This is a genomic window from Clostridium tetanomorphum, from assembly GCF_017873215.1.
GTDB lineage: Bacteria > Bacillota > Clostridia > Clostridiales > Clostridiaceae > Clostridium_AO > Clostridium_AO tetanomorphum.
In genome coordinates, this window is the sequence record NZ_JAGGKA010000009.1 from 57,672 (window position 1) to 152,605 (window position 94,934).

93 protein-coding genes, 1 tRNA gene, 1 rRNA gene and 1 riboswitch are annotated in these 94,934 nt (G+C 28.5%); of the genes, 15 read left to right on the forward strand and 80 right to left on the reverse strand.

Annotation, left to right across the window (positions count from 1 at the left end; translation table 11 throughout):
* Positions 1 to 61: 61 nt before the first annotated feature.
* The 26 genes from J2Z24_RS10325 to J2Z24_RS10450 form a co-directional block, all read right to left on the reverse strand.
* Positions 62 to 196: an XkdX family protein gene (locus J2Z24_RS10325; RefSeq protein ID WP_085059102.1), complete on the reverse strand. Its 135-nt coding sequence runs from the start codon at positions 194 to 196 to the stop codon at positions 62 to 64.
* 1 nt (position 197) lies between these two features.
* Positions 198 to 581 (reverse strand): hypothetical protein, encoded by a 384-nt coding sequence (locus J2Z24_RS10330; RefSeq protein WP_035149200.1) that lies wholly within the window; start codon positions 579 to 581, stop codon positions 198 to 200.
* Positions 582 to 596: 15 nt separating this feature from the next.
* Entirely contained in the window at positions 597 to 1,613 is a 1,017-nt protein-coding gene (locus J2Z24_RS10335; protein WP_035149197.1) for a hypothetical protein, read from the reverse strand.
* Between the two features lies 1 nt (position 1,614).
* Positions 1,615 to 2,085 carry a hypothetical protein gene (locus tag J2Z24_RS10340; protein WP_035149194.1) on the reverse strand — a complete coding sequence of 157 codons (471 nt, stop codon included), beginning with the start codon at positions 2,083 to 2,085 and terminating at the stop codon, positions 1,615 to 1,617.
* An 11-nt stretch (positions 2,086 to 2,096) separates the two neighbouring features.
* Positions 2,097 to 2,714, reverse strand: a complete 618-nt coding sequence (locus J2Z24_RS10345) for a YmfQ family protein (RefSeq protein WP_027624379.1) — start codon at positions 2,712 to 2,714, stop codon at positions 2,097 to 2,099.
* Positions 2,715 to 2,717: 3 nt separating this feature from the next.
* On the reverse strand, positions 2,718 to 3,617 hold the full coding sequence (locus J2Z24_RS10350) for a hypothetical protein (RefSeq protein WP_173680457.1): 900 nt from the start codon (positions 3,615 to 3,617) through the stop codon (positions 2,718 to 2,720).
* A gap of 3 nt (positions 3,618 to 3,620) precedes the next feature.
* Complete coding sequence (locus tag J2Z24_RS10355) at positions 3,621 to 4,679, reverse strand: baseplate J/gp47 family protein (RefSeq protein ID WP_241396564.1); 1,059 nt, start codon at positions 4,677 to 4,679, stop codon at positions 3,621 to 3,623.
* A 100-nt stretch (positions 4,680 to 4,779) separates the two neighbouring features.
* Positions 4,780 to 4,929, reverse strand: a complete 150-nt coding sequence (locus tag J2Z24_RS10360; protein ID WP_162175685.1) for a hypothetical protein — start codon at positions 4,927 to 4,929, stop codon at positions 4,780 to 4,782.
* Positions 4,930 to 4,979: 50 nt separating this feature from the next.
* Positions 4,980 to 5,243 carry a hypothetical protein gene (locus J2Z24_RS10365; protein WP_035149191.1) on the reverse strand — a complete coding sequence of 88 codons (264 nt, stop codon included), beginning with the start codon at positions 5,241 to 5,243 and terminating at the stop codon, positions 4,980 to 4,982.
* Between the two features lie 10 nt (positions 5,244 to 5,253).
* Positions 5,254 to 5,925 (reverse strand): hypothetical protein, encoded by a 672-nt coding sequence (locus J2Z24_RS10370; RefSeq protein ID WP_035149189.1) that lies wholly within the window; start codon positions 5,923 to 5,925, stop codon positions 5,254 to 5,256.
* Between the two features lie 11 nt (positions 5,926 to 5,936).
* Entirely contained in the window at positions 5,937 to 6,317 is a 381-nt protein-coding gene (locus J2Z24_RS10375) for a phage tail-collar fiber domain-containing protein (RefSeq protein ID WP_035149188.1), read from the reverse strand.
* Position 6,318: 1 nt separating this feature from the next.
* A complete protein-coding gene (locus J2Z24_RS10380; protein WP_035149186.1) occupies positions 6,319 to 7,233 on the reverse strand; it encodes a putative phage tail protein in 915 nt (304 codons plus the stop codon).
* A gap of 7 nt (positions 7,234 to 7,240) precedes the next feature.
* A complete protein-coding gene (locus tag J2Z24_RS10385; RefSeq protein WP_035149185.1) occupies positions 7,241 to 8,563 on the reverse strand; it encodes an Ig-like domain-containing protein in 1,323 nt (440 codons plus the stop codon).
* A complete protein-coding gene (locus J2Z24_RS10390; RefSeq protein ID WP_035149183.1) occupies positions 8,563 to 9,747 on the reverse strand; it encodes a baseplate J/gp47 family protein in 1,185 nt (394 codons plus the stop codon). The genes J2Z24_RS10385 and J2Z24_RS10390 overlap by 1 nt, the downstream gene beginning before the upstream one ends.
* Positions 9,740 to 10,171 (reverse strand): DUF2634 domain-containing protein, encoded by a 432-nt coding sequence (locus J2Z24_RS10395; protein WP_051593329.1) that lies wholly within the window; start codon positions 10,169 to 10,171, stop codon positions 9,740 to 9,742. Before J2Z24_RS10395 ends, J2Z24_RS10390 begins: the two co-directional genes overlap by 8 nt.
* Positions 10,168 to 10,533: a DUF2577 domain-containing protein gene (locus J2Z24_RS10400; protein WP_035149180.1), complete on the reverse strand. Its 366-nt coding sequence runs from the start codon at positions 10,531 to 10,533 to the stop codon at positions 10,168 to 10,170. The genes J2Z24_RS10395 and J2Z24_RS10400 overlap by 4 nt, the downstream gene beginning before the upstream one ends.
* A 3-nt stretch (positions 10,534 to 10,536) precedes the next feature.
* Positions 10,537 to 11,532, reverse strand: coding sequence for an XkdQ/YqbQ family protein (locus J2Z24_RS10405; RefSeq protein ID WP_035149178.1), 996 nt, complete (start codon positions 11,530 to 11,532; stop codon positions 10,537 to 10,539).
* Positions 11,529 to 12,137, reverse strand: a complete 609-nt coding sequence (locus J2Z24_RS10410) for a LysM peptidoglycan-binding domain-containing protein (protein WP_035149176.1) — start codon at positions 12,135 to 12,137, stop codon at positions 11,529 to 11,531. Before J2Z24_RS10410 ends, J2Z24_RS10405 begins: the two co-directional genes overlap by 4 nt.
* A gap of 14 nt (positions 12,138 to 12,151) precedes the next feature.
* Positions 12,152 to 13,747: a phage tail tape measure protein gene (locus tag J2Z24_RS10415; RefSeq protein WP_035149175.1), complete on the reverse strand. Its 1,596-nt coding sequence runs from the start codon at positions 13,745 to 13,747 to the stop codon at positions 12,152 to 12,154.
* Positions 13,748 to 13,782: 35 nt separating this feature from the next.
* Entirely contained in the window at positions 13,783 to 13,959 is a 177-nt protein-coding gene (locus tag J2Z24_RS10420; RefSeq protein ID WP_156950254.1) for a hypothetical protein, read from the reverse strand.
* Between the two features lie 23 nt (positions 13,960 to 13,982).
* The gene (locus J2Z24_RS10425; protein WP_035149174.1) at positions 13,983 to 14,402 is read right to left on the reverse strand and encodes a phage tail assembly chaperone; all 420 of its coding nucleotides are present in this window, start codon (positions 14,400 to 14,402) and stop codon (positions 13,983 to 13,985) included.
* A 180-nt stretch (positions 14,403 to 14,582) separates the two neighbouring features.
* Entirely contained in the window at positions 14,583 to 15,020 is a 438-nt protein-coding gene (locus J2Z24_RS10430) for a phage tail tube protein (protein ID WP_035149172.1), read from the reverse strand.
* 14 nt (positions 15,021 to 15,034) lie between these two features.
* Complete coding sequence (locus tag J2Z24_RS10435) at positions 15,035 to 16,114, reverse strand: phage tail sheath subtilisin-like domain-containing protein (protein ID WP_035149171.1); 1,080 nt, start codon at positions 16,112 to 16,114, stop codon at positions 15,035 to 15,037.
* Positions 16,114 to 16,566, reverse strand: coding sequence for a phage tail terminator family protein (locus J2Z24_RS10440; RefSeq protein ID WP_111947660.1), 453 nt, complete (start codon positions 16,564 to 16,566; stop codon positions 16,114 to 16,116). Before J2Z24_RS10440 ends, J2Z24_RS10435 begins: the two co-directional genes overlap by 1 nt.
* An 11-nt stretch (positions 16,567 to 16,577) precedes the next feature.
* The gene (locus tag J2Z24_RS10445; RefSeq protein ID WP_035149166.1) at positions 16,578 to 16,967 is read right to left on the reverse strand and encodes a hypothetical protein; all 390 of its coding nucleotides are present in this window, start codon (positions 16,965 to 16,967) and stop codon (positions 16,578 to 16,580) included.
* 185 nt (positions 16,968 to 17,152) lie between these two features.
* The gene (locus J2Z24_RS10450) at positions 17,153 to 17,668 is read right to left on the reverse strand and encodes a hypothetical protein (RefSeq protein WP_035149164.1); all 516 of its coding nucleotides are present in this window, start codon (positions 17,666 to 17,668) and stop codon (positions 17,153 to 17,155) included.
* Between the two features lie 292 nt (positions 17,669 to 17,960).
* Here J2Z24_RS10450 and J2Z24_RS10455 point away from each other — a divergent pair, with 292 nt between their 5' ends.
* Positions 17,961 to 18,338, forward strand: a complete 378-nt coding sequence (locus J2Z24_RS10455; protein WP_035149161.1) for a helix-turn-helix domain-containing protein — start codon at positions 17,961 to 17,963, stop codon at positions 18,336 to 18,338.
* 170 nt (positions 18,339 to 18,508) lie between these two features.
* A complete protein-coding gene (locus J2Z24_RS21635; RefSeq protein ID WP_276512136.1) occupies positions 18,509 to 18,640 on the forward strand; it encodes a hypothetical protein in 132 nt (43 codons plus the stop codon).
* Between the two features lie 77 nt (positions 18,641 to 18,717).
* On the opposite strand, the gene J2Z24_RS10460 is transcribed toward J2Z24_RS21635, so the two are convergent.
* Both J2Z24_RS10460 and J2Z24_RS10465 read right to left on the reverse strand, forming a co-directional pair.
* Positions 18,718 to 19,125 (reverse strand): hotdog family protein, encoded by a 408-nt coding sequence (locus J2Z24_RS10460; protein WP_035149159.1) that lies wholly within the window; start codon positions 19,123 to 19,125, stop codon positions 18,718 to 18,720.
* 46 nt (positions 19,126 to 19,171) lie between these two features.
* Complete coding sequence (locus tag J2Z24_RS10465; RefSeq protein ID WP_035149157.1) at positions 19,172 to 19,609, reverse strand: hotdog fold domain-containing protein; 438 nt, start codon at positions 19,607 to 19,609, stop codon at positions 19,172 to 19,174.
* Positions 19,610 to 20,046: 437 nt separating this feature from the next.
* On the opposite strand from J2Z24_RS10465, the gene J2Z24_RS10470 reads away from it, so the two are divergent.
* The gene (locus J2Z24_RS10470; protein ID WP_035149155.1) at positions 20,047 to 22,041 is read left to right on the forward strand and encodes a fructose-bisphosphatase class III; all 1,995 of its coding nucleotides are present in this window, start codon (positions 20,047 to 20,049) and stop codon (positions 22,039 to 22,041) included.
* Positions 22,042 to 22,252: 211 nt separating this feature from the next.
* On the opposite strand, the gene J2Z24_RS10475 is transcribed toward J2Z24_RS10470, so the two are convergent.
* The 3 genes from J2Z24_RS10475 to J2Z24_RS10485 form a co-directional block, all read right to left on the reverse strand.
* Positions 22,253 to 24,883, reverse strand: coding sequence for a 3'-5' exonuclease (locus J2Z24_RS10475; protein ID WP_035149153.1), 2,631 nt, complete (start codon positions 24,881 to 24,883; stop codon positions 22,253 to 22,255).
* A 13-nt stretch (positions 24,884 to 24,896) separates the two neighbouring features.
* On the reverse strand, positions 24,897 to 26,252 hold the full coding sequence (locus J2Z24_RS10480) for an MATE family efflux transporter (protein ID WP_035149150.1): 1,356 nt from the start codon (positions 26,250 to 26,252) through the stop codon (positions 24,897 to 24,899).
* Between the two features lie 255 nt (positions 26,253 to 26,507).
* Positions 26,508 to 27,779: a M14 family metallopeptidase gene (locus J2Z24_RS10485; protein ID WP_035149149.1), complete on the reverse strand. Its 1,272-nt coding sequence runs from the start codon at positions 27,777 to 27,779 to the stop codon at positions 26,508 to 26,510.
* A 245-nt stretch (positions 27,780 to 28,024) separates the two neighbouring features.
* Here J2Z24_RS10485 and J2Z24_RS10490 point away from each other — a divergent pair, with 245 nt between their 5' ends.
* Genes J2Z24_RS10490 through J2Z24_RS10505 form a run of 4 tightly spaced genes read left to right on the forward strand, consistent with a single transcriptional unit; the run spans position 28,025 to position 31,979 of the window.
* Positions 28,025 to 28,846, forward strand: a complete 822-nt coding sequence (locus J2Z24_RS10490; protein ID WP_051593328.1) for a GDSL-type esterase/lipase family protein — start codon at positions 28,025 to 28,027, stop codon at positions 28,844 to 28,846.
* 15 nt (positions 28,847 to 28,861) lie between these two features.
* Positions 28,862 to 29,359 (forward strand): DUF4358 domain-containing protein, encoded by a 498-nt coding sequence (locus J2Z24_RS10495; protein ID WP_035149148.1) that lies wholly within the window; start codon positions 28,862 to 28,864, stop codon positions 29,357 to 29,359.
* A gap of 30 nt (positions 29,360 to 29,389) precedes the next feature.
* Complete coding sequence (locus tag J2Z24_RS10500; RefSeq protein ID WP_035149146.1) at positions 29,390 to 30,796, forward strand: MBOAT family O-acyltransferase; 1,407 nt, start codon at positions 29,390 to 29,392, stop codon at positions 30,794 to 30,796.
* A gap of 43 nt (positions 30,797 to 30,839) precedes the next feature.
* A complete protein-coding gene (locus J2Z24_RS10505) occupies positions 30,840 to 31,979 on the forward strand; it encodes a DHHW family protein (RefSeq protein WP_035149145.1) in 1,140 nt (379 codons plus the stop codon).
* A gap of 69 nt (positions 31,980 to 32,048) precedes the next feature.
* Here J2Z24_RS10505 and msrA read toward each other — a convergent pair whose 3' ends face one another.
* From msrA to J2Z24_RS10545, 8 genes are all read right to left on the reverse strand, one after another.
* Complete coding sequence (gene msrA / locus J2Z24_RS10510) at positions 32,049 to 32,519, reverse strand: peptide-methionine (S)-S-oxide reductase MsrA (RefSeq protein WP_035149142.1); 471 nt, start codon at positions 32,517 to 32,519, stop codon at positions 32,049 to 32,051.
* Between the two features lie 79 nt (positions 32,520 to 32,598).
* The gene (locus J2Z24_RS10515) at positions 32,599 to 33,699 is read right to left on the reverse strand and encodes an NAD(P)/FAD-dependent oxidoreductase (protein ID WP_035149297.1); all 1,101 of its coding nucleotides are present in this window, start codon (positions 33,697 to 33,699) and stop codon (positions 32,599 to 32,601) included.
* Positions 33,700 to 34,157: 458 nt separating this feature from the next.
* Positions 34,158 to 34,841, reverse strand: coding sequence for a FlxA-like family protein (locus J2Z24_RS10520; RefSeq protein ID WP_035149140.1), 684 nt, complete (start codon positions 34,839 to 34,841; stop codon positions 34,158 to 34,160).
* Positions 34,842 to 35,118: 277 nt separating this feature from the next.
* Positions 35,119 to 36,033, reverse strand: a complete 915-nt coding sequence (gene gnd / locus J2Z24_RS10525) for a phosphogluconate dehydrogenase (NAD(+)-dependent, decarboxylating) (RefSeq protein WP_307861363.1) — start codon at positions 36,031 to 36,033, stop codon at positions 35,119 to 35,121.
* Positions 36,034 to 36,070: 37 nt separating this feature from the next.
* Positions 36,071 to 37,414 carry a GntT/GntP/DsdX family permease gene (locus J2Z24_RS10530; RefSeq protein ID WP_035148416.1) on the reverse strand — a complete coding sequence of 448 codons (1,344 nt, stop codon included), beginning with the start codon at positions 37,412 to 37,414 and terminating at the stop codon, positions 36,071 to 36,073.
* Positions 37,415 to 37,446: 32 nt separating this feature from the next.
* Positions 37,447 to 38,973 carry a gluconokinase gene (locus tag J2Z24_RS10535; protein ID WP_206538606.1) on the reverse strand — a complete coding sequence of 509 codons (1,527 nt, stop codon included), beginning with the start codon at positions 38,971 to 38,973 and terminating at the stop codon, positions 37,447 to 37,449.
* A 207-nt stretch (positions 38,974 to 39,180) separates the two neighbouring features.
* Positions 39,181 to 40,029 (reverse strand): MurR/RpiR family transcriptional regulator, encoded by an 849-nt coding sequence (locus J2Z24_RS10540; protein WP_035148418.1) that lies wholly within the window; start codon positions 40,027 to 40,029, stop codon positions 39,181 to 39,183.
* Between the two features lie 63 nt (positions 40,030 to 40,092).
* Complete coding sequence (locus tag J2Z24_RS10545; RefSeq protein ID WP_035148419.1) at positions 40,093 to 40,500, reverse strand: RrF2 family transcriptional regulator; 408 nt, start codon at positions 40,498 to 40,500, stop codon at positions 40,093 to 40,095.
* A 335-nt stretch (positions 40,501 to 40,835) separates the two neighbouring features.
* Here J2Z24_RS10545 and J2Z24_RS10550 point away from each other — a divergent pair, with 335 nt between their 5' ends.
* The 3 genes from J2Z24_RS10550 to clpP all read left to right on the forward strand — a co-directional run bounded on the left by J2Z24_RS10550 (position 40,836) and on the right by clpP (position 45,397).
* Positions 40,836 to 43,952, forward strand: a complete 3,117-nt coding sequence (locus J2Z24_RS10550) for a vitamin B12-dependent ribonucleotide reductase (RefSeq protein WP_035148421.1) — start codon at positions 40,836 to 40,838, stop codon at positions 43,950 to 43,952.
* 441 nt (positions 43,953 to 44,393) lie between these two features.
* A complete protein-coding gene (locus J2Z24_RS10555) occupies positions 44,394 to 44,777 on the forward strand; it encodes a helix-turn-helix transcriptional regulator (RefSeq protein ID WP_051593410.1) in 384 nt (127 codons plus the stop codon).
* 35 nt (positions 44,778 to 44,812) lie between these two features.
* Positions 44,813 to 45,397 (forward strand): ATP-dependent Clp endopeptidase proteolytic subunit ClpP, encoded by a 585-nt coding sequence (gene clpP / locus J2Z24_RS10560; RefSeq protein ID WP_035151191.1) that lies wholly within the window; start codon positions 44,813 to 44,815, stop codon positions 45,395 to 45,397.
* Between the two features lie 121 nt (positions 45,398 to 45,518).
* Here clpP and J2Z24_RS10565 read toward each other — a convergent pair whose 3' ends face one another.
* The 9 genes from J2Z24_RS10565 to J2Z24_RS10605 all read right to left on the reverse strand — a co-directional run bounded on the left by J2Z24_RS10565 (position 45,519) and on the right by J2Z24_RS10605 (position 55,326).
* Entirely contained in the window at positions 45,519 to 47,726 is a 2,208-nt protein-coding gene (locus J2Z24_RS10565; protein WP_035151190.1) for a M56 family metallopeptidase, read from the reverse strand.
* A gap of 13 nt (positions 47,727 to 47,739) precedes the next feature.
* Positions 47,740 to 48,120 (reverse strand): BlaI/MecI/CopY family transcriptional regulator, encoded by a 381-nt coding sequence (locus J2Z24_RS10570; protein WP_035151189.1) that lies wholly within the window; start codon positions 48,118 to 48,120, stop codon positions 47,740 to 47,742.
* A 326-nt stretch (positions 48,121 to 48,446) separates the two neighbouring features.
* On the reverse strand, positions 48,447 to 50,702 hold the full coding sequence (locus tag J2Z24_RS10575) for a YcdB/YcdC domain-containing protein (protein WP_035151188.1): 2,256 nt from the start codon (positions 50,700 to 50,702) through the stop codon (positions 48,447 to 48,449).
* 256 nt (positions 50,703 to 50,958) lie between these two features.
* Positions 50,959 to 51,198 (reverse strand): hypothetical protein, encoded by a 240-nt coding sequence (locus tag J2Z24_RS10580; protein WP_035151187.1) that lies wholly within the window; start codon positions 51,196 to 51,198, stop codon positions 50,959 to 50,961.
* Between the two features lie 182 nt (positions 51,199 to 51,380).
* Complete coding sequence (locus J2Z24_RS10585) at positions 51,381 to 52,187, reverse strand: sugar phosphate isomerase/epimerase family protein (RefSeq protein WP_035151182.1); 807 nt, start codon at positions 52,185 to 52,187, stop codon at positions 51,381 to 51,383.
* Between the two features lie 13 nt (positions 52,188 to 52,200).
* Positions 52,201 to 53,142 (reverse strand): dipeptidase, encoded by a 942-nt coding sequence (locus J2Z24_RS10590; RefSeq protein ID WP_035151179.1) that lies wholly within the window; start codon positions 53,140 to 53,142, stop codon positions 52,201 to 52,203.
* 85 nt (positions 53,143 to 53,227) lie between these two features.
* Complete coding sequence (gene thrC, locus J2Z24_RS10595) at positions 53,228 to 54,436, reverse strand: threonine synthase (RefSeq protein WP_035151176.1); 1,209 nt, start codon at positions 54,434 to 54,436, stop codon at positions 53,228 to 53,230.
* Positions 54,437 to 54,466: 30 nt separating this feature from the next.
* Positions 54,467 to 54,850, reverse strand: coding sequence for a RidA family protein (locus J2Z24_RS10600; protein ID WP_035151172.1), 384 nt, complete (start codon positions 54,848 to 54,850; stop codon positions 54,467 to 54,469).
* Between the two features lie 137 nt (positions 54,851 to 54,987).
* Positions 54,988 to 55,326: a hypothetical protein gene (locus tag J2Z24_RS10605; RefSeq protein ID WP_035151168.1), complete on the reverse strand. Its 339-nt coding sequence runs from the start codon at positions 55,324 to 55,326 to the stop codon at positions 54,988 to 54,990.
* A 127-nt stretch (positions 55,327 to 55,453) separates the two neighbouring features.
* On the opposite strand from J2Z24_RS10605, the gene J2Z24_RS10610 reads away from it, so the two are divergent.
* Positions 55,454 to 55,933, forward strand: coding sequence for an Lrp/AsnC ligand binding domain-containing protein (locus tag J2Z24_RS10610; protein WP_035151166.1), 480 nt, complete (start codon positions 55,454 to 55,456; stop codon positions 55,931 to 55,933).
* A 109-nt stretch (positions 55,934 to 56,042) separates the two neighbouring features.
* A complete protein-coding gene (locus J2Z24_RS10615; protein ID WP_035151163.1) occupies positions 56,043 to 56,252 on the forward strand; it encodes a DUF378 domain-containing protein in 210 nt (69 codons plus the stop codon).
* A 90-nt stretch (positions 56,253 to 56,342) separates the two neighbouring features.
* Here the strand turns inward: J2Z24_RS10615 and J2Z24_RS10620 are convergent, their stop codons facing one another.
* Positions 56,343 to 58,100, reverse strand: a complete 1,758-nt coding sequence (locus J2Z24_RS10620) for a Na+/H+ antiporter NhaC family protein (protein WP_035151161.1) — start codon at positions 58,098 to 58,100, stop codon at positions 56,343 to 56,345.
* Between the two features lie 146 nt (positions 58,101 to 58,246).
* Positions 58,247 to 58,422, reverse strand: a riboswitch (Lysine riboswitch).
* Positions 58,423 to 58,681: 259 nt separating this feature from the next.
* Between J2Z24_RS10620 and J2Z24_RS10625 the strand changes: the two genes are divergently transcribed.
* Positions 58,682 to 59,434, forward strand: coding sequence for a SagB/ThcOx family dehydrogenase (locus J2Z24_RS10625; protein WP_035151158.1), 753 nt, complete (start codon positions 58,682 to 58,684; stop codon positions 59,432 to 59,434).
* An 83-nt stretch (positions 59,435 to 59,517) separates the two neighbouring features.
* Here J2Z24_RS10625 and glsA (J2Z24_RS10630) read toward each other — a convergent pair whose 3' ends face one another.
* The 19 genes from glsA (J2Z24_RS10630) to J2Z24_RS10720 form a co-directional block, all read right to left on the reverse strand.
* Positions 59,518 to 60,435 carry a glutaminase A gene (gene glsA, locus J2Z24_RS10630; protein WP_035151152.1) on the reverse strand — a complete coding sequence of 306 codons (918 nt, stop codon included), beginning with the start codon at positions 60,433 to 60,435 and terminating at the stop codon, positions 59,518 to 59,520.
* Positions 60,436 to 60,480: 45 nt separating this feature from the next.
* Positions 60,481 to 61,857, reverse strand: coding sequence for an alanine/glycine:cation symporter family protein (locus J2Z24_RS10635; protein WP_035151149.1), 1,377 nt, complete (start codon positions 61,855 to 61,857; stop codon positions 60,481 to 60,483).
* Between the two features lie 397 nt (positions 61,858 to 62,254).
* Entirely contained in the window at positions 62,255 to 63,172 is a 918-nt protein-coding gene (gene glsA / locus J2Z24_RS10640) for a glutaminase A (protein ID WP_035151146.1), read from the reverse strand.
* A 76-nt stretch (positions 63,173 to 63,248) separates the two neighbouring features.
* Positions 63,249 to 64,622, reverse strand: coding sequence for an alanine/glycine:cation symporter family protein (locus J2Z24_RS10645; RefSeq protein ID WP_051593408.1), 1,374 nt, complete (start codon positions 64,620 to 64,622; stop codon positions 63,249 to 63,251).
* A 395-nt stretch (positions 64,623 to 65,017) separates the two neighbouring features.
* A complete protein-coding gene (locus tag J2Z24_RS10650) occupies positions 65,018 to 66,127 on the reverse strand; it encodes a hypothetical protein (protein WP_035151144.1) in 1,110 nt (369 codons plus the stop codon).
* 225 nt (positions 66,128 to 66,352) lie between these two features.
* Positions 66,353 to 67,669, reverse strand: a complete 1,317-nt coding sequence (gene argH / locus J2Z24_RS10655; protein WP_035151142.1) for an argininosuccinate lyase — start codon at positions 67,667 to 67,669, stop codon at positions 66,353 to 66,355.
* 88 nt (positions 67,670 to 67,757) lie between these two features.
* The gene (locus tag J2Z24_RS10660) at positions 67,758 to 68,954 is read right to left on the reverse strand and encodes an argininosuccinate synthase (protein ID WP_035151140.1); all 1,197 of its coding nucleotides are present in this window, start codon (positions 68,952 to 68,954) and stop codon (positions 67,758 to 67,760) included.
* Positions 68,955 to 69,057: 103 nt separating this feature from the next.
* A complete protein-coding gene (locus J2Z24_RS10665; protein ID WP_035151138.1) occupies positions 69,058 to 69,789 on the reverse strand; it encodes an amino acid ABC transporter ATP-binding protein in 732 nt (243 codons plus the stop codon).
* Between the two features lie 17 nt (positions 69,790 to 69,806).
* The gene (locus tag J2Z24_RS10670) at positions 69,807 to 70,454 is read right to left on the reverse strand and encodes an amino acid ABC transporter permease (RefSeq protein WP_035151135.1); all 648 of its coding nucleotides are present in this window, start codon (positions 70,452 to 70,454) and stop codon (positions 69,807 to 69,809) included.
* A gap of 35 nt (positions 70,455 to 70,489) precedes the next feature.
* Complete coding sequence (locus tag J2Z24_RS10675) at positions 70,490 to 71,296, reverse strand: ABC transporter substrate-binding protein (RefSeq protein ID WP_035151132.1); 807 nt, start codon at positions 71,294 to 71,296, stop codon at positions 70,490 to 70,492.
* 224 nt (positions 71,297 to 71,520) lie between these two features.
* The gene (locus J2Z24_RS10680) at positions 71,521 to 72,330 is read right to left on the reverse strand and encodes an ABC transporter substrate-binding protein (protein WP_035151129.1); all 810 of its coding nucleotides are present in this window, start codon (positions 72,328 to 72,330) and stop codon (positions 71,521 to 71,523) included.
* A 339-nt stretch (positions 72,331 to 72,669) separates the two neighbouring features.
* Complete coding sequence (gene murQ, locus J2Z24_RS10685) at positions 72,670 to 73,590, reverse strand: N-acetylmuramic acid 6-phosphate etherase (protein WP_035151127.1); 921 nt, start codon at positions 73,588 to 73,590, stop codon at positions 72,670 to 72,672.
* Between the two features lie 146 nt (positions 73,591 to 73,736).
* Positions 73,737 to 74,705 (reverse strand): 4-hydroxythreonine-4-phosphate dehydrogenase PdxA, encoded by a 969-nt coding sequence (pdxA, locus tag J2Z24_RS10690; protein WP_035151193.1) that lies wholly within the window; start codon positions 74,703 to 74,705, stop codon positions 73,737 to 73,739.
* The gene (locus tag J2Z24_RS10695; RefSeq protein ID WP_035151126.1) at positions 74,705 to 75,925 is read right to left on the reverse strand and encodes a four-carbon acid sugar kinase family protein; all 1,221 of its coding nucleotides are present in this window, start codon (positions 75,923 to 75,925) and stop codon (positions 74,705 to 74,707) included. The genes pdxA and J2Z24_RS10695 overlap by 1 nt, the downstream gene beginning before the upstream one ends.
* Before the next feature lie 24 nt (positions 75,926 to 75,949).
* On the reverse strand, positions 75,950 to 76,903 hold the full coding sequence (locus tag J2Z24_RS10700) for a 2-keto-3-deoxygluconate permease (protein ID WP_035151123.1): 954 nt from the start codon (positions 76,901 to 76,903) through the stop codon (positions 75,950 to 75,952).
* 107 nt (positions 76,904 to 77,010) lie between these two features.
* The gene (locus tag J2Z24_RS10705; RefSeq protein WP_035151121.1) at positions 77,011 to 78,168 is read right to left on the reverse strand and encodes a UxaA family hydrolase; all 1,158 of its coding nucleotides are present in this window, start codon (positions 78,166 to 78,168) and stop codon (positions 77,011 to 77,013) included.
* Positions 78,168 to 78,467 (reverse strand): UxaA family hydrolase, encoded by a 300-nt coding sequence (locus tag J2Z24_RS10710; RefSeq protein ID WP_035151118.1) that lies wholly within the window; start codon positions 78,465 to 78,467, stop codon positions 78,168 to 78,170. The genes J2Z24_RS10705 and J2Z24_RS10710 overlap by 1 nt, the downstream gene beginning before the upstream one ends.
* 222 nt (positions 78,468 to 78,689) lie before the next feature.
* A complete protein-coding gene (locus J2Z24_RS10715) occupies positions 78,690 to 80,603 on the reverse strand; it encodes a sigma-54-dependent Fis family transcriptional regulator (RefSeq protein WP_035151116.1) in 1,914 nt (637 codons plus the stop codon).
* A 35-nt stretch (positions 80,604 to 80,638) separates the two neighbouring features.
* Entirely contained in the window at positions 80,639 to 81,070 is a 432-nt protein-coding gene (locus J2Z24_RS10720; protein WP_035151114.1) for a hypothetical protein, read from the reverse strand.
* 72 nt (positions 81,071 to 81,142) lie between these two features.
* Between J2Z24_RS10720 and J2Z24_RS10725 the strand changes: the two genes are divergently transcribed.
* Positions 81,143 to 81,439 (forward strand): hypothetical protein, encoded by a 297-nt coding sequence (locus J2Z24_RS10725; protein ID WP_035151110.1) that lies wholly within the window; start codon positions 81,143 to 81,145, stop codon positions 81,437 to 81,439.
* Positions 81,440 to 81,496: 57 nt separating this feature from the next.
* On the opposite strand, the gene J2Z24_RS10730 is transcribed toward J2Z24_RS10725, so the two are convergent.
* The gene (locus J2Z24_RS10730) at positions 81,497 to 82,216 is read right to left on the reverse strand and encodes a lysophospholipid acyltransferase family protein (RefSeq protein ID WP_035151108.1); all 720 of its coding nucleotides are present in this window, start codon (positions 82,214 to 82,216) and stop codon (positions 81,497 to 81,499) included.
* Between the two features lie 198 nt (positions 82,217 to 82,414).
* Between J2Z24_RS10730 and J2Z24_RS10735 the strand changes: the two genes are divergently transcribed.
* The gene (locus J2Z24_RS10735) at positions 82,415 to 83,269 is read left to right on the forward strand and encodes a ComEC/Rec2 family competence protein (RefSeq protein ID WP_035151106.1); all 855 of its coding nucleotides are present in this window, start codon (positions 82,415 to 82,417) and stop codon (positions 83,267 to 83,269) included.
* Between the two features lie 143 nt (positions 83,270 to 83,412).
* Here J2Z24_RS10735 and J2Z24_RS10740 read toward each other — a convergent pair whose 3' ends face one another.
* The 11 genes from J2Z24_RS10740 to rrf form a co-directional block, all read right to left on the reverse strand.
* Entirely contained in the window at positions 83,413 to 84,837 is a 1,425-nt protein-coding gene (locus tag J2Z24_RS10740) for an amino acid permease (protein ID WP_035151103.1), read from the reverse strand.
* 37 nt (positions 84,838 to 84,874) lie between these two features.
* Positions 84,875 to 85,930 carry a 2,4-diaminopentanoate dehydrogenase gene (gene ord / locus J2Z24_RS10745; RefSeq protein WP_242990852.1) on the reverse strand — a complete coding sequence of 352 codons (1,056 nt, stop codon included), beginning with the start codon at positions 85,928 to 85,930 and terminating at the stop codon, positions 84,875 to 84,877.
* Between the two features lie 45 nt (positions 85,931 to 85,975).
* Positions 85,976 to 87,073 (reverse strand): ornithine racemase Orr, encoded by a 1,098-nt coding sequence (orr, locus tag J2Z24_RS10750; RefSeq protein WP_035151100.1) that lies wholly within the window; start codon positions 87,071 to 87,073, stop codon positions 85,976 to 85,978.
* 45 nt (positions 87,074 to 87,118) lie between these two features.
* The gene (locus J2Z24_RS10755) at positions 87,119 to 88,483 is read right to left on the reverse strand and encodes a GlmL-related ornithine degradation protein (RefSeq protein ID WP_035151096.1); all 1,365 of its coding nucleotides are present in this window, start codon (positions 88,481 to 88,483) and stop codon (positions 87,119 to 87,121) included.
* A gap of 72 nt (positions 88,484 to 88,555) precedes the next feature.
* Positions 88,556 to 90,760: a D-ornithine 4,5-aminomutase subunit OraE gene (gene oraE / locus J2Z24_RS10760; protein WP_035151094.1), complete on the reverse strand. Its 2,205-nt coding sequence runs from the start codon at positions 90,758 to 90,760 to the stop codon at positions 88,556 to 88,558.
* Entirely contained in the window at positions 90,760 to 91,125 is a 366-nt protein-coding gene (locus J2Z24_RS10765; RefSeq protein ID WP_035151092.1) for an ornithine aminomutase subunit alpha, read from the reverse strand. Before J2Z24_RS10765 ends, oraE begins: the two co-directional genes overlap by 1 nt.
* Positions 91,126 to 91,136: 11 nt before the next feature.
* Complete coding sequence (ortB, locus tag J2Z24_RS10770) at positions 91,137 to 92,549, reverse strand: 2-amino-4-oxopentanoate thiolase subunit OrtB (RefSeq protein ID WP_035151089.1); 1,413 nt, start codon at positions 92,547 to 92,549, stop codon at positions 91,137 to 91,139.
* A gap of 32 nt (positions 92,550 to 92,581) precedes the next feature.
* Positions 92,582 to 92,872, reverse strand: coding sequence for a 2-amino-4-oxopentanoate thiolase subunit OrtA (ortA, locus tag J2Z24_RS10775; protein WP_111947839.1), 291 nt, complete (start codon positions 92,870 to 92,872; stop codon positions 92,582 to 92,584).
* Between the two features lie 286 nt (positions 92,873 to 93,158).
* Positions 93,159 to 94,556, reverse strand: a complete 1,398-nt coding sequence (locus tag J2Z24_RS10780; protein ID WP_035151085.1) for a sigma-54 interaction domain-containing protein — start codon at positions 94,554 to 94,556, stop codon at positions 93,159 to 93,161.
* A gap of 200 nt (positions 94,557 to 94,756) precedes the next feature.
* Positions 94,757 to 94,831 (reverse strand) — tRNA-Asn (locus J2Z24_RS10785).
* 13 nt (positions 94,832 to 94,844) lie between these two features.
* A 5S ribosomal RNA gene (gene rrf, locus J2Z24_RS10790) occupies positions 94,845 to 94,934 on the reverse strand; the annotation flags it as partial.

The window sequence follows — 94,934 nt, forward strand, 5'->3', positions numbered from 1 at the left end:
AAAGACCCTATTAGGTAGATGCTTGATTTATTGTTATTTTGAGTTGTGTCGTAGTAGTTTTCTATTGTGTAATAAGTTCTTCTCCAGTAATAGTTTTAAATTCTTCTTTGCTAATTACATTCCATTTAGCAGCCTCCTTTAAATCTTCTAACTTTAGATACCCTTCTTTATAAAATAAGCTATAAAAATCAAACATACTATTTACCTCCTAATTGATTTATTTTTATATTTAAATTACTTACTTGCTGTGCTAATTGACTTATCATAGCATCTTTCTTTTTATTTTCTACAGTCAATTCTGCTAATGTCTTTGTGAAAGTTTCTTTTTCTATATTTTCTTTTGGTTTTAATATATCTTCATATTCATAGAAAATAATGTTTTCTACTGGATTATAATACATTATAGATTGTTTACCTTCTATTTGCTGTGGTTCTGAAATACCTTCTATAAGTATACCTTCCTGTTCTAACTGTTCTTTGGTTTTATTCAAACCATTTGTACTATCAAAAGGCATATAATGTTTGTAGCCTATATCGTATTTTGAGTCTGTTATTTTATTTAAGTTTTTTATAAATATCATATTTTTATTCCCCCCCTATATTAATTTTCTTTTAGTATCTTTTTTTAGACAAATAGTAGAAAAATCACATTTTTTATTAACGCCATTTGAAGCTGGAAATTGAATACTTGCAGTTGGTGATAAATTAAAAAGAAATAAATTATTTAAATTATCTACAGCAATAGGTATTCCATTAGATAAATCAATCGGTGTTTTTTTATGATTCGCCACATTTAAATCTACACTAATCAAATCATAAGTTTCATTTAGCATATATTCACCCCATTTGCTTAATAATAAAGTTTCAGTGCAATAAAAAATATTATTCATTACACCGACAATAGATATACTACCTGAATTTACTTTATACAAACATATTGATTGTAAATCAAAATTAATTTTTTCCAATGTACCGCCTGAATAATTATATATACCAGTAGTATCACTGTATGTTTTATCAACATTTATAGATCGGTTTACAGAAATTATAATATTTCCACTTGTGTCAATTTTTAAAGCTTGAGAAATAGAAAATCCATATATTGAATTATTACAATACACCAATTTATCTATATCTAAATTTTTTGTTAGAACTACTTGACCTTTTAAATTAGATTTTACAAAAGTTCCGCGGTTAACTATGAAGTAAATATAATCTCCATCTGTTATAACATTTCCTAATGAAAAACCATCACGAATATTTAATGGTTTTAAATCAATTGGAATTATTGTGTCATTTGTAATATTAATAATTGATAAATCATATTTGCCCATTGCATTAACTCTTTCATAGAAAATAGCAACATAATTAGCACTTATAATTTTCATTGATATAATTTGTCTTGCAGTAGTTATTATCCCTTTTATTATTTTTTTTGTTAGGTTTTTATTATCAATAACTACTAAAGATACATAATTAGAGGACTGTAGAATATATGATGTTTTTCCAAAGTCACAATCAATTGTTTTTGATAATGCAATTTGTTCAAAAACAATTTCAAAATCTCCAATTAGTTTTTTTTTAGCATTAAAATGATCTGTTATGTTAATCATTTTATAGTTTTTCTCCTTTCCATTCGTTATCAAAATATATTTGGGTTAAAATAATTGTATCAGTAACTGTAATTCCATTTACTGTGTAAAAAGTAATTGTTCTAGTAGTATAATTCGGAGACACTCCACCACTTAATACTGATTTTTCTAATAGAGTTCCATTAAGTCTATATTTTTCAACTCTTGTGTCTATACCATTTTCATCAGTATCGAACTTTTTTATATAGAATTTTTGTTGCTGAATAATATCAGCCAATTGCAACTCAACTGAAGTTCCAGAATTTGTTTTTATATCTGCTGCATTTAATACGACCGCACCTGTTTTCCCATTTACAGATTTAACACTTCCCGCATTACTTTCAACTTCTTTTACTTTTTTATCTAATATGTCAGCATTGTAATTAAGATCCTCAATGTTAACTGCATCATTTCCATCTGGTTTTCTTAATCCATAATTAGCTGTAAGTTTCATTTCTATCCCTCCTATTCATAGACTCTTATTTCATCCCATGTTTTATTTTTAATTTTATCCCATACTAAATTTAATTCCTTAATTTTATTCCAAACAGTGCATGTATACTGGAAATCATAATATAAATGGGATGGTTTTATTAAATTTAGCATGTCTTTAAACGCAGCTAGGTTTCTTGGAATTCCTTTTACACCTATAAATTTAACTATAAAATAATTGTTTTCCGCATGTTCTATTATTTCTACCTCTCCACCACTGAAAGTTTGAGCAACTTCTTTTATAAATTGCTTTGTAATGGTTCCTGTTCCTCTTTTTTTAGCTTTTAGAATCTCTCTTCTTTCTTCATAGGATTTATTTATATCTGTAGATAATGCATATTCTTCTTCCCATAGACTTAATCCCCAAGTGGCAGTATCTATAAAACATTGTTTAACTAAATCTTCTTTTTGCCAATTTAATAAGGCTAATTCATATCCTACTGCATTATTCCATACTTTAAATTCTTTTACCTGTCGTAAAGCTGGTGGTAAATATGCTAATAAATCTGGTCTATATAATTCAATTTCTTCTTCTGTTATTGCAAATTCATTTCCATACTGGTTAGTACCATACTTTATAGAGCCATACACTTATTACACCCCCTTTAGGTTATTCCAAGTTACGGAACCTTTTTTCATGTAGGTATCGTCGTGATTATGCTGAGCTGGTGGAAGTGATGTAGGTTTATTCCTAAGGCTATTATAATCCCCACTAAATGCAACATAATGAAGTCCTGTAATCATAGAGGATGGATGTGTTGATGGGTGTATATAGTTATTGGCATTATCTTGTATTGCTGCAAGTTTTCGCTTCTCTAATAGAGTATAATCTTCTGAAGAAAGATTTTTTCCCTGTATTTTATCAACTTTACTACTTAGTAAATTCATTATTGTTGCAGCAAAGTTAGGGTCATTTCCTAGTGCATCTGCAATTTCTTTAAAAGTATCTAAAGTTTCTGGTGCTGTACCTATTAAGTTATTTATCTTTTGTAATACTTCCTCTTTAGTAAATATATTATCTTTATCAGCTTTTTTTAATAATTCTGTATCTACATATGTTTTATCGGATTTACTTTTTTCAAGTAAGTTAGTGGTATTTTTCAAGTTCCTTACTTCTAAATCATTGAAATCTTTATATCTATCTATTTCTTTTTGAGTATTTGCAATGCTTTGTTGAACAATATTAATATCCTCTGCCTCAACTGTATCTCCTTGTGTTTCATAGGTAATATATACTTTAGATGTTTTAGAAAATATTTTTATTATCTTTTTCCATGGAGCATTACTTGGAGTTGATAGTATAAAATTTTCTATTTTTTCACCTGTTAGCTTTGATGCTGTAAAAACTCTTACACTAGAACTAATTACATTGCCATGTTTAAGTTCTTCCTCATATATTCCATCTGTTAAAGTAACTTCTTCTTCAATGCTGTAAGTATTGCCATTTATCTTATCTAACTTATCATTAAATTTATCTATTTCTTTGGGATACATTATCTACACCTCCAAAGTTATATGTCTTAATACAGGTATTTCTTCATCTTCAAGTCCTATATTTTTTATATCACCATTAATTTTAAAATTCATATAATCTAAAACCCCTGGTACATTTAAAAGTAAATTACTTGATTTTGCATAACTTACATAGGTATCATTAAAGGCTATTTCTTTAAACAAATTGTTGATTTTACATATAAATTCTTCTTGAACCTGTGCTATATTGTAATTATTAGCTAATGTTATACTTGCACTTATGTCGATAGCTTTTTCCTTTGCCCCTATAACAGTAACTTTCGCTCCTATAGGTCTATTTTTTTCTATATATTCATAGGCTTTTTTAATTAAATTTTCCGTTGGTGCTTTCTTGTTTTCATCTACAATAACTATCTTTACTGTTCCATTCCCACTCCAAAGTGGAAATACTTTTGCTCCTCCAACTCCTGGTACCTCTAAAGCCCACTGTTTATAATGATTGTCATTTCCAGATGTAACTGGTTTTTGTATCTTGCTAAAATATCTATCTACCAAACTATTATCATCTTCTATATCAGTTCCCCCTTCTGTGGAAACTTCATTTGTTACTTTTGCAACTCCTAAAATTTGAACTGGAAGTTCTTTAATAGTGTTAGCTGCTACTAAATATATAGACCCTACTTCTAACGCCTGTATGGGAATAATTGCTTCTCCATTAGTAATAGTTCCATCCTTTAAAGTTTTAAATTGTAATCCTAATTCAGTTTGCACTATGGTTCCTGCTGGAATATAAGTATCATCAATCCCCATAAAGGTTTCTTTTCCTAAGGCATAGGTTCCTGTTTTTCTAGAGATGCCGCTTTCCAAGGCTCTCATTTCTATTTCCTCACTATATCCATTTTTGATAGCACTTTTTATAAAAACTCTATTTAATATTTCATCTAGTTTAGTTTTAACCTGTGCTAATTCCTGACTTATAGGAGAAAAAACATCATAAAAAAAAGAACCTTGTGATTTATTTAAATCATTTGGAACCTTATTAAACATTCTATTTCTTATTTCTTCATCGGATTCTTTGTACAAATACATTCACCTCCTAGTAGCAACAGTTCTAGCAATTATATGCTAGAGCTGTTTTAAATTTATATATTTTGAAATATTTTTCTTATAAATGTATTAACCTTTAAGCATCTATTGTACTCTTTAAGATATAATCCTCTATAGCTTTTCTATAATCTGTATTAGTTACATCATCAAGCACATAAGTTTTTTGTGTTTTTGGATTTAGCCCTCCATTAACTATCCTCTCTGCACATATCCTTACTATTACCATATTAACTTCCATTATAAAATTATTATCTGCTTGTAAAAGCAGTTGATTTTCTAGTTCTGCCCTTTCTCTTTTAACTTTTCTTCTTCTGTTTCTATATGCTCTATAAGTTCAAATTCTAATTCACATGTATCAAAACTTTTTACTTTAATTGAATTAATTCCATTTTTAAGTTTATTAAATTCATCATTATATTTGCCAACAGGTAATTCTATACATATTAACTCTCCAATCTTCTCTTGCTCAATTTCACTTTCTCCCCACATCATTAAGGTTTTATTATTAGTTTTATCTACAATTAATCTTCTTCCTTGCATATTAATCCTCCTATTCATATGCTATAAATCTGTATTCGCCATACTTAGGTGAACTACTTCCACCATTATTAAAGTTATAGGAAACTGTGTTATTTGAATCTACTTTAATACCACTATTTTCTTCTAATCCTTTAATATATATACTTTCAAGCTTTGATCCAACCCAACCCCAGTGATTATTTAATATTACAATTAAATAAGGCGTGAATTGCAAAGTAGCAATATTAACAATTTTATAAGTATTCCCTGGTATCATTCCAACATCACCAGTAGAGGTATAAGTCCTTTTTCCAATATTTATATTTAGAATTTTATTAATTAACCTCTCTAAATCTTCTGTGCCAATACTTTGTTGCCCTTTAGCACTTAGATTTTTTACCAAAACATTTTTTAATGCCTGCGTTTTATTTTTTAGGGTAGCAAAAGTATCCGCGTAAGCTAACGGGTTGCCAATAACGTCTACCCAAAAGTTCTTACCATTACTGGCAAACTGAAAAGCCTCATCAGCTCTTTTTTTAGCAGCTTCAGCTGTAGTTTGTGCTGTGCCTACATTTGTTGATACCGTAGATATTTGTGAATTAAGATATTTATCATTTTCAACTAATTTATCTAGCCTTTTATTAAATTCTTCTGCATGTCCTTTTGTATTGGTAGTAAATTTTTCTATACTTTCGTTAAACATTTATACACCTCCTAAAATTCGTCATCAATTTCAAATATCATTTCCATGTCTGCATCTTTATATTTATTACCAAAAGTTTTTATAGCTACTATATCCCCATCTGTATCAACTAATCCCATTTCATTTATATTTTTATCAGCGATTTCATTTTTAAGCAATTTACATGAATATCTACAAGTAGTAGATACAGGATAGTTATGTCTATCTATAGGTTTTCTTAACAGTTCATGTTTTAAACTATTATCTAAACTATTTGGAGGTACAGCTTTACCATCTTTGCCAATACCTCCATCCCCGAAAACCATATGAGTAATTTTAGATAAGACCTTATCGCCTGCTCTAGCCTTCACCATTTTTTCTCTTGCTTTATTTGTTGTTACTGCATTTGCCATATTATAATTCCTCCCTTTTTATTTCTGAATTTAGTATTTTCGTACCATCTAAATTGTACTTTCCGTTTAAAAACCATAAGTTTTTTTCTATTGTCAGTGTGTTCTTTGTAAAACTTTCATTTTGTTTTATTTTAAAATTAATCTTACTTTTAACTACTGTATTATTAAAAGAGTTTGAAGAAAATTTATTAACTAAAAAAGAGCTTTTAAAAAGCTCCGTAGTGATTAAGTTTTCTTTAATAAAAAATCCTAATATTGATTTAAAATATTCTGATGTAATTATATTAAAGATATTATTTGCTTTTACGGTAATAGGGTCTTTAGGATAGTTTTTATAACCATCTAAACTATATTGTCCATTTAATAACCAGCCACCATCTAAAAGTAATGGCACATTACCTCTAAAATTTAAAAATAATCTATTAACTACTTCACCTTCAAATTTCTCTTTATTTTTTAATAACATTACTGTAAATATAAAAAAATAAACTAAATGTGCCGGCTTAATTTCTTCTATTAATTTACTTAATCCTTTTGTATATGAATCAATATTACATCTTATAGCAAACATATATTTATTGAAATAATATATAATATCAGATCCATTATCTTTAGTGTAACTTTTTATTATTTCTCTAAGTTTATTCTTAGTAATCATATTGGTTGATGAAAATTTAGTTATAATTAATTCTCTTCGAAGTTCTAATGGCTTATCTCTATTATTGATGCCACAAAATTTCTCCCAAAAATCAATTCCCCATGTACAAGTTTCAGGAAATAACTGTCTTTCTAAATCACTTGTATCTACATTTAATTTATCTAATTCACTTCCTATAATTTTAAGGTTATAATCAAAAGTTTTATCTTGTAAAATAAAAGATGGTATATAAGTAGTTAGATTATTATAGCTACTCATATATCACCTATATAATAACTTCAGCTTTAAAACCTTTAATTAATATAACCCCAGTATTACTAATCTTATTAATTAGAAAGCGAATATTGATTCCCCATTTATCAGCAGTTTTCATATTGTTTGTAAAAATATATTCCTTACCACTTTTAACTGCATTGGTAGCTTCCTCCCATGTTGGAACTAAATCATATGCATTATTAGTTACTTCCACTTTAATCTCATTTCCATCAATACCATTCCATTCCGGTGTAATTAATATACTTTTTCCTTGTCTATCTATATCAATTACTTTACTTAATTGTATCTGGATTGATTTTTCATTCTTAGTAAAAGTATATTGACGTATTACTATATTGCCTTTGTCATGCACTTTTATTGTTATTGTATGCTGTCCATTTTCTAATTTGTAGAAAGTAGAATCTTGAACTGCTACTGTATATTCAATATTTTTTACTGCATCAAATTTACGAAGGATTAAATCATCTAATCGTTCTTCTACTGTAAAAGTATTAGCTTCTGGATTGTCACAGGTCATTGTATATTTAACCCCAAAGGAGCTATTTTTAAGCCCTATATCTTCATTCTTACCGCTAATTACTGGTGCAATGTATATCTTATTAAATGCACACATTCTCGTAGCTTTGTTGCCTGCACTATCCTCTACTTCAATCTTTATTGTATGCTGTCCATCTGTAAGTGAATAGAATATTTTGTCAGGTATAGTACACTTATATTCTGTATTTTTATTAGCTGTAAATGTTTTTAAATTAATCCCATCTATCATTTCCATCACTGTAAAACTTGTATCATCTGTATCATTTATACTATATTTAATATCAAATGGAGAATATTTATTACCTATATTGCTATCTTTTCCACTTATAATAGGTGGCATATTAACAGGCCCTTTCTTAACCCACCAGAAGCCAACTTTTGTGCCGTCATCTGGATATGTTCCATTTTCCGCTATAATAGTTTCTACATAAGTCCCTCTTTCTTTCCTAGAACTTCTGCGTGCCCTTTCACGATAAGCATTAATAGTTAAATTATTAAGTCTTGTATCTCCTAATATTCTTATAAAAATAATATATCTTTCATTAAATTCATTAAAATATTGGGTATATACTCCTTGATCATTTTCTCCCTCTACAACAGAAATTGTTATAGGTGAAAGACCTTGAAAGTTGAATTTACCATCTTGAAAATTATAACTAGCATATCCATTTGTAGAATATGAATCAGAAATATTTTGTACATCAAATATATCTCTTGTAATTGGTGGATACCACTCTCCATAATACGTTTGAATTGTATATTTTTCGTATCTCATCAACACTTTATACCACCCTCTTTCGGAGCATAAATTCCATGTTTAAGAATTACATTATCTAGACTAGCAAAGCTTTGTATAACTACTATTTTATTTAATGCACTTGGCACTGTAGCATTACTGTCTTCTCTATAATCTATATTTCCTAAAATAGGTTTACTCTCATCATCCATAAATACATTTCTAATGTCTTCATTTAATAAAATATATGAATAATCTTTTACATATTTAGTGTTTGTTATAATTGATTCAATGTCTTTCAACTTTATTACAGTACCTGGTAAACATTCAACGAAATAATTATTAATGTTTTCTTCGATATTTTTCATAGCAATATCCATATTGTCACTAGTTAAATTAACTATGCTTATATTTGCAGCTCTTAATACGGAAGTAGCAATTGTTACACTAGCTCCTATTGGTGCCTTACCTTCTCCATCACCACTTTCAGCATCTATATATTTTTTTACTTTGTTAAGTAGAGAATTATCTATAGGTTCTCCATTTTTACCATATAGCACTACCCTTACAGCTCCTGGCCCATTCCAAAGAGGAATTACTTTAGCATTTTTAACTCCTTCAATTTCTTTAGCCCAATTTATATAGTCCTGCTTATTTCCACAAGCTGGTGGGGATTGTGCTTTTTGGAGCAATCTATTACGTAAACTTTCATCATCTTCTTTTTCACTGCCGCCTTCTACAGCAGTAGCATTATAAACCTTGCTTACCCCTAAAATTTGTACTGGTAATACTGTTATTGTATTTTCCGGTACTCTGTATAATTCTCCTTCTTCAACTGATTCTATATTGACAACTGCTGTTCTTTCACATATAGTTACATCATCTAAAGTACAATATTGTAAGCCACTTACGGTTTGAACTAAAGTTCCTTTTGGAATTAAAGTTCCATCTATACCTTCAAATATAAATTTTGCACCTTTTGCCTTTTCACCTTTTTTTCTAAATACTCCATGTAAAGCTGCTAATTTTTCTAGAAATTCTCCATAGGAAGTCTGAGGAAAAGCCTTTTCTAAAATATCTTCAAGATTTCTTTTATTTTCTGCTAATTCTATACTTACAGAAGAAAGATTGTCATAAAAAAAAGAACCTTCTCCTTTAAATAAATCATTAGGTAATTTATTTAACATACGTTCTAATATTATCTGTTCATTTTCACTATACATTTATATTCACCTCTCCATATATAGTGTCTACTACACAATTAATGGTTACTTTAACACCATCAACTTCTACAAGTATATTATTAACAGCTATTATATATGGATTAACAATCAAGCATTCTTCCAGATATCTCTTACCTTCACTTTGTAGCACTTTTTTACTAAATGTTTGTCCTATCAAATTCTCAAATTCGTGCCCATAGTCCCAAGAATATGCCAAATATCTAAATCTAGGAGTATTCAAAGCTTTATAAATCCATACCTTTAATGCTTCTTTTCCTTCTAAAACTTTCATTTTACCATTTTCATATATAAATTTATTTTCTTCAAAATCCCAAGCATATTCCTTAAATAAAGGCAAAATATTTTCTTCAGAACTTTTTATAATATTATCTATATCTAAATTTATTTCTGGTAATATACTCATAGTGTCACCACCCTTGCAAGTATTATATAAATTTGTCTATCCTGTGTAGAGAGCATAGCTATTTTATCATCTTTTTTCAACCCATCTTTATATATTATTTCTCCATCTTTTATACCTACTTCACTTATAGAATGCTCTCCTGCTGTACCTTCTGCCCTAGAACGAGGAATTGTAATTTTTCTTTTATACTCATTTACTAAATAATCAGCCACAATAAAATTATTTTTAGTAAGCTGCAAATTTCCTACTTCTACTATTAAAGGATTACTAGATATAACTTTACCAATTTCAATAGAAGGAGGGTTATAAGCCGCTCCTTTCTCTTTCATAATATTTACTAATTCAACAAATGGATCCTGCATAGCCTATCCCTCCTTTATATCCATTTTATTTTCATAATTCAATGTAAGATTCATTGTATATTTTCCCGTAGCAACTTCCCAAGTATGAGTATCGCCATCTATATAAAGAATATTGGTTTGTAAATTATCTAAATAAAATATTTTAGTATTTACTGCATATCCTGTTCTACAACTCCAATTGCCTATGGATTCAATACTTATATCTCTATCTATTCCATGAAGCATAGTTTTAGCCATAGCGTATGGACTTTTTCCATCTTCCTTTTGGCAAGTTTTTTGCAATATTCCATAATAAGAAAATAACTTTGGATCTTCAACTTTACCTATAAATTTTCCATTATCATCATATATCATTACTCTATTTACCATATTAGACATAGTATCTTTATATTCAAGTCCTAAAACTGTATTTGTTTCACTATCAGTTCTAGTACTCTTTATTACAAAGTCAGTTACAACTGCTCCTTTTTCTATTACACTTATTTTTGTATCATCTGCAACAAGTATATATTTCTTGCCATTTTGTTTATATATTTCAGTATATATTTGCATAATGGCTTCATAGGCACTTTGATCTGATATAAGTCTTGTTATTGGAATATTTATATTAGGTATTCTATTAAATTTAATCCCTAAATCCTTTATTATTTTTTCTACAGCCTTAGATGCTGGCATTTTACTAAAATTATAAGTAACTGTATTTTGAAGTAAATAAATAAGATAATCAAAAGCTGTAAATTGTATTTCTTGGCTAGAAGAACTTAAACTTCTATCAAAAACTATACCTGAAAATATTTTTTCTCCATTTAAAATTACCCAAACCTTTGTTCCTGGATTAATTTGAGTTTTCTCATGATTTCTATCAAATATACTATAAAATAAACTAACATCTAATCTTCTAGAACATTGCTCTTTATCTCCTGATATTGAAACTGATTTACAAAATGGTGTTATATCTGTAATGTACTTTTTATTGTACTCTGCATAAATTTTAATCATAAGTAAAGAACCGTCCCTATTTTCATAGTTTTAGGATTTTTAATGCCATTTTTTTTGGCTAAGTAATCAGCTTTATTACCATTTCCATAAAAGGATTTTGCAATCTTCCATAGATTATCTCCTGGTTTTACCACATACACTTTTGGGGTATATTTATTAACAAGCCTTTTATTTGCATTAGTTATTCCCCCATTTACAGCTTTTACCAAAGGATTTATTCTTTTAAACTCTTTAAACTCAATGGTAAAATATACATCTCCAGTACCATCCTTTTCACCATATGTGAAATTTTCAATATAAAATATTTTATTTATATCTGTATCAGTTATAATAAATCTTACCTGGCCTTTTTCCATAATTTCCTTTATAAGAGCTATACATTCATATGGTTTAGGGAAAGTATGATATTGGCAAAAATCATAATCTTGATTGGGTAAAAAACTTCTTAAAGTAATTGTTTCAAGTCTTGCTTTCCCTAGAAGATTTATTTCTCCAATATCTTCCACAACAACTGTAGTATTAGAATTTCCAGTTGATATTTCAAAACTTTCAGGTGGTACTGGAAATTGAAAACTAATATTATTTTGTTTTATCCAAAATTCCATGTATATACCTCCTGTTACGCCATATTAATGCTAGTAGTTTTTAATTTTCTAGCTAAAGCATTGGCTATTCTATCAATATCAGCATCTTCTCTAACGACTATGGTATCTGCAAGCTTTGGTATAGAAAAGTTATTTCCCATCATATTTTTTGATGTTCTATTATCAAATACTTGTGATCCACTTGGAAGGTCTATAAGTTCAGGACCATTTTCACCAACCCAAGTGATTCCACCATTCCAATAACTTGTACCTAGTGCATTATTACCAGCTCTACTTTTACCATTACTTTTTACATTACTTGTACTACTAGTATCTTCGCCTTTTCCTCTCACCTTAGCAACAATATCTATAACCCCTTGTATTGGGTTTGATAAAAACCCTGTTACAGCATCCCATACTTCCAACACTATTCCTAAAAGCTTACTTATAATATCAATTACCTTTTGAATAATTGGACTTATACTATCTATGGCCTTTTTTATAGTATCAACAATTGGTTGGAATTTATCTCTTATTCCTCCCCAATTTTCAGTCCATGCTTTATAAAGAAGTACTACCATTCCTATAATAAGTGATATAACTCCTACTATTGGATTGGTTAATACCATAGAAAATACCTGACCTACTGACTTAATAATCCCCTTACATGCTATTTTACTAATATCTCTTATTTGCTTAAACCCAGTTCCTACATTTTTAAAATACCTTTTAAAAACATTTCCTGATGCATTAATTTGACTATTATTACTTCCTGAATTTAAAACTCTTCCAATATTTAATCTAGTGTTTTGCATAGTACCTCTTGCTGCCTGTAAACCATTAGTTGTTGTCCTTGATGCACCACTATATCTCTGTCCTATATTGTTTACAATTCCCTGAGTAACTTTATTAGGATTTCCTTTTATTTTTCCTCCATTGTTAACTTTAACGCCAGGCATATTCTTTAATTGACTTTCATTTATTCCCATAGCTTTAAGTTGATCCCTTACTTCATTTGCTTTTCCTTCATTTACTTTCATTATGACATCCATAACTTCTGAAAAACTTTTACCTGTGGCTGCAGAGGTATCCGCTGCTGCAGATACAACTTTTTTATAATCTAATCCTGAATTTTTAGCTTGTATAATACCTTTCATTAATTCTTCTTCTGAAACAGATGAATTCTGGTTACTAATCCAATTCATAGCTTCTCCACTTTTTTCTTTACTACCTAATGAATAAGTTAGCATTTCTCTATTTCCCTCATCCTTCTTTGCTGTTCCAATGGTATTATCATATACAGCCTTAGTATTCTCTATTATGTCTTTATATTTATCTTCATCTTCTTTCTCTTCTTTTAATTCACTTACTTTACTCTGTATATCAATGGTAACCTGGCTATTTTCTTTTAGCTTTTGAATTCTATCTATGACTTCTTGTATTTTATTAGTAGCTTCCTCTGCATTATGATTTATTTCTATTTCTGTCTTAATTGATGAAAGTTCATTTAACTTGTCTTTTACTTTATCTATTTCATCTCTAAATATAGATGTTGTATCAATAATTTGTTTCATTGCTTCTAAATACAAACCATTATCTAATTTTAATTTTACATTTAGTTCTCTGTTCAAAATCTCACCTCACTTTATTAAGTGATATAATTTTTTTATATTATACTTACCGGAAATATTGCTACTTCTTTATCCTTCAAGTCATTAATATCCTTATATCTTTCTTCTTGTTCCTTTATAACAAAGGATTTTAATACAAGCTTGTCACCAATATTCATATTCCAATAATCTGACGGTTTATCTATTCTTTTTGTTTTCCAAAGATAATACATTATTTTGACTTCACCATCAGAGTTTATAAGTTTTTTATTTCTTCAACCACGCCTTTGCTAAAACCACTTAAATCATTTATTTCTCTATATAATGCAGCAATTTCTCCTGGCTTATCATTAAACATCATTTCTAATAGCTCACTAGGTGTATGAGCTTTAAAATGCTCCATAAGTTCCTTTGATTTAAAATTAGGCTCTTTTACCCCCTCCAATACTGTTAATATTTGTATCTTGTTTGTATCTATATTATTTATTTCATCATCTGTTAAAGATACAGCACTTTCCTGAATTGAATTATATACAGACATAGGCACTGCCTGTAATGTAAATATTACATCTTCTCCAAAGGAATCACTTAAGCTTTTTATCCTAACCTTTTTTGTTGGTCTTTTTATTTTACTTATATCTGATTTTAATAATAAATCTACAACGTTTTTGTTCATATTAATTCCTCCTCATATTTATATCATGGCTATCTGTCCTAATGCTGTACATAAGGACAGATACACCTTTAAATAATTTTTAAAATCTAAATTATCCAGGGACTTAGCCCCTCTTTACTCCCACTTTGAAGAAGATGGAAGTATTAGCGCAAGTAGTCATCAGATAAAAATAGAACCAGTTTACATTTCTGGTTCTATCCAATCGTATATTTCATAATCTGAAAAAGTAAATGGCATACTATCTTCTATTATTTTCTTTGCTTCCCAACCTGCCAATTTAATTTCATCAAAGGTAGCATCTTTTATTACTATTCTCTCAGCACCTAGGCTATCTGGATCCGATAATTTTGACATTATTGTACAAACTACCATTCTTCCTTCTTTTATTGAATCAGCTAATTTTTTTATCATTCTTGAATTAACCTTGTGCATTTTTAGTGTTCCTTTTCCTTCAAATCCTGTAACTTTGTATTTCTTTCCCATAGATTTGCACATTTTTACTTCTTCTTTTGTTAAGGTTACTTTTGCTTCTAATCCCATAACCTCTCCAATATATTCTCCATCTATCCAACATTCACCGTGAGTTCCTGATATTGTTTTTTGAGCATCATAAGCCATATTATATTACCTCCTTAAATAGAAACATTTATATTAAAGTCTTCCATAGCATCTGTCCATTTTAAATTTGTTGCTATAAATACTTTATCTTTTGTATTAAATTCTTTTATTTCTTGTTCTTTCATATCATCCACATCTATTCCTATAGATTTTAAATAATTTTTTTGTCCATATACATCTATGAAAACTTTATTATAGTCTGTAGATGAATTATCTAATAATCTCTCTAAAGCCAATTGATCATTATAAGCTTGTATAGCAGTTATAAGTAGAATTTTGTTGTCATAAGTATTGGCATACTTTCCTAAGTAGTTATCTTCTACAGTTCGTTTTATATCATCATGCCACATATCATTTTTATCAACTATTAATATTTTTCTAAAGTCCTCTCCTTTTTCTTGAGTTATAGTAGTTAAGCTATTCACAGCCCTTCCTATTTTTACTTTCTCTCCATCATTTATTAATATAAGCTTTCCTATGTCAATAGATTTATCAAACTCCTCTTTAGTTAAATGAGGTACATCTTCAACTTCGGGTAATGTAAAATAAGTAGCACTCATAGTTAACGGCATACCAGCTAGTAGTCCTGCTATTCTTGCACAATACTGTGTAGAGCTATATATCTTATTTCTAACCTTTATATCATCCGTATCAAAATTAATTATTCCCTCATGATCTGCACTAGTATGAGGTAAAACCGCTTTTACTTTTATATCTTTGTTGTCTCTAAGTCCTTTAATCCAAGCAACTATCTTCATAGAGTCTTCTTCAGATATATTAGGTATAGCTAAATAATCCCATTTTACAGTTTCTAAATAATTCTGTGCTTCCTTATAGTCCGCTGAATCCGCAGGTAAGACATATACTATAACTTTCTTCGGCGCTTTAACTCCTCCTAAAAAAGCTAATTCTATTTGTTCCTTATTTTCATCAGATAATTCTACGGGAACATCTTTAATATCTGTAATTATAATAGCTTTTTTATTTAATTTAGCACTATCTTTAACTATTAAAGCAACTATTCCCCTTTCTCCACGTTGAATAGCACTATTGGCCTTTGTTTTAAAAATTATGTTTATATTAGGTAATCCCATTAAACTTCACTCTCCCTTATATTTATTTCTTTCATCTTGTCTACATTTTTATGAATTCTATTCCACTCATCTTCCCTAAATCCAATTTTGCTTAAATTAAGTTGTAAAAATATATCTTTATCTTCTGTGTAATCTACATCAATGCCTAGAATATTTACTATTTCATCTCCTGCTTTTATAAATAAAGTTGAAAATAGTTTCTTGAGTTTTTCCATAACATCTATTTGCTCTAATTTTTTAGGATTATTATTACTATCTAAACTAGAAAAATAAACTATTTGTATTAAAGTTCTATCTTCATATGTCCATCTATTTCTGTCCTCTTGTGTATTATTTATAATGTAAATAAAAAAAGAAGGTCTTTTTATACCTTCATCTAAATTCTCAATATATGCTGGATATTGAAATTCATCATATATCTTTTTTGATATTGTTGTAAGTAATTCTTTCATACATTCACCTACTATCTAAGTTCATCTAATAAACTTGATATCCAATTGTCTAATTCATCTAAAATCATGGGTTCAGAAACTTGCAATCCTTTTTCAATAAAATGTTTTCCAAGTATAAATTTATACTGCTTAGTAGAATCATCATAAACAATATGTCCATTATTACTTCCTTTGTCATCATCTACTTGTACCAAAATCTCAATTGAATTATTATTTAAAATTTTACTTATTATATTAAGCTTTAAACCATAACTTATCATAAAATTTCTAATATTATCTTCTAGTATATTAGCTTGCTTTTCTAACTTTAATGTTTCTTCTTCAAAACTTATCTTTCTTAAATGTGTTTGTAAATCTTCTTCCCATAATTCTAAATCTTCTGTTGTAAAAAAATCATACATAAAATTTAACTCCTCTTCTTCATTATAAGTTAAACTTTTTTATAAACATTCAATTTAATCACCTCCCATAAAATAAAAGCACCTAGCTTTTGCTAAGTGCTTTTGTTTTTTATAATCTTTTACAATACTATAATAACACAGATTTTATAGCTTTTTGTCTTATGTTAATCTCACTTTTGTCTTATCTATTTTAATATACCTATTAAACTGGCCATATGATTTATTAGATTGTCCTTCTTTCTATAAGCTGTAGCTCTAGACATATTAAAAATAATAGATATTTGTTCTATAGATTTATTATCTCCATACTTATATCTTAGAAATTTTCTATCCTCTTCTTCTAATAAATTTATATTGTAATTAATGTCTCCTATATTTACTTCTATGTCTCTTATTCTAGTATGTAATTTTAATATTCTTTGATTTTTGTATACTAATTCTTTTTCTAATTTCTCTATGGCTCTTATTGCTTCCTTTTCTGCATAGCTTGTACTATCAAATGAAGTTTGAACTTTTTCCCCATAGCTTACACTTCTAATTCCACCTTCTAAAGTAATATTGCTATTTTGAATATCCTTTTCTATGTCTTCTTTTTGTTTCCAAAGAATCACTACTTGATTTTTTAATTTTTCTATAGTTTTTATATGATAATAATATTTATATAATATTTTTTCAGTTCTTTTTAAAATTTCTTTATTCATAACAATTACCCCTCCATTAGTAAACTTTTTGTTGACCAAATATCTAAAAAAAATCTCTTCTATGAGTTAAATTAACTTTACATTCCATTTTTTTAATAATTGACATTTAACCAATTCTATCCCTCCTAATAAAGTAAACTTTATGTTTACACTATATTTTTATTATAGTCAACTTTAAGTTTACAGTCAACACCTTTAAGTATCTTCATTAGAAATAATATTCATTAAGTTGACACAGATTTTAAAAAGTAAACATTTAGTTTATAATATATACTAAATAGGTGGTGATATTATGGATGAGTTAAAAAATAAAATTAAAAATGAAAGATTAAAAAAAGGATTAAGTCAACCAGAATTAGCAAAGATAATGAATGTTTCAAAACAAACCATATCCAACTGGGAAAATGGTAATAGAATTCCTGATGTATTAACATTAAAAAAACTAGCAGATTTTTTTGATGTATCTACAGATTATCTTCTTTGCAGAACTGATCAGCCACAAGGTATAATACAAAAAGCCACTATAGATGGAAATGAAATTGAATTAGAATTAGATAGAACTATTTTTCCTAATGGATTAACTTATAAAGAAATATTAGAAAAATTAGAAGCTCTTGATAAGCTTGAAAAAGCTGGTTTTAAATTTAATCCTGATACATATAATGAATAAACACATCCATTCAATGGTACTATAACCTAGTAAAATAGTACCATTTTTTTATTTTTTATATAGAATACTAAATTATACAAAAAAATATTTTAACATTTTTTTATAATTATGTTATAATTAAATTAGCTTACAGAACACATGTTCGAATATAATTGAAGGAGATGTATTATATGGATTTAAATGGGATATTCTCCATAAAAATAAACGGTTCTATCGTATACATAAATGATTCAGTAAATAAAAATAAGAACTCTTCTAGTAAAAATGAAGCACTTAAATTAAAGGAAGATAAACTTAGATAGTTGTTAAAAAATAAAAAACCCTATTTAATCATAAATTTTACTTAACTAAATAGGGTTTTACTTTATCTAACTATATTTTATTTTCCTTCTGGAACTTCATAAATTGAAAATGTTTCAAGTGTCATAACTGGTTCTTCTAAAACATTAACCGCTGAATCCTGAGTTGCAATTCTAGCATTTTCAGCTATTTTAAAAGCTCTTGACTGTATTTTTAATTTATTTTTGTACACTCCTATTATTCTTCCAACAACCTCTATAAAATCTCCTGCATATGTAGGAGCTGTAAATCTAATTTCATCATATTTTTTACATTCACCTTCATTACCAGCATACATTATACATAAATTAGTAGCTACATCTCCCATGTATTCTACTGTTTTTGAACCGTTAACTAATTCTCCTGCATAATGAGCATCTCCTGCTGACATACGTACACGTATCATAGCTTCAAAATCCTTATCAGGCTTTACAAATACCTCTGCCATTAAAAGCACCTCCTAAATTATTAAAAATTTTTTTGTTATCTATTCTTTAATCCCACTTATTTTTTATGATTCCGTCTGGTTGAACTCCACGTTGAAGAGCTTTTTTAACTACTAATGTTCCAGTTGCTTTTGCAACAAGTACTGGTTCATCAAGTACAACTACATCGTTTTCAGCAGCACCTTCTTTTCCTAATCTTTTTGCTGGAGTAGCAACTTTGTAAGTTTCAAAAGCACAAGTACGTGAGCTATTTCCTAATTTTATAATACGTCCTCTACATTCTATATAGTCTCCTTCATAAACGGGAGCTAAAAATTCTACATCTTTATAACCTAAAAATAATGATTCATCTCCATCTTGTAATACACAAAGTTCTGTTCCAACATCTCCATAAATATCAAGATGCTTATTAGGTTGAACAACTCCTCCCAAATAATGTGCATCTTCTGGACTCATCCTATACCTAAGTACAGATTCTCTTACCATAAATGGCACCTCCAATTTTTAACTTTTTAGTAGGTCTATTTTCTCCTCCCTACACTATAGATTATATTCTTTTTTTCAGGAAATATTTGTAAAATATCCTTCTGCTTTAAATTTTTTTATCTCTGTTTTTTTCCATTTATTTTGTATATATAATTTTTACATACATAATTTTATATTAAATACAGCTTTTAAACCTTTTAAACTGGATAATTATAAGTAATTTTATCTAATATCTCTATTTTTAATTAGTTAAGCATATAATCTTATATTATTGCACAACAAAATGTGATACACTAATTATAATAATAGTATATTCTATTATTGGATTTAGTGCGTATTAATAAAATATTTAAATAATATATGTGGAATTTATTTTAATATTATTATATAATATATTATGTTTTAAGTATTATTTAGGGGGAAAGGAATAAATAGCTATGACATTGTATGACGAAACCAATATAAATATAATAAAAGAAGATTTAAGATATTTAAGATTATTGAGTTCTAAATATCCTACTATTTCTTCTGCTAGTTCAGAAATCATAAATTTACAAGCTATTTTAAATTTACCTAAGGGAACAGAGCATTTTATAAGTGATATTCATGGGGAATATGAATCTTTTACCCATATGCTAAAAAATGCTTCTGGAGTAATAAAAAGAAAGTTAGATGATATATTTGGAACTTCCCTTATGGAAAAAGACAAATGCAGCATGGCTACCTTAATTTACTATCCGGAAGAAAAGTTAGAAATATTAAAAGAAACAGAAGAAAATTTAGAAGAATGGTATAAAGTAACTTTATATAGATTAATTCAAGTATGTAAATCCGTTTCCTCAAAGTATACTCGCTCTAAGGTTAGAAAAGCTCTATCAAAGGACTTTGCATATATAATTGAAGAATTATTAAATGAACAAGGAGATAGAATTAATAAACAAGAATATTATACTGGAATTATTAATACTATAGTTGATATAGGCTGTGCTAGTTCCTTTATAATAGCTTTATCTAAAGTAATTCAAAGGCTCGTAGTTGATAGACTTCATATTATTGGAGATATTTATGATAGAGGTCCTGGAGCTGAAATAATAATGGATGCACTTATGGATCATCACTCTATTGATATACAATGGGGAAATCATGATATCTTATGGATGGGAGCTGCATCAGGTTCTAAAGCTTGTATTGCTAATGTATTAAGAATATGTCTAAGGTATGCAAATTTATCTACTATAGAAGATGGCTATGGTATAAATCTTCTACCATTAGCTACTTTTGCAATGAATACTTATAGAAATGATCCATGTTCTAATTTTATACCTAGAACTTTAGATAAAAAATTAAGTGAAGCAGATAAATCTTTGTTTGCAAAAATGCATAAAGCTATATCTATTATACAATTTAAATTAGAAGGCCAAAAAATCCAAAGACATCCTGAATTTTGTATGGATGATATGCTTCTCTTAGATAAAATAGATTTTCAAAAGGGAACTGTAGAAGTTAAAGATAAAGAGTATATACTAAATGATACTAATTTTCCAACTATAGATCCAAAATCTCCATATAAACTAACAAAAGATGAAGAAAATATTATAGACAAGATTAGAAATTCTTTTATTAATAGTGAAAAACTTCAAAAGCATATTCGCTTTATGTATAGTAAAGGAAATATATATTTAGTTTATAACTCAAACCTACTTTTCCATGGATGTATTCCTTTAGATGAAGATGGTTCATTTAAAAAACTTAACATAGAAGGAAAAGACTACAGTGGCAAATCACTCCTAGATATTTTTGAACGTTATGCAAGAGAAGCATATTTCTACAAAAATGATTTAACTATTAAAAATTATGCTATGGATATAATGTGGTATCTATGGTGCGGTCCTTATTCTCCTTTATTCGGTAAACAAAGAATAACTACTTTTGAAAGATATTTCATAGATGATAAGGAAACTCATAAAGAAAATAGAAATGCTTATTATCACTTTAGAAATAGTGAAGAGCTTTGTAACAAAATATATGAGGAATTCAATTTAGATCCTGAAACTTCTCATATAATCAATGGTCATATACCTGTTAAAACAAAGGATGGAGAAAGTCCTATAAAAGCTAACGGTAAGCTTTTAGTTATAGACGGTGGATTTTGTAGAGCATATCAACCTGAAACAGGTATCGCTGGATACACCTTAATATATAACTCCTATGGATTCTTACTTTCTTCTCATGAGCCTTTTGAATCTACCAAAAAAGCCATAGAAGAAGAAAAAGATATCCTTTCATCTACAGTTATATTAGAACATTCAGCTAAAAGAAAAAGAGTTGCTGATACGGACATAGGTAAAGAACTAAAAAAACAAATAAAGGATTTAGAAAAATTGCTAGTTGCTTATAGAAAAGGTCTAATTGACGAAAGAGATAATAGTTAAAAAGTATCAAACACTTTTTAGAGTACAGATAACAAAGCACAGGGTACAGAAAAATTTAAAAATAATAAAGAATAAATGTGGATAATTTTTTCTAATAATATTAGAAAAATCCTTCCTTATTTATTCTTTTATTATTTTTATATATTGATTATGCTAAACTCTAAGATTTTCGTAATGTATAAAATTTCTTCTTATCTATAGTTACAATTTTTTAAACTCTTTTCAAGTATTCCTCCGGTATATACTGAATCAGACGACTTTCTTTTTTTCCATTTTCTCTTGAATAAGTTAAAAATAATGCTTTTTTTGCTCTAGTCATAGCAACATAAAAAACTCTTTTTTCTTCCTCTAAATCTTCATGCTTAATAGAATTATAAGTTGGAAATATATAATCCTGTAAGCCTGCTAAAAAAACATAGTCAAACTCTCCACCTTTAGCCTGATGAATAGTTATAATAGGAATTCTTGGATGCTTTTTTAGCATTCTATCTATTTCTGAATTAGACAAAGCTGTGGTTTTTAAAAATTCCATTAATGCACCCTTAGGACTTAATATTATATCATCTAATTCCTTAGCTATTAAATACAATTCCCTTACATAGTTAATCCTTCTTAATTCAGCTTTATAAACTTCTTTTATATTGGATATTGACACTATTTTTTCTATTAATTCATAAGGTCTTAATTGAGAAATAATACTTTCACTTGATAAATTATTATTTCCATTTGAATTTATTTTTAAATCCTTCCTAAGATTATTTATATCATTTGAGATAGAACTAAACTTTTTCAAATAAGTACTGCAAAGATTTTTTCTTTCTATACTTGAGGTTCTTATTTTTTCTTCTACTATATTAATTAAAATATCTTTAGTAGCAAGTACATCATCCATAGCATTATGACTTGATTTAACTTCTGTTTCAAATAAATTACTTAGAGTTTCTAACTTATGATTATATAAATTAGGATAAAATCTTCTGGATATATCTAGAGTATCATAATAATCTATAAATTCTGCCTGTCTCATTTCTAATCTATTTAATTCATTATTTAAAATTCCTATGTCATATACTACATTATGTCCAACTAAAACATTTCCTTTTATAAATTCTTTAAATTCCTCTAATACTTTTTGTTTTTCTTCTCCATTTTCTCTTAAAAATTCATCACTAAATCCGTGAACTTTTTCAGAATCTCCTACAGATTTTTCAGGTATTATGAATTTTTCAAATGTATCTAATATAGTTCCTTTTTCATTAATTTTAACCCCTGATATTTGAACTATTTCATCTTCTAAAATATTTATACCTGTACTCTCCACATCAAAAACTACTACATTACCATTTTCTAATTCTTTTAATAACAAGCCATATATTTCTCCATACATATGAGTACTAAGATCCACAAAATCTGTAAGTCTTATTCCTAAGTTCCTAAACTCTTCACTTTCTATATTCTCTATGGTTTTTTCCCCAATTCCTCTAACAAATCTTTTTAAAATTCTTTTAAGACTACTATTATCAAATTTATTTTCTATAAGCTTTAAATATGATAATACATCTTTTATCTCCTGTCTTCTAAAGAATTTAAATTCATCTATTAATAAAAACTTTAATTTTTTCTCCTTAGGTAATTTAAAATTTATAGATGCAAATACATTACTTAAATTATTATTTATTTTATTATTGCGTGTCAAAATAGCAATTTTAGATAAGTCCTTTACATTTAATTCTCTTATTTTATCGAAAATCCATTCTCCTTCTGATTGAATGCTTGAAAAAGACTTTAATATTATTTTTTCTCCTTTTTCATCACTCTTAGGATAAATTTTATTTTTATAAATGTTATTCATTTCATCATTAAAAGCTTTATATAAAAATTTTGAGGAAGCATTTAATAATATTTCTGTAGATCTATAATTTTCACTAAAGAAAGTTATTTCCCCATTAAAATTTTTCATAAAATCATCCAATATTATTTCTGGCTTTGATCCTCTCCATCCATATATAGTTTGAAAATAATCCCCACATACTAAAACTACATTCCCTGGAAATAATTTCGAAATAATATTATATTCTATAATACTTGTATCTTGCACTTCATCTATATGTATATACTTAAAAGTTTTTCTCCATTTTTCAACTATGTCTTTATTTTTAAAAAGCTCAAATACTTTTAACATTAAATCATTAAAATCTAAAGCATGTCTTTCCCAAAGATATCTATTATAGATTTCTACTAACATATGTCCATAGTTTCTTAAATAATCTAATAGTTCATAATCTACTCTTTTGTTTACAATACATATTTCTTTTATTTCATTAAATTTATATTTTATTAAGTTATTTACTGCTTCACTATATCCAGTATTACTATTTATAAAGCTATTTTCTTTAACAAAGTTGATAAACCTCTGTAAAGAACTAGAATTAAATTTATAATTATTTATTTCTTCTATAAGTTCTTTACAATCTTCCTCATCATATATAGTAAAATCTGAAGAAATATCAGTATATTTAGCCTCCGTTTTAATAATATGAAAACAAAAACTATGAAAAGTTTTAATTGTTATATTTGAAGCTTCTTTTCCATTTACAGCTGCTATTTTTTCTATCATTTCCTTGCATCCTTTATTAGTAAAGGTTAAACATAGAATTTCTTCTTGCCTTCCTTTGCCTGTGCCAATTATATTTCCTATTCTTAAAGATAAAGTATTAGTTTTCCCTGTACCTGCAGATGCAAGGAGTAAAATATTTTCTTCTAAATTATTTACAATGGATTTTTGACTTTCATTTAATTTATTATATTCTCTTAAAAATCTCTCTTTATTTTCCTGTAACATATTATTAACCTCATTACTCTAAAACAATTTCTTGTTTATCTAATAATTTCATATCTTTATATAAAAATGCTGCTGTTATAGTTGCAGATAAAACGTCCGCAATAGGACCTGCCATCCATACTCCATCTAATTTAAAAATTGGTGGAAATATAATTAACATTGGTATAAGAAGTATTACCTGTCTTGAAAGACTTAAAAATATAGCTATTTTCGCTTTACCTATAGCTTGAAAATAATTAGAGCTTATTATTTGAAATCCAATAATAGGCATTGCTATCATATCAATTCTTATACCATGAGATCCTATTTTAATAAGTTCAGCATCTTTTTTATTAAATATGCTTATTAGAAACTCTGGGAAACATTGTATTACTATAAATCCTATAGTAGCAATAGCTATACCGGCTGTTACTGCAAGTTTTAGAGTCTTTTTAACTCTATCATATTGATGTGCTCCATAATTATATCCTATTATTGGTTGAGCACCTTGATTTATACCAAACATAGGCATAAAGAAAAGCATTATTATACTATTTATAATCCCCATAGCACCTACTGCTAAATCTCCACCATACTTTATTAAATTATTGTTATATAAAGTAGTAACTACACTTGCTGCTAACTGCATAAAGAAAGGTGACATTCCTATTGAAAATATAGTTTTAACTGTATTTATATTTAAATGTAAATTTTCTTTTCTAATTTTCAATGAACTTTTGCCACTAAAAAAATAATAAAGAACCCATGTAGAGGATACAGTCTGTGATAATATAGTAGCTATAGCAGCTCCTTGTACCCCCATATTAAAAGCAAATATAAATATAGGATCAAGAATAGTATTTATAATTGCTCCTATAATCATTGTAGTCATAGCAATTTTAGGATTTCCTTCTGCACGAATGATATTATTTATACCAAATCCTATATTCTGAAGTAAAGCTCCTCCAATTATGTACTTCATATAATCTCTAGCATAAGGTAATGTAGCGTCACTTGCCCCAAATATTCTTAATATACTTTCCAGAAAAATAAGTCCGAATACACTTATAAATAGTGAAACAAATATAACCAAAACAATAGCATTTCCAAGTATTTTTTCTGCTTCGTGTTTTTTCTTTTCTCCAAGCTTTATTGAAACCATAGTTGATGAACCTATTCCTATTAACATTCCAAAAGCCATATTTATTATAGAAAGTGGAAAGCCAACAGCTATACCAGATATAGCAAGTGATCCCACCCCTTGTCCTATAAATATTCTATCTACCATATTATATAGTGCATTGACTAACATTCCTACAATAGCAGGTATAGAAAACTTAAGTAAAAGTTTTCCTACACTTTCTTCTCCTAATTGTTTTGATCTATCCATATTTTCATCCTCCTTCAAAGCTTAAAAAGTGCAACGCACTTTCTTAGAGTACAGAACAAAGATTACAAAGTATAGACAATGAAACTTTTTTTCCTGATATTAAATGAAGAAAATTTCTCCTTATTTATACTCTGTAATCTGTACTCTGAAAAGTTGCTTCATAATCATTATATTATATATATAATTCGTATTATTTTCAACAATTAACAAGGTATGCAGTGAATACCATCTCCCTATCACATGCATACCTTATAATTATACCACTGAAGCTAAAAGTAGGAGTTCTTCATTATCATTATATATTTTATCAAATTGGGAAATAGGAAGAGGATTCTTTCCTTTTCCAACCTCTATAGTATATCCTGGTCTCCTAAATTCTTCTATAAACCAATCCTTATACCCTGCATAGGAAGCTATGCCATAAGTTTCTTCAAGACTATACCCACTAACCTCTGAAAATAATTCTCCTATTCTTCTTGCATCTGGAGGAGTTATGCCATCGTACTGCCAATATATTACTTCTCCCTGACTATGATATGCTAATACTAATCTAAAATTATGATCTCTTGTAAATTTCACTACAGTTTGTGTTTCCGGCTCTGATTCTGGATAAGGCCCTGAATATCTAGTTGGCCCTGGCCCATAAATGCCATACTGTTCTTCTGCTTCCTTTGAAAGCTGCCAAGAAGCATTATAATTATGATTTAAATCTACTCCTCTATTGTTAGCCTGCCAGTTATTAGAAAAATCTTTACTTCCATTATTCCAAATTATTAACTGATTATAATAAGGATTTTCTCTACTAAGCCCATTTAACACCAGTTCGACACCATCAGGATTAACCATGGGCATTATATAAATGCTACTTCTACTCCATATTTCTCCCACGTCATATCCTTTCATTCTTCTTCCTAAAGCATAATTATTGGCAAAGTTCTCTGCAAATTTCATTAAAAGAGGTGAGGTTATCCATTCTAACGCATGATGAGCAGCATTATAAAATACTTGATTTGGACCACTTCCTAATTTTATATAATAAAGATTTCTTCCTAAAACACTTTTTCCTGCAATTCCTACAGTTATAAAAGGATATCTAGTCTTTAAACCTTCTATATCCTTCTGCAATACATCATAAGTATAATTTATGTCTGTCTGTACTACATCTATACCGTAAGGCACTATAATTTTTTCTCCTATTTGTAGACTATATGGATTTAATCCTGGATTTGCAACTAAAATTTTATATACTTGAGTATAATATTTTCTAGCTATATTATATAATGTATCTCCTGGCTGTACTGTGTAAGTGTCATATCCTAACAAAATTCTGTTTAAAATCCTATAAGTATTTTCTCCTATTATTCCATCTGCTGTTAATCCATTATTTTTCTGAAATTGTTTAACTGCATTTTCTGTTTTAGGTCCATATATTCCATCTATCTCTCCTGGATCATACCCTATCTTTTGTAATATTGATTGTATTTCCATTACATCTGAACCTCTTGAACCCAATTTTAAAGTTCTCATCCCTACCTACCATATCTAACAATTATTATCACTAATATTTTATTTTTTAAAGCTATATATGTGAATAAAATATGATAAAATATTAGATATGTCTTAATTGTAGTTTATTTATATTTTTGTCAAAATGGATACAGTTTTGTAACTACTTTTTAATAAAAATATAATATAATATTTTCGTAAAGAATTTAATTTACTTATATAAGTTTAAACCTTTATAAAATTCAAATTCCACTGGAGGTATAATCATGAAAAGACGAAAAAAAAATTCTAAAAAAAAGTTTGCTTTATCACTAACAATACTAATACTATTTGCTTTTGGTATAGGTATACCATTGAGAAAATCTATTATAAGTAAAAGTAATTTAAATAAGAGTTCAACAGCTTATGCAAGTTCAAGGTATAAAGCTGATAATATAAAAAATAATCCTTCCCAAAATACCATTGATCCAAATAAAAATACTAAAGAAAAAAATAATGGGACTTCAAGTAGTACATCCACTAATGTTGTTAATAATAGTAATATTAGCAACAAAGATTTTTTTAGTAAAGCTGTATTTTTAGGTGATTCAATTACAGAAGGCATGTCTTTTTATGAAGTCTTAGACCAATCACATGTAGTAGCTAAAAAAGGACTTACAGTTTTCAAAGCTGAAAAATACATTAATGATATAACAAATTTAGCCCCTAAAAATATTTTTATTCTTTTAGGTAATAATGATTTATTTGAAGAAACTCTTACTAGTAAACAATTCATAAATGAGTATAATAAATTAGTAGGAACTTTAAAAACTACTTTACCGAATTCAAAAATATATATTCTATCTATTTTACCTGTTACAGCTAAAGCTGAAAAGGAAAATCCTTTTCTTGCTAATACTAGAATAAATGAATTTAATGATACATTAAAGAATATGTCCAAAGAACAAAATTTAACCTATATTAATGTAGCATCTGTATTAAATAACAGCGAAAAATTGTACGAGCCTGATGGCATACATTTTAAATATGACTTTTATAACTTATTACTTACCTATCTGAAAAATTATATTTTAAACAATAAAAATTAAGGAGATTGATAAAAAATGTTTACCACTTTTAAAAAATCATGTAAAAAACTTATCTTTCCATTATTTGTAGTAATATTTACTATAGGAGCTTTATCAGGTTGCGGTTCAAAAAAAGCTACTACTAAAACTCCTTCTATTAAGGAAATAAGTACAAAAATTGAACAAGCTATTGATACTTCAGGCATGAAAATAGCAGATGCAAACAAACTAGAAAAATTATACAAAATCAATTCAGATGAAGTTGAAGAATTTGTTCTTTATGCACCTGCTTCAAACATTAAAGCTAATGAAATAGTTTTAATAAAAGTTAAAGATGCAAATAAAGTGAATGAAATTAAAGAAAAAGTATCTAAGAGGGTAGAAAATCAAAGCACTAGCTTTAAAGATTATTTACCTAATGAATATGCTCTAATAGAAAAACATGTATTAAAAGTAAATGGTAATTATATTCTTTTAGCTATATCAAAAGATACAGAAAAAATCGAAAAAATATTTGATGAATCTTTTAAATAACAACATTCGTATTGGTAGGAGGAGACTATTTTGGTTTTTAGCAGTTTGATATTTATTTTCATATTTTTACCCTTAACTACTTTGATATATTATATCTCTCCAAAAGTTTTTAGAAATTCTGTGCTACTTGTATCTAGTCTTATATTTTATGGCTGGGGAGAACCAGTGTATATTGTTTTAATGATACTTTCTACCTTATTTAGCTATGTAACAGGATTATTCATAGATAAATTTAGAAATTGCAAGAGAATATCTCTTGCAGTTTTTATATTGTCTGTAGTTGTAAATTTAGGAATACTTTCCTTTTTTAAGTATTATGGTTTCTTTATACATAATATAAATTCCTTATTAAATCTAAATATAAGTATAAAAAAACTTCCTCTTCCTGTTGGAATATCCTTTTATACATTTCAAACTATGTCTTACATAATTGATATATATTTAGGTAAAGTATCAGTACAAAAAAATATAATATCTTTTGCTACATATATTACTATGTTCCCTCAGCTTGTAGCAGGTCCTATAGTAAAATATGGGGATATAGAAAAACAATTAAATAATAGAAAAGAAAATTTATCTCTTTTCGGTGAAGGAGTTGAATTATTTATAATAGGACTCTCAAAAAAAGTATTGCTTGCAAATAATATAGGTATTCTTTGGAGCAATATAAAATCTACTCCTATTGGAGAATTATCAATACTCTCAGCTTGGATAGGAATAATAGGCTTCACTTTTCAAATATATTTTGACTTTAGCGGTTACTCAGATATGGCAATGGGTCTTGGAAAAATATTTGGTTTTGATCTTATGAAAAACTTTAACTATCCTTATATATCTAAAAGTGTAACAGAATTTTGGCGTAGATGGCATATTTCATTAGGCTCTTGGTTTAGGGAATATGTTTATATTCCTCTTGGAGGTAACAAAAACGGTAAGTTAAAACAATATAGAAATTTATTTATTGTATGGTTTTTAACAGGCTTTTGGCATGGAGCAAACTGGAACTTTATCTTCTGGGGATTGTATTTTGGATTTTTGGTAACAATAGAAAAAATATTTCTTTTGAAATGGTTAGAAAGCAAGCCAAAATTTATAGGTCACATATATACAATGTTTATAGTAATAATTGGATGGGTATTATTTGAATTTGAAAATATGACTCAATGCATTAGCTTTATTAAAATTATGTTGGGATTTGGAAAAGTATCATTATTAAATAGCACAAGTATTTATTATATTTATACAAATGCTTTACTGCTCATAATACTAATACTTTGTTCCACACCACTACCTAGAAAAGTATTTTTAAATATACAAAATAAATTTAAATTTGTAGGAGCTATCATAATGCCATTGATTTATTTATTACTTATATTTCTTTCTACTGCTTACTTGGTAAATGAAACCTATAATCCTTTCTTGTATTTTAAATTTTAAAATATTTAACATAAACTAATTCAATGTAGAAAGAGGTGTTTTTTTGAATAAATATAACAATATATATAAATGTATTATGTCACTTTTACTAATTATGTACATAGGTTCTATTATAGTTTTTAATTTAATAATTCCAAATAAGGCCTTTTCTGAATCCGAAAATAGGCCTCTTGAACAAAAGCCTAATTTTTCTATTGAAAGTGTCATAAAAGGAAGGTTTATTTCAAATTATGAAAAATATATTTCTGATCAATTTCCTTTTAGAGACTTTTGGATAGGAGTTAAATCTGATACTGAAAAAATATTAGGTAAAAAAGAAAATAATGAAGTATATCTAGGAAAAGATGGCTACCTCATACAAAAATTTAATAAACCTTTAGATGAAAATTTTAAAAGTAAAATTAATTCAATTAATGCTTTTGCCAATTCTAACTTAAATATAAATACATATTTTATGTTAGTACCTAATTCAGTAAAAGTATTAGAAGAAAGACTTCCATCTTTTGCTCCATCTGCTGACCAATTAATTTATATTAATAAAGTAAAAAATGCTCTTAATAAAGATATAAAATTTATTGATGTATACAACACATTATATTCTAAAAAAAATGAATATATCTTCTATAAAACTGATCATCATTGGACAACTAAAGGTTCTTATTATGCTTATAAAAAATTAGCCAAAGAAATGGCCCTTACACCTTATAATAAAGATTATTTTGAAGTAAAGAAAGTTACAGATAGTTTTTATGGTTCTCTATATTCAAAAGGAGGTTTTAGAGATATAACTCCTGATAGTATTGAACTATATATACCAAAAGAAAAACATAACTTTAAAGTTTGGTATTCCGATAGCAACACTACTACAAATTCTCTATACAAAATTGATAATCTTAATAAAAAGGATAAATATACTGTATTCCTAAATAGTAATCATCCTTTAATAAAGATAAAAAGTGATATTTCCAATAATAAAAAACTTTTATTAATTAAAGATTCTTATGCAAATTCCTTTATTCCATTTTTAGCTGAACATTATAGCGAAATATACGTAGTAGACCTTAGATACTATGATGAAAATTTAAATACTTTAATAAAAGCTAATAATATAGATGATAATCTTATACTGTACAATGTAAATACTTTCTTCGAAGATGAATCTGTAAATAATATCAATCAATAAATCAATACTTAAAAATATAAAGGAGTCAATGCTAAAAACTTAATTTCTAGTATTAACTCCTTGTTATATCTATAAATTTATATGACAATATCCTTCTGGGTTTTTCTTTAAATATTTTTGATGATATTCTTCGGCTTCATAAAAACATTTTAAAGGTTTTATTTCTGTAACTATAGGCTTATCATATTTTTCTTGTTCCTCTTCCTTAGATTTTATTATTATATCTAAATCTTCTTTATTTAAATAATAGATTCCTGTTCTATATTGATTTCCTATATCCGGTCCCTGTCTATTTACTACTGTTGGATCTATGATATCCCAAAACTTTTTTAATAATTCAACAATGTTTATATCATTTTCATTAAACTTAACATAGCAAGCTTCAGCATGGCCTGTAATACCTGAGCAAACTTCTTCATAGGAAGGGTTTTCTGTATTTCCATTAGCATAGCCTACTTTAGTCTCTATTATACCATTAATTCTTGAAATATATTCTTCTACACCCCAAAAGCACCCTCCTGCTAAAACAATTTCTTTCATATTCTTCACCTCATATCCCAAAATTTATTTCCGTACCCTTAACACTATAATAATTAATATTTTCAAAAAAGTCTATATTTTATAAATTAATCCATGGTCTTATAATATAACTTAACCATTTTATTAAATCTATATTGGTTTCATCACCATATAACTTGTCAATAATCTTATCTAGTAGTTTATTATCTAATGCCTTAAAAAGCATATCAAAATTATCATTAGTGAACTTTTCTATAGTTCTCCTTAATACAAGAGAATTCTTATAGTTATTCATTAATGGCTTAGTTAATATATTATAATCTCCTAATCCACATATATCATATGCAGCATATATTCCTGTCAATATAGCTATAAATTGTCCAAATCCAAGCGCAGGTGAAATAGCTCCAAAACAATTTCCTACAAAATATGTGTTGTTTAATTTAGGATATTTGCATATACCTATTATATAATCTTTTACTTGAAATCTATCTGTTATTCTCAAATCTTGTTTTAAATGTTTTGAAGCTTCACTATAAAAATTTCCCCACATTTTATCTGAATTTATATTACTATTCTCAGGATAATTTGGATAAGCAGCAACTATATGAGCTTCTTTTGCTGAGAACGGAATAAGATATGCATATCCTTTAGGTAGAAAATCATAGTTAAACCAAGCTGATGTAACATTAGCTTCAAAATTTCCTTCAACAGTAGCTCCTTTTAAGTTAACGGGTACATCACATTCATAATTATTCAGCCTACATGCATATTCTCCATCACCTGTAGCCAATACAATATGAGTAAATTCTTTCTTTAAATCCTCATAACTATATTTTGAATTAAAATTTATTTCCGATTTTACTTGATTGAATAATTGATTTTCAAAAGAATCTTTATGTCTTCCTCTTATATTGGTAGTACCAAGATTTCCTTCTATAGTTCCAACTTCATTTTTTGAATAAAAAATCATTTTTTTAACATGGCTAATAGGATTTAAATGTATTTCGTATTTGTTATCAATATAACTTAAACAATTATTGATTGGCCTATTTAAAATATTAAATATAGCTTCACAATTTACAAATCTATCACCAACCGTAAGCCTATCCTCAAAAATCATGGGTTTGATTCCATTCTTCTCTAAAGTTATGGCACAGGATAAACCAGATAACCCTGCTCCCATAATTGCAACTTTCATACTCATTATCACCTCTTATCCATTAGTATTTATTATATATAAAATTTATATTCTAAATTTAAATATAAACAAAACTTTTATACTATAATATGTTATAATATAGTTGTAAACAAAAAGTTTGTCCCTATAACTATTAAGATTTTCTCCTCATTTATGAACCTATTTTTATTTTAAAATTCTTTGAAAATATCGATATTTAATTCTATTATTCAAATATCCTAACTATAGCAAGTCACGTTTTTCGTTGAAATAATAATATACGTTTATAGTCTTTAGCTATATAAGTGCATTGTAGGCAAATAAATTAACTTTATATTTATAGGACAAACTTTTTTTTACTTACTTGTTATAATTGTAATATTTTTATCTTTCATATAAAAAATGCACTACCTTTTTATTTATGGTAGTGCATTTTTATTAAAAATTATTAATAAAAATATTTTATCTAACAGCTTACATTAAGCTAAAGCATCTATATTTTTATGTGCTTTTTTACTAGAATTTTGTTCTTCAATTTTATTATCATTTTCTTCATTTTTTTCATTATCCTTAATATCTTGTCCCTTATTTACAGCCTTTCTAATTTCTCCGCTTTCTTTTGCCATCATCTTGTCTAATTTACTAACTCCTACGTCAATTTTACTAGCCCTTGCTTCTTTTCTATCTGCACTTGGTACGTTGAATGATAGTGCCCTAGCTCTATCTTGAGCAGCTTCCATTTTCAATATTTTAGATTCTCCACTTAACTTAACTTTTATTCCACGTGCTGTCTTCATTTTTGAATAAGTTAAACTTGATTTTACTAAATTATCCATGCCACCTGAAAATTCAATACTATCTTCAGTAGCTTTAGGTGTATTTGATTTTCCTTTAGTATTTTTTCCTCCATCTTCGTCTTCATCTTTATTCATTTTTTCCATTTGCTTTTGCTGTATTTGCTGATCAATCATCCTTATTTGTTCTTCTAAAGGTTTTATATACTCTATTTTCTCTTTCTCGGATATCTTTCTTTCTTTAATTTTGCTAATTTGTTCTTGTACATTTGATTTTTGCTTTTCTAATAACTTTATCTGGTTGTCTATATTTTTAGTTCTAATCACAGAGTTATTAGTGTTTCTTGATGATATTGATGATATGTTCATATTTTATCCCTCCATAAAAAATTTTTTGGATGATGAAATTTTTCCAAATTTATCATCCAATAATATTATCGACAACTCATGTAAATCATTTACTTTAATAAAAATTTATATATAATTTTATAATTCATCTTATAAACATATAATTAATTACCAATTATAAGTATATAAGCAATTACGAAGAATTTTATAAATTAATAATCTAAATAATGAAAACTTTATACATTAAAAATGGTTAATAATAATTCTATTAAGTAAATTATTATTAACCATTTCCCTTTTATTTCTTTTTAACTTCATGTCCACCAAATTCATTTCTTAATGCAGCTACAACTTTTCCAGTAAAGGTATCTTCCTGCTGAGATCTATATCTCATTATTACAGAAGTTGTTATTACAGGAGCAGGAATTTGCATTTCTAAAGCTGTTTGTGCTGTCCATAAGCCTTCCCCATTTGAACCAACAGCTCCCTTAATTTCATCCAAATGTGGATCTTTACTAAAAGCGTTTTTACTTAATTCCATCAACCATCCTCTTATAACAGAACCGTGATTCCAGAGATCTGCAATCTTTTCGTAGTCCATTTGAAACCCACTATTTTCTAATATTTCAAAACCTTCACCAATAGCTTGAAGCATACCATATTCTATGCCATTATGAACCATTTTAGTGAAATGTCCACTTCCTGCTTTTCCTACATGCAAATAACCCTTATCTACAGATATATCTTTGAATAAAGCCTCTACTCTATTAAAAGTTTCTTTGTCTCCTCCTACCATGGCACAAACTCCATTTAAAGCTCCTTCTCTTCCGCCACTAGTTCCTGCATCTAAAAATTCTATTCCTATTTCTTTTAATTGATTATATCTTCTTATAGAGTCTTTATAAAATGAATTTCCTCCATCTATAATTATATCTCCTTTATTTAGATGTGTTTTTATTCTTTCTATAGTTTCATCTACTGGTTTACCTGCTGGTATCATTAACCACACTATTTTTTCTTCTCCTAAAGAATTAATTAATTCTTCCATTGAATCCGCTGTAGTTACTCCACTATCTTTAGCTTCTTTTAATCTATCTAAGCTTAAATCGTAAGCTACAACGTCATGACCATGTTTTTTTAAATTTAATGCTAAATTAGCTCCCATCTTTCCAAGTCCTATAAGTCCTAATCTCATAAGTCTCACTCCTTTAATATAAGATTTATATTATAATTAATTATACACCATACTTTTAAACAAATAGATTAAGAATTAAACAACCAATTAATCCAAATACACCTATAATTGTTTCCATCATTGTCCAAGATCTTAAAGTATCCTTTTCTGATATTCCAAAATATCTATTTACTAACCAAAACCCACTATCATTAACATGAGATAATACAGTAGCTCCTGAGGCTATTGCTATAACTATTAGAGCAGGTTCTACATTAAATGAAGATAATATTGGTGATACTATTCCTCCTGCTGTCATCATAGCTACTGTAGCTGATCCCGCTGCTACTCTAACTACAGCTGCAATGAAAAAAGCTAATAAAATTGGACTTAAATGTGATCCTGCAACAGATTCTGCAAGCATTTTACCTACTCCACTATCTATAAGTACCTGCTTAAATACTCCCCCTGCTCCTGTTACTAATATAATTAGTCCTGATGAATTTAATGAGGAAGTAGCAATCTTATTAACTTCTTCTCTACTCAATCCTCTACATCTTCCTAATCCTATAAATGCTACTAAAGTTGCAATAGTAAGAGCTGCAAAAGGATGTCCAACAAATGTCATTATATTTCTAACTGAGTTTCCCTTTGGAAGATAAACATTAGTAAAAGTATTTAAAACTATAAGAATTATTGGGATTAAAATTGTAAAGCATATAAATCCAAAACTTGGTAAATCCTTATCTTCTTTTATATCATTTTTTATATCACTTACCATGTATTCCGGTACTTCTGCATAAATTTTATTTCCAATATATTTACCAAAAATAGGTCCTGCTATTATAGCACAAGGTATTCCTATTATTATACCAAATAATATAACCTTACCTAAATCTGCATTTACAAGCTGTGCTACTGCTACTGGACCAGGTGTTGGTGGTACAAAGGAATGTGTTACTGCAAGTCCAGTAAGTAATGGTATACCATAGTATAGAACAGATTTCTTAGCATCTTTAGCTAAAGAATATACTATAGGAACTAATATTATAAAAGCTACATCAAAAAATACTGGAATCGATATTATAAATCCTGTAATCATAAGTGCCCATGAAGCTTTATCTTTACCAAATTTACTTATTAAAGTTCTGGCCAATCTTTCAGCTCCACCAGATACTTCTAGCATCTGTCCAAACATAGCTCCTAATCCAACAACTACTGCTATAAAACCTAATGTCCCACCCATACCATTTTGTATTGAACTCATAACTTTATCTAGTGGCATCCCTGCTGCTATACCTACTCCCATACTAACAATTAACAATGAAATAAAAGCTTGGAGTTTTAGTTTAATAATCATAAATAATAGTATTGATACTCCTATGAACATTACCAAGGATAAATACGCTGCGCTTGACATAAATTAATCCTCCCCCTTTTTCATAATTTAAACTATTTTTGAAAAGTTATTAGTGATTCATTTATTGGTTTTAATGCTTGAACTGACGCTTTGTAAATGTTTTCTAGATCTTTATAAATGTTTAAATTCTGCTTTCTTACATTGTAATTAGCAAAGTCATCTATCATATAATCTAATCTATCTAAATTATCTGTAATTCCTATTGAAAGCATTCCTAACATCACTGCTCCTAAACAGGAACTTTCATAGTTTTCGCTAATTCTTATATTGGTATCCATTATATCTGCTAAAATTTTTATCCATTCTTCACTTCTTGTAAATCCTCCATTAGCATATACACCCTGTACTTCTCCTACTAAATCTTTAATTGCTTGAAAAACTTCATTCATATCAAAACATATTCCCTCTATTAAAGCTCTTGTCATATGTTTTTTAGTATGGATATCACTAATACCTAGAAAAGCTCCCCTTAAACTTGCATCCCAATAAGGTGCCCTTTCTCCTGATAGAAAAGGCAAAAACATCAATCCTTTACTCCCTGGCTCAATTTCTTCTATATATTCATTTAAAATATCATAAGCTTCTTTATTTAGTTTTTTAGCTTCTATATCCTCAATTTCAGCAAAATTTTCTTTAAACCACCTATAAACTATTCCCCCATTATTTATTGCTCCACCTACCACATATTTATCTTCTGTCAATACATAGCAGAACACTCTTTCCTTAGGGTCTGTTACTGGTTTATCAAAAACTACTCTAACTGCTCCGCTAGTTCCTATTGTTGCAGCTGCTATTCCCTTTTTTATAGCTTTTGACCCAAGGTTTGCTAAACACCCATCACTAGCTCCTACTACAAACACTGTGTCTTCATTTAATCCAGTTATCTGTGCATATTCTTTATTAATATTTTTAATTTGGAAAATAGTACTTACTGGCTTAGATAACTTATCTTTATCTATATCTAAAATGCCCAAAGCCTCTTTATCCCATTCTAATTTAAAAATGTTAAACATTCCTGTAGCTGAAGCAATAGAATAATCAACAATATATTGATTAAATAATTTATAAAAAATATATTCTTTTATAGATATAAATTTATGTGATTTATTAAATATTTCATTTTGCTCATATTTTAGCCACAATAATTTATAAAAAGGAGACATAGGATGACAAGGAGTTCCTGTTCTTAAATATAGTTCATGCCCTTTTCCAGCTTTTTTAAACTTTTTTACGAATTCCCTACTTCTATTATCAGCCCATATAATACACTTAGTTAAAGGTTTACAATTTTGATCTACTGCTATTATGCTGTGCATCATTGAACTAAAAGATATAAACTGTATTTGTTCTGATGAAACTTTACTTTCCTTGATTAGACTTTCTAAAGTATATAATACAGCCTGAAAAATCTCCTCTGGATCTTGCTCTTTAAAGTCTGGCTTATCACTATATATTGGATAGCCCTTAGTTACTTTATTAACTACTTTTCCATTTACATCAAATAATATAGATTTAGTACTAGTTGTACCAATATCAATGCCTATATAATATTTTTTCATAATTTCCTCCATTCATAATACTTTTTAATATACAAATTAGAAAATTATTTTTATTATCATTGTATATTCACCTTTTTTATAATAAATATGAAAATTATTTTCATATTTATATTATATTATAACCTTAAAAATTAATCAATAAAAAGCGAAATATTTTTTCACTTTAAAACAAAAACTATCCTTTTATAAGGATAGTTGAAAATTTTTTTAATATCTTTTTTCCGCAATTGCCTGTCTTATGTTTTTTAAAGTAAGGAAATATTCATCTTTATTTTTTAAACAAACGCTTACAAATAAGCAATCTATAAGACTTAAAGAAGTAATTCTAGACTCCATAGCTTCACTCTTAAATTGATTTTCTTTTCCATAAGATACCAAAATTATATCTGATACTTTAGAAATAGGGGATTTAAGATTTGATGTTATAGATATCACTTTCACATTATTTCGTTTTGCTATTTTTATATTGTCTACTAAATCTTTATTACTTCCTGTATTAGATACGGCTAATATACAATCTTTTTCACTTAAAGTTGAACTTATCATAGCTTGAAAATGTGAATCAGAATGAAAAATACAATTCTTACCTACTCTTAAAAATTTATGATATGCATCAAGAGCAATAGCTGATGACCCTCCCATTCCGTAAAATGCTACTCTTTCTGAACTTAAAATTATATTTGTAGCCTTTTCTATATTTTTATAATCATTTATCTTAAGTGTTTCTTTTAAAGAATTTATAGTAGAATTAATTACTTTTTGCATTACTATTAAAATATCATCATCTTCTTTTATTTCCTCATGCACATCCACAATAGGATCTACTACTTCACCTGCAATCTTTATCTTAAGCTCTTGATATCCTTTATATCCAATCTTTTTACTAAACCTAAATATAGTTGCCTCTCCACAATTACATCTGTCTGCTAATTCTGTAATTGACAAATGTATTATATCATTAGGATTCTTAATTATATAATCAGCAACTCTTCTTTCTGCTCCTTTTAATTTTGAATATATATCCATTATTTTTTGTAAGTAACTTATGTTTTCCATAATCTCACGCCCTTTATTGTTAAAAAATAACTAAACTATTTTAATAAGTTGAACAAAAATATGTTAATCATTTTTTAATATCTGGAAATTTATTTTTTCAAGCTCTTCTATAAGAGTTTTTTGAACTCTATCTAAATGTGTATGAACGGTACATCGAAAATTCTTATTTGCATTACAAAAGCTATCGCTTTTCAAACAACGATTAATCGCTATAGGTCCATCTACCGCTTCTATAACCTGTCTTAAGTTTATATCTTTACTATTTTTCAAAAGAGCATAGCCCCCATTTACTCCTCTAAAAGACTTTATTATATCTGCTTTAATAAGCTTTCTCAATAGTTTTAATAAAAATCTTAACGGTATACAACCTCTTTCTGATATAGTTTTTGCATCTAATTTAGCACCTTCTCCTTCTTTTGCTAAAATCAAAATAGCCCTTATGGCATAATCTGCTTCTTGAGTTATATTCATAATTCATCACCTTATTATTTATTTTTTCTATTAAATACATCTAAATATATCTGTATAGTCTTCTTCATATTATTATCTATATAATTAATTGTCAATACTCCCTATTAATTAAAATATATAAAAAAATTTAATATAAAAAAGAGCTATAAATATAAAAATATAGTTATATTAAGAAATTAAGTATAAATAGAAGTTTTACACAATATATTGTATATAAGAATATGATATAATACTATATGTGCCACTAAATGGTACTTTTATATTTTTTCAATGTATTGTATACTAAATAAGTATTATTTACAAGGAGGTAGTAAATTTTGGATAAATTAAAAGAAATAGATTCTATCCACAAAATTGTAAAAAGATATTATACAAAGGAATTAGAAAAAAACAAAGAATTAAACGTATATGATTTATTTAATTGGAAAAAAATTGATGTATTTTTAAAGGATCATAAAACCAATAAAGTTTTAGTAGATATGAAAGATTTAGAGTTTCCTGATAGCTACTCACAGAATGCCTGTGACATCATAGCTTCTAAATATTTTAGAAAATCAGGCGTAGAAAATGAATCTGGATATGAAAATAGTATGAAAATGGTAGCCCATAGAATGGTTAATTTTTGGCGAGAAGCTTTAGTTGATGAAGGCATTTTAAAAACTGAGGAAGAAAAAATCATTTTTTATGATGAAATGGTTTATGCACTACTTTCTCAAATGTATGCACCTAATTCTCCTCAGTGGTTTAATACAGGATTAAATCTTTCCTATGGAATTAAAGGTAGTAAACAAGAAAACTACTACTACGATGAAATAATATCAGATGTGGTAGAAAGTGACGATAACTATACTCGAACCCAAGCTTCAGCTTGTTTTATATTATCCATAGAGGATAAATTATTAGGTCCTCATTCAATTTCAGAACAATTTGTAACTGAAACAAAATTATTTAAAGGCGGTTCTGGTACAGGAACTAATTTTTCTTCATTAAGAGCTAAAGGTGAAAAACTTTCTGGTGGTGGTGTGTCCTCAGGACTTATGAGTTTTTTAAAAGGTCTTGATAGAAATGCTGGAGCTATAAAATCTGGTGGTACTACTAGACGTGCAGCTAAAATGGTATGTCTTGATATAGATCATCCAGAAATAATGGATTTTATAACTTGGAAAGCCAAAGAAGAAGATAAAGTAAGAGCCCTTGGTAAAATGGGTTACGATACAGATATAGATGGAGAAGCTTATGAAACAGTATCAGGACAAAATAGTAACAACTCTATAAGATTTTCTGATGAATTCATGAAAAAAGTAGGGAATTTACATAAAGATCCAGATGCTACTATAGAATTAGTGGGACGTGTAGATAATCGTGTAAATAAAAAAATTAAAGTAAGTACTTTATGGGATAATTTTAATAAATCCTCATGGCAATGTGCTGATCCTGCTCCACAATTTTTAGATACTTTCAATGCTTGGCATACTTGTCCAGCTGGTGAAGATGGTTTATATAATGCTAAACATAACAGAATAAACTCTACTAATCCTTGTGGTGAATATGCTTTCTTAGATGATAGTTCTTGTAATTTAGCATCTATAAACATATATAAGTTTTATGATGATTCAAAAAGAAATATAGATTTAGAAGGCTATATACATGTAATAGGCTTAGTTCAGCTACTATTAGAATCTTCTATACATTGGGGACAATTTCCCACTAAAGATATAGCAAGAAAAACCTATATGTTTAGAGCCACAGGTCTTGGAATAAGTAACTTAGCTTCATTGCTTATGGTAATGGGATACCCTTACGATTCCGAAGAAGGAAGAAATTTATCTGCCTCATTAATAGGAATTTTAACAGGATATTCCTATTATGTATCATCTTTAATGGCTAAAGAAATAGGCTCTTTTCCTAAGTATGAAATAAATAAAAAATATATGTTAAAAGTTATAAGAAATCATTGTAGGGTTGCAGATGCCTTACCTTCTATAAGTAATTTTTATAGTGACTTTGGAGATGAAATATCTGACTATGAAAATTTAAATTATAATCCTGTTAAAATAAATCATAATATATTAATAAAGGAATCTTTTCAAAATATAAGTAACCTTCTTAAAGATTGTTGGCTTAAAGCTCTCCAATGTGGAGAAGAATTTGGATACAGAAATGCTCAAGTATCTGTAATAGCCCCTACTGGAACTATTTCCTTTGCTATGGACTGTGGTGCTACTTCTATAGAGCCATTTTTTAGTCATGTAGTATATAAGAAACTATCTGGCGGTGGAATGATGACAGTAATAAATCCTGTTATCAAAATAGCTCTTAAAAATTTAGGATATAGTAAAGATCAGATAAAAGATATTTTAGATTATGTATTAAGAAAAGAAACCGTAGAAAACAATGACTTTAAATTTGAAAGAGTAATTGATGGGAAAATAGAAGGTGCTCCTCACTTAAAAGAGGAACATCTACCTATATTCGATACTGCAAATAAATGTGGTTCTGGTAAAAGATATATAGACCCTATGGGACACGTATTAATGGTAGCTGCTATAACTCCATTAATTTCTGGAGCTATATCCAAAACCGTAAATCTTCCTAGGCAAGCTACATTAGAAGATTTTAAAAATGTAGTACTAACTTCTTGGAAACTTGGCGTAAAAGGAATCACTCTTTACAGAGATGGTTCAAAGGCCAGTCAACCATTAAATACTAATTTAGATTTAAATAAAGATTTCAAATTAGAGGATTTAAGCTATGAAAAACTTTTAGAAAAGGCTAAAGACCTTCAAAAAGGGGTTAAATATTCAAGACGTGACAAACCAATAGGTATTAGAAGAGGCACTACTCATCCGGCTCAAATAAATGATGTAAAAATATATACTACAGTAAATAGACGAGAGAATGGAGAAATTTCCGAAATATATATAACTACAGATAGAGAAGGTACTATAATCATGGGTCTCTTAAATTCTTTATCAAAAGCATTATCTGTAATGCTTCAATATCATGTACCACCACAAGATATTGCTAAAATGCTTAGAGGACAAAAATATGAACCTTATGGTTTTGTACAAAAACATCCTTATATAAAACATGTAACCTCTATTTCTGATTTAATTAGCAAAATAATAGATATAGAACTAGGAGATTATTCACGATGTCAGATAAAACCCGAAAACTATGACTGTGATACAAATAAAAGAAGTATAGTATCTACAAAAGAAATCCTACAAGATCAATTAGTTACCGCTGGTCTTAATGGTGTAGAAAATCCACAAAATGAAGATACTGCTGAAACCACTAGCATAAATACTCATGAAACTTTTGATGGTAAAAAAATTTCAGGTGAAAGAATTTATGGTTCTACTTGCCCGAATTGTTCAAGTACTAGAATGATAAGAAATGGTACCTGTATGGTTTGTTTAGATTGTGGTTCTACTACTGGATGTAGTTAAAGACAACGCATAAGTATAAAAGTAACCTACTAGTACAACTTTCACATTTACTGGCACATCTTTGAGATTTATCAGTAAATAAATATTTATTCATTAATATTTAAATAAAGAATGGGGCTGTCGCACTAAGAAAAAATCCTACAATATATTGTGTTAACTTTAAGCTTGCAAAACAGTATATTGTATGTAAATTCCTTAATGCGACAGCCCCATTTTTGCTATTAAAATAAATTTTACAATCTTCTTTCGCAAGCGCAAGTATATGTTGACCTTCCTTAAATTCAATGGTTCCTTGAAGTATTCCACGCAGATGTTCTGCCATAAATAAGTGAGTTCTAATAGATACTGCTATGACATATTAATTAGCAAGAAAAGACAAGATTTACATAGAGAGCTAAGTTATAATATAGAAAAGAGAGTAAATGAGGTGAGTGTCCTAACATGAATTATGATGTTTGCATTAAGAAATCTATTGAATATATTGAACATAATCTAAATAATAAAATAGAGCTTAAAGATATTGCCGATAATGTTTTTCTATCAAAGTACCATTTTCATAGAGTTTTTCATGCCGTAGTGGGCGAACCTGTAGCTGAATATATAAGAAAAAGAAGACTCATGGCAGCAGCAAATGAATTGTTGAATACAAATAGTAAGATTGTAGATATAGCATTTAAGTATCAATTTAGCTCTCAGGAAGTCTTTACAAAGGCTTTTAAAAGACTTTATGGAATACCTCCAAGAGAATTTAGAATAAACAGAAGCAGTGTAACTCTAATAAGTTCAAAAAATAAAATTACAAGTAAGCTATCTATAGCAGCTTAGTTAATGTAAAAAAATCATTTTAAGAGGTGAGTTTAATGAGTTATGTACCTGTGGTTATTGAACAGACAAATTTAGGAGAACGTTCCTATGATATCTACTCTAGGTTACTAAAAGATAGAATAATTATGTTAAATGGTGAGGTAACTAATGAGACAGCTAGCACTATTGTAGCTCAGATACTTTTTCTTGAATCAGTATCTCCTGATAAAGATATTAATTTTTATATAAATAGTCCAGGGGGATCTATTACTGCTGGAATGGCAATATATGATACAATGCAGTATATTAAACCTGATATATCTACAATATGTATAGGTCTTGCAGCAAGTATGGGATCATTTTTACTTGCTGCGGGTGCTAAAGGAAAAAGATATGCTCTTCCAAATAGTGAAATTTTAATACATCAACCATCAGTCTATGGTGGTTTTAAAGGGCAAGCAACGGATATAAAAATTCATACAGAATGGCTTCTCAATACTAAGAATAAGATAAATAAAATATATAGTGAAAAAACAGGTCAATCAATTGAAAAAATAGAAAAGGATATGGAGAGAGATTTTTTCATGTCTGCTGAGGAAGCTAAAGATTATGGAATAATAGATGAAATATTTTTAACATAGAATTTTTCAACTGATACTATAGCCATATAAATAACATCTTGAAAAAATATCAGTAGAAAAGGTCATCTTAATAGTAAACTTATTATTAAGATGACCTTTTCTTTTTAACCTATAACTAAATTTAATTTATTGGTTTTGAGTTAATAAATTCTTTAGCTATTTCATCTGAATTTCCATTACCTTCTCCTATTGAAACTTCACAATAAACTTCATTTTCTTTCCAAATGTATATATATCTTTTATTCTCTTCAGATTCTTCATAAGTCTCCTCATATTTAAAAACTTCCTTACCGTCAATTTTTATTGAATTAACTTTCTTCTTTGCATCATCATAATTTTTTGAGTCTTTTCTTTGTGAAAATGATACTGCTCCAATCTGAAACAAATTATCAACTTTTGAAATGTAATTCATATTGAATTCATAATTAAACTTTTCATTTTTTATATCAGAATCCTCTGAAAGCCTAACTTTTGCTCTATCTATAGTTATATCTTTATTAATATTTATCGGAAATTTAGGAGTAAATCCTAATAATTCTTTTGCTTTTTTTAAATCATCTTTATCATATATTAATAAGGGTTCAGTCTCTGTTAGAAACTCCTTCTTCACAGAATAATCTACATTTTTTATATCTTCAACATATTTTATTGACGAGGCAACTTTTCCTATATCATCTATAGAAAGTTCCAGTACATCGCCAGATTCGCCATATTCTATACTATACCATATCCCTTCATTTTGCCATACAAAATATTTTCTTATATTTTGGAAGCCATTAGAGAATATAGTGATATTATATCCATTTATTCCTCCTAAACTTATTGCCTTTTTACTAATTTCAACTTTTGCATCTTCACTTATCAGCTCTGCATCCTGCTTTAAAACTTTTTCCATGTTTTCTTTGGAAGCTTGAAAAGAAAAGAATTTATTATCAAGTACCTTATGCGCAGGTTTTTGAAAATCAATTTTTAGCACATTAGCTTTATCAGAAATTTTTATAATCTTAAAATCAGGTAGTGCTCTATACTTTGCTGGAAGATAATCTGGCACCTTAAACTTAAACCCTGCAATTTCTTCTGCCTTTTTTAAATTATTATACAATTTTATTGGTGAATCAATAAGAAACTTATCTTCTTCCTGTTTTTTTATTGAATTCTTATTATTAACTGCTGTAACAATGTTATCAGTTCTAATATCTCTAGCCGTTACACCACTTGTAAATATAATACCTCCAGCTAATACACAACATATAGCTGCTGCTGCTGACATTTTATAAGACCCTTTCTTAAAGCTTTTTATCATTTCTATCCTCCTCCTAATCTCACTCTTTGTTTCAAAAAAAATTGCTAATTGCGGTACTTCTCTGCTACTTGAAATCAACTTTGAAAAATTAATTAGCGTCATGCCATATTCTATTGCCTCTTCTTCTCCTAAAGTTTCAAGCACACAAGCATCACAAGCGCACTCCCTTTGAAGTTTCATTCTCTTTATTAAAAACCATACCACTGGATTAAACCAATGGATTAAAAGAGCAACCGTTCCAAGAAAATTATAAAGCAAATCCTTTCTTTTATAATGTATCAATTCATGTAAAAGTATATGTGATAGATTCTTATAATTATTTATGCTATACTCATATTTAGGAATATAAATCCTTGGTTTTAAAACCCCTAATATGCATGGGGTTTTAAAATTATCACAAGCATAAATAGGTATGCTTCTATTTATGCTTACTTTCTTTTTACACTCTTCTATTAGTGATACAACTTTCAACTCCGTAAGCTGCTCTAAATTTAAAGTTTTCCTTTTAAATTTCCATACAACTATTATGAAAAATAAAGTTATACTAAAAACACCTACTAACCATATACAAGAAACTATTTTCAAAGCATTAGTAATTACATTTTCTCTTGTTATTTTTTCTTGGTTATATCTTATTTTTTCTTGGTTATATCTTATTTTTTCTTGGTTATAGCTTATTTTTTCTGAAGATGAAACTGAAGATGTCTTATTATCTTTTGTATCATCACTTAAATAAACTTTTCCTTCTCTAAAAAAATTATAAACTGAATTAGAAGTACTTTTTCCTTCAGTTTTTAATATTTTATTTTCATACTTTTGAAATAAAATACCAAGCAAGTTTATATTACTTTGGATATTCACGGGTATTATAAGTCTTACTATAATTATAAGCAACAAAGCATGCTGAAACCGTATTCCAATACGACTATTAAATAATTTTAAAATTAAAATTATTAATAACGCTGCAATACTTGCTGTTAAGGAAACTTGTAGAACACATAAAAATATTCTAACTAAAATATCCATATTTAATATCCTCTTACTTTCCTTCTTTCTTATTTTTAAGAAGCTGTTCTAATTCTTCAATTTCTTCTTCAGACAAAGGCTCTTCCTCTAAAAATTTTGTAAAAAGCATCCCTACAGCTCCATCGTATACCTTTTGAAGAAAAGATTCATTTTCAGCTTTTATACATTCGTCTCTAGATATTAATGGATAATAATTATAGATTCTGCCCACCTTTTCAAATCCTATCGCTTCTTTTTTTAAAAGTCTTGTTATAAATGTTTTTACTGTTTGTGTTGACCAATCCATTTTAGTTGTTAATGAATCAATTATTTTTTCAGATGTTAATGGATGTTCCTTCCAGAGAAGTTTCATTACTTCCCACTCAGCTGCTGAGATTTTTGGCATATATTTCATATTTTATTCCTCCATCCTAGGTTTACATTTGTAGATCTACAATTACAGTCTACATCTGTAAACTTTAACTGTCAAGTTAAAATTTGCATTTACCTATATAAAATAGTTAATTTTATCCTGATTGTACTACAAAAAATTAAAAATAAGAGAAACATATATAGATTGGTTTTACCCAACTATGATATATTCCTCTTTTAATTAAATTTAAACTTGACTTTTAGGATAAGTTTTCTTAATTATTCTTTATTTTTTTATTTATTACTTTAAAACTCTTTTTAAGTTCTCAAATAAATTAAAACTGTCCTCTGTAATTTATCAGCTACTAACTAAATTCTTCTTATATTATCTAATACTCTATATATAGCTATAGATAAATCTGTCCATGTAGCATTAGCCTTAGGTCTTATTTTATTATCTTTAACTTCTAGAATTCCTAAACCTTTTGCTATAGACATGTAACCTAAATTTTCGCTTTTTATTTCCTTTAAATCAGAGATTTTTAAAGTAAATACGTCTTTAGACTGAGCTAATTTTTCATATCCTAAAAATTTAACTAATGTTTTTGCCATATCCTCTCTTGTAACCTTCGCATTTATATCAAACTTTCCTTCCTTATTTGGGACTATTTCATATAATACTCCTAACTGTAAATACTTATAATCAGTACTATTTTTAGCAGTGCTACTTTCAAATCTTAAATCTGCAGCACCATTTAATAGATATGGTCTATATCCTTTAGCATTAACAAGCATCTTTATAAAATCCATTTGAGTTATTTCCTTATTTGCTTCAAAATTAACAGTATCCATTATTCCATTATACGCAAGTATATTTAATTCCTTTTCATAGGGATTTCCTTTAATTCTTTCCATAAATTTATCTATATTTGCATCTATTTCTTCTCCCATTTCATTCAGCTCTTTTCCTGAGAAAGCATCTACTCTAATCTGGGGAGCAGAATACCTAGAAACATAATTATGCCACATATATACTAATTTCATTTCATATTCTGGTTTTTTAGAATCATCCTTATTCTTATTTATCTTCAAATAATTTAACTCAGGTTTATATTTGTTAAATAATACATTTTTAACTTCTTCCTTACCTATCAAATTCTTAGGTTCACTAAATTTAGCCTGTTCGTTCCACTTAATTGAAAATTCACCTAGTTCTTCTTTTACAGCATCAATAGCTACAGCTATATAATCATAATCATAATTTATACCATTAACTATTCGCAAAAAATTGAAATGATATCTTTTGTCATAAATATTTGCATCATTTATATAATCTACCTGTTTGGTATTTATATCCTTTAGTTTTTCAGGTGCATATTTTACTATAGATTCTATAGCTTTATTATAAGCTTGTTCCCAGGTTATTTTGGCTTGACTATTTTCATCTTGTGGAGAACTTTTATATAAATTAACTATGTTTTCAGTCAAGGCATCTATAGTTATCTGACCACCATTATATCCTTTATTTTTATCTTTATCCTTCTGAAAATCCATAGACCAGGTATTTTTAGCTCCAAATACATTATCTTTATTTTCGTTATATCTTATGTTATTAATTTCATACCCTTCTCCATATAATTGTTTTATTTCTTTCTTAGCTAATTCTATTGCTCTATCCTTACTTATTTCTTTGTCTAATGGTTTATTTATTTTTATATTATTCAAATAATCTTTCTTCTCTTTATCTGTTAAATCTTTTTCTACTTTTTTTCCCCAATTATTACTTATAAATTCTCCACTTTTAGCATCCAGTACTGATCCATTAGCAAACTTAGCATCATAAACTAACTTAGTCTTACTGCGGTTTTCTTCATATTTATCTGTATAATCAGTATATAAAAGATCCATATTTAAATCTTTTTTCATTGTCTCTTCAGCTTTATTTGCTGAAATTATTCCATCTACAGAAGGTACCTTTATATTATCATCCCAATTAATATGATAAGTTACTACATCCCCATTAACTCCATCTACTTCCACTGTTAATAAATTCTGATCAAATTTTACCCCATTAATATACCTTACATAATTATATCTATAAATATTATCTGATGATCTATTAATATAATTTGTATTAGATCTTACGTATTTTGTTTCTTTAAATTCCTTTGAATTAATTTTCTTTAAAAAATCCTCCGCTTTCTTTCTTCCTTCTTCTTCTGTTATTTTAGAAATATTGCTAGTTTCATCTTGTCCATATTGTCGTTTTGAAGCTCTTGTTATTTTCCCATTAGAAGCATCCACAAACACTTGCATATCGTTATTGCTATTATCTTTTTTCCAATATATCAACCAACTAAAATTCCCCTCTTCACTGGACTGGGAAAACTCCACTGAACATTTATACTGCTTTTCATCTACATTTACATTAAAATATTCTTTTAAAGCTTTTTTAGAAATATTTTTAGCTTCTTCTTTAGAAACTTTAGCTTTCTTTTCCATTGCTGCTATATTAGTATTTGTTTTATTTGGAATTGTATTAATATCCTTTGCAAAAACTAAAGAATAATTAGTAAAAATTAATGCTACTCCTAATACTAAAGAAACTAGATTTTTGCTTTTCATAAAACTTCCCTCCATCTTCAAATTTAATCATCACTTATATATACGCAAAATTTGTATAATTAGTTATATTATAGTTATATATTTTTCTAATCATTATATTAGACGATCCATCCTTTAAATTCGCTTCAAAAAATTTCATAAATTTCTAATAATATAAAAACTCTGTTTATACTTTAACCTAGAAATATAAACAGAGTAATATACTTATATAAATTTTTAACTGCCATCTATATATTCAAAATAAAACTTTACTTTATTATTGAAGATTTATGTTATCAGGAAGTAATAAAAAATTTAAATTCTTAAGGGTATTTTTATAAGATATATCATTTGCTATATCCTTAGCTTCTTTTAAGCTCCTAGCTTTAAAAGTAAAGTGTCCTCCTTCTCTATTGTAGAACCCTCCACCTATTAAATATTTTGAATTTTCATTAATATCCTTTGATTCTTTGCCATTTACATTATAGTATATTTTTATAAATAGTTTGTTATCCATAAAGTATACCTCCCAAATTTACCATTTAACCTTTGAATCTTTATAATAAATATATTAACTTTCTATATGAAATATTACATTTTTATTATACAGAACATATGTTCGCGAGTCAAGAAAAAGTTTATATTTAATACTAAAATAAGCTTCATATGGATTAAAAAATCCATATGAAGCTTAGAATATTAATCTAATAAATAATTACTTAGTTTATTAATTCTTCTATATGCCTTTCTTAAAAATTCTTCTGGCCCCTTAATTTTATCTTCTTCTTTAGTAAAAACCTCCATGCTTATATATTTATTATAACTATCTAAAGGAAAACTCTCTTTAATCTTTTCCCAATCTATATTTCCTTCATAAGGTATCCAATGTCTATCAGCTATTCCATCATTATCAGATATATGAGTAGTAAAAAGCCTATGACCATACAGCTTCAAAAGATCTATTTCTTTGCCTAAGCAAATAGCATTATGGGAAGAGTCAAAACAAAGTCCTAAATTAGGAGAATTTATATTAGATAAAAGATAATGAATAAATTCTTTGTTATCCGTATTTTCTATAGCTACCTTTACATTATTTTCTTCTGCTGCTTTAGCTATTTTTTCTATACTATCTATTCCATACTTATTAGGCTGAGATAACTTAAAATCTTCTGTAACATGCATTACCATAAGTGGTATGGCAAACTCTCTACATTCTTTTATCCATTGTATATGCTTATTAACTATTTTTTCTCTTACTTCTCTATTGTCACTCCAAAACTCACTACAATTACTGAAGGGAGCATGGATATTTTCAAATTCTAATTCATAGCTACTAACTAATCTTGGTATATCTTCTTTTTTAACAGGAAAATCTCCTTCTTCATCCTCCCACCAAATAGACACTCCTTTAAATCCAACCTTTTTTATAAGTCTTAGTCTCTCCCGAAGAGGCATAATAAATCCAAACCAAGAAAATATACCCAAATTCAATTCATCTTTTGTCATTTATTCTCATCCTTTACTTTAAAGTATCTTTAATTACTCTTTCTACATTTTTATAGCATATTTTTTCTATTTCATTCTCTGAAAAATTAGCCTTATTTAGAGCAATTATTAACTTTTCCATTTGAGATATATCTTTAATTTCAACATCACAAGAAATGCCATCAAAATCTGTTCCTAAAGCAATACAATCTATACTTCCTATATTTCTAATATATTTTATATGATTTATTATATCTTCTATTCTACTAATGCTACTTTCACCTAAAAATTCATTGCAGAAATTTATCCCCATAACCCCTCCTTTCTCTGATAAAAGTTTAATCATATCATCTGTTAGATTTCTCTTATGAGGAGTAACTTCTCTTGCATTGGAATGTGATGCTACAAAAGGCTTCTTTGAATATTTAGCTACATCATAAAATCCCTTATCTGAAAGATGCGATACATCTACTAGCATCCCCAATCTGTTCATTTCTTCTACCACCTCTATTCCCAAAGAAGTAAGCCCCTTATTTATATATTCTTCTTTACAATTTGGATATCCTAATTCATTACCATAATTCCATGTAAGTGTTATAAGTCTTACTCCTAGTCTATAAAAATTTCTTAAATTGGAAATCTCCCCTTTTAAAGCTCCTCCTTCTTCTATAGTTAAAAATGCAGATATTTTACCATTCTTTCTATTATTACAGAATTCATCATAATTTCTAGCTAAACCTAAAATATCCTTATTCTTATCCAATTGTAGATAAAATAAGTCTATCATTTTTAAACAAGTCTCTAAGGTATTCTCTACTTCATCTTTATCTATAAACATTGCAAAAAACTGTGCTAATGCATGTCCTTTTTCTAATTTTTCTATGTCTACAGAATAATTATTTTTCCTTAAATTTTTTTCTTCTTTACAATTTAGCAATTTATATAGTGTATCACAATGCATATCTATTATATTCATAAATATCACCTCTATTTAATGATATTACAGTAAATAAAAAAAAGAAACTCCAACTATTGTTGAGTTTCCCTTAAATTTGTTATTATTAAAAATTATTAGCTATAAAGCTTTCTAATTCTTCTAATTTACACTGATATGACTTTAAATTGTGTTTTTCAAAAGCTGCAGTATATTTTAATCCACTTCCTGTTACTATACAAGCTACAGTATCATTGTCTTTTAAGAAGCCTTCATTTTTTAGTTTTTTAACTGCTGCTAATGGAACACAAGATTCTGGTTGTGCAAAGATTCCTTCTTCAGCCATTTCTTTTTGTGCTAATATTATATCTTCATCTGTAACCGCTGTACAAGTTCCTTTTTTAGCCTTTATTTTTCTTAGGACTTCATTTCCACTTGGAGGGAATGGATTTTCTATTCCATGGGCAATAGTACATGGGTTTTGTATTCTTTCTATCTTTTCTTTTCCCTTTATAAAAGCATTGTATATAGGTGAACAGCCTGATGCTTGAGCACAAATAAATTTAGGTATTCTATCTATTAACCCTACCGCTTTAAATTCTTCAAATCCCTTCAATATTCCTCTTATATTTCCTCCAGCACTTGTTGGCACTACCACATAATCAGGTACATTAAAATTTAATTGTTCACACATTTCAAAAGCTGCCGTTTTATAGCCTTCAACTCTATACGTAACATCTGAATTAATAAAATAAATTTCTCTCTTTTTTCCTATTTCTAAACTTTCATAATAAAGCTTTCCATAATCCCCTTCTACTTTTATCAAATTTGATCCATATATGGCTACTGGATTTAGTTTTTCTGCTGGTATATTACTTCCTACAAATATAAAAGTATCAACCCCTGCTCTCTTACCATAAGCTGCAACAGACACTGCCATATTTCCTGTGGATACTGCTCCTATCTTTTTATAACCTAAACTATACGCATGTTGAATTCCAAATAAAGTTCCTCTGTCTTTAAAAGACCAAGTAGGATTTTGGCTTTCATTCTTAAAATAAATTCCTTTTATACCTATCTTTTTAGCTATTTTAGGTGAAGGTACAAGAGAAGTAAAACCTTCATTTAAAGAAAGATCATTATTTATTTTATCAAAAGGGAAAAAATCTGAATATCTTTCCAATATAGTTTGAGTTAATGGACTTCCTTCCTTAATTTTCCCTTCTTTTATCAATTCCATTTCTAAAGGCTCATTGCAATTATCACATCTTGGATTAACATGTTCTACCGAATATTCCTTTCCACAACCAGTGCATATAAGTTTAAAATCTTTCATTATGTATTCCTCCTTTGTTTTATACAATTTTTAATCTACTACTGCTATAGCTTCTATTTCAATCATAGCATTTCTTGGAAGCTTTGATACTTGAACACAAGATCTAGCAGGCGGATTATTATTAAAATACTCCCCATATACTTTATTCATAATGCTAAAATCATTTATATCTCTCAAAAATACTGTAGTTTTTACTACATTTTCTAAAGATACTCCTGCTTCCTCAAGAATTGCTTTTACATTTTCAAGTGCAATTCTTGTAGCATTCTCTATGTTATCATCTACTAATTCTCCTGTATTTAAGTCACTTGGAGTTCTTCCAGATAAAAATATTAAATTTCCTACTCTCACTGCATGTGAATATGGGCCTCTTGCTGGTGCGGCTTTACTACAATTAATAATCTCCTTCTTCATTTGCTATCTCCTTTAAAATATAATTTTCTTAATTTTTATAATTTCCTTAATATTAATTCTATAAATACTTAAAAAAACCTTTTTTATAAAAAATAAAAAGACATAGATTTTAGTATCCAATGTCTTTTTATCTAGTATTATTTATTGTCCTTATTGTTTTTCATTCTATTTGGTTTTGCTTTAGGTTTAATTTTAACATCATCTTTTTTATTTTTTGATTCCAATCTATCTTCATTAAATAAATCCATAAACCATAACATTAATACTACAAATACTCCTGATATAGCCATTCCTGCTGGAGTAGTATTAAAACCTGGTTTAACCATAGATGGAGTTGTTAAAAGTGCAATAGCAGCAGCAAATATAATCCATTTATTGGGTTTGAATTTTGATAACACAAAGACTTTTAAAAGATTGTAAACTATTATTACTACAAATGCAAAAGCTAATATCTTAGCAAAATATAACCAATTCATATAATGTTCCTCCTCTCCAAACTAGCCTTACTCTATATATTATTGTATATTTTTTTAAATATATCAACAGTAAATTAATTTATTTTGTATAATAGTTATATACAGTAAAATTTTTAGGGGTGGTTTTGTGGAATTTACTAAAAGTCAACAATTAGATTCATTAGATTTAGAAATATTAAGTATATTAATCAAGGACTCTAGAACTCCTTTTCTAGAGATAGCAAGACAATGCCATGTTAGCGGTGGTACAATACATGTAAGAATAAAAAAAATGGAAGAAATGAATATAATTAAAGGTTCTAAACTAATAATCGATACTGCTAAAATAGGATTTGATATTTGCTGTTTTATAGGGATAAATTTAGAGAAAGCCTCTTTTCTTAGCCAAGTAGCGGAAAGTCTAGAAAAAATACCAGAAATAGTAGAACTATATTATACTACTGGTGATTATTCAATATTCCTTAAAGTAATCTGTCAAAACATATCTCATCTTCAAAAACTTTTGGCAGATAAGCTTCAAATTATTGAAGGAGTACAAAGTACTTCAACTGTAATTTGTTTGCTTCAGAAATTAGATAGAAATATTCAATTAAATGAATTATATTAATTTTAAAAATAAAAGCTTCTATCTTTTATTCTTTTATAGTTATATTTTTTTATTTATTGGTAAAAATATAATTGTATTATAGTATTAAACTAAAAAGGAGATGTAAAGTATGAGAGCTTTAGATGTAACCGCACTTGTTTTAGTTATTATAGGAGCTATAAATTGGGGACTAATTGGATTTTTTAGTTTCGATCTAGTAGCAGCTCTTTTTGGAACAATGACTGCTTTTACACGAGTTGTATATGCCCTTGTTGGTATAGCAGGGCTTTATGCTATTTCATTCTTAGGAAGAGATAGAGAAGTTGGAGAGGCTAAATAAATTTTAGCATAATAACAAAAATCATAATAACAAAAATAGAAATGTTGATTTTTATCAACATTTCTATTTTTATTATCCAAATCACTTATTCTAATTAAGATTTGCTGCTTCTTTATTAAGTAAAGTATTTTCTTCTACTTCTTCGATTGGTTTTCCTAATATATATAAACTTAATATTGTAGCAACTATAGATACTGGTAACACTATATAAATTGGTAATCCCAATCCAGCTGGAATATATCCAAATACTATGGTTATAGCAGCTATTGTAAGTGAATACCACATTTGAGTTTTTACATGCTCTAAATGATCGCAAGCTGATCCCATAGAAGATAATATAGTTGTATCAGATATTGGTGAACAATGATCTCCAAATATAGCTCCAGTAAGTACTGCACTACAACTAACTATTACATACTGAGGGTCTCCAGCTCCAATACCATGTGCTAATGGTATTGTAAGTGGCATAAGTATTCCCATAGTACCATAAGAAGTTCCTGTAGCAAATGATATTATAGATCCCATTATAAATATAATTGAAGGTAATATAAACTTAGGTAATGAATTTGATAATACTGTTACTAAAAATTTAGCTGTACCAAGTTCTTTTATAACTGAACTTAAAGACCAAGCTAAAAGCAATATTACTCCTGTAATAATTAAAGACTTCATTCCATCAACCCAACTATCTATTGCTTCTCCTAAAGTAAATATCTTTTGAGATATTCCCATAACAATAGCTACTATACTAGCAAATAATGCTGCCTGAAATAATACAACACTAGCATCAGAAGCACTAAAAGTTTCTCTTATTGCTGTAAAGGAAGTGGGACTATTAACTAATATAGCCTTAATTGCTTCATCTTTTCCAGCCATTACGCTTTGATATCCGTTAAAGTAGAATCCTCCAAAGGCACTAATAAGCAATACTCCAATTGGAATTATAGCATTCCAAACACTTAATTTGATTCCTTCTTTTGGTTCTAAACTAGTAGCTTCTGAAGAAACCATAGGTTTAGCTCCATCTCCAAGAACTTTTCCTGTAGTTCTTGCTCTTCTTTCTGCTGTACGCATAGGTCCAAACTCTCTTAATGTCAATGCAGAACCAACAATAAATATTAAAATTAATATATTATAAAATCTATATGGAATAGTTTGTACAAATAATCCATAAGCATTTACATTTTCTCCTATGGATGTATAAGCATCCTTTATTAAGCTTATTTCATACCCTACCCAAGTGGATATTAAAGCTATTCCAGATATAGGAGCTGCTGTAGCATCTACGATAAAAGATAACTTTTCTCTTGATATTTTCATTTTATCTGTAACTGGTCTCATTATTGGTCCTACTATAAGTGAATTTGCATAGTCATCAAAGAATACAAGTAATCCTAAAAACCAAGTTATTATTTGAGCGCTTACTGGACTTTTAGCCTTTTTAGCAAGACTTTCTGCTATAGCTTTTGCGCCTCCCATTTTTGAAACTAATGCTATAAGACCTCCAATAGTCATACATTGAAGTATAATTCCTGCGTTCCAAGGATCTGCCAAAGAGCCTTTTAGTTTATCTACAATATCTAAAAATCCATAGAAAAACGCTCCTAAAATATTATGTCCTGATAATTGTGCTAAAAATGTTCCTGAAAATACTCCTATAAAAAGTGAAAGAACAACATTCTTAGTTATAAATGCTAAAACTATTGCGATAAAAGGTGGTAATAAAGTAAGTATTCCTAGTCTTTCAGAATTTAATTGAGCTACATCTGGCTCTGCTGCCAAAACTGTAGTAGTAAATAAAAAGATAAGCATTAATACCGTGGTTAAAATAAAAGATTTCTTTTTCACAATCTTCTCCTCCTCATTTTTTATTTGTTAAACATAAAAGTTTAACTAAATAGTGAATACTCTTCTGCGGAGGAGAGTCCATCACAACAAAAAACCCCTTGGGTTATCACTCAAGAGGTATGAATACACTATGTGTACACACTTGTTTGAATGATAGCTCTCCACAAAATAATTTGTGACAGTCTTACTCATATTCTGAAATAAAACCAGTTATACAGCCTTAAAGCATCAGCTGTATACTTCGGCGACATTCCCTTTCACTGTACATCATTTTGCTTACATCAATACAGATACTAATAAACGTCGCTCCTCTATCCTCGTATATATCCACTTTTAATACAAATTAAATTATAACATTTAATTATATTTTTATCAAGTTATTTTTTTAAATACTTTAATTTATTTCATAAAAATGCCAAAAAATACTAAATCCAATTTCTATTTATTATTTTTTGCCAATATATGTCGAAAATATTTTTTATATAATATTTTATACTTATTCTCATAAACCTTCATGTCAATGATATAATAAATATAGTGATATAATAAATATATAAGTTTATATCTAAGGGGGTTTTTTTATGGTTGATCCAAAAAATTTAAGAGATATTTTAAAATCTACAGCTTTTAATGATATAGGTGATGAAATAGAAACAGACCAAGAAAAAAATTTACCTCAACCACCTGTACAAAAAGCTTGTGATTCAAATTCAAAATTAATAAATTTAATACCAATTAATAAAATAAACTGTGGGAATATGTCCTTATTAAATACGCTAAAGAAAAGAAAAAGTAGACGTATATTTTCAGAAAAGCCTCTAACTTTGGAAGAATTGTCCTTATTACTTTGGAGTGCTCAAGGAGTTAAAAAAATAGTAAAGAATGGCTATGCAACCTTAAGAACAGTTCCTTCTGCTGGTGCCAGACATCCTTTTGAAACTTATATAGCTGTATTTAACGTAATAGACTTAAATAATGGTATTTACAGATACTTACCACTAGAACATAAATTAATATTTTTAGAATCACCTAATAATTTAAAAGAAAAACTGATTGAAGCAAGTTATGATCAAAAATTTGTTTCAAACTGTGCTGTTACCTTTATATGGACCACTATCCCTTATAGAACAGAATGGAGGTATAGTATAGCTTCTTCTAAGCTGATACTTATGGATGCAGGTCATATGTGTGAAAATCTCTATTTAGCTTGCGAATCTATTGATGCCGGTACCTGTGCTATGGCATCTTATGACCAAGATAAAATGGATAAATTATTACATGTAGATGGTAAAGAAGAATTTTCAGTATACTTAGCTCCTGTAGGAAAACAATAATAAAAAGAAGCATGTACAAATCTTAATTATATTAAGTAGTACATGCTTCTTTTATCACAAGTTTGCAATTTAATATATATTAACTAAAATATACTTAAATTTAACTTCTTGGATATATCTTCTAACACTTTTATGCCTGCTATACTATTTCCTTTATCATCAAGTGCTGGCCCAACTACACCTATTCCCATCTTTGATGGAACCGTAGCCATTACTCCTCCTCCAACTCCTGATTTTGCAGGAATCCCTATATTTACTGCAAATTGTCCTGATTCATCATACATACCACAAGTTATCATTATGGCTTTCACAGTTTTCGCAATATCTTTAGGTATTAATTTTTCTCCTGTCCAAGGCACAATTCCATCATTAGCTAAAACTGCACCTATTCTTGAAATATCTTTACAAGTAACTTCTATAGAACATTGTTTAAAATACGCATCTAATGTTTCTTCTATATCTTTATCTATAATACCTGTACTTTTCATAAAATATGCTAAAGATCTATTTCTATGTCCTGTACTTTTCTCACTTCTATATATGTCTTCGTTTACAACTAAATTAGGATTTCCTGTCATCTTTCTTGTAAAATTCAAAATTTTACTAAATACTTCTTCTGAATCTTTTCCTTTTATAAGTGACACTATAGCTATGGCTCCAGCATTTATCATTGGATTTAATGGCTTATGTAAATTTTTTGTTTCCAAATTTGTTATGGAGTTAAAAGCTTCCGATGTAGGTTCAACTCCTACTTTAGAAAAAACTTTTTCTTCTCCATTATCCATAAGAGCTATAATAAGTGATATTACTTTTGATATACTTTGTATAGTAAATTTTGTTTCACAGTCTCCTGCACAAATCTCTTCTCCATCAAGAGTAGTAATACATACTCCTAAGGCATTCTTATTTGCTTTTGTAAGTTCTGGTATATAGGAGGCTAATTCACCTTGTTTTGTATACATCCTATTATTTTCTATTATATTTTGTAGCATCTGATTCATATTGCTATTCACCTCTGTATAAAAACTTTAAGTAACTATTACTGTCTAACTAGCCTTTTCCATAGTTCCTTTAACTTCCTCACTATTAAAGTATCTTTCAGTTTCATAAACAACATCTTTTCTAAGTTTTAAAAGTACTATAAGATTTATAATAACTTCAAATGCCATAAAGAAATCAAATAATCCCCATATAACCTGAAGTCCTCCTACTGCTCCAACAATTAATCCTAAGCAGTATAAAATTCTAAATGGAATTAAAAACTTAGTAGTTTTTATTGTATACACAAGTCCTGTTTCTGAATAATATCCATCAACTAACACTGTAGTAAATGCAAATAGTACTATACATATAGTTACTATTAAGTCTCCACTAAATCCTAAAGAATTTCTAAATGCTGTTGCTGTTAATGCAGCTCCACCTTTTCCTGTTCCTAATACTCCACTTGTAAGTATTACAAGGGCTGTCATTGTACAGATTACTACTGATGACATAAATACTTCAAATAATCCCCATATTCCCTGCTTTGCTGGATATGAAGTAGTAGCTGATGAATGTGCAACTGGTGCTGTTCCCATACCAGATTCATTTGAATAAATTCCTCTTGCAAAACCATTTCTCATAGCTGCAATTATTGTTGAACCTGCAAATCCACCTACTGCTGCACTTCCTGTAAATGCATCATGGAATATACTTTTAAATGCTGGAAGTATTCCACCTGCATTCATAGCTATAATTACAATACTTGCTCCCACATATAAAACTGCCATAAGTGGTATTACTTTTTCAGCAAATTTTCCTATTGTCTTTATTCCACCTATAATTACTATACCGGATATAATTGCTAATATAATACCTATTGTTATTTTATTAACTTTAAAACTTTCATATACTACTTCTGCCATAGAATTTGATTGAACAAATCCACCTATGAACATCATGAAAGTAAATACTACAGACCATCCTATCGATACCCAATTGTATTTTTTCCCTAAACCATTCTTTATGTAATACATAGGCCCACCCTGGAACTCACCATTTTCAGGGTTCTTCTCACGATATTTAACTGCTAAAGTTATTTCAGCATACTTAGTAATCATAGCTATAAAAGCAACTGCCCACATCCAAAACACTGCTCCTGGACCACCTATCGCAACGGCTACACCAACACCGGCTATACTACCAACTCCAAGTGTTGCAGCTAATGCTGTTGAAACTGCTTGAAATGGTGTTACTGTACCTTCCCCTGAAGTACTCTTTTCAAATATCTTACCAAAAGTATTTTTCATTATAAAACCAAATTTTCTAAATTGAAGAAACTTAAGCTCAAAGCTATATATTAAGGATACTCCAAATATCAATATTATTAACGGCCATCCCCATAAAAAATCTGTTATACTTTTCATCATCGTCATTATCGTCATTGCCTGTCCTCCTAATCTTTATTTGTTTATGCATATATAATTATTTCTTTATATTATTAAAAGTGCACACTATTAACTATTTACATTATATTTACCATAAGTAAATTGTTCAACTTTTCTCAAATATCAATATTCCAAAAATAGATTATTCAAATTTATAATGTATCAATTTTTACCTATATTTTATTAAAATTTATTAATTTCTTCAAAATTTTATTGTTAAATATACACTTTTTCTTATATTTAAATATTTTTTTATATATTTATAATATAATTAAATTAAATTCATAATTATATTGATTAATAGCCATTCCTTTATTTATCTAAGTTCAATAAAAAACAGCATAAAAATTATGCTGTTTTTTTATTCATATTACAAAATATGGTTATGAAATTTTTAAAATATACTTAAATTTAATTCTTTTGATAATTTTTCTAGTATCTTTATTCCAGCTATGCTATTACCTTTTTCATCCAAAGATGGTCCTATTACTCCAATTCCCATTTTACCTGGTACTGAAGCTAGAATTCCTCCACCTACTCCTGATTTTCCTGGTATACCTATATTTACAGCAAATTCTCCAGAAGCATCATACATACCGCAAGTTACCATAATTGTTTTAACAACTCTTGCAGTTTCCTTAGATATAATTCTTTCTCCTGTCCACGGTATAACACCATCATTGGCTAGAAATGCTCCTATTCTTGAAATATCTCTACAGGTAACTTCTATTGAGCATTGTTTAAAATAAACATCTAATACCTTTTCTATATCATTTACAATGACCCCTGTACTTTTCATAAAATATGCTAAAGACCTATTCCTATCGCCTGTTGCTCTTTCAGACATATAAACCTGTTTATTTATATTTATATTTTCATTGCCAGAGATCTTTTTTGTAAAATCTAAAATTCTATTAAATACTTCTTCTGAACTATTGCCCTTTATTAAAGATACTGTAGCAATAGCCCCTGAGTTTATCATGGGATTCAGAGGTTTATGAAGATTTTTTGTTTCTAAATTTATTATAGAATTAAATGAGTCTGCAGTTGGCTCTACTCCAATTTTCGAAAAAACTCCTTTCATCCCATTATCCAAAATTGCTATAATTAAAGAAACTATCTTTGATATACTTTGCATAGTAAATTTTGTTTTATAATCCCCTGCACAAAGTTCCTTACCCTGTAATGTAGTTACACATATACCTAATGCATTTTTATTTCCATTTTTTAATTCTGGTATATAGGAAGCAACACTGCCATATTTTGTATATTCCCTACAATCTTCAACTATATTTTCAAGTAACTCCTCCATTTTTTATATCCTCCTACATCAAGTATTTCTTATACTCATCAGAATAAAAGACCAGATATGTTCTGGCCTTTTATCCTTATATAGAATATCCTTTATAATTTTCACCCATTACTTCTTTACTATTAAAATACTTATCTGTTTCTTCAACTACATCTTTTCTAAGCTTCAACAATACAATTAAATTTATAATAACTTCAAATGCCATAAAGAAATCAAATAGTCCCCATATAACTTGTAGTCCTCCCACTGCTCCTACTATCATTCCTAGGCAATAAAGAATTCTAAATGGGATTGAAAGTTTAGTAGTTTTTATAGCATAAGTTAGACCAGTTTCAGAATAATATCCATCAACTAGGGCCGTAGTAAATGCAAATAATATTATACAAATTGTTACTACTAAATCACCTTTTCCACCTAAAGTATTCCTAAACGCTGTAGCAGTTAAAGCTGCTCCTCCTTTACCTGTTTCTATTACACCACTAGTTAAGATTACTAATGCTGTCATTGTACAAATTAATATAGTATCTACAAATACCTCAAATAGTCCCCAAAGCCCTTGTTTAGCTGCATAAGAAGTTGTAGCAGATGAATGAGCCACTGGCGCTGTACCCATACCAGACTCATTAGAATAAACTCCTCTTGCAAAACCGTTTCTTACTGCAAGAAGTATAGTAGAACCTGCAAATCCACCTACTGCTGCACTTCCTGTAAATGCATCATGAAATATACTACTAAATGCTGCTCCTACCCTTGAGCCGTTAAGAAATATAATTGTTAAGCTTGCTATTATATATATAATTGCCATAAAGGGAATAATCTTCTCAGCAAATTTGCCTATAGTTTTTATACCTCCAACTATAACTATTCCAGTAAATATAGCTAGTATTACACCTACCATAGTCCTGTTTACACTAAAGCTCTCATAAAGCACTTCTGCCATAGAGTTAGCTTGTACAAATCCACCTATAAACATCATAAATGTAAATATTATAGACCAAAGTATTGATAACCACATGAAATTTTTTCCTAATCCATTTTTTATATAATACATAGGTCCACCGTGATATTCCCCATTTTCCGGGTTTTTTTCACGGTATCTTACTGCTAAAGTTATTTCTGCATATTTAGCAATCATAGCTATAAATGCAACTATCCACATCCAAAAAATCGCTCCTGGTCCTCCAGCTGCTATAGCCACGCCTACACCTGCTATGTTTCCAACACCAACAGTAGCTGCAAGAGCAGTAGACACTGCCTGAAACGGTGTTACAGTTCCTTCACCACTATGGTTTTTTTCAAACATTTTACCAAAAGTATTTTTCATTATAAAACCAATTTTTCTAAACTGTAAAAACTTCAATTCAAAACTAAATATTAATGATACAGAAAAGATTAAAATTATTAATGGCCATCCCCATAAAAAATCGGTAATTTCCTTAATGATATTCAATTATTCCGCCTCCTTAAATTTTCCAAACTGTTTTCAGTATTTTGTGCGCACTTTTTACTTACTTATTATTATATAAAATTATGTTGTTTTATTCAAATTTTCCAAATTATCTATACATTACTATTATTTTGCCCTTTATTGATAATTTAATAAAAATTTGTAAATATATTGTATTATTTCATTGTTATTCTGCATTTTTTCTAACAATTTATCAATTTTGAAAATTTATACATACAATAAATTTTACAAAAATTGGACTGCGTCACTAAGAATAAATCTTACAAAATATTGCATTTGTTATTGATTTGCAAAGCAATATTTTATATGTAAGCTTCTTAGTGCAACAGCCCAATTTTAATTTCCTTAAAAATTTAAAATTTATATTTAACCAAAATTTATACTTCTTCCTCATCAAAGGCTTCGCTTATCTCTTTAAAGGTTTCAGTTCCCTCAACGGAATCCGGATTAGATGTAAGAGCATCTTTACTTTTCCCTGCCTTATCTATTTCTACTTTCAGCTTATCCATTTGTTTTTGTAGGTTCATCTGCATTTTTAATAAAGATTTTATCATTTTCAAGTTATTCTCTTTTCTACATTTTTTAATATCTTTCTCTAAACTATTATATTGGCTTAATAAAGAAGCATAAAAGTTCATTAATTTTTCAACTTCATCTTCTCTGCTCTTCCTTTCAATTCTATATGCAGATACTTTACCATATGCCCTAACATTTTTCCCTACAGCCTTCTTAGCATTCTTTTTTATATGTTCTGGTAATCCAGATGAGTCTAATGCCTCCTTAGCTGTTTTCTGATAATTTTCTATATTATCTTTTATTTTATCAACATCATAACTTAAAGAAAGTCTAGGTAATTCATTTAAAAAAGAATTAAGCTTCTTAATATCATCAAGTCCCATTTTTTCTAAAGAATTATCCTTACTTTCTGATATTAAAATAGAATTTATTTTTTTATTTAAATCATTTTCACCTATATTCTCTGGTAAATTCTTTAATGTATTCACTGCTTTATCCATTAAAGAGCTTAGATTATCTCTAAATTGTTCTTTATTAAATATTTCTTCATCCTTTTTCATGTTATAAAAAGGCATAATGTTTGATGAATAATTAAAAAACATATCAAATCTATTAGTTATAGAATCTGTTGCCCACTCTTTTACATCTTCTAAAGCTTCATTTAGAATATTTATATTAATATCTTGATCCTGCGAATAATTCTCTCCCTTTATTTCTTTTCTAATTTTCATATATTCATTTGAAATACTTTTTATAAATTCTCCATCTTCTTTTTTATCATTAAAAGCTTCCTTAAAAGCTTCTTTTAATCTATTAGAAAATTCATACTTTTTAATAGCTTCCCCTGAAATTACTACCTGCTTTGAATTATTTTCTTTTGTATCAAAACTTTTTATATTATTATGATGTTTACTATTAAAGTCTATAAATGTTCTCTGGAGTTTAATTCCAGTAATATTATTTATATTCATATCTACACTCCTTTACATATTGTAAATATTGCAAAACATTTATTTTACACATATTATATAATTTTCTAATTATTTTATCGTTCATATTCTTAAATTCTTTTGAAAATATTTCATATAAAATAATGCTATTTTCGACAGAAAAGACATAAAAATAAAGATATATAGACTGGCTTATATTTAGCTAATTATAAAGCAACACTCTACATACCTTTATTCTTATGATTATTATTTTATTTCTTTCTTTATTCCTCTACTTAAAGTATTTTCATAATCTATAAAAGAATATATATCTTCTTCAAACAAACTACTAAAATTCTTTAATTCCTCTAAGTTCAATTCCTCTATAGCCTTACTATTTTCTTCTGAATAAAGCACGATTTCTCCTATAACTTTGTGTGCATCTCTAAATGCCATTCCTTTATTAACTAAATAATCTGCGGCTTCTGTAGCATTTAAGAAACCTTTTTTAACAGAATTGAGAGTATTGTCCCCTTTAACTTTTAAAGTAGATAGCATACCTGTCATAACTTTTAAACAAACTAAAACTGTATCTATAGCATCAAAAAATCTTTCCTTATCTTCTTGCATATCCTTATTATAAGCTAATGGAATTCCCTTCATAGTAGTAAGAAGAGACATTAAGTCTCCATATACCCTTCCAGTTTTTCCTCTTATAAGTTCCGCTGCATCTGGATTTTTCTTTTGAGGCATTATAGAACTTCCTGTAGAATATGCATCACTTATTTGAACAAAATCAAATTCTTTACTACTCCATAATATAAGTTCTTCACTTAATCTACTTAAATGCATCATTATAATAGAACAATTACTTATAAGTTCTATAACAAAATCTCTGTCACTAACTCCATCCATAAAATTATCTACAGGTTTCTTAAATCCTAATTTTTCTGCAGTAAATCTTCTATCTGTGCTATATGTAGTTCCTGCTAAAGCACAACATCCTAAAGGACTTTCATCCATAATTCCTATAGCATTTCTCACTCTCTTTTTATCTCTTTGAAGCATATTATAATAAGCCATAATATGATATTTAAAAGTTACCACCTGTGCTCTTTGTAGATGTGTATATCCTGGCATAAGTACATTGTTTTCTTCTCCAAGTTTTAGTATTGAATTTTGTATTTCTTCTATACAATTAATCACTTCAATAGCTTTATCTTTTGCATATAATCTTAAATCTACAGCTACTTGATCATTTCTACTTCTAGCTGTATGAAGTTTTTTCCCTACTTCCCCTATACGTGAAATTAAATTCATTTCAACAAAGCTATGTATATCTTCATAGTCCCCTTCTATTAATAAATTACCTTCTTCTATATCCTTCAATATAGAAGTAAGTCCCTTTACTATTTTATCCTTTTCTTCTTCCTTTAATATATTACATTTAGCAAGCATATTAACATGAGCTATACTTCCCTGTATATCTTGTTTATATAGTTTTTTATCAAAACTTAAAGAACTATTAAAATCTTCCATAAGTTTGCTTTCTTCTTCCTTAAATCTTCCGCCCCAAAGCTTCATAAACTACACTCCTTCTTTATTAAATAATAAATTAGGAAAGAATTTTTGCTAAGCAAAAATTCTCTCCATATTTATTATTTATTATCTATTATTTGTTCTTAAGTGCCTTTATCTTGTACGGTAAACCAAATAATTTTATAAATCCTTCTGCATCTTTATGACTGTATAATTCACTAGCTCCAAATGAGGATATTGTCTCATCATAAAGAGCATTTTCTGTAAATATACCTGCATTCATTACATTTCCTTTATAAAGTTTCAATTTAACTGTACCTGTTACATTTTCTTGAGTTACATCTATAAATGCATCTAAAGCTTCTCTTAAAGTTGTAAACCATAATCCATCATATACAATTTCACCATACTTATGAGCAATTATCTGTTTATAGTGGTAAGTTAATTTATCTAAAGTTAATCTTTCAAGCTCTCTATGTGCTTCGTAAAGTATTGTACCTGCTGGTGTTTCATAAACTCCTCTTGATTTCATTCCTACAAGTCTATTCTCAACTATATCTACTACTCCAATACCATTTTCTGATCCAATTTTATTAAGAACATTTACAATTTCTACTGGTGAAATTTCTTCTTCATTTATCTTAGTTGGAATCCCTTTTTCAAAGTATATATCCACATAGCTTGCTTCATCTTTAGCTTTTTCTGCTGGTGTTACTGTAGAGTACATTTCTGAATTATGCTCATTTTCTGGATTTTCAAGCTCTCCGCCTTCATGGCTCACATGCCATATATTTTTATCCACAGAATATATCTTCTTCTTTGTTACAGGAACCTCTACTCCTTTTGAAAGCGCATAGTCTATTGCATCTTCTCTAGACTTAATGTCCCATATTCTCCATGGAGCAATTATCTTTATAGATGGATCAAAAGAAGCTATAGCTACTTCAAATCTTACTTGGTCATTTCCTTTACCTGTACACCCATGGCATATATACTTTGCCCCTTCTTTCTGAGCAATTTCTACTAATCTTTTAGCCATTAATGGTCTTGCAAGAGATGTACCTAACATATATTTGTCTTCGTATAATGCGTTAGCCTTTAAAGCCTTGAAAACATAATCTTTTACAAATTCATCTTTTAGATCTTCTACATATATTTTTGCTGCCCCAGTTTTTATAGCCTTATTTTTAACTTCTTCCATATCATCATCCTGTCCTACATCTATGCAGACAGCAACAACTTCTAAATCATAATTTTCCTTAAGCCAAGGAATAATTATTGATGTATCTAACCCTCCTGAGTATGCTAATACGACTTTATCTTTATTCATAATTAAAAACCCCCTTATATTTATATAGTTAATAATTGAAAATGAAGAGTAAATATTAATAGTATCCTTAAATCTTCACTTTTCACTCTTCATTCTTAACTTACTAAAGTACTTTCTTTAAAAATTCTTTTGTTCTTTCTTCCTTTGGATTAGTAAATATCTCTCCTGGAGTATCTTCTTCAACTATTTTTCCACCATCCATAAATATTACTCTATCTGCAACATCTTTAGCAAAACCCATTTCATGAGTTACCACTACCATAGTCATTCCTTCACTAGCAAGTTCTTTCATAACATTTAAAACTTCCCCAACTAGTTCTGGATCTAAAGCTGATGTTGGTTCATCAAATAACATTATATCTGGCTCCATTGCTAAAGCCCTTGCAATAGCAACTCTTTGTTTTTGTCCTCCGGAAAGCTTAGATGGATAATAATCCATTTTATCTCCTAATCCTACTTTATTTAAAAGCATTTCTGCTCTTTTTTTAACTTTCTCTTTATCTTCTTTTTTAACTGTAATTGGAGCTTCCATTACATTCTCCAAAGCAGTCATATGTGGGAAAAGGTTAAAATTTTGAAAAACCATTCCCATTTTAGTAGTTATCTTTCTAAGAAGAGTTTTGTTTCTTCCATCTAACTCTTCTCCTTCAATAATTATTTTCCCACCATTTATAGTCTCCAAATGATTTAAACATCTAAGAAAAGTACTCTTTCCTGAGCCAGAAGGTCCTATTATAACAAGTACTTCTCCTTTACTCACCTTTACATTTAAATTTTCAAAAACCGTTAAGTTATGAAATTTTTTCGTTACATCTATAGCTTCAATCATATACATATAATCATCCTCCTAGCTTAATATCTAGATACTCTCTTTTCCCATATAGCAAAAAGTGTTGTGAAAACTGTTGTTAATGCTAAATATATACATGCTGCAATAAAAAATGGTTCCATTGGTCTAAAATTAGCTGAATATATTTGCTGCGCTGATCTCATAAGTTCTTCCATTGCTATTGCAGAAACTAATGATGTATCCTTTAACATAGTTATAAATTCATTTCCTACAGGAGGTATTAATACCTTTACTGTTTGTGGCAATACTACCCTTGTCATAGTCTGACCATAAGTAAATCCTAGAGCTTTACAAGCCTCAAACTGACCTTTATCTACAGCTAAAATACCACCTCTTATTATTTCTGCCATATATGCACCAGAATTTAAACTCAATCCTATTATAGCTGCTGTCATAGGTTCTAATTCTATTCCCATAAATGGTAATCCATAATAGAAAAAGAATAACTGTAACAGCATAGGTGTTCCTCTAATAATCCATGTATAAAATGAAGCTATTGCATAAATAACTTTATTCTTAGATAATTTTAATAATGCTACTATTATACCAATTAAACTTCCTAAAATTACTGAAATAACTGTTAATTCAATTGTTTTTCCACTTGCTTTCAATAATATAGGAGCTATTTCTTTTAAAAGATTCATATCCAAAGCTCCAGTCCCCCTTTTTATAAATACCTTATTTTCTACTTTTTATAAATATCTGTTCCAAACCATTTTATTGATAACTTTGACATTGTTCCATCTTCTGTTAATTCATCAATTGCCTTTTGCACTTCATCTTTTAATTCTTTATCACCTTTTTTAAAAGCTATTCCTATTGGTTCTTGGTTTAAAGTTACTGCTATATCAAATTTATTCTGCTGTTTTGCTAAATAATATCTTCCAACAAATTCATCTACCACTACTGCATCTATTCTTCCTATTTCAAGATCTTGAAATGGCTGAGTTGCTTTATCATAAGTTTTTAAATCCTTTAATCCTTGTATTTTTTTAGCTGCTTCTTCTCCTGTTGTTCCAAGCTGACATCCTGCAACTTTACCCTTTAAATCTGCTTCAGTTTTTATTGAAGTATTACCTTTTTTAACTATAACCACTTGACCACCTTTAGCATAAGGCTTTGTAAAGTCTACTTCTTTTGATCTTTTATCAGTTATACTTATAGCTGATGCTGACATATCAAATTTCCCTGAATTTAAAGCCATTGTAAGTCCACCAAATTCTGTGATTACAAATTCTGTTTCTACACCAAGCTTTTTAGCAATTTCCTTTGAAAGATCAATATCAAATCCAACTAATTCATTCTTATTATCTCTAAATTCCATTGGAGGATAAGTATCTTCAAGACCTATTTTTATCTTTTTAGCTTCCTTTACTTTTTCTAAAGTATTAACAGCTTTCTTGTCTTCTCCCTTTTTACTTGAGTTACCACATCCTACAAATAATGTCCCTACAACAACAAGACTTAATAAAATTGATAACGCTTTTTTCATAATTGTTTTCTCCCCTTTATAAATATTATTTATTACAAGTAAAGAGTTAAGAGTTTCTTTACTCTTCACTAAATTAATCTTATTAACTTACTACCAGCATTCCCCTTCTTTTATATCTGTTGCTCTGTACTTTATAATTTGTACTCTGTCAAAGCTGTTACCCCCATGCAAAAGCTCACACAGGGGCTACATATAATATTTATAAAAAGGGGTCTGCAAATTAATTATTTATATATATCATATCCAAACCATTTTTCTGATAGTTTAGATAAAATACCTTCTTTCTTTAAATCTCCTAATGCTTTATCAACTGCTTCTCTAAGTTCTTTATCTTCTTTTCTAAATCCAATTCCTACTGGCTCTTCTGTTAGTTTAGCATCAAGAAGAATTAAGTCTCCTCCTCTTTTCTTTAAATAAAATCCACCTACCTGTCCATCTGCTATAACTGCATCTACTCTTCCTACAGATAGATCATTAAAAGCTTCAGTAACTCCGTCATATTTTTTAAGTTCTTTTATTCCATCAATTTTTTTTGCTGAATTTTCTCCTGTAGAACCTAATTGACATCCTACTACTTTTCCTTTTAAATCTTTTACATCTTTAATAGTATTGTTATCTTTTTTAATTACTATTCTCTGTCCTCCAACTATGTAAGGCTGTGAAAAATCTATTTCTTTTTTTCTTTCTTCAGTTATACTCATAGTTGATAGTATCATATCAAATTTTTTAGATTTTAAAGATAATATAATTCCTTTCCAATCATTTGTTTTAACTTCAACTTTAACACCTAATTTTTTACCAATTTCCTGTCCCAAGTCAATATCAAAACCAACTAATTTATGGTTTTCATCTCTAAATTCCATTGGTGGATAGGTATCATTTAGCCCCATTGTAAGTACTCCATCTTTTTTCACTCTTTCTAATGAGTTTAACTTCTTAGTATCTTCTTTATCTTTTTTACTATTGTTTCCACATGCTGTAAAAATAGTTATTCCTAAAACAAGTACTGTAATTAATGCTAATATTTTTTTCATAGCCCCATTTCTCCTTCCAACAAATGTTTTTTAATTTGTGATTATTATTATACATAATTCTTAATAATTATGCAATACTTTTTTTATATTTTTTTGTATTAAATCTAATTTTTTTATTCACTACATTGTACACAAATTAAACACTTTTAAGCAACCGTTTGCAATATTCTTTATTATTTTTAATATATTTTATTTTCTAAATTTTCCTACAACTATATGCATATTTATACATTCATGTATAAATAAAATACATAAATAAAAACTGTTATCTATTCTAGACAACAGTTTTTATTTATAGTATTTCTATAATTAATATTTAAATTGAATATAAACTTCTCTTTATACTTTTGATTTATTTCCTTCATTAATAGCCTTTTGTACATGTCCTAAATTACTTTCTAAAAGTTTATTACATCTTTCCATGTCCAATCCGGTTTTAATCATAACTATACTTAATTTAACATTATAATTTGTGCTAATTAAAATACTGTCTGCTTCTTCTAAATTTATTCCTGTAGATAACATAAGAATTCTTTTAGCTCTATCTTTAAGTTTTTTATTGGTTGCTTGTAAATCCACCATTAAATTTCCATAAACTTTCCCCAATTTTATCATAGTTCCAGTACTTATCATATTCAAAATCATTTTTTGGGCAGTACCTGCTTTCATTCTAGTAGAACCCATAATAACTTCTGGTCCTACCACTACTGAAATTGGTATATCTGCTATTTTATCCATTTCACTATCTGGGTTCATAGTTATAGAAATAACACCTGCCTTAATTTTTTTAGCATACTTCATCCCCCCTATAACATAAGGAGTTCTTCCTGATGCAGCTATACCACATATTATATCATTTTCTTTAACTTTTAATTTAATTAAGTCTTCTTCTCCTAATTCTTCCCTATCTTCCGCTCCCTCTACTGCTTTAAAAATAGCTGAACTACCTCCAGCCATAATACCTTGAACTAATTCACAATTAACTCCAAAAGTAGGAGGACATTCAGATGCATCTACAATTCCAAGCCTTCCACTAGTTCCAGCTCCTATATAAATAAGTCTTCCTCCTCTTAAAATTCTTTCTGATATCATATCTACTGCTTTTGCAATATTTTCTTTTGATTTTTCTACAGCAAAAGCTACCTTTTTATCTTCCTCACTTATCATTGTTATAATATCATATGTGCTAACCTTGTCTATATTAATAGTATTAGTATTTATATTTTCTGTAACCAATTTTGACAAACTGTCATATTGCATAAGTTTCCCTCCTCCAATTACCCCATTATGCTAATTATATTTTAAGATATTTTTCCATATTATACAATTACTTAAAAGCCTTTCTATGAAAAAAACATTATTTTATTATAAACAAAAAAATAACAAGCACTTTTAAAAAGTGCTTGTTATTTAAACATATCTGCAACTTTCAAAGCATTTACCATGCTTTCTTCTTTTGCAATTCCTTTTCCTGCAATATCAAAGGCAGTTCCATGATCCACAGAAGTTCTTACTATTGGCAATCCTACAGTTATATTTACTCCTAAATCAAAAGCCAGTAGCTTAATTGGAATATGCCCTTGATCATGATACATTGCTACTACTATATCATATTGACCTTTATATGCTTTTAAAAATACAGTGTCTGGGGGTACAGGTCCTTCAACATTTATATTAATGTCTCTAGCCTGTTTTATTGCAGGATATATTTCTATCATTTCCTCATTACCAAAAATCCCTGATTCTCCTGAATGAGGATTTAATCCAGCTACTGCTATTCTTGGATATGCAATTCCCATGTTTTTTAGTGTCTCATCAGCTAACTTTATAACATCTAATATTCTTTCTTTAGTTGTCATATTACATGCTTCTCTTAAAGCAACATGAGTTGATACATGTATTACTTTTAAAACTTCACTCCATAACATCATAGCATATTTCTTAGTACCAGTTAATGCAGCAAAAATTTCGGTATGTCCATCAAAATTATGCCCTCCAAGATGTAATGCTTCTTTATTTAATGGGGCAGTTACTACTGCCTTTATTTTATTCTGAAGTGCCCAATTTGTAGCAGTTTCAATATATTTAAAAGCACAATGTCCACATACATCCAAAACCTTACCTATTTCAAATTCATTCATAGAAATGTCCAATACATTTACTATATTTATGCATTTGTCATCAAAATCCTCCATAGAACTTATTACATTTAATCTATACTGAATATTTAATAAATCTTTATAATACTGTAGTACATTTTTGCTTCCAAAAATTATAGATTTTTTTCTATACTCTTCGAATTTACCTAATGCTTTTAGTGCTATTTCTGGTCCTACTCCAGCAGGATCTCCCATAGTTATTCCTATAAAACTCATTATATATTCTCCTTTATTTTTTTCATGCAATAATATATGGCATTCTCTTCTCCAAAAGCACCCGCTTTAGTAATAACTTTTAGTCCATGATATTTGCCACCTTTTAATTTCATTAATGGTATTCCAGTCATTATTTCTTCTATAATATTAAAACATATAGCTCCAGTATTATTTATAAACCCTATAGCTGTATCTCCTCCAGTTAAAAACACCCCTGATATTTCTACTTTTCCTACAATCTTATCTAATATATTTCCTAAAATTTTTTGAGTATACTGACTAACTTCTTCTCTTGTCATTCCTTTTTCTTTGCCTGCTTGTATAGCTTTATCATAATCCTCTCTATTATATGCAGAAGTAATTATTAAATCCTTATGTGATATTAGTACACTTTTACCATATTGTACATAGTGATTTTCATCTTCTCCATTTAATATCCTATCTATAGATACTTTCATAACTTCTATTCCCTTTTTCTCTGCATATTTCAACTGTTTCGTAGATACATCACTTATACTTCCAACCATACAAATACAAGGTTTAAATGGATTCTTTATTTTAAATATAGTATCTGCCATTCCTGCTGAGCCTACCCATAAGGTTTTTTTACCAGTAACTAGAACTTCACTTACTATTTTAATCATGTCATCGTTATTTTCTACGTCGAAACTATAGATTCTACCATTATTTAAATCTATTTTATCATCTCTTATTTCAGATATATTGTAATGAATTACTTTTTCCTCAAAACATTTTTGTAACAAAATACATATATTATCCTCTATTACAGGATTTTTGGGATCCTTTGCTATTTCCGTGTCTAAAATCCTTTTACCATTTAACCTATGAATTCCATCTAAAGTAGTTCTACCTGTTACAGGAAAAGCCGGTACAAAAATAATAATTTCCGGTTTATATTCTTCATCTATGGCTTTTACCTCTGCTGATATATTTCCTCTTAAAGTTGAATCTACTTTTTTATATATAAATTGAAATTGATAATTAGATAATTGTTTTATATCTCTTTTTACCTTTTCATAGGCTTCACGTTCCGTAAGTCCTCTACTTTCAGTATCAATTACATAAGAATTATTATTACTAGCATTACTAATTCCATCTATATTAAATATTACCTCTGTATTTATTCCTCTTTTTTTTAGTTGAACACCTGTATCATTTGCTCCTGTAAAATCATCTGCAATTATAAGATATCCCTCCATGATGCTCCTCCTCCCAAATAGCTTCTAAGCACTTACTTCTACTTTCTCTCTCCTTTTATCAATTTTGTCAAGATATGATACTAGCAAAGGACATAAAATTGCAGTTACAATAACTGCTGCTGCAATCTGTGCTGTAGCTATTGCAACATAAGGATTTAAAGAAGGGTCTGCTAATGCAAGAGCTGCTGGAGTGCCAACTGCATTACCTGCAGTAGTACCAATAGCTGCTCCTACAGCTCTTTTTTTGCCAAATAAAGCTGTAGAAAAATATCCTCCAAATCCTGTTATAATAACTACTATAACTCCTAACATAAGTCCAGGTAATCCAGCCTTTAAAATAGTTCTAAAATCTAAAGCTGCTCCTAATGGAAATGCAAAAAATGGTATAAGCAAACTTTGTCCATTAGCTAAAAATTTTCTCATATCTTCGTCAAGATTTCCTAGAACAAACCCAATTAAAATAGGTATTAAAACAGCTATTAGCGCTATAAATGGAATATTAGCAAGTCCTGAAATTCCAAATGCTAACATAGTAAAAAAAGGTCCATCATTTAATGATAATATGGAAATGGCACCCACATCTGTAGAATCCCCATATTGACCTGCTAAAGCTGCATACAATCCACCATTTGAGTTAGTTATGGCTGCCACAAGAGCTAAAGGAGTTAATCCTAATATTCCAGCATGGCCAAATGTTTTACCTATAAACCATCCTATAAATGCACCAATAACAAATTTTGTAAGAGTTAATATAATTCCTTTATATAAAGGCTTTCCTGCCTGTTTTATATCTATTTGTGCTCCATTACACAATACAAATAAAGCAATTAGTGCTGTAGCACTTTGTTTAAATAATGCTGTTGTAAATCCACCTATATTTAAAATCTGTGGAAATAATGTATTAATAGTAGCTCCCAACAATAATGGAATAACCATTAATCCACCTGGTACCTTTTGTACATTTTTTAATATTTTCATGTCTTTCCCTCTCTTTTTAATTCATTTTTTAGGGCCGTCGCACTAAGAATAAATCCTACAATATATTGTGTGTAAATTCCCTTAATGCGACAGACCCAGTTTTATGGTTAAAAAGTTGATATAAGTTTATATATACCAAATTCTTTATGATTCAAAGCTTCTGCTTTAGTAAGTTTTCCGTTTATTACCTCACACATTTCTTCAAAAATCTCTTCTCCTATGTCCTGTATAGTTTTAATTCCTTCTATTACAGTACCGGCATTTATATCAATATTATCCTTCATCATCTTAAAAGTATCTGGATTACCTGTAACTTTAATTACTGGAGCTATAGGAGACCCTGTTGGTGTTCCTCTTCCAGTGGTAAATACAACTATTTGAGCTCCCCCTGCTGTCATTCCTGTAATAGATTCTATATCTTGTCCCGGAGTATCCATAATATAAAGTCCTTTACCTTCTGGAATTTCAGCATACTCTAAAACTCCTTGTATAGGTCTAGTTCCTCCTTTATATATGCAACCTAATGACTTTTCTTCTATAGTAGTAAGTCCTCCTTGGATATTTCCTGGGGTAGGTTGTCCTCCTCTCATGTCAACTCCCATAGTCATAGCTTTTTTCTCACAATCTGAAACTATCTTTAATATGTTATCTCCAATTTCTTTAGTTACTGCTCTTTTGGCTAAAATATGTTCTGCTCCTATAAATTCTGTTGTTTCTGAGAAAATAGACGTTCCACCACAATCAACTAATTTATCTGAAGCATATCCCACAGACGGATTTGATGCTAATCCTGAGGTAGTATCTGATCCTCCGCACTCTATAGCAAGAGTTATCTCAGATATATCTATTTCTTCTTTTTTCATCTTCCCTACTTCTTCTGCCATTTCTCTTAAAATTTTTATTCCCTGTGCTTCTGTATTTAATGTTCCTCCATTTTCTTGTATGATTATACATTCTGATCTTTTACCTGTTTTTCCTATCTCTTCTGCTACTTTCTTTGCTGGTACTCCTTCACATCCTAAGCCCACAACTAAAACTGCTGCTACATTAGGATTCTTTCCAAGTCCAATTAATACATTACCTGTTAAATCTAAATCTGGGCCTACCTGACAGCATCCGTGTTGATTAGGAATAGCTACTGCACCATTTACATGATTTGCTATTCTAGCTGCTACTTCGCTAGCACAGACAGATGCAGGGATAACCAATATATGATTCCTTATACCTACTTTTCCATTTTCTCTTCTATATCCATAAATTTTCATTATTTTTGCACCTCCAAATCTCCTCTTCCTCTTTCACTTACTACATTGTGAACATGTACATAATCTCCTATAGCTATGTTTTTAGTTGCTTGTCCTATTTCTTCTCCATATTTTATTATTTCACTATGTTCTTTTATGTCTTTTATTGCAAACTTATGACCAAAAGGAATATCCTCATTCAACCTTATCTTTTTTTCAACTCCAAAAATATCTACTAATATTTCTTGGTCTTTCTTTAAATCTTTTACTGTAGTCGCAACATTATCATTTTCATTAGCTACCACTGCAAATTTCAACATAGATTATCCCTCCTAATTTTTATTACAGTTTATAATTTATAGCAAGTTACATGCCAATACTAATCTTAAATTGTAAAACTTTGTTATACCTACTATTTTCGGCATTTATTTACTTTAAGTTTTTAACATATTTAAAATATATTTGTATTTGAGTTTTATTATGCAACGTAAATTTTTATAAAAATAGAACTAGATGATGCATAATGCATCATCTAGTTCTATTTATTTCTTTAACTTTCTCCATATGGTACTTCTGTTAATATTTAAAATTTCAGAGGTTTTACTAACAGAACCATTATATTTGTCTAATACAAACTTTATATATTCATTCTCAATTTCTTTTAAACTTTTATCATCATAAACTATATATAAAGAATTCAAATCTAGTGATATATCTTTATGATTAAACTTATTATCTAAATTATAAAAATTACTGTCTTCTATAATTATATCCTCAGGTTGTAATTCATTATTTTCAGAAAGTATTACAGCTCTTTCTATTATCCCCTGAAGCTCTCTTACATTTCCCTTATAATCATAGCTCAGTATTAAATCTATTGCATGTTTGGATATTCCATTGATATTTTTATCATATCTATTAGAATACTTTTCTATAAAAAACTTACTAATTTCAATTATATCTTCTTTTCTCTTATTCAAAGGTGGTATATCTAAAAATAATGTATTTATTCTAAAATAAAGATCTTCTCTAAAAGTATTTTTCTCAACCATTTCTCTTAAATTTTTATTTGTAGCACTTATCACTCTTACATCTATGGGAATTACTTTATCATCTCCTATTCTCATTACCTGTTTTTCTTGTATAACTCTTAAAAGTCTTCCTTGAATATCTAAAGGTAATTCTCCAATCTCATCTAAAAAAATAGTCCCTCCATGAGCAAGTTCAAATAATCCAGCTTTACCTCCTTTAACTGCTCCAGTAAAAGCTCCTTCTACATATCCAAAAAGCTCACTTTCAATTAAGTTAGGTGGTAATGCTGCACAATTTATTGCCACGAAAGGTCCTTTTTTTCTATTACTATAATTATGTATACTTTGACTAAATAATTCTTTTCCCACTCCCGACGGTCCCATTATAAGTACCGGAGAATCAAATTTACTGTATTTTTGTGCCTTTAATATACATTTCTTTATACTTTCACATTTATAAATTATATCTGAGAAATTATATTTAGCTAAAAAACCCTTCTTGCTTAAATTAACTCTAACTTTCTTTTCTAATTCTTGAATCTCTGTTATATCCTTAAAAGTAGCAACTGCTCCATTTATTTCATTATCTACAATTATAGGAATTCTATTAGTAGCTATTTTTGATCTTTTTATTTCCTGTATTTCTCCTAACTGAGTTTCACCACTTTTAAGTACTTGCATAAGTTTACTATCACTTATTATATCTGCTATATTTTTACCAATTGCATCCTTTGCCTCTATTCCTAATATCTTTTGTGCTACAGAATTAAAAATAGATATCTCTCCTTTATTATCTATAGAAATTATTCCATCATCAACAAAATCTATTACTGTTTTAAATCTTTCTGCTCTTTCTTTTTCAATTTTAGACATACTAAGAATTCTTCTTGCTTCTTGTATAGCATCAATAATAGCTTCTGTTCCAGATGTTATAATATAACTTGTACACTGTAGTTTTCTTGGAACTTTACATCCTATAGTATCTCCTACAAAAACTTTTATTCCTTGATCAACATAATATTTTATTTTCTCTTCTGCGCACTCTTGTTTTTCTATTGGAATCTCAACTATGTTTAAATTTAGTATATCTTTTATTACTTTTGCCCCTTGCATAATATTTTTATACCCTGCAACCCCTATCTTTCCTTTATAATGAATCACATTTTTGAATCCTCTTAATATATCAAAAGAGTTCATTTTAATTTCAACTACTGGAACATTTACTATACTTTTTATCATAGTATAGGTTATCCCTCTAGAAATTAATATCCTGGCACCATTTTGTACTGCCTTTTTAGCTTGTTCTACACCTTCACTTAGATCCCCTAATACTACTTCTATATTATTGTATCCTTTTTCTTCAATTATTTGGTTGCTTAACTGATACAAATTAGTAAAAGGTGCTACTAAAACTATATCCCTCATAAAATAACTATTACCCCCATTACTAAAGAATTTTATTACTTAAACCTAAACTGAATTTTTATAAATTTCTTCTCAACTCTAGTAACTACAATACTATATTCTCTACTCTTAATGAGATTTTTTATCTCATAGCTTTCCTCTTTAGTAAACATCTTTATTTCTTCATTATTTTTAGAACAAATACTTATTAAATTGTTTTTTTCCACTAAATATAGATTGTCCCATTCTTTTATTTTATAGTTTTTATTAATTATATCTATAGCTATACCTCTATCTAAAATTAATTGCATAAGTCGTGAATACTTTTCCATAAGAATTTCGTTATCAAGCTTTAAATGTTGTAATTCTTTATTTTTTCCTTCCGTAATATCTTTTAGTTTTTCAATTTCTTCTTTATATTCTTTTATTTTTTTATCTAATTCCTCTAGCCTATTTTGCTTTACTTTTGCATAAAACTTACTAAACATTAATTTATCCATCCTTGTTTATGTTTAATTATGGTGTAAAATATTATATATATGAATAAGTGAGGTGGTAATTTGAACATTCATGATAGGTTATTATCAATTATATCAAATCTACATAAAAATTTAAAACACTTATGGGTTAAAATTAATAAAAAAGTAAATATTTTTATGGATAAACAAAAATCCATAGAGGCATTATATAACCCTGTATTAGAAGAAAAAATTCATGTTAAAAATAATCTTTATAATAATGTTTTATCTTTAAAAAATTTAAATAAAGATTTAGATATTCAATGTAATAAAATGAAAAATAAAAACATAGAAATTCAAAATAGCATCTCTGCTTTACAAAAGTTATTAATCAAATAGAAAGTATAGAGCCTAGAAATTTTTCACTCAAATATCTAAGCTCTATATATTTATAAATTATTCATACTTTAATATTTCATTTAATATATTTCTTATATTCTCTGACAAATTACTTTTCTCTTCTTTAGTAAGTTCTTTTACATTTATAGGCTTAGCTATAGTAATTTTAACATCTGCTGAAGTTATTTTATTTCCTTTGTTGCCCTCTCTTGCTTTATAAGTTCCATCAATTGCTATAGGTACTATGGGCACTTCTGCTTTAATAGCTAACTTCATACTTCCTTTTTTAAATTCTCCAAGACTAGGTCCTTTACTTCTAGTACCTTCTGGAAATATAACCATAGAATGTCCATTCTTTAAATTCTCTACACCTTCATTTATAGCTTTTATTGATTCTCTCACATTACTCCTATCCATAAACACACAATGTATTTCTTTCATCCACCCACTTATTGCCTTTATTTTTTCTAACTCTTTTTTAGCAATAAAACCCATAGGTTTTTTTATACCTGCTAATAAAACTGGTATATCAAATAGACTTTGATGATTTGATACATAAAGACAGCTTCCCTCTGGTAAATTCTCCATTCCTTCTACTTTTATATTTACACCAGTTTCATTTACTATAAATGTTGCCCAATCCAAAACATTATTATATATATATTCTTCTGCCGCCTTATCTCCATTATTTTTTCTTATTTTTTCAACCTTTGTCTTTCTAATTAAACTTCCTATCATATAAATTGCTAATTTTAAATAAAATATAAAATTGCTCATAAGTTTTCGCTCCTATCCTTTATAAAAATATTTATTTCTCTTATTGTATTGCTTATTTTACTGAATTATATCAAATATAATTATTTAAGTTTCATTCTATTATAGCATATATGAATATGTTTATAAATTATTTGATTTAAAGACAACTTTCTGGATATAATTTTATACTATACATAGAAAAATTATATAGGAGTTCATATGAATAAGAAAAAAATATTTATATTATTTCTAATAATAATCTATTTCATTCCATTAAAAGCATGTTCATCTTATAGCTTTAATAATATATCAAATGATAATATTTTAAAAATACATTATATAGATATAGGTCAAGGAGATAGCATATTAATCTCAATAAATAATAAACATATGCTTATTGATTCTGGCTCTAAAGAAAAAAGTAAATACTTAATAAAATATCTAAAAAATCAAAAAATCAAAAAACTAAATTATGTAATTGCCACTCATCCTCATGAAGATCATATAGGATCTATGTCAGAAATAATAAGAAAATTTACTATAGAAAATTTTTATGCTCCAAAAATTACTTCTAATAATAGCTATTTTAATGATATGGTAAATGCATTAATAGATAATAATTTAAAAATAAAAGTGGCTAAAGCAAATAATCGGATAAATTTTTATCCTAACATTTATTGTGAATTTATCGCTCCAAACAATATTAATTATGATAATATAAATAATTATTCAGCAGTTTTGAAATTAACATATAAAAACTGTAGTTTTATATTTACTGGTGATGCTGAAGCTTTAAGCGAAAATGAAATGATCCAAAATTGTCATGACTTAAAATGTGATGTGCTAAAACTTGGTCACCATGGCAGTAGCACTTCCACTACAGACTCTTTTTTAGAAAAAACTTCTCCTAAAATAGCCATAGTAAGTTGTGGAAAAAACAACAAATTTGGTCACCCTAATAAAAAAACTATATCTAAAATAAAGAAAAAAAATATAAAGTTATATAGAACAGACATTGATGGAAATATTGTGTTTACATGTGATGGAAAGGGCATACAAAAGTTAATAAAATAACTTATCAATAAAATATTATTTAAATATGAAAAAATAGAAGCTATGAATTTATAGTGTTAAAACTATATTTCATAGCTTCTCAATTTAAACTTAAGTGCTTCTAAGCTTTAAATTACAGTTTGCTTAAAAATGATTATGATAGACTATACAGATATTTTGCCAGTAGCAACTAATATTATCATAAAAACTGATATAGCAAGTAACACTGCCATAGAATTTTTTTCTCTTTTTGTTATACTCTGATTTTTTTCTTTTTTACCTTTGATATATATAATCAACCCAGTTGAATACATAATAAATGCTAATCCTAAATATGCAATTCCAACAGCATAAATAACATAGACTGAATAAATAATAGATATTAAAGATATAACTTTTTCTTTAATACATCCTTTCTCATTTTTAAAAACCTTAAAAGCAAACATTGAGGACATTAAATAAGGTAATAGTATATTAGTAGTAGCTACATGAGTTGCTACATAATATCCTTTTTGTAAAGCTGGTGAAAGTAGTGAACATAAGAATATTTGTATTGCTATTATTGTAAATAACAGTGCATTGATAGGAACATTCTTTTCATTAGTCTTCTTAAACCACTGAGGCATTAAATCATCTTGAACCGCTGGTACATATAGTATTTCAGTAGTTAGTAGATTCCAACAAAGTAATGCCCCAATATTTGAAATTATAATTCCTAGTTTTATTATTACTCCACCAACTTTTCCAAGAGTAGTGAGTTCTAAAACGTCTGCTAGAGGCGTTGTTGATTTTGCTAAAGTTGAAGCTGGTACAACTCCCATAGCTAATATAGATATAGCTACATAAAGTGCTGCAGTAGCCAATAATGCAATTACTGTAGCCTTTCCAACTATTTTTTGAGTTTTAGCTCTATCTGATAAAACTACTAAAGCTTCAACACCTACAAAGCACCATAGTACAGTTCCCATGGCTCCGCTTACCTGTTTACCTATAGTAGTCGCCTCACCAGTAGATGCTAAAATATTTTTCCAATCAAAAACATTAAATATACCACTTTCAAAAGCCATTATTCCAAATATAATTACTAATATTAAAGGTATAACTTTAGCAATTGTTATTATTACATTGAGTACACCAGCCTCTTTTATTCCTCTTCTTATTATAAAATAGTAAGACCATAATAAAGCTGATCCCAATGTAAAAGCAACAATTGGAGGCATTTTATATTGTTCACCAATTAAGCTATTAATAGTTTTAAATATTAAAATAGTAAAAGAAACATTTCCTAAAAAAGAACTCATCCAATAACCCCATGCACAATTAAATCCTACAAACTCTCCATATCCAGCTCTAGCATAAGAATAAATACCGCCTTTTAACTCAGGTCTTTTATTAGAAAGTATGTTGAATACTAATGCCAACATTATTACTCCAAATACCCCTATACACCATGCTATAAGAACAGCTTGTGGATTAGAATACATAACCAAATCTGTTGGTCCATTAAAAATACCTGAAGCAATCATAGAGCCTATTCCTAATGCTATTAATAAACCTAATCCCAGCTTTTTATCACTATTTTCCCCCATTTCAATACCTCACATCCCCAAATATTTTTTTATTTCATTATTCTCTGTGTTCTACTAATTCTCTAACATCACTAATTATTGCTCTTGGAACTGGTAAATCTAACATGGTTTTCAAACCTGGCGTTGCATTCATTACATGGGGTATCATATTTACACATATAGCTATTGTAGCAATTCCTCCTGGTATTTCAGGCTTTATTTGAAGATCAATATTAGGACATCCTTTAATAGAAATATAATCTCCTGTATCCACTTTTTCCAACTCTGGTCTTATCTGCTGAGGATGTTCCATTACAATAAATTCTTTATCTTTTAAACTTGCATATCCTAATTGTCTACATCCTGCAACATCTCCCAATTTAACGGAAGCCACCTCTGTAGTACGAGGAACATTTGTTATTATTGGTTCCTTTTCCTGTCTTATATTATTAAGCTTAATATTAAATGCCTCTTCAAACATTCCAAAGGATTGTATGAATCCTACATGTCCAGCTACAGTATCATTTTTTACTCCTTCTTTAAATTCTTCTGGTTTAAGCCCTATTCCCTGTTCCACCATAACTGCTTTTCCAAAACAAGCAAGGTCATTTATTCTAGTTACATTTATTTTATCTACAGTATCACATACTCCTGTTAATGCAATAACCATCAAATCCATTATAAATCCAGGATTTACTCCAGTTCCCAATATAGAAACCTTATTATCTTTAGCTATTTTATCCATTTCATCTGATAATTCTGGGTCTAAAGCTCTTGGATATGACATCTCTTCAGCTGTTGTAACAATATCCATTCCAGCTTCTGCTGCCATTTTTATAAGTGGAAATACCGTTTTTGTAAATGAAGCTGTAGCTATTATACATACATCTGCAAAACCCTTTTTTACAACTTCTTCAGCTTTATCAGTGATTATACAATTATTGTCTTCATTTTTTTCTACTGATAATACTTCATAAAGTTTTTTGTCAACTTTATTAGGATCCATATCTATAGCTCCTACAATTGTAAATCCCTTTTTTCCTAATATCATTTTAGCAATTCCGCTTCCCATAGATCCTAATCCCCAAACTATAACCTTTATTTTTCTTTTCACATTAACCCCTCCAAATAAAATTATTTTTAAAACCACCTAAATCAATCAGAAATTAGTTGTTAAATACTCTCTTTCTTTCACATAATACTTTTTTACATAATTTGAAGTCATAGATGCAAGAATACATCCATAATTCATTTTAAAATCTATTATATCTCCTACTTTCAAGGCTTCCCTACTATCTGTTACATCTAAAAGTAAATGATCACTACTTGCACCAAAAATACTTATATTTTTGTCTACTGGAAAAATGCCATCCACTTTTATGTCTTGTCTTCCAACTGCCACAATTGCTCTTTTTCTTACCCCCCTGTCTTCAAAATGAGGTTTATTACCAAAAGCATCCATACCTATTCTTCCAGTAGGAAGTGTAGGCTTATTCTTTATCTCTACTATTTCCGCTTTTAATATAAAAGCATCATCATAACAGTTTGGTATTGGACGTCCAAAAGAAGTTTCTCTTCCTAAAACTATGCCTTCTCCCACTCTTAACTGATTTATTTCTTTTGGTATAGTATTATTCATCACCATATAAAGACTACTTGAGTTACCTCCCGAAATTATAGGCAAATCAATTTTATATACATTCTTAATTTCATTTTTTAATTTAACTAATTCCATTAAATTGTCTTTTTCAGGAATTACCCCTCCATAGCAAGTGACATTAGTTCCTAATCCTACTAAATTTATATTTTCTAATTTTATTATTTCTTTAACAGTATCAATTACATCTTCTATCAAAACTCCTTCTCTTAAATCTCCAATATCCACCATAAGTATAATATTGTGTATTTTATTCATGACTTTTGCTACCTTTTCTAATATTTTTATAGTATCTAACTCTGAGTTTAAACTAACATCACTATATCTTACTACTTCTTTTGCTTCACTTTCCATAGAAATTCTAAGTAGCATCTTTTTACAATTCATGTTTTCTATCTTCTTTAAATTTTGCACTCTAGAATCACCAATTTGAGTTATCCCTGCACCTAAGATAGCTTCTACAATAGGTAATTCTGCACAAAAAACTTTAGTTACTCCAACCACTTCTATTTCCCTATTTTTACACATAGATAAAATTTTCTTTACATTGTGTGATATTTTTGATAAATTGATTTCTATACATGGATATTCTTTTCTCATAGTGAGATTCTCCTTTTAATTGTTAACATTTATTTTAAATGCATACTACTTCTCCATGTCTTTAGTTATATTTAAACTTTGCCTTAAAAGAGATTTTGCTACTTCCTCATTTTCCCTACTTAAAACACCTGCACAAGCCATTATATAATGTTTATCTAATAATGCCTTTGCGCCTTTTCTTGGAAGCATAGTAACATCATCTTTTAAATATCTTATATTTAAAAGGGCTTTTTCTCCTCCTGGAAGTCTTGTAAGTGCTCCGCCGGTACCAATGATATACTTAACTTGAGACAAATCTTTCCCATAAGCTATAAACCCACTTTCTCCACCATATTTTCTTCTTATAGTTCCTACATGCCTATTTACTGCTATTTCTACTGCCTTTTTAGTTAATAAACAGCTTGCATTAACGTCTTCTTTTTGTATAGGTATAGCTTTTATATGCCTATCTATATATTCTTTTTCAATTTCTCCTAAATCTCTAATATCCAATAAGTCTATTACATTTTTTCTATTAACAAATACCCCAATGTCTCCTTCTACTGTTCTTTTAGCTTTAGGTTCTGGACTTACCAGCATATCTAGCACTACTGAACTTCCATCTGTAACAGAATGAACATCTGTTGTAGCCCCTCCAACATCAATTACCACTAAGTCTCCTATCATATCATAAAGAATCTTTGAACTTTCCATAACCGCTCCAGGAGTGGGCATTATACTTCCATTTACCATGTCCTTTATTTTATTCATTCCTGGAGCCTTTACAATGTTTTTTTCAAAAGCTTCTTGTATTATTTTTCTAGCAGGCTCCACATTTAACTCGTCTACGTTTGGGTAAACGTTATCAATTACATATAATTCTTCATCTTTAAATATTTCTTTTATTTCTTCTCTATTTTCAATATTACCACAATATATAATAGGCTTATTAAACTTTTCTCTACTTATAAGTTCTGCATTATAAAGAGCTGTTTCTCTTTCTCCATAGTCCGTTCCTCCTGCAATTATTATCAAATTGGGATTTATTTCATGTATTACTTTTATATCATTTTTTCTCATTTTACCTGAAGTTACCATTTTAATAATACCACCAGCACCTAGTGCAGCTTCTTTAGCTGCTTTAACAGTCATCTTCTCCATAAGTCCGTGAACAGTAATTTTAAGTCCTCCTGCTGCACTACTAGTTGCAAGCATCTTTTGCCAACTAAGAGATTCGCCTATTTTATTTTCAATATCTTTTACTGCATTTTTTAATCCTATATTTACATCTCCTTCTAATACTGTAGTGCAACTCTTCCCTTGAAAAGCAGCTTCTACAAATATTTTCTTATCTTTATTCTTTCTTATATTAAAAGCTGTTACTAAGGTAGTGGTACTTCCAATTTCCGCTACTAGATAATCTACTTTCATAACAATCCTCCACTTTAATTCCTGTAAAATTTTCTTAAATTATTTCTGTATCTAGCAGTTATATAAACTAATTTACTCTTCTTCATTGGGATTAAGCCCCATTAATTTTTTTATTATAAAGGATGCAACATCTGTACCATTAGAACCTCTTCCAAATCCAACATCCATACCATGTTCCCTAGCTATTTCATCCGTAACTTGTGTTCCACCAGATATAAGCATTAATTTATCTCTTACACCTTTCTCAACACATAAATCATGCAATTTTTGCATATTTTTTATATGCACATCATTGTGGGTAATTATAGTACTACATAATATTGCTTGTGCTTTTGATTCTATAGATGCATCTACAAGCTTTTCTACAGGACATGATGTTCCTAGATAAATTGCTTCTATACCAAATTTCTCAACTCCACCATGCTTAATATCAATAACTTCTCTCAAGCCAACAGAATGTTCATCTTCCCCTACTGTAGCAGCAACAACTTTTACTGGGTGTTCTCTAACATATTCTCTCATAACGCTATCTGGTAAAACTTTTCTCCTTTTTGGCAAAACTAATTCATTACGTTTAACTGGATCAAAATCACATACTCCTTTTATTTCAACTAAAGTTCCTTCAGCCTTTTGCATAATCTGTTTGTGAATAATCTCTACATCTTTTAAGTTCATTCTTTTGCCCATTTCAATAGCTGCTGCTTCACTTATTTGTTCATTTTCAGGTAAAAATAAGGTAACCTTTACATATCCGTCCTTAGACCATTGAACTTCCGGAACTACTGTCCCATCTTCTCTAACCTTTTCAATTCTTTTAAATACATTATCATTTTCATCAAGTTCATCTATATATTTAATCTTTGAATGATTACACAAAGTACATTCATTTATTGCTTCACAAGATCTTTCATATTCTTTTGGTATATTGTTATAACCAAAATGAGCACAAACCGGTGCAAAATAGTCATCTTCTCTTTTTACTATAGTTCCAACGGCGTCTCCCCCATCCATTTTCCTTTCAATTCCATCACCATTTCTTTCTGGATAGTATCCAGAATCTACAAAGAACCCTTCATCAACAGCTTTAAAATATCCACCTACTTCTATAATCTCTTCTAGAAATAAAACAGCTCTTTCTTTTAACTCCCTTACTCTATCTAATAAATATCCTGTTTTTTTAAGTTCTACCATGTCTTTCAAACCATCCATGCCTATAAATGCTTGTTTTGCAGTATTCACAGCATGTATATTGTTATAATGCCATGGAACATTTCTTCCTTCATCAGGAGTTATAGTGCTCTGTATATCAGCAGAAGTTAATTCTGATATTAACAAATTTAAGGTATGACCAACAGTGGCTTCTCTTTCACAGGATTCTATATATTTAGTATTCATTTGAGCCCTCATTTTATATTTATCAAATATCTGCCTTAAAGCTACTGCATAAGGTAAATCGTATCTCATACAAGGAGCTGGAGCTGACGTAGGTGGTACAGTAGATAATGAAATATTTTCTGGTTTCATTCCAACCATTTCAGAAAACTTTGCATTTATAGCATGCTGTACCATAAGTTCTGGCATTACATTATATCCTTTCATTGCTGTTGCATTAGCATTATGGGCTCCATCTATTTGAAGCATACCAACATAACTCATAATATGTTTAGCCACTGCTGCATCTACAAAAGATCTAAACATATTTACATTTCTATATAAAACATTATATTGTGGATCCTGATGTGCTCCATTTACTCCTTCTTCCGCAAACATAACTGCTATATCTGGTCCCGCAACCCCAGAAACATAAGAGTGAAAATTAATTTTTCTTCCCACTTCTTCTTCTATTAAATCTATAGCTTTTCTTGTAGCTCTTACTTGTTTTCTAGTGATTGGAACTCCTCCTACACCTTCTGGTGTTCCTTCTATTAATCCATCAAAATGACTTTGCCCTGCTGTTCTTATAACCATTAAATGATCTGCCCCATGCCATGCAGCCATTCTCATTCTTCTTAAATCATCTTCAAATCTTCCTGACGCTATTTCTGTAGTAATCACAGGTAATGGTTGAGGATCTATACCATTAAAACTTCTAGCTGCTGGTAAAGGTTGGCTGTTTTTTAGCGGCTGTGATATTTCTTTATACGTGAATTCACCCATTTCTCCTTCTTCATAAGGTTCTCTCCAATGCCATCCTCTCCACTTTGGTTCATATTTATCTAAATCCTTTAATATCTCTTCCACATTAAGTTTTCTGTCTTCATGTAAATTTTCAGCCATTATTTTTCACCGCCTTTCATGTTATTAATAACTAAATCCCATCCTATTCCCTTAGCTAATTCCTCTCCTGCTTTTAAATAATCTTTTCCCTTCAATTTTGCATAAGTTAATACTACATTACCCATTCCTTTTCCTAACAAGTTCCACTTTGTACCATAATCTACTATAGGTTTAGCTTCCAAACTTGAAAATCCCATTCTTAATAATACAGAGCGCTCGATAGCTGGTGATGTATGTGTATATGATAAATCTACTAATGGTTTAACAATTTGTTCAGTAAGACTCCAAAATCTTTCATACAACTCTTTATCTGTTAGATTCTTTATATCTTCTCTTCTCTTTTCGAAATCATCTTCTCTCTTCATAAATTGGCCTCCTAATCTATTTTGAAATCATTATTTTTTAATATTTTTATAACATCTTCTTTACACATTTTTGTCTCTTTACATAAGAACTCCACATCTATATCATAAACTCTATTATTACTTACTTTTTTAATTGCATTATTCAAATAAGACTTTCTTAATTCATTCATATTCATATCCGTTACAGATACTAATTTAGGATGGGAAGGTAGTATTATGTTTTCGCCAGGAACTTGATCTTTAGGATCTCCTACCATAACCTGAATTCCATTTTCTTTTGCAAAATTAAGCTGTGGTATCAAATGTTTTCCCGCCCCTGTATATTCCGTTTCTTGCACAACTAATATTTCATCATCTTCATACTCTTGAGCGATTGCAAATGCCGCTGCTAATGAAGTATTTCCTGCTGGTCCTCTTTCTAATCCTTCTAATTGAGCTAAAAGCTCAGTCATCCAGAATACTTCTCCTTGACTTATTGTTACATACCTATCTAAATATCTTAATGGTCTTGCTGCACTTCTTGGCACATCTGATCTATCCGGATTAGTCATAAAAGGAATTCCAAAACCAGTATGTCCTGTTGTAAAAGATTTCTTATTAAATGCTATATCAGATGCCATGTGCAATCCTGAAAGGTCTACAGATGCACCTATTATTTTTGTATTATTTCCTTCTGATTTTATAACTCCTCTTGCTGTTCCTGTAGTATTTCCTCCCCCTGCATGGGTTACAACTATAGCCTTAGGTTCTCTACCAAACTTTTCTCTGCACTCTTCCATTATTTCATAACCCAATGTTTCTATACCTGCTATACCATAGGATGAATATAAAGAAGCATTATAATAACCTGTATTTTCAAGGATTTTTAAGAAAGTATAAAATAATTCTGGCCCTACAGTTAACCTAAGAACTTCTGAACCATAACCTTCACATTTTCTTCCCTTTTCCAATATTTCTGGTTGTCCTATTTTTCTCGAATCATAACATTCATTAGCTATTATACATTTAAGTCCTCTTATATTAGCTTGTGATGCTACTGCTGCTCCATAGTTACCAGATGTAGCTGCAGCAACTCCCTTATATCCTCTCTTCATTGCGTCATATACAGATACACTAGCTCTTCTATCTTTAAAACTTCCTGATGGATTACAACTTTCATCTTTTACAAAAATTCTAGCAGCCCTCCCTGTTTTAGATACTTTTTTAGCTAAATTTGTAATATTTCTTAGTTCTAGCAAAGGAGTATTTCCTACTCCAGCCTCTCCTTGAATATTCTTAATTTCATCTATAGAATATCCTACATCCTCCATAAGTTTTTCATAATCAAATGACAATTTTCCAATTTCATATTTATCATAATCAATTCCTACAGACTTAAGCATTATTTCATTTTTCCTTTTCATAAGCTCTTCATATTTATTCAATTTTTATTACCTCCTTATTTCAACTTTAATTCTCATTTTTTAATGAGCGCCCTTGCTTCTCTCCCTATATATTCTATTTCTTTTACATATTTTCCAAAGGAATGATAATACCCCGGTTCTACCTCTACAACTTTTCCTTTAACTATTCTTCCTACAACGGTTTCTACTTGCACTTCACTTCCTATGTCACAATCATCTAAACAATTTCCTCTTATCCAACATTTTAATGGAGTTTTTCTTGTTTCTTCAGGTATATTTTTAGCTCTATCTTCTGGAGCTAAAACAATCTCCTCAACTTCAACCCATGTGCCTTTTTTTATCATAAACTTTCACCTACCATAAACTTATTCTTCATACAATTTTATAAAGCAATTTATATGCCAATTAAAAAAACACCTGTCCATGCGACTTTTCATGTCCAAGTGTAATATTAGTGCAAAATATTTTGCACTAAATCTTTATATTTACTATTAAATTTGGAAATACAATTCAATATTCTATAAAATTATATGTAATGCAAAAAATTTTGCTTCTATTAGCAAAATTTTTTGCATTATTTAAATTTATTATATTTTCTAAATATTTTATATAAATTGTTTTACGCTTATTCTATGACCTTATACTATATTTTTTTATCTTATATTGCAAACTCTGTCTTGATAAATTCAATTGTTTTGAAGCCTTACTAATATTATGATTATTGCAATTTAATACTTTCTTTATTATAGTACTTTCTATATTACTAATATATTTTTCTAAATCAAAATTTTCATCAATATTTAAATTATTAATATTATCTATGTTGCTTTCTTCAAAACAATTATTAAATATTCTAGACTCAAAATGTTTTCTACTTAATATTGAGTCACCATTTACCATATTCATAGCTGATTCAATTACATTTTTCAATTCTCTTATATTTCCCGGCCAATTATATTCTAAAAGCTTTTCCATAACTTCTTCATCTAATCTTTGGATATTCTTTCCTAAATTTTTATTATAATATTCAATAAATTTTTTTACAAGCATTGATATATCTTCTTTTCTTTCTCTTAATGGTGGAATATTTATTCTTATAACACTTAATCTATAATAAAAATCTTTTCTAAGTTTACCTATTTCTATAAGTTTTTCTGGTTCTTCATTTAATGTAGCTATTACTCTTACATCTACTTCTATTATCCTATTGCTTCCTATAGGTCTTATGTACCCATCTTGAAGCACTCTTAAAAGTTTAGATTGTAAATAAGGTTCCATAGAATTCACCTCATCTAGCAAGATAGTTCCACGATTGGCTTCTTCGAATAAACCTTTTTTATTCTCTGCTCCTGTAAAACTTCCTTTTGATGTTCCAAAAAGTATTCCTTCAAGTAATGGGGCTGGAATAGCTGCACAATTTACAGGTATAAAAGGTTTATTTCGTCTTAATCCTCCATAATGAATGCTTTGTGTAAATACCTCTTTACCACATCCAGTTTCTGCATATATTAAAATCGGTGAATTTGATATACTTGCTCGTTTTGCTTTCTCTATAACATTTTTCATAACTTCACCAGTACCATATATATCATCAAAAGTAAAATAATTGTCAACTTTTTTATTATTTTTTTTCAATTTATATATACATTCTGTTAGCTCCTTAAGCTGAGTCATATCTTTTGCTATCTCAATAGCCGCTATATTTTTTCCATTTACCGTAACTGGTATAGTAGTATTTATTGTAGTAACTTCTTTATTATTTTCATTACTATAGTGTTGTATCAAATCTACTATTTTATCTCCTGTCTTCAATACTCTCATAAGAGTAGATGTATTCTCCTTTACGCTCTCTAAATATTCATTAATTTTTTTTCCTAAAACTTTTTCAGGATTTATTCCTTCAACTCGTCCCATACTTTTATTATAATATATAGTTCTGCCACCAGAGTCTACAATATGAATTCCCTCATCCAAATTATCCAGTAAATGTTGTAGTATTTTTTCTACATTGGATAAATTATCAACCATATTATCTCCCTCTCCATCCTTACATATATTTAAATTATAGGATTTATTTTACGTTTTATCAATGTCTTAAATTAATAGTATCAAGTACTTCTTAACTTTAAATAAATTTTTATAAAAAAAATAAGCCTTTCTAGGCTTTTTAAATCTAATTCATTAAGAATAATTATTAAGTTGCTATAAATTATACAAAAAAATAAAAATGGCTCCGTGGAGAGGATTCGAACCTCCAGCCCTTCGGTTAACAGCCGAATGCTCCACCATTGAGCTACCACGGAACATTAATATTTAACCTGGCAACGACTTACTCTCCCACAGGGCCTCCCCTGCAGTACCATCAGCGCTTTGAAGCTTAACCATCGTGTTCGGTATGGGAACGGG

What these genes read in the sequence shown, in the direction of transcription:
- J2Z24_RS10335 (WP_035149197.1), bottom strand. Translation starts at nt 1,613, where the DNA reads ATGATTAACATAACAGATCATTTTAATGCTAAAAAAAAACTAATTGGA.
- J2Z24_RS10410 (WP_035149176.1), bottom strand. Translation starts at nt 12,137, where the DNA reads ATGGAATTTTGGATAAAACAAAATAATATTAGTTTTCAATTTCCAGTA.
- oraE (WP_035151094.1), bottom strand. Translation starts at nt 90,760, where the DNA reads ATGGCTGAAAATTTACATGAAGACAGAAAACTTAATGTGGAAGAGATA.
- J2Z24_RS10480 (WP_035149150.1), bottom strand. Translation starts at nt 26,252, where the DNA reads ATGGATAGATCAAAACAATTAGGAGAAGAAAGTGTAGGAAAACTTTTA.
- J2Z24_RS10390 (WP_035149183.1), bottom strand. Translation starts at nt 9,747, where the DNA reads ATGTATAGTGAAAATGAACAGATAATATTAGAACGTATGTTAAATAAA.
- J2Z24_RS10435 (WP_035149171.1), bottom strand. Translation starts at nt 16,114, where the DNA reads ATGGGATTACCTAATATAAACATAATTTTTAAAACAAAGGCCAATAGT.
- J2Z24_RS10675 (WP_035151132.1), bottom strand. Translation starts at nt 71,296, where the DNA reads ATGAAAAAAGCGTTATCAATTTTATTAAGTCTTGTTGTTGTAGGGACA.
- J2Z24_RS10715 (WP_035151116.1), bottom strand. Translation starts at nt 80,603, where the DNA reads ATGAGGGATATAGTTTTAGTAGCACCTTTTACTAATTTGTATCAGTTA.
- J2Z24_RS10615 (WP_035151163.1), top strand. Translation starts at nt 56,043, where the DNA reads ATGAGAGCTTTAGATGTAACCGCACTTGTTTTAGTTATTATAGGAGCT.
- J2Z24_RS10585 (WP_035151182.1), bottom strand. Translation starts at nt 52,187, where the DNA reads ATGACAAAAGATGAATTGAATTTGGGTATATTTTCTTGGTTTGGATTT.
- J2Z24_RS10520 (WP_035149140.1), bottom strand. Translation starts at nt 34,841, where the DNA reads ATGAACATATCATCAATATCATCAAGAAACACTAATAACTCTGTGATT.
- clpP (WP_035151191.1), top strand. Translation starts at nt 44,813, where the DNA reads ATGAGTTATGTACCTGTGGTTATTGAACAGACAAATTTAGGAGAACGT.
- J2Z24_RS10605 (WP_035151168.1), bottom strand. Translation starts at nt 55,326, where the DNA reads ATGAATTGGTTATATTTTGCTAAGATATTAGCTTTTGCATTTGTAGTA.
- J2Z24_RS10780 (WP_035151085.1), bottom strand. Translation starts at nt 94,556, where the DNA reads ATGGTTGATAATTTATCCAATGTAGAAAAAATACTACAACATTTACTG.
- J2Z24_RS10575 (WP_035151188.1), bottom strand. Translation starts at nt 50,702, where the DNA reads ATGAAAAGCAAAAATCTAGTTTCTTTAGTATTAGGAGTAGCATTAATT.
- J2Z24_RS10400 (WP_035149180.1), bottom strand. Translation starts at nt 10,533, where the DNA reads ATGCAGGATCCATTTGTTGAATTAGTAAATATTATGAAAGAGAAAGGA.
- J2Z24_RS10340 (WP_035149194.1), bottom strand. Translation starts at nt 2,085, where the DNA reads ATGAAACTTACAGCTAATTATGGATTAAGAAAACCAGATGGAAATGAT.
- murQ (WP_035151127.1), bottom strand. Translation starts at nt 73,590, where the DNA reads ATGCAATATGACAGTTTGTCAAAATTGGTTACAGAAAATATAAATACT.
- J2Z24_RS10545 (WP_035148419.1), bottom strand. Translation starts at nt 40,500, where the DNA reads ATGAATATAACTCAAGAAGCAGATTATGCCATAAGGGCTATTTTGATT.
- J2Z24_RS10465 (WP_035149157.1), bottom strand. Translation starts at nt 19,609, where the DNA reads ATGGTAAGAGAATCTGTACTTAGGTATAGGATGAGTCCAGAAGATGCA.
- J2Z24_RS10450 (WP_035149164.1), bottom strand. Translation starts at nt 17,668, where the DNA reads ATGAATAAAGAAATTTTAAAAAGAACTGAAAAAATATTATATAAATAT.
- J2Z24_RS10360 (WP_162175685.1), bottom strand. Translation starts at nt 4,929, where the DNA reads ATGGTAATAGTAAGGATATGTGCAGAGAGGATAGTTAATGGAGGGCTA.
- J2Z24_RS10350 (WP_173680457.1), bottom strand. Translation starts at nt 3,617, where the DNA reads ATGTATCCCAAAGAAATAGATAAATTTAATGATAAGTTAGATAAGATA.
- J2Z24_RS10720 (WP_035151114.1), bottom strand. Translation starts at nt 81,070, where the DNA reads ATGTTTAGTAAGTTTTATGCAAAAGTAAAGCAAAATAGGCTAGAGGAA.
- J2Z24_RS10380 (WP_035149186.1), bottom strand. Translation starts at nt 7,233, where the DNA reads ATGAGTAGCTATAATAATCTAACTACTTATATACCATCTTTTATTTTA.
- J2Z24_RS10570 (WP_035151189.1), bottom strand. Translation starts at nt 48,120, where the DNA reads ATGAAATATATGCCAAAAATCTCAGCAGCTGAGTGGGAAGTAATGAAA.
- J2Z24_RS10440 (WP_111947660.1), bottom strand. Translation starts at nt 16,566, where the DNA reads ATGAAAGAATTACTTACAACAATATCAAAAAAGATATATGATGAATTT.
- J2Z24_RS10460 (WP_035149159.1), bottom strand. Translation starts at nt 19,125, where the DNA reads ATGGCAGAGGTATTTGTAAAGCCTGATAAGGATTTTGAAGCTATGATA.
- J2Z24_RS10680 (WP_035151129.1), bottom strand. Translation starts at nt 72,330, where the DNA reads ATGAAAAAAATATTAGCATTAATTACAGTACTTGTTTTAGGAATAACT.
- glsA (WP_035151152.1), bottom strand. Translation starts at nt 60,435, where the DNA reads ATGAATCAGATGCTACAAAATATAATAGAAAATAATAGGATGTATACA.
- J2Z24_RS10600 (WP_035151172.1), bottom strand. Translation starts at nt 54,850, where the DNA reads ATGAAGAAGGAGATTATTAATTGTAGTAAAGCCGCACCAGCAAGAGGC.
- J2Z24_RS10420 (WP_156950254.1), bottom strand. Translation starts at nt 13,959, where the DNA reads ATGTATTATCTTTGGAAAACAAAAAGAATAGATAAACCGTCAGATTAT.
- J2Z24_RS10710 (WP_035151118.1), bottom strand. Translation starts at nt 78,467, where the DNA reads ATGTTGAAATTTGCAGTGGTAGCTAATGAAAATGATAATGTTGCGACT.
- J2Z24_RS10495 (WP_035149148.1), top strand. Translation starts at nt 28,862, where the DNA reads ATGTTTACCACTTTTAAAAAATCATGTAAAAAACTTATCTTTCCATTA.
- J2Z24_RS10555 (WP_051593410.1), top strand. Translation starts at nt 44,394, where the DNA reads ATGAATTATGATGTTTGCATTAAGAAATCTATTGAATATATTGAACAT.
- glsA (WP_035151146.1), bottom strand. Translation starts at nt 63,172, where the DNA reads ATGGAGGAGTTACTTGAAAATATAGTTGAAGATTGTAGGGAATATACA.
- thrC (WP_035151176.1), bottom strand. Translation starts at nt 54,436, where the DNA reads ATGAAAGATTTTAAACTTATATGCACTGGTTGTGGAAAGGAATATTCG.
- J2Z24_RS10445 (WP_035149166.1), bottom strand. Translation starts at nt 16,967, where the DNA reads ATGTATGATTTTTTTACAACAGAAGATTTAGAATTATGGGAAGAAGAT.
- J2Z24_RS10660 (WP_035151140.1), bottom strand. Translation starts at nt 68,954, where the DNA reads ATGAATAAAGATAAAGTCGTATTAGCATACTCAGGAGGGTTAGATACA.
- J2Z24_RS10405 (WP_035149178.1), bottom strand. Translation starts at nt 11,532, where the DNA reads ATGATTAAAATTTATGCAGAGTACAATAAAAAGTACATTACAGATATA.
- J2Z24_RS10375 (WP_035149188.1), bottom strand. Translation starts at nt 6,317, where the DNA reads ATGGCAAATGCAGTAACAACAAATAAAGCAAGAGAAAAAATGGTGAAG.
- J2Z24_RS10370 (WP_035149189.1), bottom strand. Translation starts at nt 5,925, where the DNA reads ATGTTTAACGAAAGTATAGAAAAATTTACTACCAATACAAAAGGACAT.
- J2Z24_RS10485 (WP_035149149.1), bottom strand. Translation starts at nt 27,779, where the DNA reads ATGAGAACTTTAAAATTGGGTTCAAGAGGTTCAGATGTAATGGAAATA.
- orr (WP_035151100.1), bottom strand. Translation starts at nt 87,073, where the DNA reads ATGAGAAAAGAATATCCATGTATAGAAATCAATTTATCAAAAATATCA.
- J2Z24_RS10755 (WP_035151096.1), bottom strand. Translation starts at nt 88,483, where the DNA reads ATGAAAGTAGATTATCTAGTAGCGGAAATTGGAAGTACCACTACCTTA.
- J2Z24_RS10430 (WP_035149172.1), bottom strand. Translation starts at nt 15,020, where the DNA reads ATGGCTTATGATGCTCAAAAAACAATATCAGGAACTCACGGTGAATGT.
- J2Z24_RS10540 (WP_035148418.1), bottom strand. Translation starts at nt 40,029, where the DNA reads ATGGAAAACATAAGTTACTTACAAAAAATAATGGATATATATTCAAAA.
- J2Z24_RS10515 (WP_035149297.1), bottom strand. Translation starts at nt 33,699, where the DNA reads ATGAAAGTTGCAATTATGGGAGCAGGGTTATCTGGTTTATCCTGTGCC.
- J2Z24_RS10735 (WP_035151106.1), top strand. Translation starts at nt 82,415, where the DNA reads ATGAATAAGAAAAAAATATTTATATTATTTCTAATAATAATCTATTTC.
- J2Z24_RS10385 (WP_035149185.1), bottom strand. Translation starts at nt 8,563, where the DNA reads ATGAGATACGAAAAATATACAATTCAAACGTATTATGGAGAGTGGTAT.
- pdxA (WP_035151193.1), bottom strand. Translation starts at nt 74,705, where the DNA reads ATGAGTTTTATAGGAATAACTATGGGAGATCCTGCTGGAGTAGGACCA.
- J2Z24_RS10365 (WP_035149191.1), bottom strand. Translation starts at nt 5,243, where the DNA reads ATGCAAGGAAGAAGATTAATTGTAGATAAAACTAATAATAAAACCTTA.
- J2Z24_RS10425 (WP_035149174.1), bottom strand. Translation starts at nt 14,402, where the DNA reads ATGAACAAAAACGTTGTAGATTTATTATTAAAATCAGATATAAGTAAA.
- J2Z24_RS21635 (WP_276512136.1), top strand. Translation starts at nt 18,509, where the DNA reads ATGGATTTAAATGGGATATTCTCCATAAAAATAAACGGTTCTATCGTA.
- J2Z24_RS10765 (WP_035151092.1), bottom strand. Translation starts at nt 91,125, where the DNA reads ATGAAGAGAGAAGATGATTTCGAAAAGAGAAGAGAAGATATAAAGAAT.
- J2Z24_RS10475 (WP_035149153.1), bottom strand. Translation starts at nt 24,883, where the DNA reads ATGTTACAGGAAAATAAAGAGAGATTTTTAAGAGAATATAATAAATTA.
- J2Z24_RS10565 (WP_035151190.1), bottom strand. Translation starts at nt 47,726, where the DNA reads ATGGATATTTTAGTTAGAATATTTTTATGTGTTCTACAAGTTTCCTTA.
- J2Z24_RS10650 (WP_035151144.1), bottom strand. Translation starts at nt 66,127, where the DNA reads ATGAATATAAATAATATTACTGGAATTAAACTCCAGAGAACATTTATA.
- J2Z24_RS10635 (WP_035151149.1), bottom strand. Translation starts at nt 61,857, where the DNA reads ATGACGATAATGACGATGATGAAAAGTATAACAGATTTTTTATGGGGA.
- J2Z24_RS10330 (WP_035149200.1), bottom strand. Translation starts at nt 581, where the DNA reads ATGATATTTATAAAAAACTTAAATAAAATAACAGACTCAAAATACGAT.
- msrA (WP_035149142.1), bottom strand. Translation starts at nt 32,519, where the DNA reads ATGAAAGAAATTGTTTTAGCAGGAGGGTGCTTTTGGGGTGTAGAAGAA.
- J2Z24_RS10665 (WP_035151138.1), bottom strand. Translation starts at nt 69,789, where the DNA reads ATGTATATGATTGAAGCTATAGATGTAACGAAAAAATTTCATAACTTA.
- J2Z24_RS10395 (WP_051593329.1), bottom strand. Translation starts at nt 10,171, where the DNA reads ATGAGTATATTACCAGAAATAAATTTAGATATAGATAATATTATAAAA.
- J2Z24_RS10530 (WP_035148416.1), bottom strand. Translation starts at nt 37,414, where the DNA reads ATGTCAAGCGCAGCGTATTTATCCTTGGTAATGTTCATAGGAGTATCA.
- J2Z24_RS10590 (WP_035151179.1), bottom strand. Translation starts at nt 53,142, where the DNA reads ATGAATATAATAGATATGCATTGTGATACACTATATAAATTGCTAAAT.
- J2Z24_RS10700 (WP_035151123.1), bottom strand. Translation starts at nt 76,903, where the DNA reads ATGAAAATATTAAAAAATGTACAAAAGGTACCAGGTGGATTAATGGTT.
- J2Z24_RS10695 (WP_035151126.1), bottom strand. Translation starts at nt 75,925, where the DNA reads ATGGAGGGATATCTTATAATTGCAGATGATTTTACAGGAGCAAATGAT.
- J2Z24_RS10455 (WP_035149161.1), top strand. Translation starts at nt 17,961, where the DNA reads ATGGATGAGTTAAAAAATAAAATTAAAAATGAAAGATTAAAAAAAGGA.
- J2Z24_RS10580 (WP_035151187.1), bottom strand. Translation starts at nt 51,198, where the DNA reads ATGGATAACAAACTATTTATAAAAATATACTATAATGTAAATGGCAAA.
- J2Z24_RS10470 (WP_035149155.1), top strand. Translation starts at nt 20,047, where the DNA reads ATGACATTGTATGACGAAACCAATATAAATATAATAAAAGAAGATTTA.
- J2Z24_RS10740 (WP_035151103.1), bottom strand. Translation starts at nt 84,837, where the DNA reads ATGGGGGAAAATAGTGATAAAAAGCTGGGATTAGGTTTATTAATAGCA.
- J2Z24_RS10325 (WP_085059102.1), bottom strand. Translation starts at nt 196, where the DNA reads ATGTTTGATTTTTATAGCTTATTTTATAAAGAAGGGTATCTAAAGTTA.
- argH (WP_035151142.1), bottom strand. Translation starts at nt 67,669, where the DNA reads ATGAAGCTTTGGGGCGGAAGATTTAAGGAAGAAGAAAGCAAACTTATG.
- ortA (WP_111947839.1), bottom strand. Translation starts at nt 92,872, where the DNA reads ATGATAAAAAAAGGCACATGGGTTGAAGTTGAGGAGATTGTTTTAGCT.
- J2Z24_RS10730 (WP_035151108.1), bottom strand. Translation starts at nt 82,216, where the DNA reads ATGAGCAATTTTATATTTTATTTAAAATTAGCAATTTATATGATAGGA.
- J2Z24_RS10490 (WP_051593328.1), top strand. Translation starts at nt 28,025, where the DNA reads ATGAAAAGACGAAAAAAAAATTCTAAAAAAAAGTTTGCTTTATCACTA.
- J2Z24_RS10705 (WP_035151121.1), bottom strand. Translation starts at nt 78,168, where the DNA reads ATGAAAATTTATGGATATAGAAGAGAAAATGGAAAAGTAGGTATAAGG.
- J2Z24_RS10535 (WP_206538606.1), bottom strand. Translation starts at nt 38,973, where the DNA reads ATGAAAAAATATTATATAGGCATTGATATTGGTACAACTAGTACTAAA.
- J2Z24_RS10625 (WP_035151158.1), top strand. Translation starts at nt 58,682, where the DNA reads ATGGTTGATCCAAAAAATTTAAGAGATATTTTAAAATCTACAGCTTTT.